Origin of the sequence: Tessaracoccus sp. MC1627 (genome assembly GCF_014164725.1) — a bacterium.
Classification (GTDB): Bacteria; Actinomycetota; Actinomycetes; order Propionibacteriales; family Propionibacteriaceae; genus Arachnia.
In genome coordinates, this window is sequence record NZ_JACJGA010000001.1 from 230,687 (window position 1) to 345,023 (window position 114,337).

The window sequence follows — 114,337 nt, forward strand, 5'->3', positions numbered from 1 at the left end:
AGGCGCGGCCGGCAGGTAGATGCCGAGCTTGGCGGCCGCGGTGGCCGGCTTCATGGTTTGGCTCATGCCCGCAGCCTATCCGGGTGGGGTACCCTGCGCCCGTGACCACTCCCCGCGACCCCGGCCCCGCAGCACTGCGCGTGGGCAACGTGGCGGGGGTCACCGTCACCAAGTGGCGCCGGATCTGGGAAGAGCGGTTCCCGCGGACACCGCTCAGCGTGGTCGAGGTGGCCGAGGCGGACCAGCGACGCGCACTGCTGGGCGACACCGTCGACATGTGTTTCGTCAGGCAACCGATCGACGGCGAAGGCCTGCACGTCATCCCGCTGTACGACGAGCTGCCGGTGGTGTGGATGTCGAAGGACCACGAGCTGTCGCTGCTCGACGAGGTGACGGCGACGGATCTGGTCGACGTGCGGGTGATCGCCGACGCTGAGCCCGCCAGCGTCGAGCTGGCCACCTACTCGGCGGCCGTGTTGCACCTGCCGATGTCGATCGCCCGGTCACACAGCCGCCGTGATCTGGTCTACCGGCCCCTCGTCGATGCCGCACCCACGACGGTGGCCCTGGCCTGGCGGACCGACAACGACAACGGGTGGATCGACGAGTTCATCGGCGTCGTCCGCGGCCGAACGCCGAACAGCTCGCGCACCGCCAAGGAGCGCGGTGACGAGCAGAAACCAGCCGGCACAGCTGCGCAGCCGCGGAAGGCCGGGGTCGCGGGTAGAGCTGGACGCGCGAGGGGGAGTGGCGGCAGGCCCGGCCGTCGGTGACCTCGACCGGTTCCGGGGGGTCAGCGGCGACGCGGCGGCGGGGTCTCCCCGTTGGCGACCTCGTCGATCCAATCGATCGCCTCGTCCGTCAGATAGAACCCGTCCGCGCCGCTGTCACCGGCCCGCCACGCGTCGGAGTCCTTGTCGCCGCCAGCCCGCGTGATCTCGGCCACGAGGGCGGCTGGCACCACGTCGCCGTTGTTGGCGATCAGGTATTCGCGCGACTCGCGCCGCAGCTTGGGCCACCACTCTTCGATGTTCATGTCCACATTGTCGACCAGCGTCGCGGATCGGGGGGCCAGCGCCCCGAACTGGGCGCGTCGGCACTTCGGCGAGACGGTCGCGATGTCCAGGCATGAACGCCGGGGTCGCGGGGTCAGAGCCGTTGCCCCATGCAACAAAGGGCAAGCCCTGGGGAGGGACCTGAAGCCGCGCTGTGAGCGGCCACAATCCTGCTGGCAGAGAGACCCTTGTAGTGAACACCCTAGCCAAAGCCCAGTTGTGACCGCGGTGGCGCGGCGCCGGAGGGCGGGTCTGAGGGAGCCGCGCGCTTCTCTGAACGAAAGTTGATCTTCAAGGTGACCTCCCCCTCTGGTAATCTCGGAGTTGGGTTCCTGCCTTGGCCGGCACCCCAACATTGGAGTTCGCGTTTCATTACCCGGGGGGGACCACGCTCATGGCTGAGTCGTACTATCTGGGGATTGACGTGGGCACAGCCCGCGTCTCCGCCGCAACGGCGCGGCCAACCCATGACGGCAGCGTGGTTGTCTCTCATGTGCCCCTGGGGCACCGCAACGACAACGCACCAGCCGTGGTGTTCGTCACTTCACATGGTGGCCTCCTCTTCGGCGACACCGCCGAACGCCGCGGCCTCGCCGAGCCCGAACACCTCGTGCGCGAGTTCACCCGCAACGTCGGAGACGACGTGCCCCTGTCGGTGGGCGGTCACAGCGTAGATGCCCCCCATCTACTGGCCCAGACCGTGGCCTCCGTCGTCTCCGCCGCCACCGAGTCCGAGGGCGCGGACCCCGCCGGCGTGACCGTCACCTACCCGTCTTCCTGGGGCCCCCACCGCACCGGACTGATCCGCTCGGCCCTCACTGACGTAGGGCTGCCGGATGTGGCTCTGATGTCCGAGGCGGAGGCGGCGGCCCGCAATTACGAGGCCACGCACCCACTGGAGCCGGGCAGGTCCGTCGTGGTCTACGACCTTGGCGGCACCACCTTCCACACCGCCGTCACCCGGAAGGGGAGGGACGGCTCGCTCTCGCTCGTGGGCCAGCTTCCCGGCCTGGACAACGTGGGAGGTGCGGACTTCGACGACCTCGTGTTCCGCCACGTCCTCCGCGGCGCCGGCGCCGAGGGAATGGACCTGAGCAGCCCCGACACCCGCGATGCGCTGATCCAGTTGAGGCGCGAGTGCGTGGACGCGAAGGAGGCCCTCTCGTTCGACACTGAGGTCACCATCCCCGTGCTGCTGCCCCAGGTCTCCACGAAGATCCGCCTGACCCGCTCCGAGTTCGAGGCCATGATCGACGGGCACATCGACCGCACCGTCGGCGCGCTGGACGACGCCGTCGAGGGCGCGGGCGTCGACATCGCAGACGTGGACGCGATCGTGCTGGTGGGTGGATCCTCACGCATCCCCCGGGTGGCGCAGCGGCTCTCCGAGCTGTTCGACCGTCCCATCGTCGTGGACCAGGACCCGAAGTCCTCCACCGCGATGGGCGCCGCCAGGGGGTCGCTGTTCAGCCATGTCGCCTTGGCCCACCCGTCCACCGCGCTCGCCGTCCGAAGCGACGGCGAAGTGGCCCTCATCGCAGACGACGAGGAGGACTCGGCCGTTGTGGCCATCCACGAGGCCACCACTCCAGAGGCCGTCCCGAGGGTCAGATGGTGGTCCGGCCTGGCGCTGGCGGCCGTGGCGGTCACCGGCATCGTCATGATCGGCGGCACCCTCCTCAGTGAGCTCACGTCCGGCGACGAGGGATCCTCCCCGAGGGCCGCGGCCTTCCAGGCCCCGGCAACGCTGGGCCCCAGCGGAAGTTCCGGCGCCCCCGAGACGTCCACGGCCACAGTGGCGGGGCAGACCCCTGCACCTGACGCAGGCAATCAGCAGCAGCAGCAGCAACAGCAGCCGGCGGCCCAGCAGAACCCGCTCATCCAGCGCGAGACCGAGACGGTGGAGAAGCTCATCACCACCGAGACGCGCACCACCGTCACTGCGACGGCGTCGCCGGGCGCACCCACCATTCAGCGGACCACGCCCGCCATGCCGACCCCGCCGAGGACGACGACCACCCCCACCACTCAGGCGCCTGCTCCCACCACCCAGGCACCTGCTCCCACCACCCAGGCTCCCGCGCCCACCACCCAGGCTCCCGCGCCCACAACGCAAGCACCGGATCCCACCACACCGGCCCCGGATCCCACCACACCGGCCCCGGATCCCACCACACCGGCCCCGGATCCCACCACGCCGGCCCCGGATCCCACCACGCCGGCACCGGATCCCGTCCCGCTCACGGCAGACCCCACTCCCGCGTCTGCGTCGGCGACGACGACGACACTCTCGGCCTCGCCTGACCCAGTCACAGCGCTGTGATCCAGACGGGGGGTCCGGGCGAGCCCATCGGTGTGCTGACGCACTTCACGGGCGCCCAGCATGCCTGGCGTGAGACCGCAGCCCTGGCCAGCCCGTCGGGGCCGGTACGTGCCTTCGTGGTGGGGCCCGCCGGCTCCGGCAAGTCCACCCTGCTCAGCCAACTCCAGGATCTCCTCACGCTCCGAGGGGTGCCCAGCACCCAGCTCGACACCACCACAGACATCTCCACACTCCCGCCCACCGACGTGCTGCTCGTCGACGACCTCCACCTCGTCGACGATGAGCGCACCCAGTTGCTCCTGGCCAGGTGCGCCACCCGGGACGCTTCCATCGTGGTGGCCAGCAGGCCATGGCGACACTCCAGCCTCGCCACCGACATCGCCCGGCATCTGGAGCGCAGCGCGCCACCTGTCGTGCTCGGTCTGGTGACGCTGGCCGATGTGACCGCCTACCTGGGACACCGCGGGCAGTCCGTCGAGCAGGCGTGCCTGGACCACCTCCTCACCCTCACAGGAGGCGTAGGGTGGCTGGTATCGAAGGCGCTCGCCATTCATGAGTCGTCCGCACCGTGCAGAGACCCGCAGCATCAGGACCTGGTCCGGGGCCTGGAGGCACGCATCCTGCACCGCCTGGACACCGCGGAGGAGCCGCTTCGACGGTGGGTCGAGTTGAGTTGTGTAGGCGGCGCAGGTGACGGTTTCTTCAGCGACGACGTCTCGGCAGATGATCGCATCGCCGAGGCGTACGCCGAGGGCCTGCTGCTGCGCAACGGCAGCCCGGTCCCGGTGGTGCGCTCGGCCGTGCGGGGCGCCCTCCCTGCGTATCGGGTCCTGGCTCTGGGTGCCGCCGGCCCTGACGCCGACGGCGTGCCGGGTCCGGACCTGGTGCTGCGTCGGGCACTTGCCGCCTGGCACGCGGGCGCACTGGACCAGGCCTCCTCGCTCCTGGACGCTCTGCTGGCGGAGGACCCGGTCCCGGCTGGGGGCGCGGATGTCGCGGCCGCGGTGTGGGCGGCCAGGGGACTGATGGCCACCGGCAGCAGCGTCTACTCCGCCCTTCCTCCGGACAGCCCGTCGGCGCTGGTGAGGGCAGCCATCGCCCACGTCGGCGCCGGTTTCGCGGAGCAGCTGAGGCCCGCTCCGGAGACGACGGCCGAGCCCGGCCAGCCGGAACCCCGCCGTTCCGCTCCGTGCACGCTGGACATCGCACTCCAGCTTCTCGACGAAGGGCTGCGCGCTTCGCTCCTGCCCACCCCGCCGTCGTTCACCGTCACCCGCCTGGTGCGGGCCTCCGAGCTGTACACCTCGTCGCACGCCACCGATCCGCTCCCGGAGTTGCCGGCCGTGATTGCGGCGTCAGTGGCGCTCGGGGCGGGCGAACTGTCCACTGCCCAGCATGTCATCGACGCGGCGGTCGCCGGCGGCCAAGGAGGCCGCTGGGCCCGGCGGCGGTTGCTCCTCTGGCAGGCCTTCGTGGCGCTCCAGGGTGAGCGTCCGTCAGAGGCACGGGCCTCGCTCGAGGAGGCGACGGCGCTGCCCACCCCGGTCTCGGCCAGGGATGAGTTGATCCGGCAGACCATCCTGGTGACCCTCGCGAGGCGCTACCAGGACCTCGCTGCCCTCGAGGCCGCCTGGGCGCAGGCCCACGAGGGCATCCGCCACATCGACGTGGACCTCTACACGCTGCTCCCGTTGAGCGCTCTGGTGTCCGCCGCGGCGCGCGTGGGGGACGCCACCACTTTGTCGGCTCATTTCGCGCAGGGCCTGGCGCTGCTCGAGCGTCTCGGATCGCCGCCGCTGTGGTCGCTGCACCTCAGGTGGGCGGGAGTCCAGCAGGGCATCCTGCTGGACAAGCCCGAGCTGCTCGGGCCGCACGCGAAGGCGCTGGTGGTTGCGTCCACGAGCCTGAAGGTGGCAGAAGTGATGGCCCATGCCGGTGGGATCTGGGTGTCCGTGCTGTCCGGCAACGTGGAGCCCGACAGCGTGGAGGAGGCGGCCAAGGCGCTCTCCACCATCGGGCTGGCCTGGGACGGGGCCCGCCTCGCGGCACACGGTGCCGGGCGCGCCACGGACCGCCGGGTCTCAGCCCGGCTGCTCACCGTGGCCCGCCAGCTTCACCCGACGGCAGAGGAGGCTCGGCGGTCCGAGCCGGCCTCCCAGACCCCCAAGGATGCGCCGAGCGCCGCCGAAGGATCGCTGCTCAGCGACCGCGAGCTGGACGTGGCACTCCTGGTCATGCAGGGCAAGACCTATGCCGAGATCGGACAGACCATCTTCATTTCGCCACGCACCGTCGAGCACCATGTCTCGCACATCAAGCGACGTCTCTCGGTCACCAGCCGCTCAGATCTGATTGCCAAACTGCGCGTCGTGATCGACCCGTCGCGGCACCAGGTCGGATCGGAGCACCGATGACCACGCACCCCCTAATGACCTACTCCGGGAGTGGGGGAAAGCCCCGATGCCTTCCCGCCATCCCACCCCGTAGTTTGAAAGCCAGCGCCACCCGACCCTTGAGGAGACAGCCATGACAACCCCTTTGGTGACCATCGCTGACGCGCTGATTGAGTTCATCCTCAGTCTGCTGCGAGACCCGAACGCAGCTGCGGAATTTGCCGCAGCACCCGAAGAGACCCTGGAAAGGAGTGGTCTCGGCGACATCTGCGGAGAGGATGTCAGATCGGTGGTCCCCGTCATCGTGGACCACCCTGACGTCACGCCCCGGCCGCATCCCCCCCAGCCCCCCGTCGTCATCGTCAATCCGCGCCCGCCCACAGTGGTGGAGGAGATCACGCGGGTGGCCAACAACTTCCACGTCGACAACCGCTCCACCATCGTGGACCAGTCCGTCAACCAGAGCATCTGGGCGGAGGGGGATGTACTTCAGGTCTTCGATCAGGAGACCGTCCTGGCAGTGGGCGACGCATCGATGGCAGCCGGCAATGACGCCACGGTTGATTCCTCGGAGACCGACACCACCGTCGGTGATGTCTCCATCGGCAACACCGAGACCAACGTCGAGATCGATGAGTCGTTCAACGATGAGTCGCTGACCGCTGACGTGACCCTCAACCAGTCGGCCGAGAACTCGTTCAACGAGGCACCCGTCAACGTCGAGGTGGACACCGAGGTCGACGACTCCTTCCAGAACACGGAGACCACCGTCATCGAGACCGAGATCACGACCGCATCGGTCGAGGCTCCTGCTCCTGCGGTGATGGCGGCCCCCGAGCCTGAGCCTATGGCGGCCGCCGTCATGGAGGAGCAGTACGAGGAGCAGCCCACTGAGGACTACTCGTCGTCTGACGAGGACGAGTACGCCGATCCGGACTTCGACGACATCTGAGTCGGGCTCTAGAATTGAGTCGCATGACCGACGAACGCCCCACGGCCCGCCCCTTCCCCACCGGAACGGGCGGGCCAACGGCTGATTCGGGGCGCAAACGCCCCGAGCGCCCAGCCTTGGACAACCCCAACGCGGCCCCCGTGATCGTCAAGCAACCTCCACCCTTCTCGATCCGGGTGACCCAGCTGTTGTGGGTGTTGGGTCTCGTGGCCGGCTCCGTCGCGGTGGTCTACTACTTCGTGGTGCGAGAAGACCAGCTTCCGCTGATCATCGAGGCAGTCCGCGGAGTCGACGGCTCCCGCCAGGACAGCACCTACGCTACGGCGGCGGACATCATCTACTGGTCGGCCTTCTGGGGCCTGGTCGCGCTGCTCCTCATCCAGATCACGCTGCTGGTGTCCTTCATGAACCGCAAGGACGGGGCCAGATGGTGGATGTTCTTCACCGTGCTCGGCCAGGCAGCGCTGTACCTGGTGGCCAACGAGCTCGTCGCCGAGGGGGAGCACGGAGAAATCCTTCGCCAGATGTTCGCCGTGCAGGGCGGGCTAGTGCTGCTCGCCATCCTGGTGAGTACCTTCCCCGGGGCCCTGCGCTGGACTGCCCGCAAGCACGACGTCCGCAAGGGCGTCATCGCCTCCCCGGGAAGCGAGGTCTGAGGCCACCGCCTCCAGGCTCCGGATCACCACCCGACATACTTCCACGCCTGCCCGGTCGGTGAGGGGGGACTGCGTCCTGGCCCGCCACCGGTCGAGCTCCTGCTTGAGCCGTTCGGACAGGGCCGGCGCCTCAGTGTCCTCGGGCACTCCGAGCCGCGCCGGCGTGGTGGTGCCGTTGGCTCCCACGATGCGCCCCGCCTCAGCCGCCTCGTCCGCGGACAGAGGAAGGCCCGAGACCCGGGCCTCGGACAACAGAGACAGCTCGCGCAGCCCGTGTGCGGTGGCCTGGATTCGCTCGATCCCGCCGAGGATGGGTGAGGCGCCGTCGCGCGGGTTCTCGCGCAGGAGTTGGGCCAGGCCGTCGAGGACGGCTCGCACCTTCAACGCCTCGGCGCGGGCGCCGAAGTGCAGGCTGATGAAGCTGCCGAGCTCATTGAGTCCGCTGTATTCCACGAGCCGTTCGGTGAGCTCGGCGGAGTTGGATGCCCCCGCCCGGATCATGGAGATGGCCAGCCGCACCCCGAAGATCCCGAAGCGGGAAAGGAGGCGGCGTCTGACCGCCTCGTTGGGGGAGGCGACCTGTTCAGGGCGCACAAACCGGTCCGCCGACACCAGGAGCTTCTCCCGCTCCCCACGCTCAAGATCGGCCAACGCCCGGAAAGCGGCGAACTCGTCCTCCCGCAGAGTGCGAGCACCCTCGGCAACCAGACCAGCGACGGGCAGCACCCCCAGGGCCAGCGAGGCCAGATCGCCGTGCTGTTCGTAGCGGCGGGCTACCTTGCGGGCCGAGAGGAGGGAATCGATCCGCCCCGAGCCGATCTCGTCGGCCCGCGACAGCACGGACACGGCGTTGACGGTCTTCGAGGCGCCGGCAGCAGTGTCCCGGAAGGCCTCGAGGAACTTGAGATCCGACGGGTGGAGGTGGCGTAGCAGGTAGACGATCGCGTCCGCCGACGATGGCGCATTGTCCGGCGTGAGGAAGGCCGCGGACCGTGCCGAGACGTCGCGGGACAGGGACTCGATCCCTGGGGTGTCGATGAGGATCAGTGAGCGCAGCACCCGTGACGGCCAGCCCACATCGATGCGCTCCACCTCGTCCGGGCGAAGTTCCCCCAGGTCCAGGACCAGCTTGCCGTGGGCGCGGGCTATCGGCAGCCTGCGGGGCTCGCCGGAGCGCGGATGGAGGGTGATCGACGGGGTGTCCGAGTACCGGTACCAGGTGACTACCCGGGTGCACTCGCCAGCATCGGTGGGCGCGATCTGCTCGCCCAAGATGGCGTTGAGCAGCGTGGACTTGCCGGCCTTGACGATACCCGCCACCGCCATCCGGAGTGGCTCGGCCAGTCGCGTGCTCAACCCGTCGATGGTCTCGACTGCAGCCGGGTCGCCCTCGTAGAGTCGACGTGCCGCCGCGAGGAGTGCGACGGAATCCTCGTTGGCACCTGCGCTCACCGGCCGAGCACCTCTTTGACTCGCGCCTGCGGCAGCTCCGGAAGCTGTGCGCGCACCTTGTCGAGCTGGCGCAGGTGGTTCTGAAGCTCGAGCACCCGCTTGTCGCGCTTCTCCGAGTAGATGCCGGCCGACTGCTTGGCGGACATCACGGCCTCCGTGAGCGAGCGGTGAAGCTGATCCGCGATGGCACCGAAGTGGTCGCGCGCGGTGCGCTGGACGATCCGCAGCCGGTCCTTCAGCTGCTTGCTCACCTGGAACGTCACCTCGTCGATGTACCGTCGAACGATGCCCTTTGCCTCGAACCGGCGGCGAAGGAGGCGGGAGTTCATGTCCTCGCGGTAGGCCCTTCGGCCGACCAGGACGCCGGCGAGCAGCGACAACGGATTGATCAGTGTCATTCCGATCAGGCCGGTGGCAAGACCCACCATGAGCACGCCACCGTACGAGCCGCGCACCCCGATGTAGATCTTCTCCACGGCCCCGAGCTGGCCGGTGTGATAGTCCGGGATCTCGTCCACCGCATCGAGCACGCCGTCGGTGGCGCCGACGGCGATGACCGGCAGCGAAGTCTCGTCCTGGATGAACAGATCCGCAATCTCCTCGGTGAGGGCCTTGCCCCGCTCGTCTGTCCAGACGAAGGTTTCGGACACCGCGGCGGCGACGCGCTGGTCGATCCACTCGGCGATCTGCTCCCAGATCGGCCCGGGATCCCCCTGATCGATTGCGTCCTCCGCCTCGCGTTGCACCCGGCGGAGGCGGTCGCGCAGATCGTGCTCCATGTCAGAAATGAGGTCCGCCACGCCGTCGCCGAGGGCCACCTGCCAGCGCGACGACCGGCCGCGGAACTCGTCCGCGCGCGCCTTCGCCTCCTCCAGCTGAAGGATCAGCTGCGGGGTGTCCTCCGGATTGAGGAGCGCAGTGAGCTCGGTGCGGGCGGCCATCGTCATCTGGTCCACCACGAATACCAGGTCGTGCACCGCGCTGCGGGTGTTGATGACCTCCGCGCGCCGCAGCACGTCGAGGCGCAGGTGGGAAACCAGGTCCGGGAAGCCGGATTCGTTGTTGAGTTCCCGGTCCTGCTCCGAGGCGGCGAGCAGCCGCAGGTCGCTCGAGACAGCGAAGAGGGGGAGCTCGCCGATGCCTTCCAGATGTCCCTTGTCGATGCCTTCGATGGTGCGCCAATCCGGATACAGGTCCGTCTTCGCCAGCACCGCCGCCACGTTGGGCGAGATGCGCATCGCGTGCTTCAGGAGCTGCACCTCGGGCTCGGTGTACTCCTGTGACGCGTCCGAGACCATCAGCACCGCGTGGGCCGAGGACAGCGCGGACAGCGTCGTCAGTGCGGAGGAGGAGTCCAGGCTGCCGATCCCGGGGGAGTCCACGAGGCGCAGACCGCCCCTCAGGATCTCCCGCGGCAGCACCACCTCGGCAGAGACGAGGTGGCGTTCGTTGCCGGGATTGCCGAGCTCCGAGACGTACTGCGCCAGCTCCTCGAAGCGGATCGGTTGCCGCTGGATCTCCGACTTGCCGCCGTGGGTCTCCGAGCGAGTCAGGATGGTTGCGGCGGGCGCTTCCCCGTAGCCCACGGCAGTGGGGACGCTGGTGGCCACGTCGTCGTCGATTGGGCAGACAGGAGCGTTGACAAGGGCGTTGATCAGTTTGCTCTTGCCCTGCTTGAACTCGCCCACGATGACCACGCGCACCTCGGGGTCGCGGAGGCGGGCGTGGGTCTGCACGAGACGCTCGGAAAGATCGGTGCGGCCGCCGTTGGCAGCCATCGCGCCCATCGTCTCCACCAGCCCGATCAGCGACTTCTGGTTGGGGAGCACCAGTGCACCCTCAACTTCGCCCCGAGCCTGATCACTCATTCGGGTTCCTTCCCGCGATCGGTCATTGGTTTCTTCATCGTAGGCCATCACGGTTCAGACGCCAGTTACCCGGCCACCGTGACGGTGGCCGGGCAACCGGCGTGAGAAGGCGTGTCGAGGATCAGAGCTCGAACTCGACCTCGCCGCCGGTGGTGGCAGCGGCGGGGCTGAAGATGTTGCCCTCGTTCTCCCACTCGAACGAGTTGAGTTCGGTGACCTCGCTGGTGAACGAGTCCTCGATCTCGACATCAAGGTCGACGTTGGTGGACTGGTCGTTGAAGGAGTCTTCGATCTCCAGCTCCCAGTCGTAGTCGTTGTCCACCGAGTTGTCCTGGAACGAGTCGGAGATGGTGGTGGTGGTCCACGTGTTGCCCGTCCAGATGTCGCCGAACTCCATGTTCACGGAGGAGTTGTCGACGTCGATGTCATCGCCGGCCGCCATCGAGTTGTCCCCGAAGGCCACGTTGGCCGTCTGGCTGAAGTCCTGGCTCACGTCACCGCCGTGACCGGTGTTGATGACCTGGTTGACCGACTGGTCAAGGTTCAGCGAGCGGTTGTCCAGCTCGAGGTCCGCGCCGCCGCCGTGCCCGAAGCCACCCTTGCCGCCGAGGCCGCCGAGGTTCAGGTCGCCGACGTTGGTCTGGTACTGGCGCACGCCCACCGTGGTGGAGTGGTCATTGAGGGTCTGGTGGTTGAACGAGCTCGTGATGTTGAACGAGTCCACCGCCTTCTCCGAGTTGTCGTTGTAGGAGTGCTCGGTCTCGTGCTCGGTGTTGTAGGAGTCCTCGATCTCGGTCTCGGTCTCGGTGTTGAAGGACTCGTCGGCGTCGACGGAGTTGTCAACTGAGTTGTCGGAGTTGTCGGAGTTGTCGGAGTTGTCCGAGTTGTCCGAGTTGTCCGAGTTGTCGGTCGTCGAGGAGTCGCTGGTGGAGTTGTCGGTCACCGAGGAGTCGCTGGTGGAGTTGTCGGAGGCGTCGACATCAAGGTCGGCGTCGATGTCGACGTTGGTGGAGTTGTCGTTGTAGGACTCGTCGACGTCGACATAGCCGGGTGTGTTGTTCTGGTGGGACATGACCCTTGCCTTTCTCTGGCCGCCGATCTGGCGTGTTGAGGTAATTCTTCATCCGGCGGCGGAGCCGGGCATCGGGGGTGACCCCGCAAACCCCATAGGGGTTGACGGGGATTCCCGCGGCTGATGGCCGACTGGCTAGGGGATCGGGGTCTGGAGTTGCTGCATTCCACCCGCGGGGCGGCCCGAATCAGCGTCGTCGCCCGGGTCCGAGCGTCGCGGCTATCAGCTGCCGCCGACCCGACATCGGCATCCGGGCGAACATCCCCCACATGGCGGCGGCAAGCCCGGGGGCGGTGGAGTCCCGCGACATGAAGTCGCGCTGGGCCTGGCCCGGGAGACGCCCGAAGGCGTCGAACAGCGCAAGTGTCCCGGCCACATCCAGGCGGAGCAGGGCACGCAGGCCCATCTCGCGGAATACGTCCGCGGGCGTGTGGGGGTCCGGCGTCATGGGTCGCCCGCCCGCCAGGTCGCGGGCCAGTGCATCGGCTCTCAGCAGCGAATGGGCCACCGAATACCCGGTCACCAGGTTCCCGCCGCGCCCGGCGGTGCCGACCGCCGTCGTCCCAGGGGCCGCGGGCCAGCCCCGTCCGCGCATGGGGATGCGCACCACCTCCCTGCTCAGCGGATGATCGACGGCGGACTCCGCCACCCCCCGCGACACCAACCGCGTCCGGAGCCTTGCCCGGAGCACTGGGATGGGCAGGCCGGGTGCGGCGGCGAGGCAGGTCTCCTCGAGCAGCACCTCGCCGCCCCCGAGGGGGATGGCGTAGAGGAAGGTGGGGGTGCCGTGAGGGAGGGGATCCTCGGACCAGTCGGTGCGCCAGTCCATCAGCAGCGCCGCCGCCCCCTGCAGCGCCGGCGCAGCGGCTTCGGTAGGCAGCACGATCCCGAACGCCGTCTGAGCCGGCGAGGGGTCCCTGGGAATGATCCCCTCGGGCCTCGCGCCGCGCGCGTCGACGACGACGCGGGCCTCGGCTCTGAGGCCCGCGACCCCGTCGTCGGTCAGCCGCCCGCGGCGCAGCTCCACCCCGTCGAGAGGGAAGGCGGCCTGGAGGGCGGTGTTGTCGAGGACGAGATAGTCGCGGGGGAGTGGGTAGGCGCCGTGGGCTCGCAGCTCGGGGTGGGGGACGCGGGAGCGGACCACTGATTCGGGCAGCGCGCCCAGCTCGTCGCCCCAGATGCCGTAGGTGGGGCCCCAGACCGCTCCGGGGCGGGGATCGACTGCGAGGACGCGCATCCCGCGGGCCGCGCACCGCGACGCGAGTGAGCGCCCGGCGGGCCCGAGCCCGACCACAACGACGTCGTAGGAGGTGGCGGTCACGGTCCTATCGTTCCATGTGGCGGAAGGGCTCCGCGGCTCCTGTTCCTCCAGAACGATGCCCGGGAGCCCAGGGGCCTCGAGACCCGATCTGGAGGAACATCAACCGTGGGCAGGGCGGGCGCCGGTCAGTCCTGGAGATCGAGGCCGGCGGCGGTGCCGTCGTCGGGCACCAGGCGCAGCCGCGGAGCCGGCTGGGGAGCCGGCGGCACCGGGGCCCCGCCCCAGCTGTCGGTGAGGTTCATCAGCTCACCCGTCCGCTCGTTCAGCAACTCGCGCTTCGGACTGGTGAGCTGGTACGACGGCAGGGGCGCGTCCGCGCCGGGCCCGGCCAGGTCCGAGTAGGGGGTGCCGCCGGAGGTGGTGTCCAGGTAACTGGAGCGGAAACCCTGCAGCCATCCGGCGAGCCCGGAGGTCGCGGTGCGGAACCGCAGCCAGCGGTGGTTGTTCCAGCCCCGTGTGGGCACGGTCCCCGGCTGAGGCCCGGCGAAAGCGTTGACCAGCTTGACTGCTCCCAACCTCCCCCGTTCGGCGAGCTCGGTGACCACCTCGGGTGGCATGGACAGGTTCATGCCACCCTCGGCGTGGTCGTGATGCACGGTGACGATCCGGTCGCGGTACCCGGGCATCACCATCTGGGCGCCGTCGACCCACTCGCGGGCGGTGTGCACCATGAGCAGCCCGAACGACGCCCAGGCGCCGAGCCCCTTCGTCGGCAGGGGGAACCACGGGCGCTGGAGGCCCGCCTGGTTGGTGGTGGGCAGGTAGCTGTTCTCGGACTGGTCCTGGGACTTCGCCCGCCCGGGCGGGAACGGCCCGAGGTTGAACGCGAACGTGGGGTGCTTGGGCAGCGGGGAGTCGAAGAAGTGCACCGGTAGGTTGGCGCAGAGCCCGCCGTCGGTGAACCACACGCTGGAGAAGGTCGGCCCATCGGTGGCCGCTGCCTGACCGACGGCGCCGTCGGGTCCTTGGTTCTCGGGCCGGGTGTAGTCCACGGCGTAGAGCCGGACCGCGGAGATGAGGACCGGGAAGCTGAGCGACATCCGCGTGGGGACGATCACCGGAAGGTCGTCGGCCGCGGGCCAGGGATGCAGAGTGCGCCCCTGGTCGCTGCGCGTCTGAATGGGATCCCCGCCGTCGCCGGCCGGCGGGTGGGCCACCATCCAGTCGACGACGTCGGCGGGGAAGAGGCCGCGCATCTCGTCGGGGTCGAAGTAGAACTCTCGGGTGCTCCACGGCATCGCCATCGGCTGGTGGCGGGTGAGGTTGGTGGTCATCACCCGCAGCGTCACGCCGGCGCTGCGGAGGTCGCCGAACGTCAGGGGCGGGGCCCCGGGGGCCCGCCCGGCCAGCGTCTGGATCTTCTCGTAGAGCCAGGGGGTGAGCGGCTTGGCGCCGCCGGCGCCGTAGCCCTCCATGCCGGTGCACATGCCGAAGCCGTCCTCGACGACGCGGCCGAACGTTCGCAGCGCGCCCATCAGGACCCCGACAGCCGCCCCGAGCACCAGCAGCAGCAGACCCCCGACGACGCCCGCCACGGACGCGATCCCCTCGCCGAGCGCGCTCACCACGATCAGGACAAGCCCGACCAGCGCCCCCGCGAGCGCCTCCTTCCAGAAGCTGCGCAGCAGGCCGCCCACTAGGGCGCCGATCTTCCCGCTCTCCTTCCCGGCCACCGAGAACATCAGGCGGAACAGCGGGGCCGCGGTCCTCGTCGGCTGGAAGAACGACGCCAGCTTCGACTGGCCGTCCGGTGCGAGGGCGGCCAGCTCGTCGGGCATCTCGTCGAGCCCCTCGAATCCGCCGGAGTGACGGCCCAGCTCGGCTGCCGCAGCGGCAGCCGCCGCGATGGCCCCGGCGGAGGCGCCCCCGACGGAGCTCAGCGTGTAGGTCTTCGCCAGCTCCGAGACCGCGCGGGGATAGATCACGCCGCTGGTGATGCCGCCCTTCATGACGATGTCGCAGTGCAGCGACGGCGAGGCGTAGGGGCTGGTGGATGCTGCTGTGGTCATGGTCACTCCTGGGGTCCGAAGAGTTTCGCGTGGTATCTCGCCACCACCTGGCGGCACATGGCGCTGTAGGGGGCGTGGTCGGCGACGAAGCGGCTGACCTCGCCCAGCCGTCGCTCCAGTTGGGTCAGCAGGTCCGGGTCGTCCGGGTGCCGGACGACGTTGTTCTGCGCCTCGACGACCGACTCCAGGTGGGCGATGAGGTCCAGCAGGCGGTCCCGCCGCGCGGCGCGGAGGCCCCGACGCTGGAGGGCGCAGACCGTGATGGTGGTGGCCCCCTTGGCGCTGCCGCGCTTGGGCTTCACCCATCCGTCGTCGACGGTGCCGGTGCCCCACACGAACTCGAGGTGCTTCTCCGGGAAGTCGAGGTAGGGGTGCAGCAGGAGTCTCTTCTCGCCCTTCTCCCCGCCCGGGGAGGTGCCGCGGGGCGATCCGGGGGCGAGCGGGAACGCGTTGGCCTTGCCCGCGGTCTTAGCCTCCTCCTCGTTGGGGAGGTCCTGCCTGCGGGGGCTGTTGCAGTCGGTGCACGACGGCAGGAGGTTGGTCCATTCGCTGGCCAGCCAGTAGTAGCCCGGCGGCACGCGCTTCCCGTCGATGGTCACCTCGCCCTTAGGGCGGTAATGCTCGATGGCAACGGGCTGGGTGGCGGCGTAGAAGGTCTCGCAGTAGGCGCACTTGCCGCCGAACGCCTCCTCCAGCGCGGTGCGGATGTCGGGGTTCTTGTAGGCCTTGTAGCCGTCGTACTTGGCCGCGCCGTCCCACGCGGCATAGAAGTCCAGGGCCGCCTGACGCTCCTTCAGCGTCTTCTCGCCCGCCAGGCTGGGCGGTTCCTTGGGCCGCGGCACCCGTCGCATCACGAGCTCCCCGGCAGGTACTTGCCCCACAGCTCGGACAGCTTGGCGGTCATCTCCTTGCTGCTGGGGGCGACGGCGTCGCCGGTCTCGCGGCGCTGCGCGATGTAGTCGGCGGCCGAGGTGAGCAGTAGCCGCTCGCGCTCGGTGGTGCCGAACTGCTCCAGCTCGTCGAGGCGGGCGCGGACCCGCTCCAGGCGGTCGGTCTGCTCCTTGCTGGGCTTCTTGAGCCCCATGAGGCGGTAGTAGTTCTCCCACAGCTCGGTGACCTCCGGGTCGTCGGTGGAGCCCAGGCCGAAGTGTTCGGAGGTGAGCAACTGGTCGATCCGCATCCCGGTCACCGGAGGCAGGTCCGACAGCGACACGACGTCGCCCTCGCTGTTGCGGCGCATCACGACCACCTCGCCGTCGACGATCCCGCGCAGGCACAGCGGGTCGTGGGTGGTGACGATGAACTGGATGCGCGGCATCAGGTTGCGCATGGCGGTGACGATCCGCAACCGCCAGCGCGGGTGCAGGTGGGCGCCGATCTCGTCGATCAGCACGATCCCCTCCGCCAGCGCCGACTGCGTCCACAGCCGCATGGTGGAGCGCAGGATGTCGCAGGCCATCACCACCATCGACTGGTAGCCGTCGCTCAGCGTGACGATGTCGGAGCGGGTGCGGCCCTGCTTGAGGAGCACCTGGTCGTCGTCGCGGAGGAGCTCGGCGTCCTGGTCCAGAGCGAGCATCTCGTGGATGCCGCGGGCCACGTCGTCGAAGGTGTCGTCGTCGAGGGAGAGCAGCCAGGAGGTGGGGTCGGTGAGGGGGGCGACGGGGTCGAAGAGATTGTCGACGCGCACCACCCTGTTGTCGTCCTGCGGCGACGGGGTGCGTGGCAGCAGGCGGGTGGCGCCGTAGCCGAGCATCAGCGCGGCCACCGGCTCCGGGCCGGTGAACTCGTGCTCGCCCTTGGCCCACTCGAGCCGGAGAGGTTCCTGCCGCCCGGAAAGGTAGACCTCGACGAGGCCCTTGCGGGCGCCGTCGCGGAGGAACTTACGGGCGTCGATGCCGAGCGCCCGGCGCTGCTCGCCGCCCATCATGGTGAGCGCGATGGCGTGCAGGACTGAGCTCTTGCCGCAGCCGTTCTCGCCGAGGAGGACCGTCCAGGGGCCGCGCTCGCTGGTGGATTTCGCGAGGTCGATCTCAAGCTCGCGGATGGGGCGGAAGTTGCGGATGACCACGCGCTCGATCCACTGGGTGGCCTGGAAGTAGTTGCCGCGCTGGGCGCCCACCATGTTCGAGGTGAGGTCGTAGGCGGGGGCTCCCGGCTCGGCGCCGGACATGGGCGGGAGGTCGGGGCCTGAGGGTCGCGGTGGGGGCGGCGGGGGAGCGGCGGCCTCCAGGGGTGCGGACTGGGCATAGCCGCCGAACTGGCGGTGGAGGGTGGGGAAGGCGTTGCCCGGCTCGGAGTGGCGGGCGGCGAGCCGGGCCTTGACCAGGAAGTCACGGTTGAGGGCCAGATTGTCGATGGTGGCGCGGCCGCGGTCCGTCAGCGCGGTGACTGTGCCGTCCGGCTGGTAGCGGAGGTGCTCGTCGGGGTCGTCGAGGAGGGGGTCCAGGAGCAGGGGCTGCTCTTGTCCGAGGGTGTCGAGGGAGGTCGCCCGCTCGCCCGCCACCGGGAAGCGGGTGCCGCGGGAGCGGACGCAGTCGGCGCAGGCTGGGTAGAGGTTGTCCCACTCGTAGCTGAGCCACCAGTAGGCCTGGAGTGAGACGTCGCCGTCGGTGCCGACGGCCCCCCAGGTGGGGCGGTGATGCGTGACGACGGCGGCGTCGGAGCCTTGCATCTCCAGGCCGCGCTCGCAGTAGGCGCAGGTGCCGTTCGTCATGCCGAGCAACGAATTCAGGATCTCCGGGTCGTGGAGGAGCGGGTCCGGCTCGGGTCCGCGGGACCTCTTCTGCCGCCAGGCGTGCGCGGTTTCCTCCGTGAGCCGGTCCTTGGCCTCGGCCAGGACCGCCGGCTCGGTGGGTCGTCGATGCCACATGGCGTACCCCCTTGTTGCCGCGATTATTGCCCGGTTCGGCCCGGCTGGGAAGGGGTCGAACGGCGAGGGTTCACGCGTCATGGGGTGAGGGCCCGGTGGGTGTCGGATTCCGGACGACAGACCGTCCAGGATCCTTACACTCTGAGCGCCCGCGGCCCGACCCCGTCGCCCCCTGCCCCCCGGGACGGGGACGGGAGTTGAGCAAATGGCACGGGTCGCGAAGTGGTGCGCGCTCAGCTCCCGCGGGGAGGTGCCCGCGACCCTTGCCATTTGCTCAAACGCACACCCCGCCGCGCAGGGTCCGCGGCGGGCGGGGTCGTGGTTCAATCGGGCATACCTCGTCGCGACCCACAAGGAGTGCTCATGGCCCGATCCCTGAACGGCAGCGTCGTCACGGTCGTCGGCTCCACGGGCGTCCTCGGCCGGGAGATCGCCCGGGTGCTCGCCTCGCGTGGCGCCACCGTCGTCCGGGCGGGCCGCCGCGGCGACGTCGACGTGCGCGTGGATCTGCAGGACGCCGGCTCGGGTGACGCCCTCGTCGCCTACGCCCGCGACCGCCACGGCCGCCTCGACGGTGTGGTGATCGCCGCGGGAGTCGTCACGTTCGGTCCGCTGGCTGACACCGACGACGAGGTGATCGAGGAGCTGTTCCTCACCAACGCGATCGGGCCGCTGTGGCTGGCCCGTCGCGTGATCCCGGCACTCGTCGAGACCCGCGGGTTCCTGGTGCACCTCAGCGGGGTGGTGGCGTCGCAGCCAGTGGCGGGCATGGCCGCCTACTCCGCGTCGAAGGCGGCCGTCGCCGCGGGGCTCGCGGCATTGGGCCGGGAGGTCCGACGGTCCGGGGTACTGGTGTGCGACGCCCAGCCGCCCCACACCGAGACGGGGCTGGCCACCCGCCCGCTCGCCGGGCAGGCGCCGGCCATGCCGCGCGGGCTGGACCCCGCCGTCGTCGCGGAGCGTGTGGTGGAGGCCGTCGAGCGCGACGAGGCGAGGGTGCTCGCCGCGGACTTCGCCTGACCGGCTGGTGCGCCATCCCCCCGCGCGGATCCGACGCTTGCCGCATCCTCAGGCGACCTGTTGGCTCACACTGGGACCAACTGCTACCCGGAGGGCGCGCCCATGGACCTGTCAGCGTTCTACTCGTTGTTGGCCGGCACCTCGTTCACCCTGGTGGGCCTGTGGTGGGTCGTCGTCCAGAGCCGCCCTGCCTGGAGGGCCGACGCCGACCGTCGCCGCCTCGCCGCCGGCACCTACATCTCGTTCCTGCTCCCCGGACTGATGGCCACCCTCGCGCAGATCAGCCCCGACACCCCGCTGCTGTGGCGCATCAGCTTCGGCAGCTGCGCGCTGGTGGGCCTGTGGTCCACCGTCGGGCTGCTCCGCCGTGAGCGTTCGGCCGCCGTCGTCGGCACGTTTCGGCGGTTCCGGTGGGTTGCCATCGTGCTCTACCTGGCCATCCTCGTGCTCGGCGTGGCGCCCGAACTGGCGCGAGCCGCCGGGTTCACCCCGCTGATCGTCGGGGGCGTGCTGCTGGTCCTTCTGGTGGTGCTCGCCCACGGACTCACGTGGGATTTCCTGATGGAGCCAGAGCCACAGCCAGAGCCCGGGGAGGCTGTGACCTCCTCGTAGCATGGTCCCCATGAGAAGTGGGTCGGACGCGGGATGCTCCGGGGGGATCCTGAGATGATCCGCGACCGCGATGCCGCCGGTCGGCCCCGCCAGGCCCGCCCGCGTGACGCGCTCGGCCGGCCCCTGCCCTATGGGGCCGCGGGTGTTGAGCCGGTGTCCGAGGAGCCCTTGCCTCCGTTGGAGTCGGTGGAGCTGGCCAGGAGCCTGGTCGCGGAGGGTCGGCCGTTCGCTGCACACGAGGTTCTCGAGGCCCGCTGGAAGGCCGGCCCGGACGAGGAGCGTGATCTCTGGCAGGGACTCGCCCAGATCTGCGTCGGCCTGACCCACACCGCCCGCGGAAACAACGTCGGTGGTGCCCGGCTCCTTGAGCGCGGTTCTTCCCGGGTGGATGCCTACCGCGCCCGCGGGGGGCCGTCCTACGGCTTGGACCTCGGCGAAGTCGTGGCCTGCGCCTTGCGGCAGGCAGCCGAGAGCACTGAGGACTGAGCCGCTCGAGGAAGGTCCGCCACTTCAGCGTGGGCGACCAGCTGGGGACCGATCGGGGTTAGGTTGGGCCCTGTGACAGCGTCACGCGCCCGGGCAGAGCACGAGCAGGCCATGCGGCGGCTCCGATCGTCGCACGAGGCGATCCCCGCCGGAGCCCCGGTGCGCCTTGCCAAGTCCACCTCGAACCTCTTCCGGCCCCGGGCCGCCACCACCTCGCGGGGGCTCGACGTCTCCGGATTGACGGGGGTGCTGGGTGTCGACCCAGTTGCGCGCACGGCAGAGGTCCAGGGAATGTGCACCTACGAGGATCTGGTCGACGCGACCCTGGCGCATGGGCTCATCCCGCTCGTCGTCCCGCAGCTGCGCACGATCACCCTCGGAGGCGCGGTCAGTGGGCTCGGGATCGAATCCACCAGCTTCCGTAGCGGGCTGCCGCACGAGTCGGTGCTCGAGATGGACATCTTCACCGGCGCCGGCGAGGTGGTCACCACCCGTCCCGGCGAGGATCTCTTCGACGCGTTCCCGAACTCGTACGGCTCGCTCGGCTACGCCACCCGCCTGCTCATTGAACTGGAGGAGGTGCCGGGCTATGTCGCCCTCCGCCACGTCCGCTTCAGCGTCGCGGCGGAGCTGGCGGCCACCGTCGAGGACATCGTCGCCACTGGCGCCCACGACGGCACCCGGGTGGACGCCATCGACGGCGTGGCGTTCGAGCCGGGGGAGTACTACCTGACGCTCGCCACCTGGACCGACCGGCCAGCGGGGCCCCTCAGCGACTACACCGGGCAGGACGCCTACTACCTGTCCCTCCGCGCCCGGGCGACGGACCAGCTGAGCATGTACGACTACCTGTGGCGCTGGGACACCGACTGGTTTTGGTGCTCGGCCGCCTTCGGCCTGCAGCGGCCGTTGGTCCGCCGGCTGTGGCCCCGCCGGTGGCGCCGCTCGGACGTCTACCACCGGCTGGTCGGGCTCGACCAAAGGCTCCACCTCGCCGACCGGCTCGACGCCCTGGCCCGCCGCCCGCGGATGGAGCGGGTGATCCAGGACGTCGAGGTGCCCGTGGATCGGCTTGCCGAGTTCCTCGCCTGGTTCGACGGCGCCGTCGGCATGCGTCCGGTGTGGCTCTGTCCACTGCGGCTGAGGGCCTCTGCGTCGGAGGCCGGCGGGGCTGCCGGGAGCGCGCGCCCCTGGCAGACCTATCCGCTGGAGCGCCACACCACCTACGTCAACGTCGGCTTCTGGGGCGGGGTGCGCGTCGGCCCCGACGCCGGCCAGCGCCCGCGCAACCGGGCGATCGAGCATGAGGTGCACGCCCTGGGTGGCCACAAGTCGCTGTACTCCGAGGCCTTCTACGACGCGGACACCTTCGACCGCCTCTACGGCGGCCCCAACCTCACGGCCGTGAAGGCCCGCTACGACCCCGACAACCGGCTGACCAGCCTCTACGACAAGGCGGTGCGGAGACGATGACCCCCACTCAGACTCCCAGGAAGCCGATCGCGGACGCGATCGCTTCGTTGGTACGCGACGGCATGCCGGTGCGCTTCACGGCCCACGACGGCAGCTCAGCCGGGTCCCCTGACGCGGCGATCGAGCTGGAGCTGCGCAACCAACGCGGCTTGGCCTACCTGCTGACGTCTCCCGGCGAGCTGGGCATGGTGAGGGCGTACCTGACCGGTGACCTGGTGCTGAGGGGCGTCCACCCGGGCAACCCCTACGAGCTGCTCAAGGTGATGCAGGACCATCTGCAGTTCCGGATCCCCAGCGCTGCCGAGGTGCTCACTCTGGTGCGCGGGCTTGGGCTGGCCTCCCTCAGGCCGCCGCCCCCACCGTCGGTGGAGAACCCGCCGGCGTGGCGCCGCGCCGTCAGGGGCCTGCGCCATTCGAGGACGCGCGACGCCGCCGCGATCTCGCACCACTACGACGTCTCCAACGCCTTCTACGAGTACATCCTCGGCCCGTCGATGACCTACACCTGCGCGGTGTACCCCACCGACGACGCCACCCTCGAGGAGGCCCAGGCCGAGAAGCACGACCTGATCTGCCGCAAGCTCGGCCTCCGGGCAGGGATGCGGCTGCTCGACGTGGGGTGCGGCTGGGGCGGGATGGTCCGCCACGCGGCCACGCACTACGGCGTCAAGGCACTGGGCGTGACCTTGTCGCGGGAGCAGGCGTCCTGGGCCGCCCAGGCCATCGATCGCGACGGGCTCGGTGGCCTCGCCGAGGTCCGCCACTCGGACTACCGCGACGTCGTCGAGGACGGCTTCGACGCGGTGAGCTCGATCGGGCTGACCGAGCACATCGGGGTGCGCAACTATCCGGCCTACTTCGCCTTCCTGCGCGACCGTCTCCGCGACGAGGGCCGGCTGCTCAACCACTGCATCACCGTCGGGCACAACCGGCATGCCGACATGGGCCCGTTCCTGGATCGCTACGTCTTCCCCGACGGGGAGATGAGCGGCTCCGGCACCATCATCAAGGACGCGCAGGACGCGGGCCTGGAGGTGATGCACGAGGAGAACTTCCGCCACCACTACGCCCGGACCCTCACCGCGTGGAGCCGGAACCTGGTTGAGAACTGGGATCTCTGCGTGGCGGCGGCGGGCGAGCCGACGGCGCGGACCTGGGGGCTGTACTTGGCGGGGTCGCGGCTCAACTTCGAGCGCAACAACGTGCAGCTGCACCAGGTGCTGGCGGTCAGGACTGCCGACGACGGCTCGAACGGGTTCCCCCTGCGCCCTACCTGGTGATCGTCAGATGGGGCGATCACGGCGTGGCGGTGTGACCGGTCCGGCGGGTCACTTCCTCGGAGTGGTGGTGGAGGCGATGCTGGAGTACTGCGACACTCCGGCCGCGTTGGAGGCATGAACCCGATACTGGTAGGTCGTCCTGCCCGCCAGCCGGGTGTCGGTGAATGACGTGACCGTGCCGACAGAGGCGATCTGCGCGAAGTTCGTGCAGGTAGCGCCCTTGCAGCGCTCGATGAGATAGCCGTCTTCATTGCTGGCGTTGTCCACCCAGGTCAGCTGGATCTGGCTCTTCGAGCTCGCCGTGGCGGTGAGGTCCGATGGAGCTGCGGGAACCGTCGTCGCCGGGGGTGCAACCAACAGGGCAACGTTCTCACGGATCGTCGGGAGCTGGGGGTAGAGGTTGTCGCCGGGGCAGGCCGTGGCCGTCGACGGCCAGTCCTGATGCGTCGCGATCGTGGGCATGGGGGCGGTGCGGCCGGTGACCGGGTTGACGTACTCGACGGAGCCCAGGGGGGACAGCGAGTGCCGATCGGCAAGATCGGCCAGCAGCGACTCCAGCCCGCCGACACTGCCGGCGGGCACCGTCGTGTCGCCGGTGCATCCTCCCGACGCATTGAAGCAGCCCATGAGCGCCACCCCGATGTTGCCGCTGTTGTAGGTCCCGACGTGGGCGCCGGTCACGATGTTGCCGGTGCCCGCCTGGTGTGCGAAGTCGGAGCCGTCGCCGCCACCGTCCAGGCAGGAAACGGTGCTTCCGGCGCTTCGTCCCTCGTAGACGATGCCGTTCCGGTCGACGAGGTACTGGTAGCCGATGTCGGACCATCCGTTGGATTTCACGTGGTAGGTGAGGATTGCCCGCATAGTCGCCGAATAGTCCTGCGTCGAGGTGTTCGAGGTCGCGGTGTGGTGGACCGTCACGACCTGCGCCGGAAAGAACTCGCGGACATCGCCCTGCTCCCACCCGGTGATCGACTCGTCGGCGCCCCAGTCTGCCCGCGAGCGACAGGCGGTGACGGCATGTGCCTCGCTCGCCGCCTGAGCGGGGGCGGCTTCGACCGGGCCGTCGGTGGTGTTGATGGCCGCCGCGCGCCAGTTGTGGGCGCCCTTGGGGAGGTTGCGAACCTGGTAGGCGGTGGCGTGATCGACCGCGATCAGGGACCCGGTGAACTGGCCCTCCGCCTGGGCGCCGTCCAGATCGAGCGACTGCCAGGCCGTCCAGCAGCCGTCCACCAGGAACCGGACCTCACCGAACGGGGAGGCGCCCTGTCCAACAAGGCTGCCGTTGGGTGAGTCGAGGTCTGCGACCAGACCGAAGTAGTCGATCGCGTGCTCTGGAGTGACCGGAGCGGAGCCGAACGCCCGTGTGTCGTTGAGCGTCCGGTGGTGACCGGCCGCGGTGGCGAGCGGCGGATCGACGACCAACCCCACCGTCATGGCGGTGCTGGCCACCACGACAGCCAACACACGAGCGACGAACCTACGAGCAACTGACATCTGGTCCCCCAAGTCAACCCGCAGCACACTCGCGCTGCCGAGCGACAGCGCATCGGGCCAGCCTGGAGTGAGGGCGGGAGGGCAGGAACGACTCGGGTGGTCAGTGCGGCGGATGTGAGCCCTAGGCGGGGGTCTCAGGACTCCTCCGGGGGAGGAGGCCCCTTTTAGGGTGGTGTCTCGGGGTCGGTCTACCCTCCGGGATCCGACACCGAAAATGGGGTCCGGAGCGGCCTGCTCCCAACGAGGCGCACATCACAGCCAGCGAGGCCCCTGACGAGGTGTCGAAGTCCCCTTCACCGCTAGCCGCGGAGGGCGCGCACCACGTCGTCGCCCGCGTGCGCGATCGCGTCCAGATCGCCGACCACGATCAGGCGGTCGGTGGCCCGCGACAACCCCACGTACAGCCGCTCCCTGAACCGCTCCCTGGTGCCGTCCTCGTTGATGCACAGCACCACGGCGCGACGCTCCAGCCCCTTGAACCCCAGCACGTGTCCGTAGAAGGGAAGGTCCTCGTCCCAGAACGAGTCCCAGTACGCCTTCTGCTGCGGGTCCTCGTCCTGCCGCGACACCTGCTCGGGGTGCCGTCGGCCGGTGGTCAGCAGAGCGATGTGCCCGGGCGCCCAGCCCTCGTCGAAGAGGAGGTCCATCTGGTCGTCCGCGACACCCAGGGCCTCGTCGGGGCTTGCCTGGACGTGCACCACCTCTGGGCCCTCGCCTCCCTGGAGGCGCATGCGCAGCGGGGCGAGCGGCTTGAACACCTCCGCGATCTGGCGGGTGTTGCGCAGGTTGTGGTCCAGCACCAGCGGCACGAGCGGCACCGGCGGGCGGCCGAAGCGTTGGAAGAGGCGCTGGTTCTCGTCGGAGTAGAGGAACAGGCCGCCGTCCTCCTCGTCGCGCAGCGCCGTCACCAGCGGCTTCCACCACGATTCGGCGAAGTCCTGGGCCTCGTCGACGACGAACGAGTCGAAGCGCGCCTTGGGCGGCAGCTCGGCCGCTTTCTCGGCCATGAGCAGGGGGAGGCGGTGCTCCCAGAAGTCGGGGTCGTCGCGGTCGCCGGAGGCGATGCCCCACTGGTTGGCCAACGCCTCGAAGGTGCCGACGAACGCCGGCCGCTGCTTGTACGGCCAGGTGGCCACCTCGCGGCTGAAGTGGCTGGCCAGGCCCAGCGAGTAGCACGCCAGCGCCACCCTCTCCTGGTGGCCGTTGCGCCCGGCGGTGAGCTGCCGCGCCTGTGTGAGAGCCAGGACGGTCTTCCCGCTGCCGGCGCCGCCGCGGATCTCCACCCGCCGGAGCAGTCGGGTCACGCGCAGCACGAGGGCCTGGTCCTCGGTGAGGCGGTCGGCGCGGGCCTGGCGCTCGTCCGCGTCGTCGATCACGGAGGCGACGGCGCTGGTGCCGCGGGCGGTGAGGATGTCGACGATGGTGGCGCAGTCGTCCTCGGAGGGGGGTCGACGGTGGGTCTCGAAACCGGCCGGGACGTGGGCGAGGCGCTCGGCGAGGCGGGGAAGGTCGCGGCGGTCGTGGAGCATCCAGCGTGGGCAGTCGGGGAGGTGGAGGTCCGCGGGGAGTTCGGTGAAGGGGGTGACGACGGCGTGCAGGAAGCGGGCCTTCGGGTGGGAGCTGTCTGCCCAGCGGCGGTCGGACTCCACGTAGTCGCGGATGGCGTACTTGGTGTCGCGGGCCTGCCCGACGGGTTCGACGGGGCGGCTCACGCCGTCGTGGGTCATGGTCCAGGCGCCGTCGGTGCAGGCGATGCCGGAGCCCTTGACCTCCACGACGACCACGCCCACGCCGGGCAAGGCCACCACGAGGTCCGCCTCATGGTCCTTGTGGACGTCGGTGAGGCGGAGGTTGGCGATGAGGGTGTCTGAGGGGCTGAGAGTGTCGCGGAGACGCTCCCAGACGACGCGCTCGGACTCGGTGGTGAACCGCGGGTCGGAGGGAACCAGCCGTGGGGTCATGGGGGACACGCTAGCCCGCGGGTCGCGCATCGGTGGCCCCGGCAGCCCGACTTCCGCGGTTGGGGGCAGCGTGCCGCCGTGACACAATCTCGCATGCGGATTGCGCGACGAGGGGTACTGGGGCTCGGCCTGGCGGGACTGGCCGGCTGCGCTGCGGCGCCGTCGCTGTCGGAGTCGCCGCGGGCGGTGGAGTCCGTCCCGCCGTCGGGTTCCCCGTCATCGACACGAACGACCGCGTCGCCCAGCCCTGAGTCCTCATCGCCTAGCCCCTCGCCGGCGGGGCCAGCGCGGCTGCCCACCCGCGACGACATCGTCGCCCGCTTCGACGGCCGCACCCCCACCCAGTGGGGGTTGGAGGTCGACGGAGTGGTGCTGCGCAGTGAGGCTCAGCCCGCCGTCGTCACGCTCGATGCCTGCGGTGGGCGTAACGGCTCGGGCTACGACGAGGCGCTGATCGAGGTGCTCCGACGGCTGGCGGTGCCCGCCACGCTGTTTCTCAACCTGCGGTGGATCGACGCGAACCCGGGCATTGCGCGCGAGCTGGCCGACGATCCGCTGTTCGAGCTCGCCAACCACGGCACCGCGCACAAGCCGCTGTCGGTGAGCGGGGCGGAGGCCTACGGGATTCCCGGGACGGCGTCGGTGGGGGATGTGTTCGACGAGGTGATGGGCGGGCACGCCCGGCTGGCTGAGCTGACGGGCGCTCGTCCGTTGTGGTTCCGTTCGGGGACGGCCCACGTCGACGACGTGGCGGTGGAGATCGTCGCCGAGCTGGGCCAGCGGGTGGTCAACTTCGACGTCAACGCTGACGCCGGCGCCACCTTCACCCCCGCGCAGGTGAGGCAGTCGATGGGCGCCGCCGGGGCGGGTTCGATCTGCATCGGTCACTTCAACCGGCCTGGCTCCGGCACGGCCGACGGCATGGCCGAGGCGCTGCCGCGCCTGCTCGACGGCGGGCTCACCTTCGCCCGGTTGCGCGACATCCTCCCGGCCATCGGCTGACGTCACCCGTGTGGCAGTGCGGGGACCCCTCTGCTCGGCGGTGAGATGCGGGTGTCGAACTGGGTGCTGGCCAGCCCACGCTCGGAGATCGTGACCAGATCCAGGATCTCCCAGGCGATGTATGCCTGGGCGCCGCGTTCGATCGACCTCGCGGTGAGGATTCCTGCCTGCGTCAGCTCGTCCAGAGCCGAGTTGGCCGCCGGGTAGGAGACGCCGAGGGTGCGGGCAAGCGTCGTCGCGGTGATGACCGGTGCCTCCGGCAGCGAGGCCAGCAAACGGGCGACGGCGGAGTCCGCGCGCGGAGCTGAGCGCAGGCCAATGGCGATGCGATGGGCCGTCAGCCGATCGGTCCACGACTGACGCAGCTCGTCGATCCTGCCCACCAGCACCTCGGACTGTTCCACTGCGACGGAGGCGGCGCCGACGAACGTCCGCAGCCATTCGTTGGCTGCGGCACTGGCTTCCGCGCTGCCCGCGGGGGCGTCGTGGCGGAAGCTCGTCAGGCCGTCGATGTAGTGGTCGCTGAGCGTGGCAAGGGCGAGGCTGATGGGCAGCAGCGCCTGGCTTGTGAGCCCGCGGCGCGCGAGGACGGTGTGGATCAGCGCCCGACCGACACGGCCGTTCCCGTCGGTGAAGGGATGGATCGTCTCGAACTGGGCGTGGATCACCCCGGCCTGGATGAGGGGGGAGTGCGCGGCGCCGTTGAGGTAGTCCACGAGGTCCGCCATCAATGTCGGCACGCGCTCGGGCGCCGGGGGAACGAAGAGCGCTCCGATCGGGGTCCAACTCGACGTGCCAATCCAGTTCTGGACAGTGCGTAGGCCGTGGTGACGCGGTTCATCGGGTAGGAGTGAGCGCTGGAGTTCGACGATGTCGTCAACGCTGAGGGTGTCCGCGTCCGCGAGGGTGGTGGTGGCCGCGCGGACCACGGTCATGTTGTTGGCGACCAGTGTGGCCTGCTCACTGATGCCCCGGACCGTCTCCGATTGACCCAGTTCCGCGAGGGCCACCTGCTGCGCGGAGGGGGCGATGCCCTCAATCCGGGAGCTGGCGATCGCCTCTGACCGCAGGAGGAATCTCGCGATCCCGGCGAGCCCCTCGACGCCGGGTCCGTTGAGTCCGCGGATGCTCCGTTCGACGACGGCGACGGTTCGGGAAAGCTCGCCGGAGATGGCCAGGCCCACTCCATCGAGCAGGTCCGGCACGTACCGTCGGTAGGCGCCGGACCGCTGTGCGGACTTGGGGACCCCGGAGCCGACGCTGGACTCCCAGCGCGCCTCCTCCGACCCGGCCATCGCGGTTTCCTTTCATAGAGTGGCTATCCATTAAAGGATAGCTGACTAACCTTTAATGCACACGCGGTCCATGCAAGGAAAGATCTCTTCGGGACCGTCCCGCCCACTCCGCGTACCCTCTGAGGGGGCCGCGATCACTGGCGGAAGTCGTAGGTGATGCTGATCTCCGGGTCGATGCCGGTGATGATGCCGGAGTAGAACATGACCGCCTGCTCGCGCAGGATCTCCTCGTTGTTGGCGATGTACTCCGCCTGCGTGTCCTCGCTGAGGATGTTGTTGATCATCTCCACCGGGTCGTTCTCCGGCGTGATGAAGCTGAGCGCGCCGTTGTTCTCCGCCACCAGCTTGAAGTCCTCGTTGCTGTGGCCGATGAAGATGTACTCAGGGATTGAGATCCGGTACTTCTTCTCGCCGATGGGGTCGATCCGGACGTCGCGGCCGTCGATGCCCAGCTTGGCGTTGAAGGAGTACTGCACGAACGACGCCCTGTTGCTCCCCGGCACGTCCACGCCCAGGAAGGTCATCCGCTCGGTCTTCTCGGAGATCCCCTGGATGCCCAGGCTGAGGAGCACCACCTGCTCCTCGCGGGTGATGGACTGGATGACGCGGGTGTCCGTCGATTCGGACTCGCTGCCCAGCGCGAACAGCTTGGGCGTGAGCTGGCCCGCCGCGAAGGCCCCGACGGCCAGCACCACCGCGACCACTATCGCCAGTATCGGAATGACCAGCTTCTTCGCGAACCCTGCCATGGTGTCCCCCGTCTTCGTGTCCGGTGCGCCCGGCGGGTCCGGGTGCCGGCCAGTTCATGAGCTGATCCGCGACGTCTGCGTCGGGTGAGTCGGTGGCACCGGCCTGTGGTGGCGCCCGGGCTCAACTGATCTGACTCGTCGGAGTCTATCGACGAGGTCAGACAGGGACCGGCGGACCCACAGACCAGCGCACGCCGGGGGACATGGCTGGCCAAGGCGAACGGAAGTGACCGGCACATCTCGCTGTGGAGCTTCCCCTGTGCATATGCACGCAGTCTGCTCCACAGCGAGAAATGTGCGGTGATTCCCCCATGGTCCGCCTCACGTGGCCCAACCAGAAGCGCCCGCGGTGATCACCGCGGGCGCTTGAGGGTCTCGAGGGTAGTGGGTCTACTTCAGTTCGAGCCCGGCCGTTGCCTCGACGAGCTCAGCGCTAGCCTTGTTCACCGCGGCCTGACTCCGCTCCACCCGGACGACCGCCTTGGCCTGAACGAGGGCGCCCTTGAACGCGCCGAGGGTCTTGCCGGTGTAGTGCTTGCCGCGGAGGTCGACCGCCTCTGCCTCGTCGATTGCCTGGAGCAGCCTCGAGGTGTCGGTGATCGGCTTCCTCACGCCCAGCCACTCTTCAGGATCGGCGACCGCAGGCGCGGAAAGCTTCTGGGAGAAGTCGCCGTTGAACAGCTGCGGGTTGTGGTTGCGCCGCCAGTTCACCGCGTCGGTGAGTCCCCAGAAGGTGACGCGGTCCAGATCCTGCGAGTACTTCTTGTAGACCGCGAAGTACTCGGCGAAGCGCTGCGCCTGGATGGCCTCCAGCTCCATGCGCTTGTCGATTTTGCCCACCCAGTAGGTGGCGCCTGGCTTGGAGATGAGGTCCTTGGCGTAGCCGTCTTGGTAATTAGTTTTCGTTCAGTACCAAACAAACACAGACCCTACGAGAAGGTGTCGTTGGCGTCAAGGGCTTTCGAGGATAAGTGGCTGACGATGGACGCCACTGGGCGCCGGCTGCACGACAATCTGTTCGCACTCCCGATCGAGGCCCACTGGCGACTGTGAGCCTGCCCGCTCTTGCGGCCAGACTGCGAGGCGGGGGGACGTCGGGTACCCGAGCGCTGCAGGCCGCATTCTCTGCACCTACGGGTGCACACATGCTGCGTGATCTACTGTCGAGTGCACAGGAGGGCCGGCCCAGCGGTTGCCCGTGGCGGCGATCTCTCAACGGGGGGTGGAGAAGATGAGAAGCGCGCGCAAGCCGTGCTTGGCGATCGTGGTGGCGTTGTTGGCGTTGGGTGCGGGCGCCTGCACACCTGACTCACCGGCTGGGGAGCAGGCTGGCGCCGAGGGATTGAGCCCTTCGGCCCGCCCCCCGTCGGCCGCAGCTGGCTCGGAGCGCATCTCGCCGGCGCCGTCGCAGTCAGCAGTTCCGAAGGCCAGCGAGCCCGTCATCAGCGAACTCACGCAGATTTCGGTGACGTTCTCAGCCGTCGTCGACGGGGACACCGTCGAGACAAGCCAGGGCACCGTCCGTCTGATCGGCATTGACACCCCTGAACGGGGTGAGTGCGGCCACGACGAGGCGTCGATGGCGATCGGAAGTCTCGTGTCCGTGGGCGATGCGGTGACGCTCGACCTGCCGGATGGGCAGAACGACCGCGACTCGTACGGGCGCCTCCTCCGCTACGTCATCACCGAGAGTGGAGTCGACCTGGGTCAGATGCAGGTTGAGGCCGGCAACGCGATCGCCCGGTACGACTCGACGGACGGCTACCCGGCGCACCCCCGCCAAGACGACTACCACGCCGCGCAGATCGCCACGGCCGGGGCGGACGGCTCGATCATCACGACCTCCTGCGGCGGGGCGGCGCAGGAGAGTATCGCGCCGCTCGCGGCGCCCGTGCCGACCGGCGAACCGTGGTGGGAGCAGTACGGGTCGTGCAGCAAGCTGAAGAAGAACACCGTCGGCCATCCGAAGGGACCGTTCAGCGTGGACGACCCGGCTGAGGTGGACATCTACAACTGGTTCGAATACGGCACTGGCCACCACGGCGACGGCGACAGTGACGGACTCGCCTGCGAGTAACCGGCAAGGGTGGGCTGCGCGACGCCTCGTCGGCGTCGCTATGCGGAGGCTCTCAGGGGTTCGAGGGCCGCCAGGACGAGGTCGAGGCCGAAGGAGAACTCGTCTGCCGGGTCGTAGCCGGAGGCGACGAGCACCGCCGCCGACTCGTTGAGGTAGGGGAACTCGTCGACAGGGAGTTGGGGCAGATAGACGTCCTCGGCCATGTCGGCGAGCTCATCGACGGTGTCGAACGGCAGGCTGGCTGACTGTAGGGCGTAGCCATAGACATAGCTGTCGAGCAACCAGTTCGCGTGGGTCGCCATCACGACCGTGAAGCCCGCCCGCCGCATGCAGGCGGTGACCGCTTCGCGGTGGCGGAGGTGCGCAGGCCCCGGCGATGTCCGCGACTCCATCAGGCCGATCGCCCACCGGTGGCGTGCGAGGACCTCTCGGGCGGAGATGGACCGCCGTCGCATCGCGGTCTGCCAGTCGGTGTCCTCGGGTGGGAGTTCGATCTCCTCGAACACCACGTCGATCATGGCGTCCAGCAACTCCTCCTTGTTCGCCACGTAGTGGTAGAGCGACATCGCGCCCGCGCCGAGGGCGTCGGCCAGCCGGCGCATGCTCAGCCCGTGGACCCCCTCGTCGTCGGCGAGCCGGACCGCCTCAGCCACCACCCGCTGCTTGCTCAGCACCTTGTCGAACCTGCCTTCGCCTCGATTCCTCTCAGGCATTGATCCCTCGCTCTCCCGAAAGGCTTGACAGTAGTACATCGTACGAGGATAGTTCACAGTACGGCGTACGTCGTACGCTGTACGAGCCAGCGAAGGTCGCGGCTCCAGCCTGAGGAGGTCCAGTGGACACAAGACAGCGACAGGACGGGGGAACCCACGCCGCGTCGGAGTCGAGCGAAGCCGGGGCGGCGACGATGCGGGCGGCCGTGCAGCACCGCTACGGCCCGCCGTCGGTGCTCGAGGTGTCCGAGGTCGCGCGGCCGCAGCCCGGTCCGGGCGATGTGCTCGTCCGGGTGGGCGCGGCGGCGGTGCACGTCGGCGACTACTTCGTCATGACAGGCGAGCCGTACGTGCTTCGCCTGGCGTTCGGGCTCCGCCGGCCGCGGCACGGCATCCCTGGCCGGGACCTTGCAGGCGTGGTGGCAGCGGTCGGCCAGGATGTGACCGCCGTCCGCCCCGGCGACGAGGTGTTCGGGTGGAGCACGGCCGGAACACTCGCGGAGTACGCCTGCGTGCCGGCGGACCACCTCGTTCCCGTCCCCGCCGGCCTGTCGCTCGTGGAGGCGGCAGCGGTGCCCACGTCGGCCCTGACGGCGTTGCAGGCACTGCGCGACATCGCGAACGTCCGGCCCGGCCAGACGGTGCTGATCACGGGCGCGTCGGGCGGCGTGGGCTCCTTCGCCGTCCAGATCGCCAAGGCGTTCGGCGCCGAGGTGACCGGTGTGTGCAGCACCCGCAACGTGGACCTGGTTCGCTCGCTCGGTGCCGACCATGTCGTCGACTACACGCAGACCGACTTCACCAGCGCCGGGAAACGCTACGACGTCATCCTCGACAACGTGGAGGCCCGCTCCCTGGCGGATGTCCGCCGGGCGCTCACGCCCACCGGCACCCTCATCCCCAACAGCGGCCGCGGTGGCCGCTGGCTCGGCCCGCTCGGCCGGATCGCCACGGCGCGGCTGCTGTCGGGGTTCACCCGTCAGCGACTGAAGCCGCTCATCTCGGTGGAGAAGCAGCGGGACCTGCTCACCTTGGCCGATCTCCTCGCGACGGGGCAGGTCACGCCGCTCATCGACCGCACCTTCCCCCTCGACGAGGCAGCCGACGCCCTCCGCTACGTGGGGGCCGGCCACACCCGGGGAAAGGTCGTCGTCACCCTCTGACGACCGCACCGACGAGAACCACTCAACCCCGTGCGCATGCACGCCCGGACCCGAGGCCACTCCGGCCGACCAAATGCCCCTACTCGACAGAAGGAAAAACCGATGACCGTCCGAACGGACACCCCGATCCTGCTCGACGCGACACCCGTCCCGGTGCAGGCCAAGCTCGCCGCCGCATGGACCAGCTTCATGTTCCTCTACATCTACGTCGACTACTTCCACCTCTACAAGCCCGGCGTCGTCGACAACCTCCGCGCCGGCGTCGTCTTCGAGTTCGACATCAGCCCGACGTTGTTGACCGCGATGCTCGCGTCCGTGGCGATGCCGGCCCTGATGGTGATGCTCTCCATGACGTTGCCGGCCCGGGTGAACCGCGCCACGAACCTCGTGGCTGCGTCGCTCTACATCCCCTACTCGGTGGTCAACGCGGTAGGGGAGTCCTGGGACTGGGCCTTCTTCTACGGCCTCTCCATCGGGCTCGAGGTGCTCCTCCTTGCCTTCATCCTGCGCGCCGCCTGGACCTGGCCCCGTCGCACCGCATCACCGGCGCCCCGGGCAGCCGGCCTCGACGGCGAACCACACCGCACGCCGCAGCAGGTCTGAATTCCCGCCCAACTCAGAGCGTATGCGTCCGCCGCGGGGATGGAAGCCTCGCCGGCCCCGGCTTGTCCATCCATGATGGGGCCCTGAGCGACTCGGGCCAACGCCGGTGACGCCAGGTCAGAGACTGCGGACGACACGGTCTGCGGCCACCCAAGCAGAAACCCCATCACTCCCCAGGGCCGGAAAGATCACGGTTTGATAACAGAATGTCCTGACGATTGGCAACGCTAACAATAAATGTTAGCGTATGACATACAAGGTCAGACTCCCTGAAGCCCCAACGACGGAGGCCATCACAGGCCTGGCCCACAGAAACGAAGGAGTGTTCTGATGTCAAGGAAGATCTCGGCCGGCCTGCTGGCTGGCGTTCTAGCCCTCAGCCTCGCGGCCTGCGGCCAAGAGGGTGAGGGCTCAGAAGGAGCCAGCGAGCGCGCGAGTCAGATGTACACCTGGGTGTCCAATGAGTCCGATCGGGAACAGTGGGAGACCTTCATCTCTGGCGTCAAGGAGCTCGACGACCCCGAGTTCGAGCTCTCGCTGGAGGGTCCCAGCTTCCAGGAGTACTGGACTCTTGTGCGCACCCGGATGTCCGCATCGGACGCCCCCTGCATCATGACCACGCAGGCCGCGCGGGCACAGGAGCTGTCCCAGCTCCTCGCGCCGCTGGATGAGCTTGCCGAAGACGCTGGTCTCGACCTCTCCATGTACAACGAGGCCATGATGCAGGGCATGACCGTGGACGGCACCGTGCGGGCGCTGCCGTACGATGCCGAGCCCATGCTCCTCTATTACAACAAGGCCCTTTTCGAGGAGAAGGGCCTGGACCTGCCGGGTGCGACGTACTCGCGCGATCAGTTCCTCGAGGACGCCAAGGCGTTGACTGGAGATGGCAAGTACGGCACTTACGTGGCACCCGATTCCATGTACCCCTACCTTCCGATCGCGTTCGCTGATGGCAACGCGCCGGTGCAGGACGGCGAACTGGCCCTTACGGAGTCCGCGTTCGTCGAGGACTTCCAGTGGGTCATGGACCTGGTGGACGTCGAAGGAGTCGCCGCCGCCCCGAGCGCCGGAGACAACGACGAGCGCGGCCGCGCTGAGTTCTTCGCGGGCAACGTGGCGATGATCATCGACGGTCCCTGGTTCTACTCCACCATCGTCGACGGGGCCGAGTTCGAGGTGGGCATCTCCGTCCCGCCGTCGACGTCGGGCGAGCCCATCGGCATGATCCAGGGATCGGGCTTCGGAATCGCGGAGTCTTGCCCGGACAAGGAGGCCGCGTTCGAGAACATCATGAAGATGACGACGCCGGACGTGGTGGGCTACGTGGGCAAGAACCGCGGTACGGTCCCGTCGGTGCCGGAGGCCATGAGCGCCTGGTCCGAGGGCAAGCCGGCCGAGGACGTGGCCGTCGTCGAGGCACTGCTCGAGAACGCTCTGCCCCTGGAGACCACCTCGTCGTGGAACCAGTTCGTGACGCAGTTCTCCCAGTATTCGCCTGAAGGGGTTCGCGGCGTGCGGACCGCAGAGGAGATCCTGACCTCGATCGATCAGGGCATCGGCTGATCTCATGACCAGCACGCTTCAGGTGTCGGGGCTCTCCGAGCCGAAGCGAGATGATGTGAAGAAGGCCAGCAAGCCGGGCATGAGCCAACGCCTGCTGGCCTTCTTCCACCTGGCCCCGGGAATGGCTGGCTTCATCTCGTTCATCGTCGTTCCGCTGATTGCTTCGCTTGTCATCAGCCTCTACCAGTGGCCCCTCTACGGCGCGCGAGAGTTCGTGGGGTTGGAGAACTACGTCCAGATCCTTTCCGGCGCGGACCCCGTGTTCTTCACCGTCCTGCGCAACACGGCGATCTTCGCCATCGGCTACACGATCGCCAACCTCATCATCTGCACCGCGATCGCGGTGTGGCTGCGTTCGCTGCCGACGTGGGCGCCGTTCTTCCAGATCCTCTTCTTCGTGCCGGTGGTCACGCCCATGGTAGCCAATGCCCTGATCTGGCGCCTCATGCTGCAGGACCGTGGGTTGCTCAACACGTTCCTCAGCTGGTTCGGGATCCAGGGTCCGTCATGGCTGGGAGACGGCGCCTGGGCGATGACGTCGCTCATCCTCATGTCGCTGTGGCAGGGGATTGGATACAACATCGTGATCCTCATCGCGGGCCTGACGAACATCAATCCATCCGTCATGGAAGCAGCTCGTATTGACGGAACGAACGCATGGAACAGGTTCTGGAGAGTGACCTTCCCCATGTTGTCGCCGTCGCTGTTCTTCTGCAGTGTGATGACGGTCATCGGAGGGTTCAAGGTCTTCGCCCAGCCGTACGTGCTTACCCTCGGCGGACCCGGTAACGCGACCAACACCCTGGTTCTGAGCCTCTACCGGACCGGATTCTCCTACGACCGGCTCGGCCTGGCCTCGTCGATGGCCTGGGTGTTGTTCGTCATCGTGATGCTGGTCACCGCCCTCCAGTTCGTCGGACAGAAGAGATGGGTGAGCTACGATGCGTGATCGCCGCAAGCCGTTCAACTACGGGCAACTCGTCAGCAAGATCGCCCTCTCTGTGGTGGGCTTCATCTTCGTCGTGCCGTTCATCTGGATGTTCTTCTCCTCGCTGAAGCCCAGCAACGAGGTTCTTCTGGGAGGCAGCAACCTGATTGGGTCTGAGGTGCGTTGGAGCAACTACGTCGAGGTGTTCTCGGCCATCCCGTTCGCGCGGATCCTGGCCAACACGTTCTTCATCGCGGGCATGGGGGCGCTCATCGCAGTGACCGTCTCCGTGCTCAGCGCCTACGCGTTCTCGAGGCTCGAATTTCCCGGCCGGGCAGCGTTGTTCGCCGTGTTCATCGCCACCCTGATGCTGCCGATCGAAGTCCTGGTCATCCCCCTCTTCATCGGAGCCAACAGCACCGGCCTGGTCAACAGCTATCCGGCGATCATCCTTCCCTTCGCGTTCGGAGCCTTCGGGACATTCCTGCTCCGGCAGTTCCTGCTGTCCCTTCCCCCGGACTACGAGGAGGCCGCGCGTATCGACGGCGCCAACCAGTGGCAGCTGCTGCGTCACGTGATTGTTCCCCTGCTCCGCGGGCCGATCTCCATCGTCGCCGCCTTCACCTTCATCGACTACTGGAATGCTTTCCTGTGGCCGCTCATCATCATCACGGATCCTGCCAAGGCCCCGCTACAGCTCGGTCTCAGCATGTTCTCTGGCGAGCGCGGGACCGACTGGGGACCGCTGATGGCAGCCACGTCGATCGCGGTGGTCGCGAGCCTGTCGATCGTCGTCTTCCTCCAACGACAGATCGCCAAGGGCATCAACATTGGAGGCTTCGGCGGGCGCTAGTAGTTGGGAAGAGTCATCTGCCGGCCCGCCCGGCATCGTGGAATACCAATGCGACGCTGTGTCGCTGAATAGGAGTCAAACATGACTGAAGCCAGATCCTTCGAAGAGCTGTCCGAGCGCGAGCTGCCGCAGTGGTACGCGGACACTCCCTTCGGGATCTTCATCCACTGGGGGGCGTACTCCGTCTCCGCCTGGGGCGAGCCCATCGGCGCCCTTGGCACCATCGAGTGGGAGACCTGGTTCAAGCACAACCCCTACTCCGAGTGGTACTACAACACCATCCGGATCGAGGGCTCACCCGCCCAGGAGCACCATCGGGAGGTCTACGGCGACATGCCCTACGACGGACTCCTCGATCTCTGGAAGGCGGAGAGGTTCGATCCCACAGACTGGGCCGCCCTCTTCCGCGACGCGGGCGCCGGGTATGTGATCCCCACCACCAAGCATCACGACGGCATCACCTTGTGGAACGCCCCGGACACCGAAGGGCGCAACACTGTGGCGCGCGGTCCCAAGCGGGATTTGATCGCCCCCATCGCCGAGGCGGTCCGAGAGGCCGGCATGCACTTCGGCGTGTACTACTCGGGCGGACTGGACTGGCACGTCCGACCCATGCCGCCGCACACCACCGACGAGTCGGTTAATGACACCGGCCGGCCGAAGGATGCCGAGTACGGCGCCTACTGTGCCCGCCAGTGTCGGGACCTGATCGACCGCTACCAGCCCGAGGTCCTCTGGAACGACATTCAATGGCCCGACGATGCCAAGAACTTCGGCCCCGACGGGTTGGGCACACTGTTCAACTACTTCTACGCGCATGTCCCGACCGGGGTGGTCAATGATCGCTACGGCGACACGCACTCCGACTACCTCACCAGCGAATATTCGCATCTGCTAACCAACGAGGGTGACAAGGCGTGGGAGAACTGCCGCGGCATCGGCTACTCGTTCGCATACAACCAGCTCGAAGACGAGAGCCACTACCTGACCGGGTATCAGATCGCCCGGATGCTGACCGACATCGTGTCGAGGGGAGGTCACTTCCTGCTCAACGTCGGCCCCAAGGCAGACGGCACGCTGCCGGAGTTGCAGCGCCGGGCTCTGGTGGACCTCGCCGGATGGATGCGGACGGGACCGAAGGAGGTCCTCTACGGGTCGCGCCCGGTCGCCATGGAGGACGTGACGCCCGGTGAGGGCGTCTGGGTGCGGGGGGTGGTCGACAAGAGTGGCGTGCGGCGCCTGTTCGTCGATCTCGAGGAGGCAGACCCCCAGGCCGCGGCCGCTGCCGCGTTGACCGTCGGCAGCGAGAATATGACGGTGGAGCTGCCGGCGGGAAGGTCTGGTCCGGTCCTCATGTGAGGCGCCCTGGCTGCCCGTCTGGGTGTGCAAGCAGAAAGTGCCCGCGGCGCTAACCGCGGGCACTTTCGGGTGGGGGGACTACTTCAGTTCGAGCCCGGCCGTAGCCTCGACGAGCTCCTGGCTTGCGTCGTTGACCGCAGCCTGGCCGCGATCCGCATTGACGACCGCTGTGGCGCGCCAGAGGGCACCATTGAAGGTGTCGAGGCCGTCGGCGAAGGCCTCGTTCACGACGTCCCAGGAGACGATCCTGCCCTTGAAGTGGGTGAGCACCTCCTTGATGTAGCTGAGGCGAGGAGAATCCGAGAGGTGGCATCGTTGCTCCACGGCGGGGTCTGTCTCACGCCGTCAGTTGCGTCAGCCCGGTCGGGGTGCCGCGCTCGAGCCACATGGATAGTGCCTCCGGGGACAGCAGTTCGTCGATCACGGTGAAGGCCAGCCCGATCAGGCCCGCTCGGTCACCGAGCGGGGACGTGACGATCTGGAGGGAGCGTGTGGCCAGCGGCAGGGACCTGTCGAGAACGGCGCGCCTGATGGTTGCCAGGTACATGTCGAGCGAACGGCCGACGCTCCCGCCGAGGACGATCATCGACGGGTTGAAGATGTTGACCATCCCTGCGAGTGCTTCGCCCACGGCCATGGCGGAGCGGGTGAGCATCTCCACCGCAACCGGGTCGCCGAATAGGGCTGCCTCGACGATCAGGTTCACGTTGAGGGGGCGTCCTGCCTGGTGTTCTCGGCGGAGGTAGGTGCTCCGCGGATCCTCGGCTGCAGCCTGGGCGTGATCGAGACGGAGACGAGTGGCTTGACTGGTTCCTGGGTCAGAGCGCCGAGTTCCGGATGAGCAACAGGGACGCCCTCATGGTGTCCGGCCTGCGCGCTGGACTGACGCTCCAGGCTGTCGGAGACCTCTACGGGGTCAGCCGAGAGAGGGTTCGTCAGATTGCCGTGAAGCAGGGGCTCGTGACGTCTGAGTTGCGGCGCCAGGCGAGTCAGCAGTGGGATCGCTACGAGCGCAGGGTGGCCCGTCACATCTTCGGTGTGTCGCTGAGTCATCCAGAACTGACGCTGGAAGAGCTCGCGGAGTGGGCAGAGTCCGACGTGGACACCGTCCGAGCCGCGTTGGGGCATAGGGTCGCCGTGCATGAAGTCAGCCAGAACAGCTGGAGCGCGGGGCTGCCCGACGACGAGCTGTTGGAGGCACTGCGCGAGTGGGCGGCGTCAGCCACGTCGCATGGCGGCGACGAGTACACGTCGTGGGCTCAGGAGCGTGGGCTCCCAGGTAAGCAGACGGTGCAGAACCGCTTCGGCGGCTGGAACAATGGGCTCATCGCCGCGGGTCTCTCACAGCACGTGCGGGATCGCGGCGGTCTTCGTCCGGTCATCTCTGACGAGGAGATGTGGGCGTCAGTGCTCCAGTTCCTTCGTGATGACCTCACCTCCTACTCGTTCCAGTCCTACGAGGCGTATGCCGCCGAAAGACAGATGGCGAGCGGGGCGTCTGTTCGCGTGCGCCTGGGCTCCTGGGCGACGATCAAGGAGCAGGTCCGGGCGTTGATGCGGTACGCGGTGGACCGGGATGGGTCATGGGAGTGGGCGGAATCGATCCTGGAGATCGTCGCGGGCGATGCGCCGCGCAACACCGTCTCCCGGGACCAGGCTGTTGAGGCGATCCGAAAGGTGGCGGAGCGCATCGACGGTCCCGTCACTGTCATGGCGTACGAGGACGCGAGAGACGCCGACGATCCACACGCGAGCATCGCCCAGAAGCGGCTGGGATCGTGGATCAATGCGGTGGCGGAAGCGGGCTTGACGGATCGTCTGTCCGGCAAGTCGCGCGGCAAGTGGCAGCGCGGAGAGTATGACGTGGCGTAGCTGGCGAGGCGGGTGGCGCTCATCGTCCAGGACGTCGAGGGCGTGTCCGTGGGTCAAGTGGAGGTACTGCAGCGCTGCTCGGAGAGCCCAGGCGACGGATGTTCTGTCAGGCCTAGAAGGTACGGTGTGGACATGTCGACGACGACGTCCGAATGGTCAATGTACGGTCTTGAAGACGAGTGGGCCACTGAATTGCGGTCTGCCTCGCTGGTAGCTGAGAGGCTTGCAGATTCGGAGGAGGCCAAGAGGGCTCTGAGCGCGATGGGCATCCTGTACTGGCACCACTCAGCCTCGGCCAGAGTGCGGTGGATCAGGGCTTTTCCGGCCATCCAAATCATGGGAACAGTTCGCATCGCCGTCGACCACTACGAGCACGGCACCTTCTGGCCGAAGCTCACTGAGGCGATGCAGATCCGGCCGGGACAATTGTTCAGTCAGGAATGGGGGAGTGCGTTCCTCGACAACTTGGAGACGCTCGGCATGCCCCAGTTCGACGACATCGATGACCCCGGGTTACGTTTTGTCGGTCCGATTCTGATGCATGCCGGAATGCCGACGTACTGTCTCGGCGACTACTTGAGATTGGTCACAGAGCGACGTACCCGAGAAGCCGGTCTCACCCCCGAGGACTTCGTCTCATGGGCGTCCGCGAGGGCTGCAGAGGGCAGGCTCTACAACACGGACAAGCCAGTGGAGCGGTTTCTCCGCTTCGGCGGCGACTACGCAGTGGACGTGACCGACCGTGTGTTCGAGCTGCTTGACGTCGTCGCTGGAGGTGGGACCGGCGACGACGTTCCATTGCCGCAGCGCTACCGAGATGCTGTCCTCGAATTGCGTCGGCGTGGGGAGCTGGATCGCAGGACGCCCACACGGGGTGGGGCCCCAGATCAGGAGCTTCGCGCTCAGCTGGTCTTGGACCCATTCGGGCGTGGCCCGCTGTTGAGGCTCCCAGCGGTCGCCGAGGGCCAGGCAGACTGGACAGTCACGGTGGGTGTAGACGCACTGCGCGTGCGGAGCAGCGCCGTGTGGCCGGGTGAGCCGGCGCCGCCCACCGAAGTGCCGATCCCCTCACCCGTCCGATCAGTGTCGGCGTCGCTGCGGAGCCGGCCGGACCTGGCCATGAGTGTGGCTGTCGTCGACGACAAGGATCCGCTCTTGGCCTTCTCGGAGGATGGCAGATTCCTGCCACCTGGGCTCCCGCTCCCCGGCGCCCCTGTCTGGCTGCTCCACCCCGGGAATCCGGATTCACTCGACGTCACTGGTCACGCGGAGTTGATGTCTGAAGGGGCGGTCCCGCCTGGTTGGGTGGGATGGACTCTGCGTCTGCTCGATCTCAGCCGTGCCGAAGCGATGAGGGCGGGTGGTGCTGAGCGCGCGCATACAGTCCGCAAGGTTGCGGCGGCTCGCATCATCACGGGGGAACCCATCCGCGGACTCACATCGGGCGACGCCGCCGTGTTCGGTGACGTTCCGTGTGTGGAGCTGCCCGACGGCGGCGGCGGGGCCGCCGCGTGGACCTTGTCGATCACCTCTGCTGATGGATCGGTGCTGGTCGAGAACCGTCCGCTTCAGTCAGGCGCACCGGGTGAGGTCTGGGCGGGAGTCCACCGCCCGCTTCTCGGGAGGTATCGGGTCCGAGTCCGCGGCCCATGGGGGCGCGGGGTAGTCCGAGATCTCAATCTCGCTGAGAGTGTCACTCTGGACTCGAACCCGGAGTGGCGCCGGATCAACCGCGTCGGCCTTGTCCCCTCGTCGGTCCGTCTCAAGCTGCCTGAAGGCATGGAGACAAACACCTCCACGATCGTGCTGGCAGAGGATGAAGTACAGAAGCAGATAGAACTTCGAGCGGGGTCCTCGCTGCTCCGGGCGACCGTCCGGCCGCCTCACATGACCATGTCGTACCAGTCGGCCACCGCGTCAACCCCGCCAACCACCCGCCCCCTTCAGCTCTGCACTGAAGAGCTCCGAGAGGCCGATGGATTCCTGATCGTTGACTTGGGCGAGTCTGGCCATCCTCGTCTGCATGCACTCGTCAGTCGGCACTGCGTGCAGGAGCTGGAACCGACCGGTGGTACGCGAGGGGACGTCTACCGGTTCAATCTCGGACAGCTGTCAGACACTCTCGCTGCCCACCCGCGGATCGAGATCGCCCTTGACCACGGCGCGGAGATGATCGTGGCCCAGGTCAACCCGAGGAGACTCTGTTCAGACATCCTGCTTGAGGAGGGAGCGCTCCAGCTGGTCGATGGCGTGCACGTCGAAGGACTGACCGCGCTGGTGTACCCCCAGCGTGCGCCGTGGAAAGGGGCAACCCCTCTCGAGGTGAAGGATGGTCGGGCACCACTGCCCCTAGAGCTGAGAGACGCGGGCCCGCTGTTGGTTGCTCTGCGCATCGTCGATCCCTGGGCGCCCGTGCCCATTCCGGCCTGGCCCATCTCGTTCGGCTGCCGTCTTGTTGACGCTCCAGGGTTCCTCTCCACAGACGACGCGAGTGAAATGCAGCTTTCACAATGTCTCGCCGGAGAGGCAGAATTCCCTGAGGACACCGCGCAGCTGTCGTGGGTATGGGCGATCGTGACTCGATGGAGGTCGCTGGGGTTGCCGACGGAGCTCGCTCCCGCCGTGGCCCGTTCCTGCCAGGCCGTACTCCGCGAGGATCCGGCGGCATCCCTCATGGCACTCGAGGAGAGCCAGATCGACGCTCCTCGACTGCCCGAGGTGCTGATCAGATCGGGGCTCGTCTGGGAGGCTTCGAAACTGGCCTTTCGCGCACGGCTGGCCTGGGGAAGTGCGTCCGGACTCCCTGCTGTACTCCTGGGCAGCGGCAGATTGATCGAGCAGGCTGGAAGCCACTCGGAGGATCTCGCTCAGGCGGAAGCCGTCTTCGGTGACGCCATCCACAGCGTTCTCTCGGGTGTCGACCCAAGCCCTCGCGCAGGGAGATACGACGCCGGGGCTGAGGCGTACCAAAGGCTTGATTCCACGGAACGATCCGACTTCCGCAGACAGGCTGCCCTCGTGCCCAAGGGTCTGTTGGATGGCGATACTCGGGTGCGTGCAGCGCTGGATCTGCTCGATCAGGTGGGACGCATGAACCAGAAGGTAGAGACGAATGCGGCCCACGTCCTCACTGCAGTCGAGACGCACCTTCGTCGTCGTGGGGACGATGCCGGTCTGCGGGCCATCGCTGATCGACGTCCCGATAGGCAGACGGGGTGGAGGGTATTGCCAGCGCTGTCGATGGCCCTCGCGTGGGTGGCTCGGCGCGGCGTTCGTGGTGATGCGGAGTGCGTGACCCTCATCCAGAAGCTGCAGGGGCTCTGGGTCGAGCTCTCCCGTTTCGCTCCGGATCTGGTCACCATCGATCTCATCGTGGCCGAGTTGCTACAGGCGGCCGGCCCTGCTGACTATGCGAAGGAGGGGTCATGACCGACCGTCTCAATCCCGTCGAGTCTTCGGCCGGAATCACCAGCTCGTACCGCCGCTACCTGAAGTCCCTCCTCGCGGCACGAGACCCCGAGATCTCATCCGCTCTGCTCCGGGCGATTGACGAATCTCCGCTCCTAGATAAGGGTCCGTTCCTGGAAGCCACGCCTCCGTACGCGTCTGGAGCCACGCTCAACGAGCTGATCGACGAGGGAGTCCTGTCCAGCAAGTTCCGAGGCTTGGGCAGCGACGCGCTGCCACTGGACCGCGCCCTGTATCGCCACCAGGAAGCATCAATCCGCAAGGCGAGGCAGGGCCGCAATGTGGTTGTCGCGACGGGCACCGGCTCTGGCAAGACCGAATCATTCCTGTTGCCGATCTTCGACAGCCTCATCCGCGAGCTGGAGAACGGCTCGCTGAGAGAGGGTGTGCGAGCACTCCTCCTCTATCCGATGAATGCGCTGGCCAACGACCAGATGAAGCGACTGCGCGCCCTGCTCGCAGGCTTCCCACAGATCACGTTCGGGCGCTACACGGGCGACACTGAGACCGACCCGAAGAAGGCGCTGGACCGCTTCCAGGAGCTGAACCCGGGCGAGCCGCTCCTCCCAAACGAGCTCCTGAGCCGTGAGGCGATGCGTGCGACGCCGCCTCATCTTCTCCTGACGAACTACGCAATGTTGGAGTATCTGCTGCTCAGGCCGCAGGACATGGGGCTGTTCCCAGGAGACGCGCAGTCGACCTGGCGCTTCCTCGTTATCGATGAAGCGCACGTCTATGACGGGACGCAGGGCGCGGAGATCGCGATGCTCGTGCGAAGGCTCCGTGACCGCGTTGCCCCCGATCGAGAAATCCAGTGCATCGCGACATCCGCAACCGTCGGTGCCGACGCAGACCGCATGATGGTCGCCGACTTCGCCACCAAGCTGTTCGGCTCCTCCTTCGAATGGATGCCCACTGATACCTCGCGACAGGACATCATCACCAGTGAGCGTGTCGCGGCGCCCGCCGGGCCTTGCTGGGGGCCGCTCTCAGCTGGTGCTTGGCAGCGTCTCATGGAGGCTGACAACGTCGAGCAGGCCGTCCTCGAAGCGGCCCGCCAGAATGGGTTCGAGGCCGAGGACGGTCGAACTGCCCTCTCACACGAGGCAGGCCTGGCCAAGCTCAGGAGTCTCTTGGCGGAGGCACCGCAGACGTTCTCCAGCTTGCCGACCCGGATCTTTGCCAATGAGCCTCAGCGGGATTCTGGGCTGGTGTCCATGGTTGCTGTGGCCAGCAGCCTGCAGGGAGCGGACGGATCTCCAGCCCTTTCGGCGCGCTACCATCTCTTCCTCCGCGCCACCGAAGGGGCCTTCAGCTGCCTGTCGCCGCGCGGTCCGCACGTGCACCTCGCCCGCCACGAGGAGTGTCGCGAGTGTGAATCGCCGGTGTTCGAACTCGGCGCCTGCAAACGCTGTGGCGCTGTGCATCTTCTCGGGGTCGTCGAGGCTGTTGACGGCCGGCAGGTTCTCAAGCACCGGAAGCCCGATGCCCCCACGTCCTGGCTCGTTCTGGACGACGGCGCAGACATGGTGGACGAGGATGAGGAGGCTCTCGCCGACGACGGCGGTGGGGTGGACGGCGACGAGGCCAGGCTGTGCACCCGGTGCGGGACGCTGAACTCGGGCAGCTCGCGCACCTGCTCGGACCCTGAGTGCACTGCCGCAGCCCTGCGCCGCGTGCGCAGGCTGAAGCAGAGGGGTCAGGAACTCCTGGGATGCCTCGTCTGTGGCGCGCGAGGAGCGGGCACGGTACGGGCGTTCGAGACGGGCGCAGACGCTGCGAGCGCTGTCATCGCCACGTCCCTGTATCAGAGCATTCCGGCCAGTGACGACCCAAAGGATGCGGGCCGTCCGGGTGAGGGTCGGAAGCTTCTCATGTTCAGTGACAGCCGCCAGGCCGCCGCCTATTTCGCGCCGTACCTGGAAGATTCCTATCGGCGCCTCCAGCGCAGGCGCCTGATCCACCAAGGGCTGGAAGCGGCCGGTGCTGGCGATGAGCCCGTGAACATCGCGGACACGCGCTTCCACGTACGGCGCAGCGCTGAACGAGTTCAGTACTTCACTCCGGGCATGTCGTCCGCCCAACAGGAACGAGAGATCGCTCCCTGGGTGATGGCCGAGGTAGCCAGCGTGGATGATCGCCAGTCCCTTGAGGGGGTTGGCCTACTTCGCATCAGTCTGAGGCGTGATCCTCACTGGCAGCCTCCCGCCCCTCTCGTGTCATTGGGCATGAGCGCAGATCAGGCGTGGGACTTCGTCGCTGAACTGGTCCGGACTCTACGGTCGCAGGGCGCGGTCACAATGCCTCAGGACGTCCCCCCGAATGACGAGATCTTCGCGCCGCGCCTCGGGCCCATCTACGCGCGGCTCAGTGGGCCGGAACCCAAGCGGAAGGTCCTGTCGTGGCTTCCTGGGCGCGGCAGCAACCGACGCATCGACTACACATCCAGAGTCCTTGCCGCCTTCGGGAGCGCCGAGGATTCGCGCCGCGTCCTGGAAGGCGTCTGGCGCTTCCTCTCGAATGGAGAGATGGACTGGCTCGAATCCAGTACGCCCAGGGGTCTCGGCGCAGTGAGCCAGCTGAACCATCAGATGCTCCGCTTCGAGCTGGTGAGCCAGCAGTCACCTGTGTTTGTGTGCTCAACCTGTCAGAGACTCGCACCGGTGTCAGTGGCCGGTGTCTGCCCAGCCATGGGCTGCACGGGCACGCTTCGGCCATTCGTCCCGCCGTCGGCTGAGTCTGACAACGACCACTATCGAACGCTCTACCGGTCGATGCACCCGATTCCCCTGTCCGCCAGCGAACATACTGCGCAGTGGCGCAATACCGAGGCGGCGCGGATTCAGCAAGAGTTCATCCGCGGAAGCATCAACGCCCTCTCATGCTCAACCACGTTCGAGCTTGGCGTTGACGTCGGTGAGCTTCAAACTGTCATGCTGCGAAACATGCCCCCCACCACGGCGAATTACGTCCAGCGCGCCGGGCGCGCCGGACGTCGAGTGGGTGCGGCGGCGCTCGTGGTCACTTACGCGCAGCGACGCTCGCACGACCTCACACAATTCGCCTCCCCCGAAGCCATGATGACTGGACGCACGCGCGCGCCGTACGTGCCCCTGGAGAACCTTCGGATCGATCGACGGCACGCCCACTCGGTTGCGCTGGCCGCATTCTTCCGCTGGTACTTCGAGAACTACCGGACGATCGCGCGGACGGCCGGCGACTTCTTCGTCGGCGATGGGAGCTCTGAGGCCCCGGTGCGGTCGGTCCCCTCATTCCTGACGCCGGTGCCCCCGGAGTTGACCGAGTCGCTCCGGCGGGTTCTGCCAGCGAGTGTGCAGGGATTCATCGGTGTCGACTCTGGTTCTTGGACGACACCCCTGCTTGACCTGCTGGACGAGGTGCGCGGACTGCTCGAAGCCGACGTGACAATCCTGAGGTCGGCACAGGACGAGGCGGTGGTTGCGCGGGGGCCAATGGTCGTTCGAATCGCCCGTCGCGTGCCACGTCGCACCTCTCTAGGTTTCAGTCACCTTGATCCTAATCATTTGTCCACCACGCCGACGTCGAGATCCGAGCCCGCCACTGCTCGCCAGCGGGTGCACAGTCATTGATGAACTGCATGCAGTTCTTCCAGACGCTAGGAGCCCTCCGTCATCGAGACTTCAGCGCACCTAGCCAAGCCCGGCCCGGTGCGCCAGGATCACCGCCTGCACGCGGTCGCGCACCCCGAGCTTCGCCAGGATGTGCGCCACGTGCGTGCGCACCGTGTTCTCGGTCAGGTACAGCTCCAGTCCGATCTCGGCGTTGGACAGGCCCTTCGCCATCACGACGAGCACGTCGCGCTCCCGCTCGGTCAACCGCTCCAGTTCAGGCACCGGCCGCTTCACCGCCCCGACGTAGGTGGCCACCAGCCTCCTGACGATGCTCGGCCCGAGCGCGGATCCACCAGCGGCGCAGTCCTTCACTGCCCTGATGAGGTCGCGCGGCGGGGTGGTCTTGATGAGGAATCCCGCCGCGCCAGCTCTGAGGGCGCCGAGCACGTAATCGTCCACGTCGAACGTCGTGAGCACCAGACACCGCGCGGACGGGACTGCTTGGGCCAGCCGTCCGATCGCCGTCACCCCGTCGACGCCTGGCATCTCGATGTCCATGAGGACCACGTCGGGCGTCAACCGCCGCGCCTGGGTGAGGGCCTCGTCGCCGTCGCCTGCCTCTCCGACGACGGCGATCTCCGGATCGGAGCCGAGCACACCTGCCAGCCCCGCGCGCATCATCGCGTGGTCGTCGACGATGAGCACCCGCACTGTCATGGCGCCCGCACCTCCGCGACGAGGTTCGGCAGCACTGCCCGCACGGCGAATCCGCCGCCATCGGCCTCACCGACGCTCAGCGTCCCGCCTATCAGGCCCACCCGGTCCTGGAGCCCCGCCAATCCATAGCCGCCGACGGCGCCAGTTCGGCCCGGTCCGTCGTCGGTCACCTCGACCCGCGTCCGCTGCCCGTCGTTGCTGACGACGACGCGCGCGGTGGCCGCCGGGGCGTGCTTGAGCACGTTGGTGAGTGACTCCTGGACGATCCGGTGCACGGTGGGCATCACCTGATCGGGTGGCGATACCGCGAGGTGGAGCTCGACGCGGAGGCCGGCGGCTCGCAGACGATCGACGGTGCGCACCACGTCCTGCCATCCCGGTCCGGTGCCCTCGCCAGGACGGGCGTCCAGTTCCGCGAGCGCTGTGCTTACGGTGTCCGCGATCGCCCGAAGCCCGTCCCGCGTGGCCTTTCCATCGTGCGGCCAGGCGAGCTCGGCCGCCCCCGCCTGGACCGCGACGAGGCTGACGGCGTGCGAGACGACGTCATGCAGCTCGCGGGCGACCTCACGCCTCGTCGTCGCGGCGGCTGCGCCCCGCGCCTCGGCCAGCTCAGCCTCGTGGGCGAGCGAGCGCTCCTCCGCAGTCGCCCGGCTCCGCCGTGCCCTGCCGACGATGAGTGCCGCCGTCGCGACGACACCCAACAGGACGATGTTGATCGGTGCGTTGTCGGGCTCGTGGAGGTACCGGGTGCCGACGGCGCTGACGTAGAGCACCCCGGCCGAGGCCAGCGACGCTGCGGTCGGGACTGGCTCGAGGAGCCTCCACAGCAGCATCCCGACGACGATCGCATAGAAGACCCCGTCTCCCACCGGTGCGTCGACGACTGCCCCGAGCAGGAGGATCGTCGCGCAGGCGAGCGCGGACGGCACGGGGGCAATCCGGCGGGCGAGGACGGTCAGAGCCATCGCCACGCTCGTCAGCACCGAGCCGGACTGCCCAGGCGTGAAGAGCACCTCGACCGCAGCCAGAGCGACCACCGCGGCGGTGAGGACGGCGTCACCGCGGCTGAGGGCGTCGCCTGAGGCGTGGGGCGTCGAGAGTGCCGTGATGGGTGTGTGGCCTCTTGAACCCGCTGAATCCACAGCTCCGGCGTCGGGGTGCGATGGGGACTCCGGGAGGCGCGTGGGAGGTGACTCGGCGCCGAGGAGGCCGAGCTGGCGTCGGAGCTCGGCCATCGCCTGTCGGCTCTCCCGCTGCATCTCGGTGAGGGCGACGCGCGGATCAGCGGCCGCGGTGGCCTCCGCCACGAGCCCGCGCACGGCAATGAGGGATCTCCGTACAGAGCGGTCGATCTCTGCCGACAGCCGCGCCCGCTCATCCTCGACGGCACGCCGCGCTGCATCGTCGGGTGCCACCGCCACGACCTCCCGCTGCCGTCGGCGGGCCAATCGCGCGCGTTGGGCCGAACGCCAGACGCCCTGGAAGAGGAGCACCAGGAAGGACAGCAGGACTCCGACGAAGACCAGATCGGTCAACGGCCAGCCCTCGCGCCACGCCGCGGCCGTCGCCAGCCCGAAGGCGACGACGACCAGGACGACGTGCGACGCACCCCAGGACCGCATCCCCCCAGCCTGCCACCAGGACGCGCCGACGGACGTCGTCCGTATGGACGAGATCGGGTCGTCCATACGGCGGGAGATCTCGTCGGTGGGGGTGACGCGACGGTGCGTCGGCTTCGGCAGCCTGGCTTCAACGGGCTCGACCGAAGCCCTCGAGGACCTAGGAGGGTCTCATGTCCAAGTTCTTGACGTTCGCGGCGCTTGCCGGCGCAGCCGGCCTCTCGGCCATCGCGATCAACGACGCGGCCACCTTCGCGCTGACCGGGAACTACAGCGCTGCCAGCGACGAATTCGGCGTCAACCCCCTGTACCTGGCCTCCGGGTTGGTGCACGGGCTGGCCTACCTCGCGTTCGCCGGGGTGCTGCACGCACACCGGCGACGGGTCGACGACGGCAGCCGGCTCCGGAGGGTCATCCGCCTGGCGTTGATCGTCGTCTTCCTCACCCTGGCGGCCGGCATGCTGGCCAACACGGCGGTGTCGGCGGCGACCGGCGAGATGCTCGACGGCGACGGCCTCTACGGGGCAGTGGCCACCGTCTCGTTCCTGCTGATGTTCGTGGGAAGCATCGCGCTGGGGTTCTCGTTGCTCCGTCGGCCGGACATGAGGCTGCCGGCGTGGACGCTCGTCGCCATTCTTCCCGCCCTGCTGCTGACGATCCTGATCGCAGTGTCGGGCAGCCCGTGGGCGCATCCCGCGTATGTGGAGGCGCTGGTGTGCTTCGGTATCGCGTTCATCGGGCTGCCCACACGACGGGTGGATCAGCGCGCGCCGGAGGTGGGTCCGGTTCTGGATCCCGTCCGCGGGTAGGCGTCGTGCAGGGCTGGCTGTCTGGGGCGAGAGCCCCCACCTGGGGCAGCCGGCCCTGTGTGCGGTGGGTCAGCTGCTGTAGCGATCGGCCATGGGGTCGACCGTGGTGGGGTTGTACGGGCGGAGCTGGCCGAGGCGGTTCCCGGGCTTACCGGCAACGCCGTTGACCAGTGTGGTGTCGATGGCGAAGGTGAGCACGGCCGTGGCGACGGCGTCCGAGTTCACGTCGAGGGCATGGTGGCTGACGTTGTCTATCGTGTCGCAGGCTTGGTGGTAGCAGGGGTCGTACGCGATGCCCGCGGTGCCGCCGTAGGTCGCGACCTCCTGGGCCGTCTTGAGGCCCTCTGCGCCGGTGAACAGTCCGCCGGCCGGGATGCCGACCGCGATGAAGGGCCCGTAGTCGGAGCCGCCCGAGAACGTCGAGTCCTGGTAGGGCTCGCCCCGGCCGGCGTAGTAGCGCTCGAAGACGTCCTCGATCTTGTCCGAGCCCGCGGGGATGGAGACGGGTGCGGTGCCGCTGGAGTTGTCTCCGTCGTAGACGCCGAAGATGTAGTTGGGGGAGGCCACCATGTCGAAGTTGAGGTAGAGGGCGATGCGGGCGGCCTCAGCAGGCGTGAGGCCGGCCACGTAGTGCTCGGAGCCGAGCAGGCCGGACTCTTCGGCACCCCACCAGGCGAACCTGACGGTGTTTGTGGTCTTGACGCTGGCCATCTGGAGAGCCGTCTCGAGCAATGCGGCGCTGCCGTCATCGATGTGATCCAGAATGGTGCTTACGCTCACCGCGTCCCCCCGTAGCAGTCGACCTCCTCTCACCCTAGCCCGGCCAGCTGGTCCTCCTGCGGGCTTCGGGCTGAGTAGTCTCGCGGCATGGCCGAGCCGCATCACACAGTCACACCCGAGCAGTTGGCAGTCGAACTCGGTGCCAGCGTCAAGACCGTCCAGGCATGGCTGCGGGACCAGGGCTGGCAGTCAGTCCCCTACGACCGCCGGCACCTCACGCCTGAGCAGGCGGCTGAGCTGCGCGAGTGGTTCAAGCGGTAGGTAGCCCCACCCAGTGGCTGTCTGGCGCAGGTCAGCCTCGGTTGCGCCCGGCGAGAGTCGGAGAGCCTGGAGCTGGTCTGGGAACCGGCCTTGAGCTAGGATTGAATCAATTTCCAAGAAATGATTCAGGAGCTGGTAATGGAGGACATGACGGCGACGATCCGAGGCGCTCTTGCCGCCGCCGGACTGTCCCAGCGCGCGCTGGCGGACGAGACCGGCATCTCGCAGCCCACCCTGAACCGCATCCTCACTGGCGCTCGCCAGCCGAAGATGACCGAGATCCTGCTGGTCGCCGACGCCACCGGCTGCACCGTCGCCCAACTCACCAGATCGGCGGTGGCTGACCGCGTGCAGTGCGCGGCCCGCGCCACCAACGGCGCAGACATGGATTCGATGCGGCAGCGGCTCCTGCACTTCATGGAACTCGACGCCTACCTCGACGACCAGGCCATTGCGGCGCAGTGATGGCCTCCGACATCGAACATCAGGCAGCTGAGGCGGCCGGGGAGTTCCGTCGTGCGCACCGTCTCGGAATCCAGCCTCTGGGCGACCTTGTTGCCCTGATCGAGCAGACCACCGAACTCGATGTTGCCGTCCTTGACGCCGGACCCGACGAACACGGCCTGACCATGCGCGACCCCGCCAGAGACCGGGTGTTCATCGGCGTCGCCCGAACCCGAAACCCGATGCGGCAACGCTCTACTCTGGCGCACGAGCTTGGGCACCTGACTTTCCAGGACTGGGACGTTCCCCCGGGTGGCCGTCCGTTCGGAGAGAAGCGCGCGGACGCCTTCGCCCGTCACCTCCTCATCCCAACCGAAGCCATCGCGGAGTTCTTAGGCGACCGGAAAGTCACCACTGAGGCTGACCTCTCTGATGTGGTTCAGCGGTTTCTGGTGTCGCCAGCCATCGCGGCAATTGCCCTACGGCAGGCGGGTTACATCACCGCCGAGATGTGCGAGGCGTGGATGAACCTCTACACCCCAGCCCTCGCAACCCGCTTCGGGTGGGGCGACTACTACGCCTCCCTGCAGGACGACTCGGATCGCGTGCGGGCGCCTCAGCGGCTGGTTGCCCGGGCGATCAATGGCTATGCAGAAGGGGTCGTGACAGCCAGGCAGATCGCTGCACTGCGCGGTCTGCCCGTCGGGTCGGTGGTTCGAGAACTCGCCGAGGCCGGGATCGCTCCCGTCGAACATGACCCGGCGGGGATCGCCAGCTCGGACCTGCCGGACGTCGAGGTGGACCTCAGCGGCTTGGACGATGCGGACTCGGTGTAGTGACGCGGCCGATCATTGACGCTAGCCCTGGCATCAACTTCTTCTCTCTCAACAAGGAACGGCTCCTCATCGCAACTCTCGGTCCCTTGAGCGCCCCAGAGGCGGTGCGTGACGAGGTGCTGCGGAAGTCGCGCACCGAAAGCCGGTTCAAAGCTGGGGGCCAGGTGTGGAGGAAGCTGGAGCCGCGCTACATGGAGGTGCTCTCCGACGACGTCACAGATGAGCTGGCCACCGCCGTGAACCGCATCTCTGGGATGCCCGTTGAGCGGCGAATCCGTCGAAGCGAAGACCTGGGTGAGGTGATGGTCATCGCCCATGCGGTGGTGATGGCCGAAGGCGGCAATGATGTGTACGTTCTGATCGACGACGGCGGGGGTCGGAAGTTGGCTGGCAGCGAAGCGCGTCGCCTGGATCGGCTTCGCCGCGCCGGCCGTAAGGTGGGCGCCATCTGGCTGGTCGGAACTGTCACAGTGCTCGAGAAGGCTGCCGGGAGCGAGTATCTCCCAGACCGTGGCGCGATGCGTGACCTCTACCAGCGGCTGCGCGGCCTCGATGACGGCCTGCCGCCGCTGGATCAGACCCAGCTCATGGTTCTCCCCTGCTGGCCGTAGCCCTACCGATCCAGGCCGAGACGTCGCTGACCAGGAAACGCTCTAGCATTCGCTCGTGCAGATCTCTGATTGGCTCGGGCTCGGGACGCTAGTAGTGGCTGTTGTTGGTGTTGTGTGGGGGCTGATCGAACTGCGTCAGGGGAATCGCCAGCAACAGCTAGAGCTGGGGAACCTGTACATCCAGCGGTATTGGAGCGTCGACGACGACCTCCTGCGCCTCCCAAAGGGCACCGAAGAGCACAGACATGCGCGACACCGGTACCTCCAGCTCTGTGAGGACGAGTTCGAGGCGGCTCGTCTTGAATGGCTCGACAAGAAGCAGTGGGACAGTTGGCATTCCTGGCTGGCCCAGGACCGAAAGCGCGCTCTTCTTGTCGACGACCTCCATGAGTGTGCCTCCAATGACAACCCGTTTGAGCATGTCAGCGCTTGCGTTGGAGCGGGGGCGGAGCATGGCTGGCGGCAGTGTCCTGCAAACAGCCAAGCGTCCTGAGGATCCTCGAGAAGGCGAATCGGTCACCGATCATGCTTGGCTCCGGTGTCCACTGCACGATCCACGGTGTAGGGAGTCCGACGCAGGGACTTAGTCGCTGGGTGTCTCGTGACCTCTTCCGTCCTGCCCGCGGAACTCCTCGGCCCCGCCCAGGGGAACAGCGGGTCAGAAGACCAACCGGAACAGGGCGTCGATCCCGAGGACCAGGAGCGTCAGGATCGGGAACATCAACGCTGCCAGCCACTGGGTCCGGCGGGGCGGGGAGTCGGGGGAGCGCGGGTCGGCCACTGGGTCCGGCGTTGAGAGGTCGCGCCACGTGGAGATCACGCTGGCCACCAGCAGGCCGATCCCAACAGCGAGCGCGAGGCGCCAGTCCAGCTCCGCCACGACGTCGGTGAGGAAGAGCATCGCGAGCACGAGAAGCGCCATGAGGGCGGCGCCCAGCAGCCCCACGAGTGAGTACCTGGCCCTGGCCAGCCACGGGAGTACGTGCCGGGGGAGGGCCATGACGATGCTGGTCAGTCCGAGGACGACGGCGAGCGCCACCATGTCGCCGAGCGTGACGGCGAACTGCGTGCCGGCCGCCCAGTCGTCGACGGCGCGGGGAACCACCAGAAGCCCGAGCAGTCCCATGAACGCACCCACGACGAACGACGAACCGAGCCGGGATCCTGAGGCGGGCTCGGGAACCAGCGTTGTGGCGTAGTCGGTGGGGTCACCGAACGCCCACTCGGCGGATTCGCCGGATTCAGCGCAGTGCGCGTCGACGGTGGCCAGGGCATCGCCGATCTGCTCGCCCGTCGCGTCCTGCATCCGCATGGCGATGATGAAGTCGTCGCGCCAGCGCTTGTCGATGTGCGGGGTGGTGATCTCGGTCATGTCAGGCCTTCCTGGGGTCGACGAGTGAGTCGGTGAGGAGTCGGGTGGTGTCGGTGAAGTGGGCCCAGCGGGCGGCTTCATCAGCAGCCGCGGCTCGGCCGCTGGGCGTAAGGGCGTAGTACTTGCGCCCGGGGCCGCCCTCGCCGGGACGCCATTCGATCTCGACCCAGCCAGCATCCTCGAAGCGGCCGAGCAGCGGGTACAGCGTTCCGCCCTTGACCGTGCCGAGGCCGGCGGCGGCGAGCCGAGCGGCGACCTCGTAGCCGTAAGTGGGTCCGTCGGCGAGGATCCGCAACACGCACACACCTAGGACCCCGCGCAGCCACTCGCTCGGCCATGCGATGTCAGATTCCATACCTAGATCGTACGCCTGACTAGTTAGCCGGTCAACCTACTGCGAGCAGCTGGGGCGGCTCAGGCCGGGGAGACGATGTGGGCGATCAGGAAGCACAGCCAGAACGCGACCGTCACGCCGCCCGTGACCAGCCCCACCCACACCGACCAGTGCCGGTCCCCGCGCTTCAGGGCGTACACGCCCAGCGCGAGCGCCACCAGCGAGAAGGCGATCGACGTCATGGGCAGCAGCTGCGAGTTGGATTCCGTCACCTCGCCCTCCTCACCCGACGGCGCGGTGCGGCTCAACAGGAGCGGCCAGGCCAGCGCGACGAGCGAGACCAGGCCGAAGCCGAGGGACGACCATGCCGGGAGCGGGTGGCGTGGAGTGGGCTACTTCCATGCTATTCCCGCGGGTGTGCGTCCGCTCGCTCTAGCCCTCAGGCGATTGCCTTGTTACCCTGAGCGGAGTGCGCGGATCGCGCCAGGAAGCCTCGTGAAGGGAGGAGAGAGATGTCACCCGAAGCTGTTGTGCATGCCTTCTCAACCCCCCACTCACTTGAGGCCCCCGCCGCCTGACATTGCCCGCCGGGTGCCTCCTCCTCAGGAGAACCACCCTTGCCAAACCTTCTGTCGTCGTTCAGTTGGAGCGACGCCCCCAACACCGCCTACCTTGACACCCTCGCCGACAATCAACGTTGGTCCACCTGGGACTCGATCGAGCGGCTCTGCCGCGGACCCGAGCCCTGGCCGGACTGGCTAGTGACCGCCGCGGCGGCCGTCGACACCGACCTCGGCCTCCTCAAGTCCGGCAAGGAGGCCGACGTCTCCCTGCTCGAGCGCGCCGTGCCCGACGACCCGTCGCGCTCCGTCGTCATGGCCGCCAAGCGCTACCGGTCCACCGACCGTCGGCTCTTCCACCGCGACACCGGCTACACCGAGGGCCGCCGCATCCGCAACAGCCGCGACACCCGTGCCGTCGCGCGGAAGTCGTCCTACGGCCGCACCGTCGAGGCGGGCCTCTGGGCGCGCGCCGAATGGAACGCGCTCGTCACCCTCCACGCGGCCGGCGTCCCCGTGCCGTACCCCGTGCAGATCGACGGCACGGAGATCCTCATGGAGTTCATCTCCGACGGCGACGCCGCGGCCCCGCGCCTCCACCAGACCCGCCCGTCGACGGCGCAGCTGGAGGAGCTCTTCCAGCAGCTACGAGACGCCATGCAGACCATGGCGCGTCTCGGCCTCGTCCACGGCGACCTCAGCCCCTACAACACGCTGGTCTCCGGGATCGACGACGACGAGCCGCGAATGGTGATCATCGACGTGCCGCAGCTGGTGGACCTGGCGTCGAACCCGTACGCGTTCGACTTCCTCCACCGGGACTGCACCAACATGGCCGCTTGGTTCAGCCGCGCAGGGCTGGCCGTCGACCCCGACGACCTCCTCGGGGAGGTCCTCGCGCAAGCCTGGTGAACCAAGAGGCGAGCAGCTGTCACACCTACTGCAACACCAATGTTGCAGTAGGTGTTACAGCTGGCCCAGTGCCCAGGTGGCCCGTGGGTCGCGCTTGGAGTTTCCGCGCCACGTGACGATGCCCTCCTCCTCCAGCGCCGCCAGCGCCCGCGTGGCTGTCATCCGGGTGACGCCGGCCAGGTCGGCCAGCTCCCCGGTGCCCATGGGCCGGTGGTGGAGCCGGAGCACGGTCAGGATCGCCCGAGCACTGGACGTGAGACGCGCGGTGACTTCCGCGGGGAGGGCGTCGACGGCAAGCAACGTGAGCTTCACAGATGAGGACGTCTGCTCGTAGATGGGGTCGGCGAGCCCGCGCCGTCGCATCTCGCTGAAGAGGCGCCGGATCCCCTCGCCGAGCTCCCGGGTGATCCCAAGGTCGGCGCACACTCGGGCGATGCGCGGGTTGCGTGCGTACCGCGTCACCTCCAGCGGGCGCGACGGGTTGGCGAGCCCGGGGAATCGTCCGGGGGAGGTGATCTCCACCCGGTTGGGGAAGATCTCGAACCGGACGTGATCCCCCATCGTGCTGTATGACCGGTGCACGACGGCGTTGACCAGACCCTCGAGCCAGGCGTCGCGGGGGATTCGCGAGGTGGCCTCGAACAGACCGGCGGGGCCGAGCTGCTGCCACTTGGGCATCAGCGGTTCGATGGTCTCCGCCGCTGCCCGGATCTGCTGGGGGATGGAGCCTTCGATCCGCCTGTCTCCTCCTGCCTCGAGCGTCATCGCGTCGCCGACCCCTCTCTCGTCGGCGCCGTACCTGAGCACGCGCACGAGTGCGTTGGGGAGTTCGCGTTGCGGTCGCTCGTCGAAGAGCAGCGCCGCAGCAACCGTGACGCGGCCCCGTCGATCGATGAGGTCGCGGGCGGCGAGCGCTCGCTGCGGGGAGTCAACGCCGATGAGCGTGGCGTAGCTGGAGAGCTGGGCGGGGTCGAGGTCATCGACGCCGAGCGTGGTCGGTGACGCCTCGTATTGTGCAGCTCCGCGGTCGTAGACCAGCTCCCGCTCCTGCGCAGCCGTGAGCTTGCGAGACTCGTCCCCGATGCGGAGGTAGCAATCGCCCTTGTGGGTGTGGTGCACCGTCTCCCCGGGCTCCACGCGGAGCACCATCACGGTCCGGGGGTCGTCTCCGCCCACGCTCAACTCCTCCACGTGCATGCGCACGGGAGGCTGCGTGAAGTCCATGGCCGCCTGCCTGATTGCGTTACGACGCTGCGGCGGGACATCCTCGAGGACGCCGTCGTGCATGCCGACCACGATGACGCCCCCGTCGGCATTCGCCATGGCGACGAGCGGAACCGCCAGGTCGCGCGGCGAGACCCGGGCGGACTTGCGCTCGAACCACTGGTCCTCCGGCGCCCTGGAGAGGGCGCTCTCAAGCAGGTCCGGGGCAAGTGCGAGCGCAGCGTCGACGACGGCCGATGTCATGGCTTACTGTAACATTGTGGCAGCTTGATGCAGTGCTCGACGTCAGCTGCGTGCGCGTGGCGCAAGTCGTCGCCTCTCTGATCCAGACGGATTTCGAATATTGCGAATTAGGCTAAGCTGGGGTCATGACCGAGTCAACGACGCGCGGCACGACCGTTCTGCCTCCACAAGACCTCGAGCCCATGCTCGACCTCTCACGATTTCTGGATAAGGTCACCGAACCCGCCGCCCTTCTGGGCCCCGACGGCCAGACCGTCGCGCTGCCGCTCGAGGCCTATCGGGTCCTGGTTGACGTCGTACACGCCATGCGCGAAGGCAAAGCGATCACCGTCGCCCCGATCGATCAACTCCTCACCACGCAGCAGGCGGCCGACTTCCTCGGCATCAGCCGTCCCACGCTGGTCAAGCTCCTGGAATCCGACGAGATTCCGCACGAGTCGCCGGGCGCAGGGAGGCACCGTCGAGTCCGGTTGCGCGACGTGCTCGACTACCAGGAGCGCAAGCGGTCTCGGCGCCGACTCGCCCTCGATGAGCTCACCCAGGACGCCGTCGGAGCTGGCCTGTACGAGGCTGAGCAGGCTGATTACGCCGACGCTTCGAGGCGGGCGCGCCAGGGGCGAGGCGAAGGCTGATCCCTGACGCGCGACGATCGCTCCCCGGGGGACTCGTCAGGCGAGGGCGCGCCTCACCGTCTCCTGGAGTTCCTTCCAGCTGACGATGAACTTCTCCACGCCCTCGTCCTCGAGGACTTGGAACGCGTCGTCGAGGTCGACGCCCGCGTCCGTGATCTCCTTCAGCACCGCGCGACCCTGGTCCGCGGTGCCCTCCATGGGGCTGCCGACCTCGCCGTGGTCGGCGAACGCGTTGAGCGTCTTCTCGGGCATGGTGTTGACGATGTTGCTCGCCACCAGCTCGGAGACGTAGAGCGTGTCGGGGTAGGAGGGGTCCTTGGTGCCGGTCGACGCCCAGAGCGGGCGCTGCGGGTTGGCGCCCTTGGCCTTGAGCGCGGCGAAGCGCTCCGAGCCGAACACCTCGTCGAACGCGCCCAGCGCCACCTGCGCGTTGGCAATGGCGGCCTTGCCCTTGAGGTCCTCCCGGCCCAGCTTGGTGAGGCGGGCGTCGATCTCGGCGTCCACGCGCGAGATGAAGAACGACGCGACGGAGTGGATGGTGCCGAGGTCGCGGCTGGCGGCGTCGGCGGTCTCCAACCCGGTGAGGTAGGCGTCCATCACCTCGCGGTAGCGGGCCTCGTTGAAGATGAGGGTGACGTTGACCGAGATGCCGCGGCCGATGACCTCAGCGATTGCCGGGATGCCGGCCTTGGTGGCGGGGATCTTCACCAGGAGGTTCTCCCGGCCGACGGTGTCGTACAGCTTCTGGGCCTCCGCGACGGTGGCGTCGGTGTCGTGCGCGAGCTCGGGTGAGACCTCGATCGAGACGCGGCCGTCGAAGCCGCCGGTGCGGTCGTAGATGGGCTTGAGGAGGTCAGCTGCGTCGCGGACGTCGGTGGTGGTGGCGAGCTGGATGGCCTCGTCGACGTCGGTGAGGCCCTGGAGCTGCTCGGCGTAGGAGTCGCCGTCGCTGAGGGCGGAGGCGAAGATCGTCGGGTTGGTGGTCACGCCCACCACGGACTTGGTCTCGATCAGTTCGGCGAGGTTGCCGGAGGTGAGGCGGTCGCGGGAGAGGTCGTCGAGCCAGATGGAGACGCCGGCGTCGCTGAGGGCCTTGAGGCGGTCGGTCATGGAAGTCCTCCTGGGGAGTGGGGTCTCTTCGAGCCTATGCGGACGGGGGTCACAGACGGTGGCGTTGCTTCTTGTTGCCTGCTTGGGGCGTTCTGACTCCCAGGGGGCAGAACCGTGACCATGGAGTGCAGGAGTGATAGCGAGATATGTGCAGGAATGATGGCCGAACGAATGCAAGAGTGATACTTCAACGTGTGCAGGACTGATACCGTTGCCTCATGAAGTACCGAGAACGCTTGGCTGACAGCCTGGTTCGTCGAGCGCTAGGCACCTTCGGTGCCGTGATCCTCCAGGGTCCCCGCGCCGTGGGCAAGACGACCACCGGCCTCCAGTTGTCGGCAAGCTCGGTGCGTCTGGACTCCTCGCCGAACGCAGCGAGGCTGGCGGAAGTCTCGCCGGGTACGGTGCTGACTGGCCCAACTCCTCGCCTGGTCGATGAGTGGCAGCTGGCACCGGCGCTGTGGAACGCAGTCCGCCACGAGGTGGACCAACGTGGACTCGCCGGACAGTTCATCCTGACCGGCTCGGCAACGCCCGCCGACGACCTCACCCGGCACAGCGGTGCTGGGCGCTTCCAGCGGGTCACCCTGCGACCGATGTCGCTCGACGAGAGCGGCGACAGCATCCGGGCGGTGAGCTTCCACGACCTGTTCACCCATGCCGACGCCGATCACGCGACTGGGATCGCCGGTCTGGGGGGTCCAAGCGTCGAAGAGTACGCCGCGCTGATCGTGCGGGGCGGCTGGCCCGCGCTGGTGATCGAGCCGAGCCGATCCCCCACCGAGTATCTCGCCGGCTATCTGGACGACGTGGCGCGCGCGGATCTGCGGTTTGCCGGGCTGAGCGCCGACCCCATTCGGGTGGGCGCCCTGCTGAGGGCTCTGGCCCGGAACACCGCCACCGAGGTGTCGGCCACCAAACTGAGCGGGGAGGCGGAGATCCCCGCCCCCGGGACCGCCAACGCCGAGGTGTCCGCGCAGACTGTGCGCAGGTACATCGACGCGCTGACCCGGGTGTTCGTCGTCGAGGAGCAGCCGGCTTGGGCGCCGCACCTGCGCTCGAAGGTCCGGTTGCGAGTGCAACCCAAGTGGCACTTCGTCGACCCATCGCTGGCAACCGCCGCTCTGCGCGCCGGGCCGGGCGCCCTTCTCGGTGACCTTGAGGCGTTCGGGCTGCTCTTCGAGTCGCTCGCTGTCCGTGATCTCCGGATCTACGCCCAGATGCTGGGCGGCGCGGTCTACCACTACCGCGACAGCTCGGGGCTCGAGGTGGATGCCGTCGTCGAACTCGGAGATGGCAGATGGAGCGCATTCGAGGTCAAGCTCGGGGGGGCAAGCAGTATCGACGACGCCGCGGCCAGCCTGAAGCAGCTGAGCGCCAAGGTGTCCGAGCAGCGCGCGCGGGACCTGGCCACCCTGAACGTGCTGACCGCGGGGGCCGAGAGCTTCACCCGGCCCGATGGCGTCAACGTCATCGCGCTGGGCCACCTCCACGCGGGCCGCCCCCTGTGACCGTCGCTCCGGTGGTGGGTAGAGCAATCCTCAGAGCGACCGGATCACGGTGGTGCCGCAGACCATCGCCGCCAAGGGTCAGATCCGGGGACCACGCAGCAGGTTGAGCACTGGGACGAGCACGGTGCGAGCGGCCTGGGTGAGGGAGACGCGGTCGTAGAGGCGCAGGGTCTCGCGGAGGAGCTGCTCGTCGTCGGCGGACGGGTTGTCGTCACTGATCCGTCGCATCACCTCCAGCAGCTCGCGCGGCGGCACCTCGTCGAGCGTCCGCGGCCCCAGTTCGCGGAGCCGGAACTCCTGCTGCTCGGGCGCGCGATAGGTGCGGGAGTGGACCCCGGAGGTGCCCAACGGGTTGTCTCCCACCAAGAGGCCGCGCTTCTCGGCTCGGTAGATCGCGGAGTTCAGGACCTGGGCGATCGCCTTCCCGACCCGCGACCCTCCGGCCGCCCGCACGTACGCGGTGCGGAGCCGGTTGCCCCGCACCGGGCCCTCCACGGCAACAATCCGCAACAGCCCGTCGAGGATGTCCGCGGCGGTGCCCTCGCCCACCGGCCTCGTGGACCCGTCGAACGCCGTGTACGGGTCCAGCCCGGCCGGCCGACGGAAGATCGAGTCAACGGAGCCGCCCAGCTGAGCCAACGGATCCCACTCGACACCCAATGCCGAACGTCTCGCCGGGGCAGGCGCAGGGGCAGCGGATGTGGCGCCACGCCGTGCGCGATCGAGGGCCAGGTGCAGGTTGGCCGCGAGGTCGGGATACAGGGTGGTGTCCACCGACTCCTCGGAGTCACGGCGGGGAGCCTCCTCGGTCTCGGCGGGAGGGTCCACGTCCGCCTCGACATCGACCTCCCCGACGATCTCCTCATCCACGTCCGCGTCAGCGTCGTCCACCACCCCGTCGTCGGGGTCCGCTGCCTCGACGGGGTGGTCAACGAACTCCTCGACGCCTTCCTCCCGAAGGACCTCCAGCTCGAACTCCTGCGCCGAGTCCGCGCCCTCGATTTCCACGCCGTCGTCAACCCAGCCGGAGGGGTGGATGCCCATCATGGCGAGCTGATCCCACAGCGGGGCGAGCGCGGCCGTGGGATCGACGTAGAAGCTGGACTCCCGGACGCGGAAGAACCGCCAGCCGCACCGCTCCAGCTCCCGCTGCCGGGCGAGGTCGCGCTCGTAGGCCTCGGGCCCGTGCCACGTGTCGCCGTCGCACTCCACCGCCAGCCGCGCCCGGCCCCCGACCACCACCAGGTCCAGCCGGTACCCCAACGCCTCCAGCTGGGGCACCACCGTGTAGCCGCGGTCCACGATCCGGTTGTGGATCCGCTGCTCGAAGAGCGAATCGAACGGCTCCACCCGCTCGTCCTCCGGCGCCACCGACGAGGCGGCCTCGGATCCCGCTGCGGAGCGGCCCGCCACGCCGTAGGCGTAGTCGAGCAGCTGGAAGCGCAGGTCCTCGCTGTTGGGCAGCTCGTTCAGCGAGATGGAATGGAAGAGCCGCACCTGGTCCTTCGCCCGGCTCACCGCGACATTGAACCGCTGCACATACATCTCGCGGGTCAGCGCGCCCAGCCGACGCCCCGGCTCGGTGGCCGACACCATGGACAGGAACACCACGTCGCGCTCCGAGCCCTGGAAGTCCGGCGCCGTGCCCACCCGGAGACTCCGTCGGGCCCACTCCTCGGCGGGGATCTCGGCCAGCAGCAGCGACTCGATGTACTTGGCCTGCCGATCACCCACCAGCGAGATGACGGCCAGGGACGCGTTCTCGAAGGCCGGGTCGTCGAGGCATGCCTTGAGGTCGTCGACGAGGGCCCGGGCCTCGGCGCGGTTGACCTTGCCCGTGGTGCCCTCCTCGACGCCGTCGGGCACATGGGTCACGACGAAGGGCGCCAGCCGGTCGGAGCCGAACTGCCGCACGGGGATGAGTCGGATGCCGTTGGGCTCGTAGGCGATGCGGTTGGAGAAGCCGATGATCTCGGGCACGCAGCGCCGGTGCTCCACGAGGGTCAGTTGGCCGCCGTAGCGCATGGCCGCCTCGTCGAACAGCGAGCGCTGCGGGTCCTGCCAGGTGTCCTTGTACCGGTCGTCGTGCAGGTACTGCGCGGCGAGGTCTCTCAGCTGCTGCTGGTCCACGCCGACGGCGGCGGGGGAGACCTGCCTGTCGTCGCCGATGACGACGATCTTCGGGGCCAGGTACTGGAGGAACGTGGCTTCCAGGCCGGCCTGCGACGCCTCGTCGACCACCACGACGTCGAACATGTTCTCCTGCATGCGGAACTGCTCGGCCACCCGGTACAGCGGCATGATCCACACCGGGACGGCCGGGCGGCAGCGCTCCATGGCGCGCCGGATCTCGGCCCGCTGCTGGGCGGCGTACTTGCCGGTGCCCTTGCCGAGGCGGCTGACCTGCTGGGAGTAGCTGCGCAGGTCGGCCCGGCGGCCGGGTGTCAGGCGCTCGCTGCCGACGGCGTGGCCCCACGCGCGCTGGGCGGCGATGTTCTCCGCCACCGAGCGCAACTGGTGGTCCGCCACCGAGATCTGCGCCTGGATGCTGTTGGCGTCCACCTGGTCCTGCGCCAGCACCCACGCGCCGACGGCGCCCCACCCGAAGGCCGCCTCGACATGGGCGAGCCGGGAGTCCCAAACGTCGTCGTCGGGGCTTATCAGGACGGCTTCCGCGAGGGCGGGGGCGGTGGCGCGGACCTGGTGGGTGAGGGTGTCGCGGCGGGTTGTCGCCTCGGATACCTGCTCGAGCCGCACCAGCCGGGCCAGGGCGCGGGCGTAGCCCTCGTGGTCCCGGGCGTCGACGGCGATGCTCAGCCGCTGGACCGGCTCGGCGGCGTCGGACCAGCCCGCGACGGCGGAGACCTCGTCGCCCAGGCAGTTCAGCGGCTCGCGGGCGGCCGCCACCGCGTCGGCGGCGTCGATCGCGTCGATGGAGCGGGCGAGGCGCTCGACGGCGGCGCCGTCGCCCCACGCAGGCGGCACGATGCCGCGCGCGCGGAGGAAGTCGTCTTCGGCGCGGATGCGGTCACCGAGCTCCACCACGCGGACCAGGTAGCTCAGCTGGATCCGGTGCCACTCCACGCGCTCGCGCGGGGTGTCCTCCTCCGGGATGTCCACCGACGCCGGCCACGCGCGGTCCAGCTCGTTCAGCAGCCCCGACGCGTCGCGGTGGGCCATCAGCACCCTGAGGGCCCGGGCCGTCGTCGGGGGCAGGCCGTCCACCCGGGCCTGCTCCAGCAGTTCCCGGCACTCCTTGACCACCCCTGGGGTGAAGGCGCCGATCTTGACCGTCCCGTCGGCGCGGGTCTTCAGCGCGCCGCCGTTCCCGAGGTGGCGCTCCAGGGCGGTGGCCATGGCGTGCATGCGGTCCATGTCGCCGGGGAGCTCGACGCGGACCCCGGCCGGCAGCTGCTCGAGGACCGCGTCGACCCGCCCCACGCCGTTGGCCAGCTCGGAGGCGCGGGCCCGCCAGATGTCGCCGGTGCCGCCGCGCACGGCGGCGAGGGCGTCGTCGACCCACTGGAGCGGGAGCCGCGTGAGGTCCGCCGCCGTGTTGACGAACTCGGTGAGGCGACCCCTGAGGGCGACCCGCTGCTCGACGGGGAGGGCGCTCAGTGCGGCCATGCTCTCGTGCGTGGGGCCGTCGGCGAGGGGTGCCGCCGCGGTTGTGGCCTCTGATTCCGAGCGCACGTGGGCGGCGAAGGCCTCCGCGCTGAGGACAGAGCCGCTCGGGATCCGGCGACGGCTGCTCTCGACGGCGTCCTCGCCGAGCGAGGTGTCGCGGAGGAGCCGCAGCCACTCGAGGGCCACTGCGTCGGACAGCGGGGAGGCGGAGTCGGGGGTGAAGGCGACGAGCTCGGCGATCCACTCGTGCTGCCCGGCCTCCGCCTGGTACCGCTGCGCGATGGCGGCGAGTGTGCCGGAGTAGCCGCCGTGGCGGAGCTCGGTCACCTCGTGGGACCGGGCGTCGACGAGGTCGCGGCTGAGCGCACGCCGTCGCTTGTCCAGCTGGGCCGCCTGCTCGGCCAGCTGCTGGATGCTGAGGGCCGAGGCGTGCTCGTCGTGATCGCCGGCCCGGCGGGAGATGTGGTCGACGGCGGTGCGGAGGTCGGCCAGGTCGTCGCGGCTGGCCCCGATCACCGACACGGCCAGCGGCTTGATCTGCGCGGGCAGCTTGGTGCGGACCTCGCGGAGGGCGCGGTCGGTGTGAGCCGTGACGAGCACCCGCTGGCCCTGGGCCAGCAGGTGCGTCAGGAGGGCGGCGGCCGTGTGTGTCTTGCCGGTGCCGGGAGGTCCCTGCACCAGGGTCTGGGCGTGGCGGTCGACGCGCTCGAGGATGCGCCGCTGCACGTCGTTGAGCGGCAGCGGCGCGACGATCTCGTCGTCGAAGGTGAGGATGGCGCCGGGCGTGGACACCTCGGTGACCGGGGGGAGGCGGTCGGGGTCGATCAGCGGAAGGAGACCGGCCGGCACCTCGCCGGCGGCTTCGATCTGGGCGGCGATCTCCTGGAACGCCTGCACCAAACCGGTGCGGTTGCGTGGGCGCAGCACCAGCGCGGGGGCCCAAGCCACCGTCGGATAGGGGTGCGCGGCGGGCAGTGTCGCGGTGTCGTCCCAGCGGCCCTCGGCGTGCAGCTGCAGCGCGACGGTGCGGCCCAGCGGCTCGATGTCGTGCGCGTCGAGCGGGTTGCCGGTGAAATCGTGGCCGCGGGTCTCGAGCTGCCCGACCAGCGACTGATCCGGGATCAGGCTGGGATCGAGCATGTCCAGCTCGACGTGCACGCCCACCGACCCCTCGTCGAGGAAGAAGTCCAGGCGGCCGTTCGACTCCTCCAGCTTGGGGATCACCGGCACGGTGAACAGGTGACGCCGCATCCGCTCATGCCCCTCGGGCGCCCAGGCGAGGAGCCCGACGCCGAGCAGGAGCTCGAGCTCCTCGCTCTTCTGGGTGGTCTGGACGTAGAGCTTGAACAGCTCGGCGTAGGCGTCGCGGACGGGCCGCTCGCGGAGGGTCACCTCGGCCCAGCGATCCCAGGTGGCCGCCCACTCCTCGAACGCGCGGGCCACGTCGGGGTGGTCCTCGGCGCGCTGCGGAGACCCGTCGGGCGCCGGGCACCATTCCGCGAGCTGGGGGCGCTGCGTGGCGTCGAGGGCGTCGCCGGTGATCCACCCGGTGAGCGCGGTGGGGATGCGGGGTGGGTCGGCGGGGATGAGCCTGTCGATGCTGAGGAGCGGGCCCTCGTCCCACGCCTGTCCGGTGTCGGTGCCCCAGCGGACGGCCTCCGCGACGGGGAGGTCGCCGAGCCAGTGCACGGCGCCGTCGCGGCGGTAGGCGTCGATGTCGCTGACGGGGGCCTGCCGGAGTTGTTGGGCCTTCGCGAGGAACGTGAAGAGGCGGACGGCCTTGTCGACGTAGTGGGGTGAATCAGACACAGGAAACGACTTCGCTCTCGTCGGGACCTGGCGAGCTTAGCCGCTCGGTGCGCTCACAAGGCATCGGACGGGGGCCCGGTGTGCAGGAGTGACAATAGGTCGTGTGCGGGAGTGATTATCCGGCGTGTGCGGGAGTGAAGCCGACGCCGTCCTTGACTCCCGACGATTAGGCGCCACAATTGTGGTCATGACAGTCGAATCCTTGCGTGAGGTCCGCGACCACTTCAGCGAGGTCGTGGACCGCGTCGAGCACCATCACGAACGGGTCACTGTCACGCGCAATGGCCGACCTGTCGCGGTGCTGATCAGCCCGGCGGACCTGGCCGAACTGGAGGAGACCCTCGACGTTCTGTCGAATCCTGACGCGCTGGCCGACATCCGGGAGGCCGATGCCGCGTATGCCAGGGGCGATGTCGTGCGGGGGGCTGACGCGATCCGGAGCCTTCGCCTGTGAGCCGTGAGGTGAGCTACGAACTGGTCCTCACCCCGCCCGCCGTCCGTGCCATCCAATCAGAACTGCCCCAGGCTGTCGCCGCGGCGGTGATCGAGTTCATGACCGGACCGCTGGTGGAGAACCCGCGGCGTGTGGGAAAGATGCTCCGGCGCGAGTTGGAGGGCATCTGGTCCGCCCGGCGAGGCACCTACCGGGTCCTGTACCGCATCAATGATCAGGTCGATGAAGTGGTGGTGCTGCGCATCGACCATCGTCGAGACGTGTATCGCTGAGTCGGCTCCGGCAACGGCTGGCCGTGCAGTGCGCACCGGTGCCGGCTGGGTGGTCGGCTCCATACAGCCTGCAAGCAGCGCTGTGCCGTAGGTTCTGGGGCATGAAGCCCGCCGTCGAGATCCTTGGAGACCGGTCCCTGCCACCCGGATTCAGCCACCCGCATGCGTCTGAAGAGGCGCGGGCGATCGCGGAGGCCGGCATGATCCTGCGCGTTCAGGTGGGTTCGGGGGTGCACGGCGCCTCGATCAGCGGCCAGGACGACCGCGACGAAATGGGCATCTGCCTGGAGCCCGCGCGATTCGTCACCGGTATTGCCCGGGTCCCGAGCGGCATCGACGGCGCCGGCGAGGTGGACTTCGAGCAGTACCAGCGGCACACCGTCTGGGACCAGCCCGGCGGGTTGGCCAACCGTTCCGGCGCAGGCGACCTGGACGTGGTGATCTACGCGGCACGAAAGTGGTCCCGGCTGGCGCTGGCCGGCAATCCCACCGTGCTGCTCGCCCTGTTCGTCCCCGACGAGGAGGTGGTCTTCCGCAACCGCGTGGGGGCGGAGCTGGTCGACAACGCGCACCGTTTCGTGTCGAAGCTGGCCGCGGCGCGGTTCCTCGGATACCTGCAGTCGCAGCGCGCCGCTATGACCGGCGAGGTTGGGGCGCACACCAACCGGCCCGAGCTGGTCGCGGTGCATGGGTACGACACGAAGTACGCCATGCACGCCCTCCGCTTGGGTGTTCAGGGCGTGGAGCTGTTGACCACCGGTCGGATCACGCTCCCGGTGCCCGCTGCCGATGGCGACTACCTGCGCCAGGTCCGTCGCGGCGAGGTTGGGCTGGGGGAGGTGATCGACCGCATCGACGAGGCTGCGGCACGACTGGCTGTCCTCCGGGATTCGACGGCACTGCCGGCCGAGCCGGACCGACGGTGGGTGGATGACTGGCTGCACCGTTCCTACACGTGGTACTGGGCCGGGTGACGGCGGGCCGACACCAACAACGGCTCGTCGGCCGGGTGTACAGCCCGCCTTTATCGAAGTCAGATAAAGATGGATAAAGAGGGTAAACAGGGCGACGCAGACGGGGGCATCCTGTGCACGAATCTCCTGTCGCGACGGCGGTCGACGTCGCCACGGTGCACGGCCTGGCAGCCCGGCGGCGTGTCGTGCCCGATCATCAGCGGTGGGCGCTCGCCCGCTGCGGGCGGAGGCGGAGTCGGGCAAGCCGCTGTCAGGCTCCTGCGACGCTTCCCCCGTGAGGCTGGTCGCTAAGCTCGCCACCCGCCCCCCTCACCGCTGGCCACACTCGGTGAAGCCCATCTGCTGGTACGCCGACCGGCGCCTGGCGTACTGCGCTCTGAGGACGGGGACCTCAGGGTCCACGTAGTCGTGAACCACCACCTCCTTCTTTCCTTCGTGCCGACGCAGCGCCCGCCCGACGGCTTGGATGACAAGGCCGGGAAAGGAAATCGGTCCCGCGAGGAATACGGTGTCGATGATGGGTGCGTCGAATCCTTCACCCCCGTACGGGACTGTCGTCATGACGAGGAGTGGGTCTCCGGTCGACGTGTCGGCGATCCTGGCCCTGATCGCCGCCAGGGCCTTGGCCCCGGTGCCGCCTCGCATGATCAGCGCTTCTGTGTCCGGTAGCAGCGCGGCCAACTCAGTCAGGTGGTCGCGACGGCGCGACAGAACCAGGCACTTGCGGCCGTCGGTAAGTGCAGCGCTGATGTCGGCGGCAATTTGGCGGTTGCGTTCGGGGTCTTCCGCCAGCAGCCCGCCCAACTGGCCGATCGCCCCCGGCACGCTCATGTCGAGGCCCGAGGGGCTGCTGTACGAAGTCTGGTGGACGTGCAACACGCGATGGGGACCGTCGTAGGGGGTGACGAGGGTCGCCTCGCGGGGAAGGGTGTCGCGAATCGTGTGCCGGATTGGACCGAGCTGCCAGGTGGTGACCTGCTCCAGGCCGTCCTTGCGTTCAGGCGTCGCGGTGAGCCCCAGCCACCAGGCGGACTCAATCTGGGAGACCACCTTCTCGAACGACCCGGCAGCAAGGTGGTGGCACTCGTCGACGATGACCTGGCCATAGGGTGCGGTGAGCTCGCGAATCTCGTCGGGGCCGTGTCGGGCCAGCGTCTGCAGAAGCATGATGTCGACCTGTCCTCGTGTCTTGACGCGGCCTCCCCCCAACTGACCGGCCTTGATCCCGAGGAGGACGCCGATCTGTTCCCGCCACTGGGAAGCGAGCGCCGTCTTGTTGATCAGCACGAGTGTGGTGACCGCTCGTTCGGCGATGATGGCACAAGCCATCACGGTCTTTCCCGAGCCGGTGGGTGCATGCAGGATTCCGTCCTCGTAAGCCAGTATCGAGTCCACCGCTGCCGCCTGTCGGTCATCGAGGCCGCCGAGGAATGATACTTCGAGCTCTGTGCCCTGGCAGCGCTGATCGTCGCTGACCAGAGTGCTCGCGGCCTGCGAGATCAGGTCCGCTGCCTGGTGGCGAAGCCCCCGAGGGAGGATCAGGTCGCCGTTGACGGCTACGTCGAAGCCCTGGATGAACCGGGGAATGTTCCAGGTGGAACGGCGGGCGCGCTGCGCCTCGTAGAAGGCAGGGTTGTGAATCGTGGCACTGTGCCGCAGCGCCGCCGAGAGCTCGGGCGTCAAGTCCCCATCACGGATCGTGAGTGCCGCCCCAAGTTTCGCCTGTACCAGTGCAGGGACGCTGGGGTGGATCGCGGTGGCTGGCGAAGTGTCCAGACGTATCACATCATCCCCGACGACGACGCGTTCCTTGCGGCCGGCCGCTGCCACCTGGCGTGGAGTCATCCTGTCGAGGTGCGAGAGGTACTCCCACTGGTCGGGCCAGGGCTCCCACGAAACCATGTCGACGAAGAGGGTTGTGCCGCGAGCAGCCCGGCGGTTGCCATTCAGGGGCGCGGCGATGAGGTTTCCGACCCCTGACGAGCCTGTAGGCACGGTGTCCTGGTTCGGGAACAGGCGGTCGTAGCTGGCCAGCGGCATGGATCCGCGCAGCGCCATCGCTCTGTGGATGCAGGCCGTACCCATCGCCCGCGCGTCAGCTGCCGGCGTCGGAGAGGTGAAGAAGGTCCAGACGTGCGCGCCCCTGCCGGATTGAGAGATCTCCAGCGCACAGGGAACGCCCAGTGAGCTGGCGGCTTTCGTGTAGGCGTGCGCGTCCAGCATCGCCTGCGGACCGTCGAAGTCAGCTGCGAGCCACCAGCAGGTCGCATCCGGCAGCAGGGGATAGAGCCCGATGAACAAGTCGTCGTCGGACCGAAGGTGTGCTGCAAGGGCTTCGACGGTCAGTGGAAGGGGGCGTCGGTCCCACAACGAGCCCTTGCCAAACGCGTCGCGCACCACTGGCGACCAGCCCTTCGTACCCTTCCTTGGGTTCTCCCAGTACCGCGCGTAGACGTCGCGACGTGCGGCGAACAGCCGGGCGAACAACGCCAGTTTGGCCTCAGGCTGTGACGAGTTGGTCACCAGGCCTGGATCGGAATGCGCGAATGTCGGTTGCTGCGCCGGTGGCTCCACGCCATCGGTGACATTGAGGAGGTTCCTCAACCGCTGGTTCTCAACGCGGAGGAGGGCGATTTGACGCTCCAACTCCTCGCGCCGCCGCTGTGGATCCGGCTGCTGATCGGCGTACATCAGACCAGGTCGTCTTCGTCGGATACTCCGGTGATCGCGTTGACGTTGGACCGCGAAACGGCATGCTCGGACGCCTGATCCTCAGTGCGTTGGCCATCGATGGCGGCGGTATTGAGGGCTCGACGGATCCGGTGCATGATCGACGGAACGTCGTGCGTCAGCGTCGCGCGGATGATGGTCGGGTCCACCAACAGGTATCCATGCGCGATCCGGTTCCGCATGCCCCACATGAGCGACCATGCATCTCCGAACAGTGTCTGGCGTATCGCCGGATTGAGCGCGGCGAGGGCCTCGATCCCTGCAGAGAGGCGCATGCAGACGGCGTCGATGACCAGCTGATCATCGAGCTCCTCTGCAGCATGGCTCTGCATGATCTCGAAGTGGGCCAGAGCGTCTCTCAGGGTCTCAGAAGTGCCTCTGCTCACAGCGCCACCGCCTCAGCGAGGATCCGATCCCGAAGATCGGGGCGCAGCACGGTGTCGGGCACCAGATCCACCGTGCAGCCGAGCACTTGGCTCACGTCCCGCTCGAGGGCGGCAAGCTGCATCAAGCTGAGGGGACGATCCATGGTGAACAGCAGATCGATGTCGGACCCCTCGTGATCATCTCCGGTGGCGACGGATCCGAAGACGCGGACGTCGCGGCCACCAGCAGCGGCCACCAGGCGCTTGACTTCGCCTGCGTTCTTGCGCAGCCTCCGACTCAACGGCGACGTGCCGTGGAAGCGGAGCAGGCGGGACACCTCAGGCTGGCTTCGCCCGATCTCGGCCGCGATCTGCGCTTGGGTCTTACCGGCTGCCGAGGCCTGCCGCACGGCGCGAACCAACTCGCCGCGGCCCTGGGCGATGAGCTGGTCCGCGTGGCGCGCTGCCTCCGCCAGAGTGCTGGACATGACTCGAGTATAACAAATGCTATAGACCCCAGTCCGGTTCCGCGAGTCGGTCTCGCGCGTCAGTCCAGACAAAGTGTGGATAGCCAGGCAACAGGGCGGAGCAGTCCGGGGGCATCCGGTGCACGAATGTCCGGTTGCGCCGGCGGTCGAGGTCGCCACGGTGTGCGACGCGGCGGTCCGACGGCGTGTCGTGCCAGATCGTCAGGCGGTGGTGGGTCGGCCAGCTCCCAGTGTCATGCGCGGGTGGGAGCCCGAGCACGGTCAGGATCGCCCGAGCGACGCCGACGGAGCCCTCGCAGACTCGATCTACTGCAACATCTATTCAGTATGTGGCAGTGCTCCGACGGCACTGCCGCTACGGCCGTGGAGGGCTGCACTGGCGTCCCGCTGCCGCGGTTGGGGAGGGGGCTCAGTGTCCCCAGGTCGCCACGCCTGCGCCTGCGCCACGGCTGGCTCAGCTCGTCGCCCGCGCCCAGGAACGGACCGCGTCGGCGATCGGCGTCGTGGGCCGCCCGATGAGCCGCGACAGGTCCCCGCTCGTGACCAGGAGGGTGTTGTCGGCGGTGTTGCTGTCCAGCGTGGTGATGAACCCGATCGTGCCGTCATCGAGCCCGGCGTCACGCAGCACACTCACGTGCTCGTCGGTGGAGACCTCCCGGAGGGAGACCGGCCGGCCGAGGACATCGGCGAAAGTGTCAGCGAGGTCCCGCATAGTCCAGGCGGTGTCGCCGCCGAGCTCGTAGACGGCGTTGTCATGTCCGTCGCCGATGAGTGCGACGGCAGCGGCCTCGGCGTAGTCGGCGCGCGCGGCGCTCGAAACCCGCCCGTCCTTCGCGCTGGAGACGACGACGCCGGTCTGGCGGGCCTGATCGAAGGCGGGCTGGTAGTTGTCGTGGTACCAGCCGTTGCGCAGGAAGGTGTAGGTGAGGCCGCTGTCCTTGATGGCGTCCTCGGTGGCCGCATGCTCGGGGGCGACGAGAAGGCTGGTGGTGTCGGCGCCGACCACGCTCGTGTACATGATCCGGGCAGCCCCAGCGGCCTTCGCAGCCGCGACCACGTTGCCGTGCTGGGCGATCCGCTGGCCCACCTCGCTGCCGGAGATCAGCAGCACGGTGTCGCCCTCGGTGATGACGCCGTCGGCAGGGTTGTTGTAGTCGAGGACTGCGGTGCGGACGCCCTGGGTTCGGAGCGCCTCAAGCCGATCCAGGGCTCGCCCGGTGGCGACGATGTCGTCGGCCTTGACCCCGCGCTCGAGCAGGTTCTGCACGACGAGGCCTCCGAGCTGGCCGGTGGCGGCGGTGATGACGATGGACATGGTGCTTCTCCTCATGGTGGCGCAGAATGACGTCCCCAGGATAGCCGATCATTGAACTTTCAAGTTCATCCGGGGTGTCGTGCGCTGAATGGAAGGTCTGGTCGCGTCGGCGCCACCAGATCCGCCACTGGCGTGATGGCGGGGGCGCCGTCGAGGTCGATGGGCGTCCGTCGCCTGAGGGAGGCTACGGCCGGACGTCGTCGTGCAGACGCACGCTGGAGAACTCGACCGTCCCGTCGGCGCACTTCCAGTAGTGCAGGCGACGGGCGCTGGGCGTGTTGCTCTGCAGCGACACCCGCCAGCACGTCTCCCCACCGTTGCGCGTGACGGGTGCGTCGTCGCCGCCCTTCCCGCTGCGCAGCTGGTGCAGCTCGCGCGAGGCAAGCTCCGCGTCGCGCCCGGTGAGCACCTGCACCAGCACCTCCACCACCTTCGTCCGCGACACCCCGTGCACCGCGCCCAACGTGTCGAAGAACCCGGGCCCGTAGCGCCACGCTGCCAGTGGGTAGCGTTCCTTCTCCCCGACGGGGACGGTGTAGGCCCAGTGCTGCCGGATCTCGAAGTCCAGCTGCCCATCCTCCGTCGCGAACAGCACCTCGTCCGGAACCGACGGCCGCGCGCGCGACTTCTTCCTCCGCACCTCCTCGCGCAGCTGCCTGCGCAGCTCCCTGGCCTCATCCTGCTCCCTGGCCAGATCCGCCCGGGTCCGTCGCAGCTCCTCCACGAGCTGCAGCTGATCCCGCAGCAGCCCTTCCACGACGTCGGGAGTCGCCTCGGGCGCGCCCACCGCGGGGGGCGCCTCCGCATCCACGGCGGACGGGGCCTCGGCCTCCAGGGCCTCTGTCTCCTGGGCCGCCGGCTGCTCGCTGATCTGCTCGGCGACGAGCCACGGCGGCCCGCCGTCGAGGATGCTCGGGGCAGTCGCGGCCTCCTCTGGCGCAGCCGCGTCGAGCATCGAGAGCAACCACTCGCCCGAACCCTGGTCGCGCTCTCCGAACCACACCGGCACCACGTCGCCCTCTGAGAGCAGCAGCCGGAGATCCTTGCCGTCCTCAGTTAGAAGGTCGGCCGCAATGGTGCGGGTGAAGCCGGGGTAGAGCTCGACTGTGCATCCCTCGGCATCCACCGCCGCGACCCTTGCCAGCACCGTATCGCCAGGCTCGTAGGAGGCGACGGCGTCCTCGGCGCGGCGTCGCATCCCGCGGACGTCCAGGCGCCGGCTCTCCGGGTCGAGCTCCCCGCGCACGGGCATCCCCCTGCGGAAGAGCCGCTCGGCCGCGACACCGGGCTCCACCAGCTCCGGCCAGATCACGCACGGCAGCCCTCCGCCCACGTTCACCAGCGCACGACCTCCCGCCACCCCGGAGACCGTCCCGCTCACCTGCACGGCGGCCCGCTCGACGGCGGCGTCGGCGACGAACCCGCCGGCCGACGACATGCTCATGGCGTCCGAGACGAGCTCGCGCGTGATCCTGACGCGGTCCGTCCTCCCGTAGGCGAACCGCAGCGGGGACTCGTACGGATCCGTCTCCCAGCCGTGACCGATCGGGTAGACGCGCGAGGCGCCGCCGTAGACCTGGCACATCGGCGGAACAGCCTCGCTGAACGCCCAGCTTGCCTCGGGCGTCTCGATCTCCGCCACGTCGGCTATCCCGCGGAGAGTCGAGCGGAGGGACTCGACGTCGGCGTAAGCCTCGACGGTGCCCGTTGCCCGCGAGACCACTACCACCGGCCGCTGCCTGGTGGAGCTGCGGAGGAACACCCCGAGGGCGGCGGCCTCGTCCCGGGTGCGCACCGTCGGGGGCAGCGACTGGGTACCCGGGATCCCGTGGCTCCGCGGCGCCGTCGGGGGAGTGGGCGGAGCGGCCGGAGTGGGCGGCGGTGCCAGGGCGCTCCGGAGGGCATCGCGCAGGAGGCCCCTGAGATCCTTGATCTCGCGCGTACCGCGTGCAAGGAACAGCGGGATCGAATGTGGGTCGGTCTCCCAGTCGGTCCCCGGCGGGTACACCCGGCATGCGCCTCCGTACACCGACGCCTCCTTGCCCACCACGTCGGAGAACGCATAGGTCACGCGGTCATGGGTGAGCGTGACGACGTCGGCGCGCCCGTCGGCGAGGAAGTCTCCGGGATTCACGTACGGGTTCTGCCTGCCATGCGCCACCGTCAGCACGACGACGGGCCGGGTGCGCGCCTCCGAGCGGAGGTAAGCCACCAGCCTGTGCACGTCCAGCCCGTCGCTGACCACCTGCGGCGTTGCCCCCGGTAGTTCGAGTGCCATGTTTCCCCCGTCCACGTGTCCCACCTGATCATGGCGGACAGACCAGACACGTCGCCGATGGTGCACGAATCGCCGGCGAAGTGGGGCGTCGCGGCACGGCTACGTGTCTCGGTGGGAGTGCAACGGCGTAGCGTGCGAGGCATGGAGATCTGGACCATCGGCCACTGGACCTGCCCGGTGGAGGAGTTCCTGCAGCCCCTGCAGGAACACGGGATCGGGCTCTTGGTCGACGTGCGCGCCCACCCCGGTTCCCGCCGGACTCCGCAGTTCGGCAGCGACGCGATGGCCCAGTGGCTGCCGGAGGCCGGCATCGGTTACCTCCACCTCGCCGAGCTGGGCGGGCGTCGTCGCAAGCAGGGGGTGGACCCGGCGGTCAACGCGGGATGGAAGAACACGAGCTTCAGGAACTACGCGGACTACACGCTGACCGAGGGATACGAGGCGGGAATCGCCCGGTTGTCGGCACTGGCCCGCGACACCCGGACTGCGGTGATGTGCGGGGAACCCATGCCGTGGAGGTGCCACCGGCTGCTGATCTCGAACACGTTGACCGCCAGGGGCTGGACCGTGTGGCACCTGATGGGCGAGGCGGCCCCGCGTCGACACCAGCTCGGCCAGTGGGGCGCCGTGCCGGTGGTCGACGAGCTGTCTCGGGTGACCTACCCCGACGACCGGCACGGCTTTGCCTGACGGCGGAACGCGCCTGCCTCATCGCGGCTCGCCTGCGCTCCAGGACAGGTGCCACGCAGAAAGGCTGGCGAGGTCGCAGGCGTGGGGACGCAACGCAGGCGTGGGGACGCAACGCAGGCGTGGGGACGCGCCTGCCTTATCGCGGCTCGCCTGCGCTCCAGGACAGGTGTCGCGCAGTAAGGCTGGCGAGGTCGCAGGCGTGGGGACGCAACGCAGGTGTGGGGACGTAACGCAGGTGTGGGGACGTAGCGCAGGTGTGGGGACGTAGCGCAGGCGTCGCGCGTGCGAGCGGGGAACTCGAGACCGCGCGGGTCAGGCGGGGGCCGACGACGCCCTCACCACCAGGTGCGGCGCATGCGTCTCGCGCACCACCTCCCGGCCCTGCAGGATCTCCAGCGCCCGTCGGCCCATCTCGAGCCTCCGCTGGGCGATGGAGCTCAGCTGCGGTCTCACGAGACGCGCGAGGTCCGTGTCGTCGTAGCCCACCACGGCCAGCTCCGTCGGCACCGAGACCCCCGCGTCGTGGGCCACCGCCAACACCTGTACGGCTCCGCGGTCGTTCGACGCGAACACCGCGTCCACCCCCCGCAGAGTCTCGGCGTCCAACCCCTCCGGGGAGAGCACCGTCGCCGGCAGGCCCCGCTCGGCGACGACGCGCAGGTAGGCGTCGCGCCGTGCCACCGCCGACGGCGACCCCGACATCTGCAGGAACCCCACCCGCGAGCGTCCACCGTCGGCGAGGTGCGTGACGGCGAGCCGGCCCCCGAGCTCGTCGTCGTTGCTGATCCCGCTTACGGACTCCGGCAGCATCGCGGGACGGCCGACGACCACCGCCGGCATCACCCGAGCCGCCTCGGCCAGCGCCCCGGGCGGGGTGTGTGCGGAGACGATCACCACCCCCTCGACCCCCAGCTGCACGAGCCGTCCCAGCTGCGCCGCCATCCGCTCCGAGTCCCCGCGACCGTGGCTGATCAGCACGCCCATCCCCTGCTCGGCGGCCGCGTCCTCGACGCCGATCACCACGTCGGTGTGATAGGCGTTGCCGAGGGCGGCTAGGAGCACGCCGACGAGGTTGGTGCTGCCCTGCACCAGGGACGTTGCCGGAGACATCCAGCCGGTCCTCACCGGGCTCGATCTGGAGCTGTTCGCCGGCGACCGCGTGGCGCTCGTCGGCGGCAACGGGTCCGGCAAGACCACTCTGCTCAAGCACCTCGCCGGCCTGTCGGTCCCCCGCTCGGGCGAGGTGGAGATCGACGGCGTCAACACCCGCACCCGGACCCCCGGCAGGCTGGCGGAGATCGCCGCCTACCTCTATCAGCACCCGCAGCAGATGTTCCTCAAGGACTCGATCCGCGCCGACGTCGCGCTGTTTCCGTCGGGTCGCGCCGTCGCGGGGTGGGAGGGCCTCGTAGACGACGTGCTCAGGCGGGTGCGGCTGGACGAGTTCGCGGACCGGGACGGGCGCGGGCTCTCGGGCGGGCAGCAGCGCCGGGCCACGCTCGCCATCGGGCTCGCGATGCGCCCGAAGATGCTCCTGCTCGACGAACCCACCTCGTCGCTGGACGTGTCGAGCCGGGAGGACGTCACGGGCATGCTGGCCGACCTGGGCCAGGTGATCGAGTGCACCGTCGTGGCCACCCACGACATGCATCTCGTGGCCGAGTGGGCCAACCGGGTGATCGTCCTGGAGGCCGGGAGGGTGGCCGCAGACGTGGACCCCCGCACCCTGTTCACCCGCCCCGAGCTGATGCGGCGCGCCAGGTTGGTGCCCCCGCAGGTCGTCGCGCTGGGCGCCGAGCTGGGCATGGACCCGCTGCCGCTCAGCGTGGACGAGCTCGTCGCCGCCCTCCGCATCCCCGAACTCGTCTAGGAGCACCACCCATGGCCCGCAAGCAGCGCGACGTCCTGTCCGTCGAGTGGATCAAGCTGGAGCTGATCCGGACCGCCTACGCCACCCGCGGCGGCCTGTTCACGCGGATGGATCCGCGGGTGGTGATCGTCTGGTACCTCGTCCTGGCGTTCGTCCCCTGGTTCACGCACAACGTGACGGTGCTGGCCGGGTTGTTCCTGCTCGGCGTGGTCAGCGTGATCCTCGCCCGCGTGGGGCCGCTCGTCCTGGGGCTGTTCGTCATCGGGCTGGGCTTCGAGATCATCTACCTGGTGGTGGCGTCGCTGCTGTTCGGCGGCAACGTCGAGACACTCATCGCGCTGGCGGTGCTCAACCTCAAGCTCGGGGCGGTGTCGATGGCGTCGATGGCGGCGTTCGTGTCGCTGGATCCGGAGAAGCTCTCCGACGCGCTGCTCGCGTTCCGTGCCCCGCACCTGGTCACGTTCGGGGTCAGCTACGGCTACCGGATGCTGCCGATCATGGTGGAGGAGTTCACCACGGTCTTCGACGGCTACCGGCTGCGGATGGCCGCGCCGGCGAGGGCCGGGCTGCTGGGATGGCGCAACGTGTATCACTGGGGCCGGATGGCGATCCTCAGCTTCTACCCGATCTTCCTCAACACGGCGCAGAACGTGCGCACCACCGTCGAGGCGCTGGAGACGCGGGGGTTCACCTACGCGCAGGCCGACCCCCGTGGCCGGCGGCTGCGGTTGGCGTACCTGCGGGTGACGCCGTTGGATGTCGCGGTGCTGGGGGCGACGGCGCTGGCCGTGATCGCGTGCTTCTGGGCGGGCGCGGTGTGGCCCGTCTACCGCGGCTGAGCGCCGTCGGGCGGCACGAATGGCGGGGTCAACCGTGTCTCGATGCCCGTGAGGGGGTCGAGCCCGGAGTTCGACGGCGTGTCGTGCAGGGTGGGGGCGGTCGGGTCGGGCGTAGCCTGCGGGCATGGCGGGGCGAGCGACGACGATGAGGGTGCGGTCGGCGCGACGGCGGAAGCGCCGGCTGAGCGGTAAGGTCCAGGACCTCACCGTCGAGCAGTGGTCCGCCCTGTGCGACGCGTGGGGCGGGTGCGCCTACTGCGGCGCCGTCGGCGTGCCGCTGCAGAAGGACTGCGTGCTACCGATTTCCCGGGGCGGCCGCTACACCGTCAACAACGTGGTGCCCGCCTGCCGCAGCTGCAACACCAGCAAGTGCAACAGCGAGGTGACCGGCTGGCTGCGGCGCAAGAAGCTCGACGAGGAGTCGTTCCTCATCCGCCAGTGGGAGATCCTGTCCGTCGTCGTGCGCGACGAGGCCCAGCCCGCCGGCTGACGGTGTCGCGGCGAGGCACGCGTTACCCGACGCTCTCCTGCTGCGAGACCTCCACGGTGCCCTGGTCGGGTCCGGGCGCGGCGTCGGGGTTGCCGAACAGCAGGGCAAAGACCAGGAAGACTGCGATGACGGCAGCGGCGGCCTGGGCGTTGACGGCGGCGAATGGGGAGGCGTTCATGATGTTCCTTCGTTGTGCGGGCATGGCGGGGCCAGGCCGGGTTGTGGGTGGGCTTGCGTCCCGGCGGCAACCGGGGTGCGTGTGGGGGCGATCAGGCGGGCGTGTCGACGATCGCCTCGGTGAGTTGGTCCGCCACGAGGGTGACTTGCCTGGCCAGATCTTCGATGGTCGATGGGTTGATGCGCTGGACGGGGCCGCCTATCCCGATGCAACCCACCGGCGGTCCGTCCCTGCCTTCGAACACCGGCGCCGAGATCCCGCACCCCCCGGTGTGGTTCTCCTCGCTGTCGACGGCGTAGCCGAGAGAGCGGACCGTCGCCAGGTGATCGCGTAGCAGGCCCGGATCGGTGATGGTGTGGCCGGTGCGGGCAGGCAGCTCGTTGGGCAGCGGGGCCAGTTCCCAGGCGAGCAGGCACTTGCCGACCGACGTGGAGTGGAGGGGCAGCAGCCGGCCCTTCTCCAGCACGACACGCAGCGACTGGGCCGTCTCGATGGCGTCCACGACAAGGGCCTCTCCATCCGCGGCCACCGCCCCGTGTGCGCATTCCCCGGTCAGGCCGACGAGTTCCTGCAGGAACGGCGAGGCAAGCTGGCGAAAACGCCGCTGGGCGCTGGTGAGGCCGAACCGTGAGCGAAGCGCCGGCCCGAGCCGGTAGCCCCGGCGGGAACGTGCGGGCGCGACGGCGAACCCCTCCTTGGCGAGCGTCTGCAGGATGCGCGAGGCAGTGCTCTTGTGGACCCCCAGCTCGTAGGAGACCTGCTGAACGGAGAGGCCACGGTGTTGCAGGGCGGGGTCACTCTCCAACTCGATGAGAAGGCGGATGACGCGGAGGCCACGCTCAAGACTGCTGCGTTCGACGCCCTGCTGACTCACGTCCACCCCTCCCTCCGGGCCCGTTGTTCCGATGACTCGAGGCTAGACATCGCGCAGAGACTGCACAACCGGCACTCATGGATAGGTTGCGTAACGTGCAACATGTGCCGTCCTGGACCGGAGAATTCTCAGAGCGTTGCGTTCAATGCAACTTGACGCATCCAGGTCACTCACAGGACTTGGAGTCAGGTTGTTCCGGGAGCCCTGGCGAAACCTGACCACGACCGCGCCAGCGAGCGGAGTCGCCACCAGATCCGCCTCTTCGCGTGGGCCCGACCCGCCTCCCCGCGACATTGGGTGACCGCGCAATCAAATCGTTACCTCCGCGTCCCCACACGAAACATCACGTCCACTAATGTGTCGGACGGCCCGTAGTACTCGGGGCCGCGTCACGGGTGGAAGCAGGGATCCGGATGGCAGAGATCACCGCCGTCGAAGCGCGTGACGGCGCCGTCGCGATCGCGGGCCGCACGCCGTGGCAGATCACGCGCTCGCGCCTCGCCCGCGACAAAGTCACCATCGCGGCCCTCTGCTCCACCGTCTTCTTCATTCTCCTCGCCGTCACCGCACCGCTGATGACCCAGCTCGGCTGGCTCGATCCGTACTCCTCCAACACGGACCTGGTGGGCGGCCTCGGCTCTCTACCCCTCGGACCGCTCGGGGGAGTGTCCTGGGACCACCCGATGGGCGTGGAGCCGGGCACCGGCCGCGACCTCCTCTCCCGCGTGCTCGCCGGCCTCACCGTCTCCCTCGTCGTGGCCACCAGCGCGGTCGCGGTCTCCGTGGTTCTGGGCACCGTCATCGGAATTGTCTCCGGCACCGCCGGCGGGCGCGTGGACTGGCTGTTCTCCCGCGTGATCGACTTCGTGCTCAGCTTCCCGCAGACGCTGATGCTGATCGCCCTGTCCACCATCGCGATCGACGTCATCCAGCGCTCACTCGGCACAGACCGGACCCCGGCGTCGATGCTGTTCATGATCGCGGTGATGGGCTTCTTCGGCTGGCCCTACTTCGCCCGGATCATCCGCGGGCAGGTGCTGTCACTGAAGGAACGCGAATTCGTCGAGGCCGCACGGTCGCTGGGAGCCGGGCGCGTCCGGATCTACTTCACCGAACTGCTTCCCCACCTGTGGGCGCCGATCCTGGTCTACACCACGCTGATCATGCCCCAGAACATCGCCACCGAGGCGGCACTGGGCTTCCTCGGGGTCGGCATCCAGGCGCCCACCCCGTCGTTCGGCTCGATCCTCAACGATTCGGTGCACTACGCCACCTCGGATCCGGCGTACTTCATCTTCCCCGGCGTCACCCTCTTCCTGGTGGTGCTCTCGTTCAACCTCCTCGGCGACGGCCTGCGCGACGCGCTGGATCCCAAGGCGGACCGCCAGTGACGGCCACACCCAGAACTTCCACCACATCCACCTATGAAGGAGAGCGCCAATGAGGCGTAGCAAGATCGCCGCGAGCGTCGCGGCACTGATGGCCTTGGGCCTGATCACGTCCTGCGGGTCCACACCCTCGGCAACCAGCAGCGGATCGACGGCGGCCTCCGAGTCCGCCGCCACCGACACCCCCACCGCCGGAGGGACCCTCAACCTGCTCATCGGCACCGCGACCGAGCACTGGGATCCGCAGCGCACGTATGTGGGCGTCGCCATCGAGTTCGGCAACCGAACGTTCAGCCGCACCCTGACCACCTGGTCGCCGGTGACCTCGAACACCGAGCAGGCCACGCTCGTCGCCGATGCCGCCACCGACACCGGCACGGTGAGCGAGGACGGCAAGACCTGGACGTTCACCCTCAAGGACGGCATCAAGTGGGAGGACGGCCAGGACGTCACCTGCGAGGACTACAAGTACGGCATCTCCCGCACCTTCGCCGTCGACGTGATCACCGGCGGCCCCAACTACGCCATCCAGTTCCTCGACATCCCGAAGAACGACGACGGCTCCTCCCAGTACGTCGGCCCCTACACCGGCACCGGCCAGGAGCTCTACGACCAGGCGGTCAGCTGTGACGGCAACACCATCACGTTCAAGCTGAGCCAGCCCGTGATGGACTTCAACTCCACGGTCACCATGACCGCCTTCGGCGCCTTCCGCGAGGACAAGGATCAGGGCGACAAGTCCAACTTCCAGATCTTCTCCAACGGCCCCTACAAGCTGGACGGCACCTGGTCCCCCAACAGCGGCGGCACCTTCGTCCGCAACGACGAGTGGGACCCGGCCACCGACGAGGTCCGCAAGGCCTACCCCGACTCCATCGTGTGGGACGAGTCCCTCACCCAGGAGACCGTCTACGAGCGCCTGATCGCCAACCAGGGTGACGACCAGAACGCCATCACCTTCGACCAGGCACCGGTCACGGCGCTGGCCAACGTGTCCACCGGCGCCGAGGGCCGCACCGACATCGTCGCCTCGCCCTACACCCGGTACCTGGTGCCGAACTACAAGTCCGATGTGATGAGCAACGACAAGGCCCGCGAGGCCCTGGCCCTGGCCACCGACCGCTCCGCCTACGTCACCGCCGTCGGCGGCGAGCAGGTGGCCAAGCCGATCAACTCGCTGATCAATCCCGCCCTCGAGGCGTTCCCGGACACCCCGCTGCTCGCAGGCGAGACCGGTGACCCGGAGGCCGCCAAGGCGGCCCTCGAGGAGTCAGGCCTGACCCTGCCGGTGGCCATCAACGTGGCGTACCGGAAGAACGACACCATGGACAAGGTCTTCTCCGGCCTCAAGACCGGCTGGGACGCGGCCGGCTTCGAGACCAACCTGATCGGCATCCCGGCCGAGCAGTACTACGGCACCCTGCAGTCCCCGGACTCGGCCCCCAAGTACGACGCGTACTGGGCCGGTTGGGGCGCCGACTACCCGTCGGCCTCCACGGTGATCCCGCAGCTGCTCGACGGCAGCACGCAGATCAGCGCCGGCGGCCCCGGCCAGGACTACGGCTACTTCAACAACGACGAGTTCAACGCCGGAATCGACGAGGCCTACCAGATCGCCGATCAGGCCGAGCGCGAGGCGGCCTGGGGCCAGCTCGACGCGGCCGCCGTGACCGAGCACTTCGCGGTCATCCCGCTGATCGTGGACCAGTTCGTGTTCGTCCGCGGTAGCAACGTGCAGGGCGCCTACGTCAATGGCACCTTCACGGGCTACTACGACGTGGCGACCATCTCGGTCAAGAACTGACATAGAGCAAGAGGTGGGGGTGCGTCCACGGGCGCACCCCCACCGATCGAAGGAGCTGGCGTGATCTACTACATCCTCAGGCGGCTGATCGCCGTCGTGGCGATGCTCTTCGTGATCACCGCGACCACCTTCGTCCTGTTCTACGCCTCACCGATCGACCCAGCCCAGTACACCTGCGGTAAGAACTGCACCCCCACCATCCTCGAGGGCAACCGCAAGGCCCTCGGCTACGACCAGCCGGTCACCGTCCAGTACGGCAAGTTCGTCGCCGGCCTGTTCGTCGGCCGCGACTTCCCAGACAACGCGGAGCTCCGCGAGTCCAACCCGGAACAGGTCGTCCACTGTGGCGCCCCGTGCCTGGGGTACTCGCCCAGCCAGCACCGCACCATCAACGAGATGGTCGGCGAGGCCTGGCCGGTCTCACTGTCCATCGCCGTCGGGGCCTTCTCGCTCTGGATGTTCATCGGCGTCGGCGGCGGCATCCTCGCCGCGCTCAACAAGGGCCGATGGCCCGACCGCACCATCGTCGGCGCCGCCCTCGTCGGGTTCTCGCTGCCCACCTTCTTCGTCGGTCTGATCCTGCTGACCTTCCCCGCCATCAAGTGGGGCTGGGTGCCCATCCCCAACTACGTGCCGTTCTTCGAGAACCCCCTCGCCTGGGCGCACAATCTGATCCTGCCGTGGATCACGTTGGCGTTCTTCTTCGCCGCCAGCTACGTCCGGCTGACCCGCGCCTACATGATCGAGACGCTCAGCGAGGACTACATCCGCACCGCGCACGCCAAGGGCGTGACCAGGCGCCGGGTCGTGTTCAGGCACGGCCTCCGCGCCGCCACCACGCCCATCGTCACGGCGGCCGGCCTGGACCTCGGCGGCCTCCTCGGCGGCGCCATCATCACCGAGAGCGTCTTCTCCATGCACGGACTCGGCTTCCTCGCTGTCCGCTCCGTCACCAACATGGACCTGCCCACCATCGTGGCGATGGTGATGATCGTCGCCTCCTTCATCGTCATCGCGAATATGGTGGTCGACATCGCCTACGGATTCATCGACCCGAGAGTGAAGGTGGGCTGATGAGCGAACCGTTCCTTCGAGTCACCGATCTCAGGGTCAGCTTCCCCACGGACGACGGCGTGGTCAAGGCCGTCGACGGCCTCACCTTCACCCTCCACAAGGGCACCACGCTGGGCATCGTCGGCGAATCGGGCTCCGGCAAGTCCGTGACGTCGCTGGCGATCATGGGTCTCCACCGCGGCTCACGTGCCCAGGTCAGCGGCGAAATCCTGCTCGACGGGCAGGACCTGCTCACGATCTCCGACGAGGAGCTCCGCCGCCTCCGCGGACGCAAGCTCGCCATGATCTTCCAGGACCCGCTCTCGGCGATGCACCCCTACTACACCGTCGGACAGCAGCTCACCGAAGCCATCCAGGTGCACGAGAACGTCTCGAAGAAGGCCGCCCGCACCACCGTCATCGAGATGCTCGCCCGCGTCGGCATCCCGAACCCCGACAAGCGCGTGGACCAGCACCCCCACGAATTCTCCGGCGGCATGCGGCAGCGGGCCATGATCGCCATGGCGCTGATCAACAACCCCGAGCTGCTTATCGCCGACGAGCCCACCACCGCCCTCGACGTCACGGTCCAGGCCCAGATCCTGGACCTCATGCGCGGCCTCCAGCAGGAGTTCGGCTCGGCCATCATCATGATCACCCACGACCTGGGCGTGGTGGCCGAGATCGCCGACGACGTCATGGTGATGTACGGCGGCAAGGGCGTGGAGTACGCGGAGGTCGACGACGCCTTCCACCAACCCGACCACCCCTACACGTGGGGCCTGCTCACCTCCATGCCCCGCCTGGACCGGCTCAAGGCCGAGCGCCTGATGCCGATCGACGGCAACCCGCCGTCGCTGATCAACATCCCGCCCGGCTGCGCCTTCCATCCGCGCTGCACCTTCCGCGAGTACGCGGGTGTGGCGTGCCACGAGGTGGTACCCGAGCTGCTCGAGTCCTACCCCAAGCACGATTCGCGGTGCCACATCCCCGTGGCGAGGCGCGCGGAGCTGTTCGCCGAGCAGATCGTCCCGAGGCTGTAGGAGAGTCCGATGAGCCTGTTGAACGTCACCGATCTGAAGAAGCACTTCCCCACCCACACCCAGAAGCTCATCCGCACGCCCGGCGCCCCCGTCAAGGCAGTCGACGGGCTCAGCCTCACCCTGGACTCCGGCGAGACGCTCGGCGTGGTGGGGGAGTCCGGCTGCGGCAAGTCGACGGCGGGGCGCACCATCCTCCGGCTGCTCGAGCCGACGGCGGGGACCATCGAATTCGAGGGCCGCGACGTCACCAGGGTCAAGGGCGAGGAACTGCGTCGGCTGCGTCGCGAGGTGCAGATGGTCTTCCAGGACCCGTACGGCTCGCTCAACCCTCGGCACCCGATCGGCGCGATTGTCGCGGCGCCGTTCCAGATCCAGGGCATCAAGCCGCCCGGCGGGGTGAAGCGCACGGTCCAACAGCTGATGGAGCGCGTGGGGCTGAACCCCGAGCACTACAACCGCTACCCGCACGAGTTCTCCGGTGGCCAGCGCCAGCGCATCGGCGTGGCCCGGGCGATCGCGCTCAAGCCCAAGCTGATCGTGTGCGACGAGCCGGTCTCGGCGCTGGACGTGTCCATCCAGGCGCAGGTGATCAACCTTCTGGAGGACCTGCAGGCGGAGCGCAACCTGGCCTACCTCTTCATCGCCCACGACCTGTCCGTGGTGCGCCACATCTCCGACCGGGTGCTGGTGATGTACCTGGGGAAGATGATGGAGGTGGCGGATCGCGACACCCTCTACGAGCGGCCGATGCACCCGTACACGCAGGCGCTTCTCTCCGCCGTTCCGGTTCCGGAGCCGCGGCGAGGTCGGGACCGGATCCTGCTCACGGGCGACCTGCCCAGCCCGCAGAACCCGCCGTCGGGCTGCGTGTTCCGCACGCGCTGCCCGATCGCCACCGAGCGGTGCGCCGCCGAGGCGCCGGCCCAGGCCGAGGTCGAGCCCGGCCACCTGGTGGCGTGCCACTATCCGGCGGTCCGGGTGGTGATCTAGCCCACGTCTTCCTGGCGTGGTCGATTTCTTCCTCATATGATGGAAACATGGCACTCAACATCAAGGATCAGCTCACAGACGACCTCGCCAGGCGGCTGGCGGCGGAGACGGGTGAGAGCATCACCGTCGCCGTGCGCGTGGCGATGGAGGAACGGCTCGAACGCTTGGAGCGGGAGCGGCGGCGGCACGGGCGCCGACCCCACCTCGGCCGCTACATCCAGCGGGCGCGCGCTCGCCGACTACTCGATTCCCGTCCAGTCGAGGAGATCCTCGGCTACGACGAGAATGGCCTGCCGCAATGATCGTCGACACCTCTGCCCTGATGGCGATCATCCTCGGTGAGCCGGACGCGGAGCAGGTCCTCGCGCTGATGGCCGACGCCAGAGACCTGGCGGTGTCCGCGGCGTCCCTCGTCGAAGCGGCCATCGTCGCGGAGGCGAAGGGCGGGCCGGAGGCGGCGGATGACCTGCAGGCACTGCTCGCGGATCTCGAATGCGCGGTCCTGCCGTTCGACGAGGAGCAGGCCATCGTCGCCGCCGAGGCCTGGCGCCGGTTCGGCAAGGGGCGTCACCCCGCCGGGCTGAACCTCGGTGACTGCTACGCGTATGCGGCGGCGAAGGTGTCGGGGTGGCCGCTGTTGTTCAAGGGCGGGGACTTCGCGCAGACGGACATCGCCGCAGCCGGGTGACTCCTCACCATCACGCTGCACCAGCGTGGGGCAGTGGAAGGGCGGGTCGTCGCTTCGCCTGCCGGGCAAGGGCCAGGGCCTAGAAAACCAGCGTCACGATCAGCACCAGGACCAGGATCACGGCCATGACCGCGACCACGCCCAGCACGAGCCACACGAGCCCCCGGCCGAGGCGGTCGGCCGCCTCCGCGTCGTCACCACCGCGCGGGTCACCCACAGAGAAGCGGAGGATGGCTGCGTCGGTGGCGTCGTCGACCACGGCCCGTCCCGTTCGGTGCCCGGCGTTGGCCGTCGCCATCGCCTCGGCGATCCCCCACCGCATTCCCCGAGCGTCCTCCGGCTTCATGGCAGGAGTCAGGTGCCGGGAGCAGTCCCGCAGAAACGCCGGGGCCGCCCGGCTGCCCACGACGACCTGCGGGAACCTCGCCAGCAGGGAGGCTAGATCATCCTCGGCACCAGAACCCGGGCGCGCCATCTCGACGGCCATCGGCGCCAGTAGGTCAGGATCGTGCTCGACCATCTCCGCGAGGTACTCCACCCCCAACTGCCCGGCATGCCGGTTGCTGAGAAGCCTGCGGATGCGTCGGGTGTCGCGTTGCAGCGCCTTCGCCTGCTCGGCCGCGGTCAGCACCACCAGGCCGGGCGCGGACTCGGCCGTGAGCCCGAGGCCGTCCAGCCATGGCCGCGCCTCCCGGAGCCCCTCCACGTCCCAGCCTGTGGTGACATCCTCGGCGAGCAACAGCAGCGCGTCGGTCTCCAGCAAGCCAGGCGGCAGCATCGGGGCCTGACCCTTCCTGGCCCGCCTCCGCTCGATCCGCACCAGCTGGCCCCAGACTCCGGGCAGCTCCAGTGAGTCGACCGCCCCCCGCGACACCACCGTCGACGGGTGGCTCAGCAGCCGCTCGAGCTGATCCACGTCACCCGACAGCAGCCGCCTGGACAGGTCTCCGTCGGCCCACCGTCGTGCCTGAGGTCCGACGATGGGCCCATGGAGCAGCTGCAGCGCCTCACTCAACGACAGCGGCCGCTGCCCTTCGAGCTCCTCCAGCCACTCGGCCCAGCTCCCCGCCCGCGACCTCCGGCCGGGATACCGCCGCTCCGCCGCCTCGCCGAGCGCCCAGGCCAACCCTGTGGGGAGTGGCTCCACGTCCGGCCGGGCCCCGTCGTCGTGAGGTGCGCGCGCCGAGAAGCCGCGGAAAATGTCGCGGTGCCGCTCCCGCAGGGCCTCCGGCCACTCGCCCGAGATCACGGTCTCGCCGGCCTCGATGCGCGAGGCGGCCAGCGAGGTGGACCAGGTGTATCCCTGCGCCACGCCCTCGGGCAGGATCCGGCACAGCCACCCCAGCAGCTGATCCACCTGCCCCTGGCTCCCCGGCAGCAGAAGCACCCGGCGCGACGGGTCCAGCGCCAGCATGCCTGCCAGGGCCCGTTCCACCTCCTGGCCCGGCGCCTTCAGGGTGGTGCGCGGGCGGACCGTCGGGCCGGGCAGGAGCCAACCGTCGCGCCGCACCACCGGCAGCGATCCGGGCAGGCAGTCCATCAGGGTGCCGCCGTCGGACAGGGCGGCGAGCTGGACGGTGCCGGCGGGCCCGTAGTGGCCCCCCGACCCCTGGACGACGACGATCCACGAGCCCACCCGCGGCGAGTAGCGGTAGGTGCTCACGGCGATGCCCTGCGCGTCAGGGGAGCCGGCGACGGCGAGCTGCGGGTACAGCGGTTCGAGCGCGGCGAACTCGGCGGCGACCTGGGGCGGGAGGGATGGCGAGCTGCGCTCCGGGTCCGGGCGGAAGCCGCCCCCGCGGTCCGAGCGGGTGGAGACGAGCCAGGCCTGGGTCGTCATCCGGGCTCCTGGAACAGCACCGTCATCAGATGCAGTAGGCCGGCGTTCGACGGGATCACCGCATCAGGGTCTCCGACCTGGCGGACCCGGCCGTCCGGCGTGACGAACTCACGCGTGCAGGTCAGGACGAAGCGGATCGCCGCGGTGCCGTTGAGCGTCGAGACCAGGTTTCTGCCGAAGTCGGCGCCGAGCAGGGCAGAGGCGAGGACGGCGGTGACGACGTCGCGGGCCTGGAGGACGGACCCGTCGGCGCCGGCGAACCAGTACCGCTCGGAGGTCTCGACGGCCACCTCCAGCCCGCCGACGCGCAGCGGCGCGAAGGCGTCCGTGGCCACCAGTCCCCAGAAGTTCGACGGATCCCCGAAGTGGCCCAGGACGGCCAGCGCCACCTCGTTGGCCACCCTGGCGCGCTCGTACCGGTCGCTCTCCTTGAGCACTCCACCCAGCAGTTGGCGCGCGGACGCCGTCATGAACTCCGGGTCGTAGTGGTTCACCGCCGCCAGGACCGCATCCGCGGCCGCCCCCTGGAATTCCCTGGCCGACTCGGGCCGACGGAAGGCCCACGCCCAGCGCCTCAGGGCATCCGGTTCACCGGGGGCTACGGGCTGCCGGGCGAGAGCACTGTGGATCGCGTCACACTTCGACACCGCGATGGACAGCTTCGCGTGGCCCATGGCCGTGAGCTCGCCGTCGCTCATCAACAGCACCGAGTGCAGCAACTCGTGGGCCTGCTGGCGGGTGGACATGAACACGTGCCCGGGCTGGCCGCCCCGGACCCGCGAGGACGCCAACCGCTCGGCTTCGCTGAGCTGGTGATACACCGACGAGAGCGACAGCGAGTCGAGGACGCCGAGGAAGTGGTGCGAGTAGTTGAGCTGGGCCCTCTCGCTGCGGCCCAACTTCACCCCGCCGTCGCCAAGATCGGTCAACCTGTCGATGATCTCGCCGGGGAGATCCACCAGAGCGGTGGTGACCTGCCGCCCGCCATTCGTGCTGCGGAACAGGTACGGGGCCCTCGTGCTGCCCCAGATGCGGGCCCGGTACTCGATGCTGGCGGGATCCGGATTCTCCAGCAGCAGCGCCTGCCGCAGTACGTGCTCCAGCTTGTCCGCGGCCGCGACATCGTCGCTCACCGCGCCCAGGTACGCGGTGAGCCGTTGCCGTGCGGTCTCGCGGTAGTCGGCCGTCGGCTCGATGCTCCCGGTGGTGAACCGCTGCCCCATCTCCGGGGTCAGCACGCGCCGCACCTGACGCTCCTGCCCGGGCGCGATCTCGGGTGCCCCCAGGTGCGACGGCGGCAGCACCTCCTGCCACAGCCCGCGCACGAGCTGGGGCTTGCCCCCGCCGGTGGACCCCAGGATCTGCACGACGGTGGGGTCATCGGTGGCGTCGGGGCTCGGCTGGTCGCGGGTGGTGGTCCCGATGATGGCCCTGATGAGGCGCATGACGATGTTGGGGGGCGGCGCCTGGGCCGCCGTGACCCGGCGCATGTGGCCGTAGCGGCAGACCTCCCACCTGTCGGTGACGGGGTCGCGGGGAAGCATCGTGCCGAGCACGATGTCGCGGTGGCGCAGCCGGTACGAGCCGCCGTCGGGCCTGCTGCTGACCTCCAGCACCAGCCAGTCGCCCTCCTCGGCGCTGCACAGCAGACATGCGCGCCCCATCAGCTCACCGACCCCCACAGCCAGAAGACGAGCAGCAGGACCAGGAAGGTGGCGACCGCGCTGACGACGGTCACCATCGTCGAGATCCGCTGCAGCTGCCGGTCCACGTCGTCGAGGTAGGTCGACAGGCGCACCGTCACCGGGTCCGAGCGCCGACCCGTCCGCCCGGTGAGCGCGCCGAGCTCATCGCGGGTGAGTTCGAAGGGGGTGACCAGTCCCATGACGAATGCGGTCAGCCGCTCTATCACTTCCCCAGCACCGCCAGAACTCCCATCATCGCCAGCAGGATCGCGGCGCCCACCCCGATGGCCACCCCGATGAGGAGCGCGCGCGTGACCCGCTCCTTCACCGTTGTCGTCACCGCCGCCCTGACCACCTCGTCGTAGGCTGCCTGGGGCCGGTGGACGCTGGAACGGAGGGCCCGCTTGGACTGCTCCGCCACGGCGAGGTGGGCCGCAGGAATGCCGGCGGGGGCGCGGGCGGCTTCCACGCGCGCCGCGTCGATCCGGGTGTCGCCGCGCACCGCGGGGGTGGTGGCGCCGCCGTCGACGATCGTGATCTCCTCCTGCGCGGCCCTCGCCGTCGAGATCGCCGCCGCCATGTCGTCGGCGGTGGCGAAGCGGTCCTCGCGCTGGGGCTGCAGCGCCTTCAACACCACGCCGTCGAGGAGCTCCAGGCCGGGATCGTCCGCCCGCAGGCTCGGTGGGACGACGGCGGGGCGCGCCCCGGTGGACGCCTCCAGCGCGCCGAACGGCAGCGAGCCGGTGAGCATCTTGTACATCAGGCTGCCCACCGAATAGATGTCCGAGCGGGGGTCCAGGGGCTGGCCGAGCAGCTGCTCCGGCGAGGCGTACTGCGGGCTGCCGGGCTGCAGGCCGGTGAGGGTGACGGGCGCATCGGAGGAGGACTTGGCGATGCCGAGGTCGATGATGGTCACGCGGCCGTCGCCGTCGATCATCACGTTGCTGGGTTTGATGTCGCGGTGGAGGATCACCTGCGGGTCCGAGTGCATCGCCTGAAGGCCGGCCAGCACCTGGAGGGTGATGTCCACCACGGCCTCCGCGGTGAATCGTCGGGTGACCTTCAGCTTCTCCTGGAGCGTCTCGCCCCGGACGTGGTCCATGACGATATAGGGGTGGTCCTCGTGGGGCCCGGCCCACGGCGCGGGGCCCGTTCCGGCGTCGCGGACCCGCACCACGTTGGGATGTTCGATGCGCGAGAGGAGCGCCCGCTCCCTGTGGAGCCTCGCCCTGAAGGCGCCGTCGACGCTCATGGCGCCGGTGGGGAACTTCACCGCGACCATGTCGCCCTGCTGGCGGTCCGCGCCGGTGTACACGTGGGCCATGCCGCCCCGCTTGGGCACCTCGTCGGTCAGCTCGTAGCGGTCCGCGACGACGAAGCCGGCGTGCTCCGTCATGTCGGCCCCCTGGGTGGTCTGGAAGTGCGGTCTCCGCCTCGATGGTACCGCCGTGGGCCAGCGCCCCTCGCGGGAACACCGGGCCGCGACGGGTGTCCGACCCGGGGCGCGATGGAGCGCGGCCGGTGCCCGCTGCGCGGGAGGCGCCTGCGTTAGCTCTGGCCGCCTGAGCTACAGCGCGGGCGGCTGAACGCGACACAGGCGCCTCCGGGGCGCCAGCACTGTAGTACAGGCGTCGGGACGGAGGGCAGGCGTCGGGACGGAGCGCAGGCGTCGGGACGGAGCGCAGGCGTCGGCCAACGACGACGACTCGATTCGCGACGGCCTGCAGCGGTGGTCGTCCCACCAGTTCGCCCTCTCCGACGGAGACGAGCTCACGTTCGACCCCGCGGCCCTCTACCGCACGCCGGTGGAGTACCGGACCTGGTTCCAGGTGCGGTGCACGAGATCGGCTGAACCCGGACGGCGCCCACCGCTGCGACGACCGGTGCTTGGATCGCGTGGTCGCGGATATCGGTCAATCGCAGCGGGGTGAAGCTCAGCGGCGCCCCCAGAACGCGTCCTCGTTGGCACCGTCTTCGGAGAACAGATGCACAGCGATGATCTGTCCGTCCCGGATGGTCAGGAGGTCCACCCCGGCCATGTCCATCGACGCGTCGGCGCGTGTCCCGCTGAAGCGGACCGGAACCGCAACAAGTTCGCCGTTCGCCATCGCGGGCCCGGTCACGACAAGCTGGAAACTGCCGGCGCTCACGTCCATCATCCCGCCCAGCAGGGACCCCACACCGTCGATGCCGGTGTGGTCGCCTGAGAACTGGTTCGCCCCCGGCTGGTGCCACACCACCTGCGGGCTCATCAGGCCCATCGCCGTGGGCACGTCACCTCTTCCCAGTGCCTCGAAGTAGGCGGCGGCGACGGCGGCTGGAGCATTGTTGTTCATCGGATGATCCTTGTCTCGGGGGTGCGTGAGATCAAGGTAACGATTGGTAACCTGTTACCTCAACGTAACCGTCAGGAGTGGATGACGATGGACCAGCCGCCTCAGTGGAATGTGATGGTCGCAACGTGCCCGTCGCGCACCTCGTTGGCGCGCATCGCGAACAAATGGACCGCGATGACCGTGATCGCCCTCAGCGACGGTCGCCTGCGTTTCGGGGAGATTCGGCGGGCCGTGGACGGAATCAGCGGGAAGGTCCTGGCCGACACGCTGCGAGACCTTGAGCGCGACGGGATCGTCTCCAGAACCGCCTACGATCAGATGCCCCCGCGAGTCGAATACGAGCTCACCACTCTCGGGCAAACCCTGCGGGACCCCCTCGCCGCTCTGGGCCTGTGGGCCGAGACGCACATCGCGGAGGTTGAAGCAGCCAGAGACGCTTACGACCAGAAGGCTTGAGCCCTTCCACCCGAATCGGCGGAAACGGTTTCGGTGGTCGTCCGCCTCCCAGTTCGGGACCCGACTCCGCGACATCCACGGACCCAGGTCGAGGACTGACGAACAGGCTCTTTTGTAGCCCGGCGCACCCTCCGCCCGATCAACCGTCGCGCGTGCGGGGGCCGCGATCGGAGCAGCCGTTGCCCGCCCGCGCCGTTGTTCGCACAATGGCCCGAGGGCGCCGTCGCCCCAGGGACGAAGGGGGAACCATGACCGACTTCTACAGCGCAGCCCCGGGCGAGACGGCCCCGCCGATTCCCGACGGGCCACAGCTCTGCACTGGGACCACCGACATGCGCGTGGTGCACAACGCGTTCCTGTACGGGTACACGGACGCGCCGGCGCTGATCCGCTCCACCCCCGCGTGGGACTCGCGACGCTCTGAGTTCGTGGGCCACTACATCGCCGAGATCGACGCCACCCTGCACACGCATCACGAGTCCGAGGACGAGCTCCTGTGGGACCGGCTGGAGAAGCGTGCTCCGGGGTGTGCGCTGCACGTGGGGCAGATGAGGGCGCACCATGCGGAGGTGTCGCGGCTTCTCGCGAAGGCGGCGCCGCTGCTCACCGCCTGGCGGGCGAGCGCTGATCCGAAGTTGGGTGACGAACTCGCCACCGCGTACGAGGAGCTTCTGGAGGTGCTCAAGGTCCACCTGCGCCGCGAGGTCGTCGAGGTGGTGCCCGTGGCCGAGAAGGTGATCACGGCCGAGGAGTGGAAGCACCTCGGCGACCACTCGATGGATGCCATCCCGAAGTCGCGGCTCCTTGTCCAGTTGGGCATGATGCTGGCCGCCTCGCCTGGGGAGTCGCGGCAGATGTTCGACGAGCTGCCGATGCCGATCAGGTTCATGTACCGCCTCGTCGGTAGGCGCCAGTTCGAGCGCCAGTTCCGCGAGCTCTTCCCTGGCCGCCCCGTCCCGCAGACCTGACACATCCCGCGTCCGCGGACCCGGGGGCAGGCGATCGGCTGAATGTCACGCTGAGTGCCGTACTCGATACTCAGCGTGACCTTCAGGGCGCAGGAGCCGCCGTCGTGAGGCCCGGGTCCTTCGGACATCGTGTGCAGTGACCGACAATCCCGTCGCGTCCCCGCGACCGCAGCGCCGTCGCCACCTGCGCAGCCACGGCGCAGGTCCGTCCGACCACCGCATTCCAGCCGTAGCGGAGGGTGAGTGCGCCGTCGTCGAGGAGCCGCTTGTTGTCGCGGAGCATGTCCTTCGACCAGTCGGTGTGATCGCGCGCGCCGTCGAGTTCGATCACGAGCCGCACTGCGTCGTACCGCAGGTCCATCCGCGTCGACCCATCCACCACCTGCCGCTTGCCAGGCGGGAGTCGGTGTCGCGCAAGGACCTCCTGGCTGAACCGCCACTCCAGGGCGCTCTCGATTCCCTTGCCTGCCTGGGTGCACAGCTCCATCAGGACCGCGGAGTGGCGAGTTCGCTCCCGGGATCGCAGCTCTGAGAGGACCCGCTCCGGCAGGGTCTTTCCCTGGGCGAGGGCCCGGGCCGTCGCCGCGACAGCCTCGTCCTCCGTCGCTCGCCCGGCCAGGTCGATGAGCGATCGCTCGACGGTGGTGCGCGGCGGGGTGCCCAGGGACTTGGGGCACCCCCGTCGGAATTCCACCGCCCACGGACCGACGGCGAAGTCACGTCTCCGGGAGGGGGCCCAGACCGCGAGGGTCGAGGGCTCGTCGCGGACCACCTTGTGCAGGTACGCGGCCGCTTGGGCGCCGAGTGCCGCCGTCGGTCGCCGCGCAGGAGGCCTGCCCAGGCCGCGGTCAGCCACGTCGGTGGAGTGGTCACGAGGATCCCCGGCGACGGCTGCTCCCACTCCGTGGACATCCGCCGGATCACGGGGGCCGTCAGGCCGCCGCCGATCAGCTGGTGCGTGGTGATCACGCCCGACTGGGCACGGAGGAGGGCTTCGAGACCGGGGGTGAGGGATTGTCTGGGGTGCACCTGCCTGAGGCTGCCAGCGGGGTCGTCGTGCACAAGCCTCGGAGGAAAGACGGACAACACCCGGGCAGCGACGGACAACACCAGGCACCGGTTTGACCATGCGCGCCGGACCCACGAGTTGGGCCCCGGTGCTAAATGTCACGCTGAGTGTCGTACTCGATACTCAGCGTGACATTTAGCTGTTGCTCGTCACCGCCCTCGCGCCGAGCGAGAAGGCGACCCGCTCAGCCGACGGTGGGGCGGGGCATGCCGCAGACGTAGGCGGCCTGCGCGATGTGCTGGGCCGCGTCGTCGATGATGCTCACCAACCGCACCCCGCGGGTCACAGGGGGGTTCCAGCGGTGGTCGACGACGGCGTCGAGGGCGGGCTCGTCCAGGGTGCGGAGGTAGTCACTCAGAGCGTCGATCGTGGCCGTCGCGTACTCGACCAGCAGCTGCGGATCCACCACGACGACGGCGCGCGCCTTCTCTGCGGTGTGCCCGTATCCGACGCCGTCGCCCACGGCATCCAGGGCGAAGCGCTCCCGGAAGCCGTCGCGGGTCCAGAGTTCGTCGAGGCCGGTGAGGTGGGCCAGCTGGACGTCGATCTCGCGCCCGGTGTGCCAGAGCAACCAGGCCACGGAGTTGGGGTGGCCGGCGGGGTGGGCGTTGAGGACCTCGTCGGTGAGGCGTGGGGCGAGTGCCTCAAGGGCGTCCAAAGGGCGCGAGGCGGCGTCGAGGAGGATGTCGAGGGCATTCATGGAGGCCAGTCTGCCCCTCCTGACCGAACAGCGTGGAAACAGGGCCGCCTGGGGAGCAGTGCCTTAAACGGTGGGGGACAGGGCTGCGCGCAGGGACGCGCCCCACCGTCGCGCACGGTCGAGTTCGCCGTCCTTCAGCGGGCCGTACTTGCCCTGCACGATGAACCCCTCCGGCTTGGCGACGCGCCGGTATCCCTTCGCCTCGAGTTCCTTGGCGATCGTCGGCGCGCCCTTGCCGAACGGGCCTCGGACCTCGGTGTCGAAGGAGGCGAACGCCGCGGAGCCGGCGGGCAGCGCGTCCAGCCACTCCCGGATCGACGGGCCGGTCAGGTCTGGGTCCGGGGCGCCGGGCTCCGGGTGCTCGGCGATGTCGTGCCTCGACCGCTCCGAGGAGAGATGGAACGCGAACACCGGCCCGCCGGCCACGATCAGATCCGCCCCCGTCAGCTCGTCGGCCCCGGCATCCTTGGTGGGCAGTGCGACGGCGCCCTCCCCGATCCCCTCCGCCACGGCTCGCGCCACAGCGGCGGTGTTTCCCCACAGTGATTCGTAGACAACAACGGCCTTCATCGCCCGTCCTTCCAGATACGGCCTAGCCTACGCGCGACTCACCGGCGCCGCAGCCGCCGTCGGGGTGTGCACGAAACGCCGTCTGAGGCGCGGTTCGGCGTCGCATGCGACACCGGCGTGCCACCGAGACGGCGTGTCGTGCCCGGAATGGACCGGGTGGGTGGGCTTGGGGCGGAGGTCGGGCTGCGTTGGTGGGTGCGAGGTCTGTGTCCCGCCGTCGGGGTGTGCACGAAACGCCGTCTGAGGCGGGGTTCGGCGTCGCATGCGACACCGGCGTGCCACCGAGACGGCGTGTCGTGCCCGGATCGGGACGGGCTGCTTGAGGCACGTCAGATCGCCCGCTACGGGCGGAAGGAGACGGAGACAGGTCCGTCCGTGGCTCCCCGACTCCGCGCGGACTACCCAGTTCGGGTGATGCCCAGAGCCGGATCGGGGGAAACGATGGCTGGGCCGACCACGAAGGAGAACATCAATGGCGAAGGCACTCTGGACGACGGCGGTGGTGGCGATGTCGCTGCTGCTCGCCTCGTGCGCATCCGCGACCCCTGCCGCCCCACCCTCGTCGGGGGACCTCGTGGGCGTCACCTGGCTGCTGGAGGATCTCGCCGGCGAGGCCCCCATGGACGGTTCCCCGGTCACGGTCCACTTCGCGGACGACGGCGCCCTCTTCGGCTCGGGCGGCTGCAACCGATTCTCGGGCACCTACGAGATCGACGGAGGCACCCTCACCGTCGGGGACGCGCTCCCCTCCACCATGATGGCCTGCGCGGACGACGTGATGGCCCTCGAGAGCTCCTTCTTCACGGCCCTCACCGATGCCCGCGGCTTCGCCGTCGACGGGGAGACCCTCACCCTCAACGACGAGGGCGGCACGGCGCTCGGCACCTTCTCAGCGCAGTCGCAGGAGCTTGCCGGCACCACATGGAACCTCACCTCCTACAACGACGGCTCTGCCGCGGTCAGCCCGCTCGAGGGCAAGGAGGCCAACCTCACCTTCGCCGACGACGGCACGCTGTCCGGCACGGGCGGCTGCAACCGCCTCCTCGGCTCGTACACCGCAGGCGACGGCGAGATCTCGTTCGGCACCATCGCCACCACCCAGATGGCCTGCATGACGCCCGAGGGCCTCATGGATCAGGAGGCTGCCATCGTGGCCGCCCTGGAGAGTGCCGCCACCTACAGCATCGAGGGCGACATGCTCGAGATGCGCACCGCCGACGACGCCATCGCCGTCCAGTTGACCCGCGCCTGACGGCGCACCCACACCACACCATCGCCAGACGCAAGGACACTCCATGACCCACGCAGCCCCGTACCCCCCGTTCTCCCTCCCCACCCGTGAGCTGGCGGTCACCGTCGGCGAGTTGCCCGACGGCATCGACGCGGCCGCTCACATCGTCTTCTCCGGCGAGCAGCCCCCGGCGGCCAGCGGCATCTCGGCCGAGCGCGCCGCCTCGCTGGGCTTCGACGCCGCCGTCGGCAAGACCCTGGTCCTCGTCGGCCCCGACGGCCCGCTCACCGTGTTGGTCGGCGGCGGCGACCGCAGCACCGCGGACGCCACCGTTCTGCGAGACGTGGTGTCCCACTTCGCCCGCGCCGTCCCCGGCCAGGACCGGCTCGCCGTCGTTCTTCCGCAGACCTCCACGAGCGTGTCGGACACGGTGGTGGCGGCCATCGAGGGCGCCGCCCTGGCGCGCTACGTCTATCGCATCGGTGAGGACGGCCCGGACGCGAAGCTCAGCGCGTTGGCGCTGGTCTGCGACGAGGGGGCGGTCGCGGAGGCCGAGGCCGCCGTCGTCCGCGGTTTGCTGCTGGTCAAGGCCACCAAGCTGGCCCGCGACCTCGCCGGCACCCCCGGCGGCATGCTGACCGCCACCAAGCTCGGAGAGATCGCCCTCGAGATGGGCCCCGACGCCGGCCTCGAGGTGCAGGTCTTCGGCGAGGAGGAACTCGTCGAGCTCGGCTGCGGCGGCCTGCTGGGGATCAACCTCGGCAGCGTCGAGCCGCCGGCCATGATCAAGCTCGTCTACCGCCCCAAGGGTGAGCCCACCGGCAAGCTGGCACTCGTCGGCAAGGGCATCATGTACGACGCGGGTGGCCTGGCCCTCAAGCCCGGGGACGAGGTGCACGCCGTGATGAAGAACGACATGGCCGGCGCCGGTGCCATCCTCGCCGCCATGACGGTGCTGAAGGACCTCGGCTGCCCGGCTCAGGTGACCGGCTACCTGATGTGCACCGACAACATGCCGTCGGGCTCCGCACTGCGGCTGGGCGACATCGTGGTCATGCGCGGCGGCAAGACGGTCGAGGTGATCAACACCGACGCCGAGGGCCGCATGGTCATGGGCGATGCCCTGGTGCTCGCCACCGAGGAGCCGGTGGACGCCATCGTCGACATCGCCACCCTCACCGGCGCGGCGCTGCGCACCCTCGGCACCGACATCGCGGCCGTGCTGGGCAACAACGAAGCTCTGATGAACCAGGTGAAGGCCTCCGCCGAGCGGGTCGACGAGCCGGTGTGGGAGCTGCCGCTGGCCAACCGCTACCGGCCCGAGCTGGACTCGACGCTCGCCGACCTGCGCAACATGGGCGGCGCGAACGCGGGCACCATCACGGCGGCCCTGTTCCTGCAGGAGTTCGTCGCGGGTAAGCCGTGGGTGCACATCGACATCGCCGGCACCGCGCAGTCCTGGACCGCCAGCAAGTGGCGCAACAAGGGCACCACGGGCTTCGGCACGCGCCTGCTGATCGACCTGGCCCTGAACTTCAAGGCCTGACGGAAGGAATGGGGGGCGCCATGACCGCGAAGCCAGTGGAAGACGTGGAGGCGGCACCCGGGGGGCTCCTCGGTGCGGTGGAACGCATCGGCAACAAGGTGCCGCACCCGGTGCTCATGTTCGGGTACCTGATCCTGCTCGTCATCGTGTTGTCGTGGGGGTTGAGCCTCGCGGGCGTCAGCGTCACCGAGCAGGTGGCCGTGCCCATCGCCGAGGGCGCCCCGGAGTACGACTACTACGAGGACACCACCCAGCCTGGGCTCGCGCCCGGCACGCCCCCCTATGACGAGGACTGGACCATCGTCGAGGAGACGATTCCCATCAAGAGCCTGCTCTCGGTGGAGGGCATCCGGTTCATCTTCTCCTCCTTCGTGAGCAACTTCGCCGGGTTCGGCGTCGTCGCGGTCACGTTCATCGCCATGATGGGCGCAGGCGTCGCGGAGGAGTCAGGGCTCCTGGGGTCACTGATCCGCAAGCTGGTGGGCGCCGCCCCGAAGTGGGCGCTGACGTTCATCCTCATCCTGGTGGGCGTGGTGTCGTCGGTGGCCTCGGACGCCGGGTACCTCATCCTCATCCCGTTGGCGGCGGCGGCGTTCGCCAGCGTCGGTCGACATCCCCTGGCGGGCTTGGCCTCGGGGTTCGCGGGTGTCGCGGCCATCTTCATGGTCAACATCTCGTTGACCCCCACCGATGCGATGATCACCGAGATCGCCAACGAGTCACTTGCGCTGGCAGGCGGCGAGCCCATCACCATCGTGGCCAATTGTTACTTCATGGTGGCGTCGTCCCTTGTCATGGCCATGGTGGCCGCGGTCATCACCGAGAAGATCGTCGAGCCGAGGCTGGGGCCCTGGACGCCCGAGCCTGGGGCAGTCGTCCACTCCGACGCGGGCGACATCCCGGCGGACGCGGACAAGCGCGGCAGCCGGTTCGCCCTCATCGGATTCCTGATCGTGATGGCCATCGTGTCCCTGGCCACGTTCCTGCCCGGCGCCCCCCTGCGGGACCCCGAGACCGGAAACATCATCGGCAACACGCCGTTCATGGATAGCCTGCTGTTCATCATCATGCTGGCCTTCCTCGTCTCCGGCGTGGCCTACGGGGCGGGCGCAGGCACCATCAAGGGCAGCACGGACGTGATCAAGGCCATCACCAAGACGTTCGCGGGCCTCGGTGGCATGGTGCTGATGCTGCTGATGATCAGCCAGTTCATCGCCTACTTCAACTGGACCAACCTGCCGCGCGTCATCGCCGGCTCGCTGGCGGAGCTGCTGGAGCAGGCCAACATCGGCGCAATCCCGCTGCTCATCGGGTTCGTGCTGGTGATCGTGCTGCTGGACTTCATCATGCCCGGGTCGCTGCCCAAGTGGGCCATCTTCGCGCCCATCTTCGTGCCACTGTTCATGCGCCTCGGAGTGGCCCCTCAGACCCTGCTCGCCGCCTACCGGGTGGCCGATTCGCCCGTGAACGCGCTCACCCCGCTGATGGTCTACCTGCCCTTCATCGTCACCATCGCGCAGCGCTACTCGAAGAAGGCCGGCATCGGCACGGTGGTGGCGCTGATGCTGCCGTACTCCGTGATCCTGCTGGTGGTCTGGACCGTCATGTTCATCGCGTGGTTCGCGCTGGGCATCCCGCTCGGGCCGGGCTACCCGCCGAGCGTCCCATGACCCGCGCCCGGGAGGCGTCCCTCATTCCCTCCCATGTCTCGACGGGAAGCCTCCCGGGTGCGTCCACCGTCTCGGCCCTGGTGGCCGAGGCCCACCGGAGTTACCGCGACACCGTCGAGGGTCGGCCCTCCCAGGTGTATCCGGCGCTCGCCGCCGCGGACCCCGCCCTCTTCGGGGTGTGCGTCGTGGGGGTCAACGGGGCGGTCTTCGCCGCCGGTGACGCGGATCACCCGTTCACCGTCATGAGCGTGGCCAAGCCCTTCGTCTTCGCGCTCGTGTGCCGCGCGCTGGGCGCGGCTGAGGCCCGCCGCCGCGTCGGCGCCAACGCCACCGGCCTGCCGTTCAACTCCGCGGCCGCCGTCGAACGCTCACCGGACGGCCGGACCAACCCGATGGTCAACCCCGGGGCCATCGTCGCCACCAGCTTCGTCCCGGGCGACGGCGAGGAGAAGTGGGACGCCATCGTTGAAGGGCTGTCGGCGTTCGCCGGCCGGCGGCTGGAGGTGGACCAGGAAACCTACGCCTCGGCATCGGCCACGAACCACGTCAACCGGGCGGCGGCCAACCTGCTGCACAGCCGGGGGGTGTTGGGCGCGGACCCGGACCTGGCGCTCGACCTCTACACCCGCCAGAGCTGCCTGCGGGTCACCGCGAGAGACCTCGCCACCATGGGCGCCACGCTGGCCGACGGCGGGGTCAACCCCGTCACGGGGGTCCGGGTGCTCGACGAGGACCTCTGCCACCCCGTGCTGGCGGTGATGCTCACGGCGGGGCTCTACGAGACCTCAGGGGATTGGCTCTACGAGGTGGGCCTGCCCGGCAAGAGCGGCATCGGGGGCGGGATCGTCACCATCTCCCCCGGCAAGGGCGGCCTCGCCACGTTCGCGCCGCCGCTCGACGAGGCGGGCAACAGCGTCAAGGGCCAACTGGTGGCGCGCCACCTCGCCAGGGGGCTGGGGCTGGATCTGCTGCAGTCGCGGGCCGAGCCCGCACCCGCCCCCGCCCCCGCCCGGCCCCGCCACGGGAGCCTGGAGATCAGATGAGCCCCGGCCCCGCGGCCGGTCAGGGAGACGTGGGGCGCGTCAGCCCGTCGAGCAGCCCGGCGTCGCGTGCCACCCGCACGGCCTCCCGGCGGCTGCTGACCGTCAGCTTCCGGTAGATGGACTTGAGGTGCTGCTTGACCGTGTTCTCCGACACGCTGAGTGCCGCGGCGATCTCGGCGTTGGACCCCATCGTCGGCAGGTAGGACAGCACCGCCCGCTCGCGTTCGGTGAGTGGCACGAGGGCCCTTGGCCCGGGCGGGGGAGCTGAGCCCTCGGCGATCACCAGGGCGCGATCCACCAGCGCCCGGTGAGTGCCCACCACGTCGCGATGGCGGCGCAGCGCGGAGGCCAGTTGGCGCGACTGGCGCAGGAGGAACAGCTCGGCGCCCTCGCTCTCGGCGAGGTCCAGCGCCCGGCCCATCGCCTCGATGGCGAGCGAGTCGTGCCGCAGCCGGTCCTCGGCCGCCGCGACGGACAACCACGCCTGCACCGCCTCGGCGCCCTCGATGTCGAGCAGGTGGGCGACGGCGGCCCGCACCCGCTCCGGCTTCCCGGTTGCCAGGAGGAACCGGGCGCGGCAATTGGAGACGGCGTCGGGCCGGGGGGCGGGGGCATCGCCACGGCCGATGGGTGGGGCGTCGTACTCGGCCAGGGCTGCGCGGGCCGCCTCGGGGTCCCCCTCGGCGAGCGCGAGATCGACGCGCAGCGACGTGAGCAGGGCGGTGGGCGAAAGCATTCCGGGACGTCTCGTCACGGCGGCCCGGGCGGCGGCGGCCCCACGCCGCGCCCCGGGGAGATCCCCGGTGCCCAGGCACTGACGCGCCGCGATGATCTGCAGGGTCACCGCGACGAAGGGGTTGATGGCCTCCCCGCCGGCCTCGGCGCACTGGCTCCGAGCCGCGGCCGAGCCCTTTGCGTCCCCCGCGTAGAGCAGGGTGACGGCGAGGGCGAGCCAGGCCCACTGGCTTTCGTAGGAGCGCGACCGGCCGTGCGTGCGGGCCACCTCCAGCGCTGCCTCAGCGGTGCGGCGCGCCAGCGACAGCCGGCCACCGCCTGCCTGGGCCAGCGCGAGGATCCCGCCGTAGTAGACGGCCCCGTAGGCATTGAACGGGCCCGCCGGGTAGTTTTCGACCGCCTGCGCCAGCAGTCCGGCGGCCAGATCCGGGCGTCCGGCCCACAGCTCCGCCACGCCGCGCAGCGCGTGGGAGACGCCGCCGTAGGCCGCCCAGCCGGGGGCGTCCGCCGCGCTGATCCCCGAGAGCAGCTCGTCGGCTCGGGTGGAGGCCTCCCGCATGACCAGGGCGTCGCCGTCGCGGTGGGCCTGAGCGGCCCTCAGAGATTCGATCGTGATGGTGGCCAGGTCCCTGCGGCGCTCGGGCAGCGTCGTGAGGTCCGCCCTGGCCAGAAGCGCCTCGACGGCGCCGCGGTCCCCGCGACAGTAGGCTGCCACAGCGTGCGCGACGGCCAGCTCGGGGTGGTCCGTCGTCACCGCCGCCGGGACCCGAGACACGGCCTCGACGTAGGGCTGCCGGTCCGTGGTGAACAGGGCCACCGCGCCGGAGCGCATCGCCATCCGGCCCGCGAAGTCCCAGTCCCCGGATGCCGTGGCGTGGGCCAGCGCCTTGGTCCACGCGCCGTTGTCCTCGAACCAGCGCGCGGCGCGGCGATGCAGCTCCTGCGCCAGCTCGGGGCTGGTGGACATCAGCCGTGCCCGCAGCACCTCGGTGAGCAGCGAGTGGGTCCGGTACCAGCCGGTGCCCTCCACTTCGTGGGCGAGAAGCTGCTCCCTGGCCAGCGTCCGCAGCATCTCGTCGGCGCGCGGTTCGTCGGTGAGCGCCACGGCCAGCGGCGCGCACAGCCGGCCGGTGATGGAGGTCTTGAGGAGGAACTCGCTGTAGGCAGTCGGTAGCAGCCGGAGCACCTCATCCCACAGATACTCGGAGACCAGGAACGTGACCCCCCCGAAGCGCTCGATGGCCTGGGCTGGATCCTCGGCGACCTGCAGGGTCAGGGCTGCCATCCGGAGCGCTGCGGCCCACCCGGCCGTGGTCTCCATGAGCCGTCCCAGCGCGGCGGGGGTCAGCGTCACCCCGGACCCTGCCATCAGCTCCTCGGACTCGGCAAGGGTGAAGGCCAGATCGGCCAGGCGCAGCTCGCCCACCTTGCCCTCCAGACGCAGGCGATGCAGCGACACCGGGGGATCGTGGCGAGCCACCAGCACGAACCGGATCCCGGCGGGCGGCCAGCGCAGTACCCGGTCCAGCCAGTCCAGGGCCGTGCCGCCGTCGAGCTCCTGCACGTCGTCGAGCACCAGGACGAGGCCGCCCGCGTTGCCGGCCAGCGACTCCAGGAAGCTCTGGTCCGGCGCGTCGGGGATCTCCAGTCCGCTCAGGGCCGCGGGGGCGGCCACGGCCAGCGCCGCCGTTACGGAGGCCCAGAACCGGGCGAGGCCGGCGTCGCCCCGGTCGAGCGACAGCCAGGCCACCACGCCGCGGGGGTGGCCAGTCATCGTCCAGTCGGCCACGGCGAGGGTCTTTCCCGTGCCGGCCGGGCCCGTGACGAGCGTGACGGGGCGGGAGACGTGTGAGTTGAGAAGGGCCGTGATGCGGGGGCGGCGGACGAACCGGTCCGAGGGGACCGGGACGCCGAAACGCGTCTCGTTGAAGGGACGGATCTCTTGACCTGCACTCACGCTGGCCTCGCTCCTGTCAGGTGGCGACTTTGCGGTCATCCTAAACGACGCCACGTAGCACAACGGACCAGAACTCAGCCGTCGACGTGGATCCCCCGCAGGGTGAGCGCCAGGTCTTCGAGGGTGTCCAGGACCTCGAAGAGAGCGTCCTCGGTGCCGAGCCGGAAGACCAAGGTGGTCGACGGCGGATTCTGGTAGACGTCCGCGGCGCCGAGGATCACCGACACGACGCCCGCGGCGTGGCCGTCCACCTCGACGCGGGCCAGCAACGGTTCGCCGGGCGGCTCGCTGTCCGGGCCCGCATGGTCCGGCGCCGGGCCGGCGCAGGGCCTCTCCAGCGAGCGCAGCCGCAGCCCCGCCCGGTGGAGGCGGTGCAGAACCCCCCACAGCTCGGCCGCGTCCACCACCGTGCCCCGCAGGAGCGTGCCGTCCGCCAGAGGTGTCGCCACCAGTCCGCCCAGCTCCGCGGTGAGGTCCGCGCCCACCTCGCCGTCCGCGTGGATGCGGATCTCCAGGGGCGCCGCCCGGCCGCCTACCGCCGACGACGGCTGATCAGCCAGCATGTTGCGAACCCTGCGAGGAAGACACCGCTCAACGTGATCCAGAGGGGAGCCTGGAACGTGAAGGCCAGCAGCTCGATGCCGACGATCTGACGGTTCTGGACGATGAACGCGATCGCCAGGACCGCGATGGCCACGCCCACCCAGGTGCGGGGCGAGCGGAGGAGACTGCTGCCGGTTTGCTGGGCGTCGCTCATCGTGCGTCCTCTCCGGCCCGGCGGTCGCCTGGGCACACCCCATCCTCCCGCGCCGCGGCCCCGCGCGGATTACCCGTGAAGGGTGATGCCCGGGTGAGGGGCCGGGGGGAGGGTGGGCCCTGACGTTCCGCGCGCCCGCGCGGTCAAGGTTCAAGGAGCCACCATGTCCGAACTCATCATCATCGGCTACGACGATCACGCCACCGCCGAGCGCGCCCAGTCCAAGGTCATCGAACTTCAGCGGGACTTCGTCCTGAACCTCTCGGGGCTCGCCGTCGTGCGCGTCGACGAGGACGGCAAGAAGCACATCGACACCCCCGGATCCATCGTCGGGGTCTCCGCCACGGGCGGAGCGTTGTGGGGCATGATCATCGGCCTGCTGTTCCTCGTCCCCGGGCTGGGCATGCTGGTCGGCGGCGCGTGGGGCGCCCTCGCCGGCGTGGCGAGCAAGGCGGGCGTGAACCGCAGCCTGCGTGACCGCGTCGACGGCCTCCTCGAGCCCGGCAAGGCCGCCCTCGTGGTGATGGCCACCAAGATCACCGAGGACAAGTTCTCGGCCGCCATGGGCGAGTTCGGCGGCACCGTCCTGAAGACCTCGCTGTCCGACGCCGACGAGTCCGCCCTGGCCGAGGAGCTCTCCGGCTCGGAGGCCTGATCCCCCCTGGCCACCTCATCCCGCCCGGCTCATCCCCGCCGGGACCAGCAGCGATCAGCGAAGTCCTAGGAGCCCCCAGTGACCGACAGCGTCATCACACTCGTCGTCCTGGGGGCCACCGTCGTCCTCTTCGTCCTGGATCGCCTCCCCGTCGCCGTCGTGGCGTTGCTGGTCCCGCTGACCCTGTGGGCCACGGGCGTCCTCGAGCTGGGGGAGGCCACGGCCGGATTCGGCGATCCCACGGTCCTGTTCATCGCGGCCCTGTTCGTGGTGAGCGAGGCGCTGGACAAGACCGGGGTCACGGCCTGGGTGGGCAACTTCGCGATGAAGCACGGCGGGGACAGCCCCACCCGGCTGATGGTCACCGTGATGCTGGTGGTCGCGGTTCTGACGGCGCTGATCAGCCCCAACGGGGCGGTGGCGGCGCTGACCCCCGTGGTGGTGGTGATCGCCATCCGGGCGAAGCGGTCGCCGTCGGAGATGCTGCTGCCCACGGCCTTCGCCGCGCACGCGGGGTCCCTGCTCATGCTCACCGGGTCGCCGGTGACGGTCCTCGTGGCGGACTACGTCGAGGAGGTCACCGGCCAGCGGATGGGCCTGTTCACCATCGCCGCCGTCGGCGTCCCGCTGGTGCTCATCACCATCCTCATGGTCATCGGCTTCGGCTCGAAACTGATTCCGAGGCGCACCCCCGCCCGGGCATTGCGCGACTTCGGTGCCCACGGAGACACCCTGGCCGCGCACTACTCGGTTGCGGGCTCGCACGCCACGCTCATGGAGCGCGGCAGCGGCGCGGCCGAGTTCATCATCCCGCCCCGCTCGCAGTTCATCGGAGACGTGGTCCACCGGGGGATGGTGACCGAGAGCGGCGAGCTGGTGGTCGCCGCGATGCACCACCGGGGCCAGGACGTGCACGAGGAACTGACCCTGTCGGCAGGGGACACGCTGCTGCTCCAGGGGTCGTGGGAGGCGCTCGACAACGCCGCCAAGGACCCCGACATCATGGCCGTTGACGACCCCGACGCCGTCCGTCGGCAGGCCGTGCCCCTCGGCCTCGGAGCCAAGCGCGCCATCGGCGTCCTCGCGGCCATGGTGATCCTCCTGACGACGGGGCTCGTTCCGGCCTCCGTGGTGGGCATCGCCGCGGCCCTGGCGATGATCCTGCTTCGCGTCCTGACGGTCGAGGAGGGATACCGCGGGATCTCCTGGACCACCGTGATCCTCGTGGGCGGGATGATGTCGCTGTCGGCCGCCATGGTGAGCAGCGGCGCGGCCCAGACGCTGGCCGAGCGGCTCGTGGCGCTCATCGGCGACGCCGGCCCCTACGCGCTGCTCGCCGGCCTGTTCGTCATCACCGCGGTGCTCGGGCAGTTGATCAGCAACACGGCCACCGCGCTGATCGTCATCCCGGTCGGCATTTCGGCCGCGGCCCAGCTGGACGTGTCCGCGGTGCCGGTGCTCATCTCCGTGGCGGTGTTCGCGGCCGGCGCTCTGCTGACCCCCGTCGCCACCCCAGCCAACCTCATGGTCATGGAGGCCGCGGGCTACCGGTTCGGCGACTACTGGAAGCTGGGCCTCCCCCTGCTGATCGCCTATGGGCTGGTGGGCATCTTCCTGGTCCCGCTCATCTGGGGATTCTGACCCGACGGTTGTCCGGCGCGTCCGGCTCGTGTCGCGGCCGGGTCCGCCCCCAGGGTGGCACTCGCCGCCGTGACCGCGACGGCGGCCAGGGCAGCCCCGGACTCACCCGCTGCGGGGGATGCCGGGGGGTGCCGATGGGGCAAGTGTTGCGGTGTTCGGTTGTGCCCAACGGGAGGAAGACACTCATATGAACGCGGTTCTCGCCTTCGCCATCGTCATGGCGGTGTGGACGGTCAGCGACTGGGTGGCGAAGAAGACCCAGTCGCTGCTGTCGTCGCTGTTCGTGGCCTCGATCATCTTCTTCATCGGCTTCCTCACCGACATCTTCCCCGACGACCTGCTGGCCAGCTCCTCGCTGCTGGGCCTGGGTGGCGTCGTCGTGGGGTTCATCATCGTCCACCTGGGGACGTTGATCAGCATCGACGAGTTCAAGCGCCAGTGGAAGACGCTGGTGGTGGGCATCTCCACGGTCGTCGGCATCGGCGTCCTGCTGTGGATCGCCGGCTTCGTCTTCGGCGGTGGCCGGCGCCAGGGTGCTTATGATGGTGTGTCGCAGGCGATGGACTACGTGGTGGCCGGCATCGGATCGCTCAGCGGCGGCACCATCTCGGTCCTGATCATTCAGGAGGCGGCGTTGGGCGTCGGCCTCACCTCGGTGGCGATCTTCCCGGTGCTGATCGCCGCCCTGCAGGGGCTGATCGGATTCCCGCTCACGTCGATCATCCTGCGCCAGGAGGCCACCCGGCTGAAGGGCGAGTACCGCGCCGGACGGCTGGAGGCCCCGGCTGCGGCCACCTCGACGGCCGAGGCCGCACCGTCGAAGATGCCCGCGTTCCTCAGCACCACGCCAGGCACGCTGCTCGTGGTGGGCGCCGTGGTGCTGGTGTCGATCCTCATCAACAACCTCACCAGCGGCATCCTCAACACGTTCGTGGTGGCGCTGATCTTCGGCATCGCGCTGCGCGCGTTCGGAATCTTCAAGCCCGGCATCCTCAACGGCATCGACGCCTACGGCCTCATGATGCTGTCGATCATGATCCTGGTGTTCGGCCCGCTCGCCACCGTGGAGCCGGCCGATGTCGCTGCGCTGGCGGTTCCGCTGCTTCTCGCCTTCCTGTTCGGAGTGATCGGCATCGCGCTGTTCGCCGGGATCACGGGGAAGCTGCTCGGGTACACCATCCCGATGTCGATCGCCATCGGCCTCACCTCGCTGTACGGCTTCCCGGGAACCATGATCCTGTCGCAGGAAGCGGCCAAGGGCGCGGGCGAGAGCCCGGAGGAGGTCGCGGCCATCGAGGGCGCGATCCTTCCCAAGATGATCATCGCCGGCTTCTCGACAGTCACCATCACTTCCGTGGTCGTCACCGGGCTCATTGCGGGCCGCATCGGAAGCTGACCCAGTCCGCACCATCGGGACTCGGCGCCGCCGAGTGACCGTCTGCACACAGCAAGGAGGAAGACATGATTCGACGCAACAGGCGCCCCGGGCTCCTCGGCACCGCGGCCCGCACGGCCGTCATCGCGGGCACCGCCACCAAGGTCTCCGGCAGCGTGGCCGCCAAGCAGCAGGCCGCCGCATCCCAGGAACAGGAGCTCGCCTTCGCCCGGGCCCAGGCGCAGGAGGCCGCGATCAACGACGCGGCGGCTCGCGCGGTCGCGGCGCAGCAGGCCGCCGTCGCACCGGCTCCGGCGGCCCCGGCCCCCGTCGCGGCGGCTGAGGCCCCTGCCGACCCGCTGGCCCAGCTCGAGCGGCTGGCGGCGCTGCACGAGAAGGGTCTGCTGTCGGTTGAGGAGTTCACCGCGGCTAAGGCGAAGCTGCTCGGCCTCTGACCCGTTGCCCTTCCCGCGCGCGGGCGCACCCTCCGCGACCCACCCGGCCTGACGGCCCGGGTGGGTCGCTGGCGTTTCCGACGCCTGCGTTCCTTCCCGACGCCTGCGTCCCTTTCCGACGCCTGCGTTCCTTCCCGACGCCTGCGTCCCGTCGCGAGCCGCCTGCCCTCGGTTCGGTGGCCCGCGCTGTAGCGCGGGCCGTGCGAGCTAAGGCAGGCGCCAGGGTCCGGGCCCCGGCAGGGGGAGGCCTAATCGGATGCCCGCCTCGCGGCGCTCCAGGGGCCTGGCACCGTCGAAGCGATTCGCTTAAGATGGGGTCTCTACACAGTGGTGGCTCAGGATCGGTCTATCGTCTGAGAACCCACACTCTGCACAGCCCTCCCAGGAGCCCCATATGCCGCAGGAACTCTGGCGCCTCTACCGCAAGGCGATGCACACCGTCGTCAACAGCCTGTCGCAACAATCGGCCGACATCGTCGACACCGACCGCACCGTCTCAGACCCGCTCGTCGAGCTGTGCCGTCGATCGGCCGCAGAGGGCGTGGTGCTGCTGCGGAACGAGCGCGGGGTGCTGCCGCTGTCGGCGGGCGCGGAGGTCGCGGTGTTCGGGCGCGTGCAGTGCGACTGGTTCGCCGTCGGCTACGGCTCCGGCGGCGACGTGAAGCCGCCCTACAGCGTGTCCCTGCTGGAGGCGCTGCGGGAGGCGGGTGTCGCGGTGAGCGGCGAGCTGGCCGCCGCCTACGAGGCCTGGTCCGCCGCCAACCCGCCCGACGAGGGGTACTGGGGCAACTGGCCGCGACACTTCGAGGAGATGCCGCTGGATCCCGGGCTGGTGTCGCGGGTGGCGAACACGGCGGAGGTGGCCGTCGTGGTGATCGGACGCGCCGCCGGTGAGGACCGCGAAAACGTCCTGGAGAAGGGCTCCTACTACCTCACCGACGCCGAGCGCTCCATGCTGGACGCCGTCGTCGCACGGTTCGAGCGGGTGGTGGCCGTCGTCAACACTGGCAACGTGATGGACCTGCGGTGGGTGGAGGAGTACGGGGATCGCCTTGCGGGCCTGATCCTCGCGTGGCAGGGCGGAATGGAGGGGTCGCGGGCGGTGGCAGACGTGCTCACAGGGGCGGTGTCGCCCTCGGGTCGCCTGACCGATACCATCGCCCGCCGTTACGAGGACTACCCGACGGCGGGCAACTTCGGCGACAAGGAGTTCAACAACTACGCCGAGGACGTGTTCGTCGGCTACCGCTACTTCGAGACCTTCGCCCGCGACGCCGTGCAGTTCCCGTTCGGCTTCGGGCTGTCCTATGCCGCGTTCGGGTTCTCAGATGCCGAGCTCGCGGCCGACGACGAGGTGCGGGTCGCCGTCGAGATCACCAACACAGGGTCGCGGGCGGGGCGTGAGGTGGTGCAGCTCTACGTGCAGGCGCCCGACGGCGCGCTGGGAAAGCCCGCGCGGGCGCTCGTGGCGTATGCGAAGACGCGCGAGCTGGCGCCCGGGGAGTCGGAGCGGGTGCAGCTGACCGTCCCGGTGGACGCCCTGGCGTCCTACGACGACGGCGGTGCCACCGGGCACCGCTCGGCGTGGGTCCTCGAGCCAGGGGCCTACCGCTTCTTCCTGGGCGCGGACGTGCGGTCCGCCGTCGAGGTGGGGGAGTTCACGGTGCGTGAGCTGCGGGTCGTGGAGCAGTTGGCCGAGGCGTGCGCCGTCGATCCGGGGGCCGCGTTCCGTCGGATGACCGTGTTCCGTGCCGGCGGCGTCACCCGGCCGGGATGGGAGGACGTGCCGGTGCGCACCGTCGACCTGCGGACCCGCATTGCGGAGCACCTCCCAGCGGAGGTGCCGGTGACAGGTGACCGGGGTATCGCGCTGGGTGATGTCGCGGCGGGGCGGAAGTCGATGGAGGAGTTCGTCGCGCAGCTCAGCGACGAGGAGCTCGAGGCGCTCACCCGCGGGCACGGGCGCATGAACAGCCCGCTCGGCGCCGCCGGCAACGCCGGCGTGTTCGGCGGGATCCTCGAGACACTCCGCGCCAAGGGGGTGCCGCCGGTCACCTGCACCGACGGACCGTCGGGCATTCGGCTGAGCGCCTACGCATCGCTGCTGCCGTGCGGGACCGCGCTGGCCTCCACCTGGGACCCGGCGCTGGTGCGCGAGCTTGCCGCCGAGCACGGCCGCGAGATGGTCCGCAAGGGCTCCGACGTGCTGCTCAGCCCGGGCATGAACATTCACCGTGATCCGCTGTGCGGACGCAACTTCGAGTACTTCTCCGAGGACCCGCTGGTCACCGGCCGGATGGGGGCAGCAGTTGTGGCGGGTGTCCAGTCGCAGGGGGTTGCGGCGTGTTCGAAGCACTTCGCCGCAAACAACCAGGAGACCAACCGCAGCAGGCACGACTCCCGGGTCTCCGAGCGGGCCTTGCGCGAGATCTACCTCAAGGGCTTCGAGATCTGCGTCAAGGAGGCACGGCCGCAGACCATCATGACCTCCTACAACAAGATCAACGGAGTGTGGGCGCACTACAACTACGAGCTCGTCACAACGATCCTGCGGGAGCAGTGGGGCTATGAGGGCATGGTGATGACCGACTGGTGGATGCAGCACTCCCGCGACCCCCACTTCCCTGACGTGTGGGACTCCGCCTACCGGGTGCGGGCGGGGGTCGACGTGCTGATGCCGGGCTCCACCGTCGACTGGTTACGGAAGGGGAAGGACCGCTCGCTGCTGCGCTCGCTGGCGAAGACCGACGGCGTACGCCGGGCCGAGATCCAGGCGGTCGCTGGGCGGGTGCTGCGCTTCGTCATGGGGTCGCGGCCGGTAACACCGCGTATTGCCCCCACCGCTGGCTGAGGTGCCGCGTAGCGGCCTCGAAGCCTCGAGAACGTGAGCTGACAAGGAGCGTTTCTTAGGCTTCGAGGCTCGTCGCTGCGCTCCTCGCACCTCAGCCCGCGGGAAATGGCCCGGTGGCCTTCGCTCCTCGCACCTCAGCCGGCGGGGGGCTGCGCGAGGACAGTCAGGACGCCGGGCCGCGTCGAGCAGCCGGTAGGCGGTGTTGCGGCCAGGGTTCGAGATCTTGCTTGACGTCACGCATCGCCCGTGCGCGACGGCCAGCCAGATCGCCAGGGCCCTCCAATTCAGGGGATGGACGGGCGTTCGGCGCCGATGTCGCAGGTGCCGGAGGGAAGGGGTTTCGTGAGTGGTGATCTGGGGAGGCTAGACCGTCCGCTCTGCCACACTCCGGGAGGGGTCGTCTCAGGCCCCGCCGCGGGGCAGCGGGGCCACCGACTCGACGGCGTCCGCCACGCGGAGATCGCGCTCCCGGCCGCGCTCCCTGAGCCCCTCGACGACGCCTGCACGGTCCGCGTCGGTGCGGTTGCGCGAAAGCTTGAAGCGGCCCACCACCTCGGTGATCTCGAGTTCCACCCCCACGATCCCCTTCAGCATGGCCGTCGTGTAATCCATCGGCGCCTCGGCGCGGGACCAGGGGCCCCGGTGGGCATCTGCCGCGTGCGGCACATCCTTCAGGCGGTCGGCGTCCAGCGCCGTGGCCTGGGCCATCACCTCGGCGCGCAGGCGGTCGGGGTCGCGGTGAACACGCAGCCAGCCCGCGAGCTGCACCTGCTCGTAGTCCCACGTCCCGACGGCGCGGCCCGCCGCCCGGCCGCGGGCATCCCCGCCGTGCTCGGACGGCTGGATGCTCGGGTACCAGCGCGGGCTCACGTACGAGTGGGCACCTTCGATGACTACCCGGCAGGGCGTGACCGCGCCGTCGGGGAGATCGAACTGCGGGTTGCTGGCCGACGCGTGGGCGATCAGGCGCCCCTGCCCCCAGACGGTGGGCAGCAGTGTCGCGGAAGGGACGCCGTCCCCGCCCGTGATCCACAGCGCCGCCCCGACCTCCGCGAGCAGCGCC

General features: G+C 69.0%; 100 protein-coding genes and 1 pseudogene (2 of these 101 cut by a window edge). 55 read left to right on the top strand and 46 right to left on the bottom strand.

The features are described 5' to 3' along the window. Positions 1–66, bottom strand: the 5' portion of a protein-coding gene (locus H5399_RS01005; protein ID WP_182781168.1) for a DUF5997 family protein. 339 nt of this gene lie to the left of the window's left edge; only the first 66 of its 405 coding nucleotides appear in the window; its start codon is at positions 64–66; the stop codon falls past the left edge of the window. Between the two features lie 35 nt (positions 67–101). Here H5399_RS01005 and H5399_RS01010 point away from each other — a divergent pair, with 35 nt between their 5' ends. Beyond that, complete coding sequence (locus H5399_RS01010) at positions 102–773, top strand: LysR family transcriptional regulator substrate-binding protein (RefSeq protein ID WP_370585659.1); 672 nt, start codon at positions 102–104, stop codon at positions 771–773. A gap of 20 nt (positions 774–793) precedes the next feature. On the opposite strand, the gene H5399_RS01015 is transcribed toward H5399_RS01010, so the two are convergent. Then, the gene (locus H5399_RS01015) at positions 794–1,036 is read right to left on the bottom strand and encodes a hypothetical protein (RefSeq protein WP_182781169.1); all 243 of its coding nucleotides are present in this window, start codon (positions 1,034–1,036) and stop codon (positions 794–796) included. A gap of 413 nt (positions 1,037–1,449) precedes the next feature. On the opposite strand from H5399_RS01015, the gene H5399_RS01020 reads away from it, so the two are divergent. The 4 genes from H5399_RS01020 (at position 1,450) to H5399_RS01035 (ending at position 7,379) form a co-directional block, all read left to right on the top strand. Further along, positions 1,450–3,378, top strand: coding sequence for an Hsp70 family protein (locus H5399_RS01020; protein WP_182781170.1), 1,929 nt, complete (start codon positions 1,450–1,452; stop codon positions 3,376–3,378). Next, positions 3,375–5,792: a helix-turn-helix transcriptional regulator gene (locus tag H5399_RS18380; RefSeq protein WP_182781171.1), complete on the top strand. Its 2,418-nt coding sequence runs from the start codon at positions 3,375–3,377 to the stop codon at positions 5,790–5,792. Before H5399_RS01020 ends, H5399_RS18380 begins: the two co-directional genes overlap by 4 nt. A 112-nt stretch (positions 5,793–5,904) precedes the next feature. After that, positions 5,905–6,723: an IniB N-terminal domain-containing protein gene (locus H5399_RS01030; protein WP_182781172.1), complete on the top strand. Its 819-nt coding sequence runs from the start codon at positions 5,905–5,907 to the stop codon at positions 6,721–6,723. 23 nt (positions 6,724–6,746) lie between these two features. Continuing rightward, entirely contained in the window at positions 6,747–7,379 is a 633-nt protein-coding gene (locus tag H5399_RS01035; RefSeq protein WP_182781173.1) for a hypothetical protein, read from the top strand. On the opposite strand, the gene H5399_RS01040 is transcribed toward H5399_RS01035, so the two are convergent. From H5399_RS01040 to H5399_RS01070, 7 genes are all read right to left on the bottom strand, one after another. Continuing rightward, a complete protein-coding gene (locus tag H5399_RS01040) occupies positions 7,269–8,831 on the bottom strand; it encodes a dynamin family protein (RefSeq protein WP_182781174.1) in 1,563 nt (520 codons plus the stop codon). The two genes, H5399_RS01035 and H5399_RS01040, sit on opposite strands and share 111 nt — an antisense overlap. Beyond that, the gene (locus tag H5399_RS01045; RefSeq protein WP_182781175.1) at positions 8,828–10,699 is read right to left on the bottom strand and encodes a dynamin family protein; all 1,872 of its coding nucleotides are present in this window, start codon (positions 10,697–10,699) and stop codon (positions 8,828–8,830) included. The genes H5399_RS01040 and H5399_RS01045 overlap by 4 nt, the downstream gene beginning before the upstream one ends. A gap of 121 nt (positions 10,700–10,820) precedes the next feature. Next, positions 10,821–11,771, bottom strand: coding sequence for a hypothetical protein (locus H5399_RS01050; RefSeq protein ID WP_182781176.1), 951 nt, complete (start codon positions 11,769–11,771; stop codon positions 10,821–10,823). A 187-nt stretch (positions 11,772–11,958) separates the two neighbouring features. Beyond that, positions 11,959–13,092, bottom strand: coding sequence for a lycopene cyclase family protein (locus H5399_RS01055; RefSeq protein WP_182781177.1), 1,134 nt, complete (start codon positions 13,090–13,092; stop codon positions 11,959–11,961). Between the two features lie 125 nt (positions 13,093–13,217). Next, on the bottom strand, positions 13,218–15,101 hold the full coding sequence (locus H5399_RS01060) for a patatin-like phospholipase family protein (RefSeq protein WP_182781178.1): 1,884 nt from the start codon (positions 15,099–15,101) through the stop codon (positions 13,218–13,220). Between the two features lie 2 nt (positions 15,102–15,103). After that, positions 15,104–15,952 (bottom strand): hypothetical protein, encoded by an 849-nt coding sequence (locus H5399_RS01065; RefSeq protein ID WP_182781179.1) that lies wholly within the window; start codon positions 15,950–15,952, stop codon positions 15,104–15,106. After that, positions 15,952–17,973: an AAA family ATPase gene (locus H5399_RS01070; protein ID WP_182781180.1), complete on the bottom strand. Its 2,022-nt coding sequence runs from the start codon at positions 17,971–17,973 to the stop codon at positions 15,952–15,954. The genes H5399_RS01065 and H5399_RS01070 overlap by 1 nt, the downstream gene beginning before the upstream one ends. A gap of 363 nt (positions 17,974–18,336) precedes the next feature. Between H5399_RS01070 and H5399_RS01075 the strand changes: the two genes are divergently transcribed. From H5399_RS01075 to H5399_RS01095, 5 genes are all read left to right on the top strand, one after another. After that, entirely contained in the window at positions 18,337–18,993 is a 657-nt protein-coding gene (locus tag H5399_RS01075; protein WP_182781181.1) for an SDR family oxidoreductase, read from the top strand. Positions 18,994–19,095: 102 nt separating this feature from the next. After that, the gene (locus H5399_RS01080; protein ID WP_182781182.1) at positions 19,096–19,605 is read left to right on the top strand and encodes a hypothetical protein; all 510 of its coding nucleotides are present in this window, start codon (positions 19,096–19,098) and stop codon (positions 19,603–19,605) included. Positions 19,606–19,659: 54 nt separating this feature from the next. Further along, positions 19,660–20,091: a DUF309 domain-containing protein gene (locus H5399_RS01085; protein WP_255421934.1), complete on the top strand. Its 432-nt coding sequence runs from the start codon at positions 19,660–19,662 to the stop codon at positions 20,089–20,091. Between the two features lie 72 nt (positions 20,092–20,163). After that, on the top strand, positions 20,164–21,564 hold the full coding sequence (locus H5399_RS01090) for an FAD-binding oxidoreductase (RefSeq protein WP_370585660.1): 1,401 nt from the start codon (positions 20,164–20,166) through the stop codon (positions 21,562–21,564). Further along, complete coding sequence (locus tag H5399_RS01095; RefSeq protein ID WP_182781184.1) at positions 21,561–22,844, top strand: class I SAM-dependent methyltransferase; 1,284 nt, start codon at positions 21,561–21,563, stop codon at positions 22,842–22,844. Before H5399_RS01090 ends, H5399_RS01095 begins: the two co-directional genes overlap by 4 nt. Positions 22,845–22,892: 48 nt before the next feature. Here H5399_RS01095 and H5399_RS01100 read toward each other — a convergent pair whose 3' ends face one another. Together H5399_RS01100 and H5399_RS01105 are read right to left on the bottom strand one after the other, a co-directional pair. Beyond that, a complete protein-coding gene (locus tag H5399_RS01100; RefSeq protein ID WP_182781185.1) occupies positions 22,893–24,293 on the bottom strand; it encodes an N-acetylmuramoyl-L-alanine amidase in 1,401 nt (466 codons plus the stop codon). A gap of 344 nt (positions 24,294–24,637) precedes the next feature. Then, positions 24,638–26,299: an ATP-binding domain-containing protein gene (locus H5399_RS01105; RefSeq protein ID WP_220490680.1), complete on the bottom strand. Its 1,662-nt coding sequence runs from the start codon at positions 26,297–26,299 to the stop codon at positions 24,638–24,640. 78 nt (positions 26,300–26,377) lie between these two features. Here H5399_RS01105 and H5399_RS01110 point away from each other — a divergent pair, with 78 nt between their 5' ends. Beyond that, the gene (locus H5399_RS01110; RefSeq protein ID WP_220490682.1) at positions 26,378–27,301 is read left to right on the top strand and encodes a polysaccharide deacetylase family protein; all 924 of its coding nucleotides are present in this window, start codon (positions 26,378–26,380) and stop codon (positions 27,299–27,301) included. Between the two features lie 2 nt (positions 27,302–27,303). Here H5399_RS01110 and H5399_RS01115 read toward each other — a convergent pair whose 3' ends face one another. The 3 genes from H5399_RS01115 to H5399_RS01125 form a co-directional block, all read right to left on the bottom strand. Next, positions 27,304–28,596 (bottom strand): Fic family protein, encoded by a 1,293-nt coding sequence (locus H5399_RS01115; RefSeq protein ID WP_182781187.1) that lies wholly within the window; start codon positions 28,594–28,596, stop codon positions 27,304–27,306. A 134-nt stretch (positions 28,597–28,730) separates the two neighbouring features. After that, complete coding sequence (locus tag H5399_RS01120; protein ID WP_182781188.1) at positions 28,731–29,345, bottom strand: hypothetical protein; 615 nt, start codon at positions 29,343–29,345, stop codon at positions 28,731–28,733. A 390-nt stretch (positions 29,346–29,735) separates the two neighbouring features. Beyond that, positions 29,736–30,185: an endo-1,4-beta-xylanase gene (locus tag H5399_RS01125; RefSeq protein WP_182781189.1), complete on the bottom strand. Its 450-nt coding sequence runs from the start codon at positions 30,183–30,185 to the stop codon at positions 29,736–29,738. A 391-nt stretch (positions 30,186–30,576) separates the two neighbouring features. On the opposite strand from H5399_RS01125, the gene H5399_RS01130 reads away from it, so the two are divergent. Further along, positions 30,577–31,422, top strand: coding sequence for a thermonuclease family protein (locus H5399_RS01130; RefSeq protein ID WP_182781190.1), 846 nt, complete (start codon positions 30,577–30,579; stop codon positions 31,420–31,422). Between the two features lie 38 nt (positions 31,423–31,460). On the opposite strand, the gene H5399_RS01135 is transcribed toward H5399_RS01130, so the two are convergent. Next, positions 31,461–32,135 carry a TetR/AcrR family transcriptional regulator gene (locus H5399_RS01135; protein WP_182781191.1) on the bottom strand — a complete coding sequence of 225 codons (675 nt, stop codon included), beginning with the start codon at positions 32,133–32,135 and terminating at the stop codon, positions 31,461–31,463. A gap of 122 nt (positions 32,136–32,257) precedes the next feature. On the opposite strand from H5399_RS01135, the gene H5399_RS01140 reads away from it, so the two are divergent. The 6 genes from H5399_RS01140 to H5399_RS01165 all read left to right on the top strand — a co-directional run bounded on the left by H5399_RS01140 (position 32,258) and on the right by H5399_RS01165 (position 38,607). After that, positions 32,258–33,298 carry an NAD(P)-dependent alcohol dehydrogenase gene (locus tag H5399_RS01140; protein ID WP_370585661.1) on the top strand — a complete coding sequence of 347 codons (1,041 nt, stop codon included), beginning with the start codon at positions 32,258–32,260 and terminating at the stop codon, positions 33,296–33,298. A gap of 102 nt (positions 33,299–33,400) precedes the next feature. Continuing rightward, the gene (locus H5399_RS01145; protein ID WP_182781192.1) at positions 33,401–33,901 is read left to right on the top strand and encodes a DUF6326 family protein; all 501 of its coding nucleotides are present in this window, start codon (positions 33,401–33,403) and stop codon (positions 33,899–33,901) included. A gap of 330 nt (positions 33,902–34,231) precedes the next feature. Beyond that, a complete protein-coding gene (locus H5399_RS01150) occupies positions 34,232–35,467 on the top strand; it encodes an ABC transporter substrate-binding protein (RefSeq protein ID WP_182781193.1) in 1,236 nt (411 codons plus the stop codon). Between the two features lie 4 nt (positions 35,468–35,471). Continuing rightward, complete coding sequence (locus tag H5399_RS01155) at positions 35,472–36,416, top strand: carbohydrate ABC transporter permease (RefSeq protein ID WP_220490684.1); 945 nt, start codon at positions 35,472–35,474, stop codon at positions 36,414–36,416. Then, the gene (locus H5399_RS01160) at positions 36,409–37,248 is read left to right on the top strand and encodes a carbohydrate ABC transporter permease (RefSeq protein WP_220490686.1); all 840 of its coding nucleotides are present in this window, start codon (positions 36,409–36,411) and stop codon (positions 37,246–37,248) included. Before H5399_RS01155 ends, H5399_RS01160 begins: the two co-directional genes overlap by 8 nt. Positions 37,249–37,329: 81 nt before the next feature. After that, positions 37,330–38,607: an alpha-L-fucosidase gene (locus H5399_RS01165; RefSeq protein WP_182781194.1), complete on the top strand. Its 1,278-nt coding sequence runs from the start codon at positions 37,330–37,332 to the stop codon at positions 38,605–38,607. A gap of 78 nt (positions 38,608–38,685) precedes the next feature. Here H5399_RS01165 and H5399_RS01170 read toward each other — a convergent pair whose 3' ends face one another. Both H5399_RS01170 and H5399_RS01175 read right to left on the bottom strand, forming a co-directional pair. Beyond that, the gene (locus H5399_RS01170) at positions 38,686–38,931 is read right to left on the bottom strand and encodes an endo-1,4-beta-xylanase (RefSeq protein WP_182781195.1); all 246 of its coding nucleotides are present in this window, start codon (positions 38,929–38,931) and stop codon (positions 38,686–38,688) included. 13 nt (positions 38,932–38,944) lie between these two features. Further along, positions 38,945–39,334: pseudogene (locus H5399_RS01175) on the bottom strand (ROK family protein); the annotation flags it as partial. A gap of 110 nt (positions 39,335–39,444) precedes the next feature. On the opposite strand from H5399_RS01175, the gene H5399_RS01180 reads away from it, so the two are divergent. The 3 genes from H5399_RS01180 to H5399_RS01190 all read left to right on the top strand — a co-directional run bounded on the left by H5399_RS01180 (position 39,445) and on the right by H5399_RS01190 (position 47,558). Further along, entirely contained in the window at positions 39,445–40,479 is a 1,035-nt protein-coding gene (locus H5399_RS01180; RefSeq protein ID WP_182781197.1) for a homing endonuclease associated repeat-containing protein, read from the top strand. A 132-nt stretch (positions 40,480–40,611) separates the two neighbouring features. Continuing rightward, positions 40,612–43,908 (top strand): hypothetical protein, encoded by a 3,297-nt coding sequence (locus tag H5399_RS01185; RefSeq protein WP_182781198.1) that lies wholly within the window; start codon positions 40,612–40,614, stop codon positions 43,906–43,908. After that, entirely contained in the window at positions 43,905–47,558 is a 3,654-nt protein-coding gene (locus H5399_RS01190) for a DEAD/DEAH box helicase (protein ID WP_182781199.1), read from the top strand. Before H5399_RS01185 ends, H5399_RS01190 begins: the two co-directional genes overlap by 4 nt. A 60-nt stretch (positions 47,559–47,618) precedes the next feature. On the opposite strand, the gene H5399_RS01195 is transcribed toward H5399_RS01190, so the two are convergent. Continuing rightward, positions 47,619–48,257 (bottom strand): response regulator transcription factor, encoded by a 639-nt coding sequence (locus H5399_RS01195; protein WP_182781200.1) that lies wholly within the window; start codon positions 48,255–48,257, stop codon positions 47,619–47,621. Further along, on the bottom strand, positions 48,254–49,879 hold the full coding sequence (locus H5399_RS01200; protein ID WP_182781201.1) for a sensor histidine kinase: 1,626 nt from the start codon (positions 49,877–49,879) through the stop codon (positions 48,254–48,256). The genes H5399_RS01195 and H5399_RS01200 overlap by 4 nt, the downstream gene beginning before the upstream one ends. Positions 49,880–50,049: 170 nt before the next feature. On the opposite strand from H5399_RS01200, the gene H5399_RS01205 reads away from it, so the two are divergent. Then, positions 50,050–50,685: a hypothetical protein gene (locus tag H5399_RS01205; protein ID WP_182781202.1), complete on the top strand. Its 636-nt coding sequence runs from the start codon at positions 50,050–50,052 to the stop codon at positions 50,683–50,685. 69 nt (positions 50,686–50,754) lie between these two features. Here H5399_RS01205 and H5399_RS01210 read toward each other — a convergent pair whose 3' ends face one another. Further along, positions 50,755–51,465, bottom strand: coding sequence for a M28 family peptidase (locus H5399_RS01210; protein ID WP_220490688.1), 711 nt, complete (start codon positions 51,463–51,465; stop codon positions 50,755–50,757). An 87-nt stretch (positions 51,466–51,552) separates the two neighbouring features. Here H5399_RS01210 and H5399_RS01215 point away from each other — a divergent pair, with 87 nt between their 5' ends. From H5399_RS01215 to H5399_RS01235, 5 genes are all read left to right on the top strand, one after another. Beyond that, a complete protein-coding gene (locus H5399_RS01215) occupies positions 51,553–51,726 on the top strand; it encodes a hypothetical protein (protein ID WP_182781204.1) in 174 nt (57 codons plus the stop codon). A 138-nt stretch (positions 51,727–51,864) separates the two neighbouring features. Beyond that, positions 51,865–52,191 (top strand): helix-turn-helix transcriptional regulator, encoded by a 327-nt coding sequence (locus tag H5399_RS01220; RefSeq protein ID WP_255421935.1) that lies wholly within the window; start codon positions 51,865–51,867, stop codon positions 52,189–52,191. Beyond that, positions 52,191–53,006, top strand: coding sequence for an ImmA/IrrE family metallo-endopeptidase (locus tag H5399_RS01225; protein ID WP_182781206.1), 816 nt, complete (start codon positions 52,191–52,193; stop codon positions 53,004–53,006). The genes H5399_RS01220 and H5399_RS01225 overlap by 1 nt, the downstream gene beginning before the upstream one ends. Before the next feature lie 86 nt (positions 53,007–53,092). Continuing rightward, a complete protein-coding gene (locus H5399_RS01230) occupies positions 53,093–53,617 on the top strand; it encodes a hypothetical protein (protein ID WP_220490690.1) in 525 nt (174 codons plus the stop codon). A 55-nt stretch (positions 53,618–53,672) separates the two neighbouring features. Further along, positions 53,673–54,110: a hypothetical protein gene (locus tag H5399_RS01235; RefSeq protein WP_182781208.1), complete on the top strand. Its 438-nt coding sequence runs from the start codon at positions 53,673–53,675 to the stop codon at positions 54,108–54,110. Between the two features lie 165 nt (positions 54,111–54,275). Here H5399_RS01235 and H5399_RS01240 read toward each other — a convergent pair whose 3' ends face one another. From H5399_RS01240 to H5399_RS01250, 3 genes are read right to left on the bottom strand one after another with little or no spacing between them, the layout of a single operon-like run. Then, positions 54,276–54,989: a hypothetical protein gene (locus H5399_RS01240; protein ID WP_182781209.1), complete on the bottom strand. Its 714-nt coding sequence runs from the start codon at positions 54,987–54,989 to the stop codon at positions 54,276–54,278. A 1-nt stretch (position 54,990) separates the two neighbouring features. Next, the gene (locus tag H5399_RS01245; protein ID WP_182781210.1) at positions 54,991–55,344 is read right to left on the bottom strand and encodes a PadR family transcriptional regulator; all 354 of its coding nucleotides are present in this window, start codon (positions 55,342–55,344) and stop codon (positions 54,991–54,993) included. A 59-nt stretch (positions 55,345–55,403) separates the two neighbouring features. Beyond that, positions 55,404–55,595, bottom strand: a complete 192-nt coding sequence (locus H5399_RS01250) for a hypothetical protein (RefSeq protein ID WP_182781211.1) — start codon at positions 55,593–55,595, stop codon at positions 55,404–55,406. Between the two features lie 345 nt (positions 55,596–55,940). Here H5399_RS01250 and H5399_RS01255 point away from each other — a divergent pair, with 345 nt between their 5' ends. Then, positions 55,941–56,795, top strand: a complete 855-nt coding sequence (locus H5399_RS01255) for a serine protein kinase RIO (protein WP_182781212.1) — start codon at positions 55,941–55,943, stop codon at positions 56,793–56,795. Between the two features lie 54 nt (positions 56,796–56,849). On the opposite strand, the gene H5399_RS01260 is transcribed toward H5399_RS01255, so the two are convergent. After that, a complete protein-coding gene (locus H5399_RS01260) occupies positions 56,850–58,262 on the bottom strand; it encodes an ATP-binding protein (RefSeq protein WP_182781213.1) in 1,413 nt (470 codons plus the stop codon). A 125-nt stretch (positions 58,263–58,387) separates the two neighbouring features. Between H5399_RS01260 and H5399_RS01265 the strand changes: the two genes are divergently transcribed. Then, the gene (locus H5399_RS01265; RefSeq protein ID WP_182781214.1) at positions 58,388–58,894 is read left to right on the top strand and encodes a helix-turn-helix domain-containing protein; all 507 of its coding nucleotides are present in this window, start codon (positions 58,388–58,390) and stop codon (positions 58,892–58,894) included. Positions 58,895–58,930: 36 nt separating this feature from the next. Here the strand turns inward: H5399_RS01265 and tal are convergent, their stop codons facing one another. After that, positions 58,931–60,004 (bottom strand): transaldolase, encoded by a 1,074-nt coding sequence (gene tal, locus H5399_RS01270; protein WP_182781215.1) that lies wholly within the window; start codon positions 60,002–60,004, stop codon positions 58,931–58,933. A 218-nt stretch (positions 60,005–60,222) separates the two neighbouring features. On the opposite strand from tal, the gene H5399_RS01275 reads away from it, so the two are divergent. Beyond that, positions 60,223–61,515 (top strand): ATP-binding protein, encoded by a 1,293-nt coding sequence (locus H5399_RS01275; RefSeq protein WP_182781216.1) that lies wholly within the window; start codon positions 60,223–60,225, stop codon positions 61,513–61,515. A 78-nt stretch (positions 61,516–61,593) separates the two neighbouring features. Here H5399_RS01275 and H5399_RS01280 read toward each other — a convergent pair whose 3' ends face one another. Continuing rightward, the gene (locus H5399_RS01280; protein WP_182781217.1) at positions 61,594–66,951 is read right to left on the bottom strand and encodes an AAA domain-containing protein; all 5,358 of its coding nucleotides are present in this window, start codon (positions 66,949–66,951) and stop codon (positions 61,594–61,596) included. A 187-nt stretch (positions 66,952–67,138) separates the two neighbouring features. Here H5399_RS01280 and H5399_RS01285 point away from each other — a divergent pair, with 187 nt between their 5' ends. The 3 genes from H5399_RS01285 (at position 67,139) to H5399_RS01295 (ending at position 68,651) form a co-directional block, all read left to right on the top strand. Beyond that, positions 67,139–67,405, top strand: coding sequence for a type II toxin-antitoxin system Phd/YefM family antitoxin (locus tag H5399_RS01285; protein WP_182781218.1), 267 nt, complete (start codon positions 67,139–67,141; stop codon positions 67,403–67,405). Next, positions 67,402–67,677 (top strand): type II toxin-antitoxin system RelE/ParE family toxin, encoded by a 276-nt coding sequence (locus H5399_RS01290; RefSeq protein ID WP_370585662.1) that lies wholly within the window; start codon positions 67,402–67,404, stop codon positions 67,675–67,677. Before H5399_RS01285 ends, H5399_RS01290 begins: the two co-directional genes overlap by 4 nt. Before the next feature lie 101 nt (positions 67,678–67,778). Further along, positions 67,779–68,651: a DNA polymerase beta superfamily protein gene (locus H5399_RS01295; protein ID WP_182781219.1), complete on the top strand. Its 873-nt coding sequence runs from the start codon at positions 67,779–67,781 to the stop codon at positions 68,649–68,651. Between the two features lie 309 nt (positions 68,652–68,960). On the opposite strand, the gene H5399_RS01300 is transcribed toward H5399_RS01295, so the two are convergent. The 5 genes from H5399_RS01300 to H5399_RS01320 all read right to left on the bottom strand — a co-directional run bounded on the left by H5399_RS01300 (position 68,961) and on the right by H5399_RS01320 (position 75,827). Further along, positions 68,961–71,342, bottom strand: a complete 2,382-nt coding sequence (locus H5399_RS01300; protein ID WP_182781220.1) for a DEAD/DEAH box helicase — start codon at positions 71,340–71,342, stop codon at positions 68,961–68,963. Next, on the bottom strand, positions 71,342–71,767 hold the full coding sequence (locus H5399_RS01305) for a HepT-like ribonuclease domain-containing protein (RefSeq protein WP_182781221.1): 426 nt from the start codon (positions 71,765–71,767) through the stop codon (positions 71,342–71,344). The genes H5399_RS01300 and H5399_RS01305 overlap by 1 nt, the downstream gene beginning before the upstream one ends. Further along, positions 71,764–72,234, bottom strand: a complete 471-nt coding sequence (locus tag H5399_RS01310; RefSeq protein WP_182781222.1) for a nucleotidyltransferase family protein — start codon at positions 72,232–72,234, stop codon at positions 71,764–71,766. The genes H5399_RS01305 and H5399_RS01310 overlap by 4 nt, the downstream gene beginning before the upstream one ends. 454 nt (positions 72,235–72,688) lie before the next feature. Then, positions 72,689–73,549 (bottom strand): NmrA family NAD(P)-binding protein, encoded by an 861-nt coding sequence (locus H5399_RS01315; protein ID WP_182781223.1) that lies wholly within the window; start codon positions 73,547–73,549, stop codon positions 72,689–72,691. Between the two features lie 184 nt (positions 73,550–73,733). Next, positions 73,734–75,827 carry a hypothetical protein gene (locus H5399_RS01320; protein ID WP_182781224.1) on the bottom strand — a complete coding sequence of 698 codons (2,094 nt, stop codon included), beginning with the start codon at positions 75,825–75,827 and terminating at the stop codon, positions 73,734–73,736. 141 nt (positions 75,828–75,968) lie between these two features. On the opposite strand from H5399_RS01320, the gene H5399_RS01325 reads away from it, so the two are divergent. Next, positions 75,969–76,517: a DUF488 family protein gene (locus tag H5399_RS01325; RefSeq protein ID WP_182781225.1), complete on the top strand. Its 549-nt coding sequence runs from the start codon at positions 75,969–75,971 to the stop codon at positions 76,515–76,517. A gap of 312 nt (positions 76,518–76,829) precedes the next feature. On the opposite strand, the gene H5399_RS01330 is transcribed toward H5399_RS01325, so the two are convergent. Continuing rightward, positions 76,830–77,627 carry a LacI family DNA-binding transcriptional regulator gene (locus tag H5399_RS01330; RefSeq protein ID WP_220490692.1) on the bottom strand — a complete coding sequence of 266 codons (798 nt, stop codon included), beginning with the start codon at positions 77,625–77,627 and terminating at the stop codon, positions 76,830–76,832. Between H5399_RS01330 and H5399_RS01335 the strand changes: the two genes are divergently transcribed. From H5399_RS01335 to H5399_RS01345, 3 genes are all read left to right on the top strand, one after another. Then, positions 77,593–78,387, top strand: a complete 795-nt coding sequence (locus tag H5399_RS01335) for an ABC transporter ATP-binding protein (RefSeq protein ID WP_220490695.1) — start codon at positions 77,593–77,595, stop codon at positions 78,385–78,387. The two genes, H5399_RS01330 and H5399_RS01335, sit on opposite strands and share 35 nt — an antisense overlap. 11 nt (positions 78,388–78,398) lie before the next feature. After that, a complete protein-coding gene (locus H5399_RS01340; RefSeq protein WP_182781228.1) occupies positions 78,399–79,226 on the top strand; it encodes an energy-coupling factor transporter transmembrane protein EcfT in 828 nt (275 codons plus the stop codon). Between the two features lie 124 nt (positions 79,227–79,350). Then, positions 79,351–79,716, top strand: coding sequence for an HNH endonuclease (locus H5399_RS01345; protein WP_182781229.1), 366 nt, complete (start codon positions 79,351–79,353; stop codon positions 79,714–79,716). Between the two features lie 22 nt (positions 79,717–79,738). Here H5399_RS01345 and H5399_RS01350 read toward each other — a convergent pair whose 3' ends face one another. Together H5399_RS01350 and H5399_RS01355 are read right to left on the bottom strand one after the other, a co-directional pair. After that, on the bottom strand, positions 79,739–79,894 hold the full coding sequence (locus H5399_RS01350; RefSeq protein WP_182781230.1) for a hypothetical protein: 156 nt from the start codon (positions 79,892–79,894) through the stop codon (positions 79,739–79,741). Positions 79,895–79,985: 91 nt separating this feature from the next. Continuing rightward, on the bottom strand, positions 79,986–80,768 hold the full coding sequence (locus tag H5399_RS01355; RefSeq protein WP_182781231.1) for an IclR family transcriptional regulator: 783 nt from the start codon (positions 80,766–80,768) through the stop codon (positions 79,986–79,988). A gap of 413 nt (positions 80,769–81,181) precedes the next feature. On the opposite strand from H5399_RS01355, the gene H5399_RS01360 reads away from it, so the two are divergent. From H5399_RS01360 to H5399_RS01390, 7 genes are read left to right on the top strand one after another with little or no spacing between them, the layout of a single operon-like run. After that, a complete protein-coding gene (locus tag H5399_RS01360) occupies positions 81,182–82,159 on the top strand; it encodes an ABC transporter permease (protein ID WP_182781232.1) in 978 nt (325 codons plus the stop codon). Positions 82,160–82,208: 49 nt separating this feature from the next. Continuing rightward, entirely contained in the window at positions 82,209–83,960 is a 1,752-nt protein-coding gene (locus H5399_RS01365; protein WP_182781233.1) for an ABC transporter substrate-binding protein, read from the top strand. 60 nt (positions 83,961–84,020) lie between these two features. Beyond that, positions 84,021–85,034, top strand: coding sequence for an ABC transporter permease (locus H5399_RS18385; protein ID WP_182781234.1), 1,014 nt, complete (start codon positions 84,021–84,023; stop codon positions 85,032–85,034). Further along, on the top strand, positions 85,034–86,056 hold the full coding sequence (locus tag H5399_RS01375) for an ABC transporter ATP-binding protein (protein ID WP_182781235.1): 1,023 nt from the start codon (positions 85,034–85,036) through the stop codon (positions 86,054–86,056). The genes H5399_RS18385 and H5399_RS01375 overlap by 1 nt, the downstream gene beginning before the upstream one ends. A gap of 9 nt (positions 86,057–86,065) precedes the next feature. Further along, positions 86,066–87,046 carry an ABC transporter ATP-binding protein gene (locus tag H5399_RS01380; RefSeq protein WP_182781236.1) on the top strand — a complete coding sequence of 327 codons (981 nt, stop codon included), beginning with the start codon at positions 86,066–86,068 and terminating at the stop codon, positions 87,044–87,046. Positions 87,047–87,093: 47 nt separating this feature from the next. Continuing rightward, the gene (locus H5399_RS01385; RefSeq protein ID WP_182781237.1) at positions 87,094–87,348 is read left to right on the top strand and encodes a type II toxin-antitoxin system VapB family antitoxin; all 255 of its coding nucleotides are present in this window, start codon (positions 87,094–87,096) and stop codon (positions 87,346–87,348) included. Then, positions 87,345–87,734 carry a type II toxin-antitoxin system VapC family toxin gene (locus tag H5399_RS01390; RefSeq protein WP_182781238.1) on the top strand — a complete coding sequence of 130 codons (390 nt, stop codon included), beginning with the start codon at positions 87,345–87,347 and terminating at the stop codon, positions 87,732–87,734. Before H5399_RS01385 ends, H5399_RS01390 begins: the two co-directional genes overlap by 4 nt. 79 nt (positions 87,735–87,813) lie before the next feature. On the opposite strand, the gene H5399_RS01395 is transcribed toward H5399_RS01390, so the two are convergent. From H5399_RS01395 to H5399_RS01415, 5 genes are all read right to left on the bottom strand, one after another. Continuing rightward, positions 87,814–89,574 (bottom strand): hypothetical protein, encoded by a 1,761-nt coding sequence (locus H5399_RS01395; protein WP_182781239.1) that lies wholly within the window; start codon positions 89,572–89,574, stop codon positions 87,814–87,816. Continuing rightward, complete coding sequence (locus H5399_RS01400) at positions 89,571–91,238, bottom strand: hypothetical protein (RefSeq protein ID WP_182781240.1); 1,668 nt, start codon at positions 91,236–91,238, stop codon at positions 89,571–89,573. Before H5399_RS01400 ends, H5399_RS01395 begins: the two co-directional genes overlap by 4 nt. After that, on the bottom strand, positions 91,238–91,459 hold the full coding sequence (locus H5399_RS01405; RefSeq protein ID WP_182781241.1) for a hypothetical protein: 222 nt from the start codon (positions 91,457–91,459) through the stop codon (positions 91,238–91,240). The genes H5399_RS01400 and H5399_RS01405 overlap by 1 nt, the downstream gene beginning before the upstream one ends. A 23-nt stretch (positions 91,460–91,482) precedes the next feature. Further along, complete coding sequence (locus H5399_RS01410) at positions 91,483–92,655, bottom strand: serine/threonine-protein kinase (protein WP_182781242.1); 1,173 nt, start codon at positions 92,653–92,655, stop codon at positions 91,483–91,485. 538 nt (positions 92,656–93,193) lie between these two features. Continuing rightward, entirely contained in the window at positions 93,194–93,595 is a 402-nt protein-coding gene (locus tag H5399_RS01415; RefSeq protein ID WP_182781243.1) for a nuclear transport factor 2 family protein, read from the bottom strand. Between the two features lie 87 nt (positions 93,596–93,682). Between H5399_RS01415 and H5399_RS01420 the strand changes: the two genes are divergently transcribed. Together H5399_RS01420 and H5399_RS01425 are read left to right on the top strand one after the other, a co-directional pair. Then, positions 93,683–94,051, top strand: coding sequence for a helix-turn-helix domain-containing protein (locus H5399_RS01420; RefSeq protein WP_182781244.1), 369 nt, complete (start codon positions 93,683–93,685; stop codon positions 94,049–94,051). 248 nt (positions 94,052–94,299) lie between these two features. Continuing rightward, positions 94,300–95,019: a hemerythrin domain-containing protein gene (locus H5399_RS01425; RefSeq protein ID WP_182781245.1), complete on the top strand. Its 720-nt coding sequence runs from the start codon at positions 94,300–94,302 to the stop codon at positions 95,017–95,019. Between the two features lie 82 nt (positions 95,020–95,101). Here the strand turns inward: H5399_RS01425 and H5399_RS01430 are convergent, their stop codons facing one another. The 3 genes from H5399_RS01430 to H5399_RS01440 all read right to left on the bottom strand — a co-directional run bounded on the left by H5399_RS01430 (position 95,102) and on the right by H5399_RS01440 (position 97,358). Beyond that, a complete protein-coding gene (locus tag H5399_RS01430) occupies positions 95,102–95,920 on the bottom strand; it encodes a hypothetical protein (protein ID WP_182781246.1) in 819 nt (272 codons plus the stop codon). Positions 95,921–96,272: 352 nt separating this feature from the next. Then, positions 96,273–96,788 carry a DinB family protein gene (locus H5399_RS01435; RefSeq protein ID WP_182781247.1) on the bottom strand — a complete coding sequence of 172 codons (516 nt, stop codon included), beginning with the start codon at positions 96,786–96,788 and terminating at the stop codon, positions 96,273–96,275. 63 nt (positions 96,789–96,851) lie between these two features. Then, a complete protein-coding gene (locus H5399_RS01440; protein WP_182781248.1) occupies positions 96,852–97,358 on the bottom strand; it encodes a flavodoxin family protein in 507 nt (168 codons plus the stop codon). Positions 97,359–97,830: 472 nt separating this feature from the next. On the opposite strand from H5399_RS01440, the gene H5399_RS01445 reads away from it, so the two are divergent. Genes H5399_RS01445 through glsA form a run of 4 tightly spaced genes read left to right on the top strand, consistent with a single transcriptional unit; the run spans position 97,831 to position 102,848 of the window. Further along, a complete protein-coding gene (locus H5399_RS01445) occupies positions 97,831–98,610 on the top strand; it encodes an META domain-containing protein (protein ID WP_182781249.1) in 780 nt (259 codons plus the stop codon). Positions 98,611–98,653: 43 nt separating this feature from the next. After that, positions 98,654–100,135, top strand: coding sequence for a M17 family metallopeptidase (locus tag H5399_RS01450; protein ID WP_182781250.1), 1,482 nt, complete (start codon positions 98,654–98,656; stop codon positions 100,133–100,135). A 20-nt stretch (positions 100,136–100,155) separates the two neighbouring features. Next, complete coding sequence (locus H5399_RS01455; protein ID WP_182781251.1) at positions 100,156–101,805, top strand: AbgT family transporter; 1,650 nt, start codon at positions 100,156–100,158, stop codon at positions 101,803–101,805. Next, positions 101,802–102,848, top strand: coding sequence for a glutaminase A (gene glsA, locus H5399_RS01460; RefSeq protein ID WP_182781252.1), 1,047 nt, complete (start codon positions 101,802–101,804; stop codon positions 102,846–102,848). Before H5399_RS01455 ends, glsA begins: the two co-directional genes overlap by 4 nt. Before the next feature lie 19 nt (positions 102,849–102,867). Here glsA and H5399_RS18390 read toward each other — a convergent pair whose 3' ends face one another. From H5399_RS18390 to H5399_RS01475, 3 genes are all read right to left on the bottom strand, one after another. Beyond that, positions 102,868–105,540, bottom strand: coding sequence for a LuxR C-terminal-related transcriptional regulator (locus H5399_RS18390; RefSeq protein WP_182781253.1), 2,673 nt, complete (start codon positions 105,538–105,540; stop codon positions 102,868–102,870). A 74-nt stretch (positions 105,541–105,614) separates the two neighbouring features. Further along, complete coding sequence (locus H5399_RS01470) at positions 105,615–106,103, bottom strand: hypothetical protein (protein ID WP_182781254.1); 489 nt, start codon at positions 106,101–106,103, stop codon at positions 105,615–105,617. Beyond that, positions 106,073–106,297 carry a lipopolysaccharide assembly protein LapA domain-containing protein gene (locus H5399_RS01475; protein WP_182781255.1) on the bottom strand — a complete coding sequence of 75 codons (225 nt, stop codon included), beginning with the start codon at positions 106,295–106,297 and terminating at the stop codon, positions 106,073–106,075. The genes H5399_RS01470 and H5399_RS01475 overlap by 31 nt, the downstream gene beginning before the upstream one ends. Before the next feature lie 163 nt (positions 106,298–106,460). On the opposite strand from H5399_RS01475, the gene H5399_RS01480 reads away from it, so the two are divergent. From H5399_RS01480 to H5399_RS01500, 5 genes are all read left to right on the top strand, one after another. After that, entirely contained in the window at positions 106,461–106,952 is a 492-nt protein-coding gene (locus H5399_RS01480) for a DUF1269 domain-containing protein (protein ID WP_182781256.1), read from the top strand. Positions 106,953–107,030: 78 nt separating this feature from the next. Next, positions 107,031–108,593 (top strand): SLC13 family permease, encoded by a 1,563-nt coding sequence (locus H5399_RS01485; protein WP_182781257.1) that lies wholly within the window; start codon positions 107,031–107,033, stop codon positions 108,591–108,593. Positions 108,594–108,780: 187 nt separating this feature from the next. Continuing rightward, a complete protein-coding gene (locus H5399_RS01490; protein WP_182781258.1) occupies positions 108,781–109,989 on the top strand; it encodes a hypothetical protein in 1,209 nt (402 codons plus the stop codon). Positions 109,990–110,054: 65 nt separating this feature from the next. Next, on the top strand, positions 110,055–110,423 hold the full coding sequence (locus H5399_RS01495; RefSeq protein WP_182781259.1) for an SHOCT domain-containing protein: 369 nt from the start codon (positions 110,055–110,057) through the stop codon (positions 110,421–110,423). A 394-nt stretch (positions 110,424–110,817) separates the two neighbouring features. Then, positions 110,818–113,274 carry a glycoside hydrolase family 3 protein gene (locus H5399_RS01500; RefSeq protein ID WP_220490697.1) on the top strand — a complete coding sequence of 819 codons (2,457 nt, stop codon included), beginning with the start codon at positions 110,818–110,820 and terminating at the stop codon, positions 113,272–113,274. Between the two features lie 402 nt (positions 113,275–113,676). On the opposite strand, the gene H5399_RS01505 is transcribed toward H5399_RS01500, so the two are convergent. After that, positions 113,677–114,337, bottom strand: partial view of an FMN-binding negative transcriptional regulator gene (locus H5399_RS01505; RefSeq protein WP_182781260.1) — the 3' portion only. The gene runs 74 nt beyond the window's last position; the window shows 661 of its 735 coding nt (coding positions 75–735); its start codon lies off the right edge, out of view; its stop codon occupies positions 113,677–113,679.

Coding starts and splice junctions, on each gene's coding strand:
- H5399_RS01015 (WP_182781169.1), bottom strand. CDS start 1,036: ATGAACATCGAAGAGTGGTGGCCCAAGCTGCGGCGCGAGTCGCGCGAA.
- H5399_RS01020 (WP_182781170.1), top strand. CDS start 1,450: ATGGCTGAGTCGTACTATCTGGGGATTGACGTGGGCACAGCCCGCGTC.
- H5399_RS01030 (WP_182781172.1), top strand. CDS start 5,905: ATGACAACCCCTTTGGTGACCATCGCTGACGCGCTGATTGAGTTCATC.
- H5399_RS01035 (WP_182781173.1), top strand. CDS start 6,747: ATGACCGACGAACGCCCCACGGCCCGCCCCTTCCCCACCGGAACGGGC.
- H5399_RS01045 (WP_182781175.1), bottom strand. CDS start 10,699: ATGAGTGATCAGGCTCGGGGCGAAGTTGAGGGTGCACTGGTGCTCCCC.
- H5399_RS01050 (WP_182781176.1), bottom strand. CDS start 11,771: ATGTCCCACCAGAACAACACACCCGGCTATGTCGACGTCGACGAGTCC.
- H5399_RS01060 (WP_182781178.1), bottom strand. CDS start 15,101: ATGACCACAGCAGCATCCACCAGCCCCTACGCCTCGCCGTCGCTGCAC.
- H5399_RS01065 (WP_182781179.1), bottom strand. CDS start 15,952: ATGCGACGGGTGCCGCGGCCCAAGGAACCGCCCAGCCTGGCGGGCGAG.
- H5399_RS01070 (WP_182781180.1), bottom strand. CDS start 17,973: ATGTGGCATCGACGACCCACCGAGCCGGCGGTCCTGGCCGAGGCCAAG.
- H5399_RS01075 (WP_182781181.1), top strand. CDS start 18,337: ATGGCCCGATCCCTGAACGGCAGCGTCGTCACGGTCGTCGGCTCCACG.
- H5399_RS01080 (WP_182781182.1), top strand. CDS start 19,096: ATGGACCTGTCAGCGTTCTACTCGTTGTTGGCCGGCACCTCGTTCACC.
- H5399_RS01085 (WP_255421934.1), top strand. CDS start 19,660: ATGATCCGCGACCGCGATGCCGCCGGTCGGCCCCGCCAGGCCCGCCCG.
- H5399_RS01095 (WP_182781184.1), top strand. CDS start 21,561: ATGACCCCCACTCAGACTCCCAGGAAGCCGATCGCGGACGCGATCGCT.
- H5399_RS01105 (WP_220490680.1), bottom strand. CDS start 26,299: ATGACCCCACGGCTGGTTCCCTCCGACCCGCGGTTCACCACCGAGTCC.
- H5399_RS01115 (WP_182781187.1), bottom strand. CDS start 28,596: ATGGCCGGGTCGGAGGAGGCGCGCTGGGAGTCCAGCGTCGGCTCCGGG.
- H5399_RS01120 (WP_182781188.1), bottom strand. CDS start 29,345: ATGGCAGGGTTCGCGAAGAAGCTGGTCATTCCGATACTGGCGATAGTG.
- H5399_RS01130 (WP_182781190.1), top strand. CDS start 30,577: ATGAGAAGCGCGCGCAAGCCGTGCTTGGCGATCGTGGTGGCGTTGTTG.
- H5399_RS01135 (WP_182781191.1), bottom strand. CDS start 32,135: ATGCCTGAGAGGAATCGAGGCGAAGGCAGGTTCGACAAGGTGCTGAGC.
- H5399_RS01145 (WP_182781192.1), top strand. CDS start 33,401: ATGACCGTCCGAACGGACACCCCGATCCTGCTCGACGCGACACCCGTC.
- H5399_RS01150 (WP_182781193.1), top strand. CDS start 34,232: ATGTCAAGGAAGATCTCGGCCGGCCTGCTGGCTGGCGTTCTAGCCCTC.
- H5399_RS01155 (WP_220490684.1), top strand. CDS start 35,472: ATGACCAGCACGCTTCAGGTGTCGGGGCTCTCCGAGCCGAAGCGAGAT.
- H5399_RS01160 (WP_220490686.1), top strand. CDS start 36,409: ATGCGTGATCGCCGCAAGCCGTTCAACTACGGGCAACTCGTCAGCAAG.
- H5399_RS01165 (WP_182781194.1), top strand. CDS start 37,330: ATGACTGAAGCCAGATCCTTCGAAGAGCTGTCCGAGCGCGAGCTGCCG.
- H5399_RS01180 (WP_182781197.1), top strand. CDS start 39,445: ATGAGCAACAGGGACGCCCTCATGGTGTCCGGCCTGCGCGCTGGACTG.
- H5399_RS01185 (WP_182781198.1), top strand. CDS start 40,612: ATGTCGACGACGACGTCCGAATGGTCAATGTACGGTCTTGAAGACGAG.
- H5399_RS01190 (WP_182781199.1), top strand. CDS start 43,905: ATGACCGACCGTCTCAATCCCGTCGAGTCTTCGGCCGGAATCACCAGC.
- H5399_RS01195 (WP_182781200.1), bottom strand. CDS start 48,257: ATGACAGTGCGGGTGCTCATCGTCGACGACCACGCGATGATGCGCGCG.
- H5399_RS01200 (WP_182781201.1), bottom strand. CDS start 49,879: ATGCGGTCCTGGGGTGCGTCGCACGTCGTCCTGGTCGTCGTCGCCTTC.
- H5399_RS01205 (WP_182781202.1), top strand. CDS start 50,050: ATGTCCAAGTTCTTGACGTTCGCGGCGCTTGCCGGCGCAGCCGGCCTC.
- H5399_RS01215 (WP_182781204.1), top strand. CDS start 51,553: ATGGCCGAGCCGCATCACACAGTCACACCCGAGCAGTTGGCAGTCGAA.
- H5399_RS01220 (WP_255421935.1), top strand. CDS start 51,865: ATGGAGGACATGACGGCGACGATCCGAGGCGCTCTTGCCGCCGCCGGA.
- H5399_RS01225 (WP_182781206.1), top strand. CDS start 52,191: ATGGCCTCCGACATCGAACATCAGGCAGCTGAGGCGGCCGGGGAGTTC.
- H5399_RS01240 (WP_182781209.1), bottom strand. CDS start 54,989: ATGACCGAGATCACCACCCCGCACATCGACAAGCGCTGGCGCGACGAC.
- H5399_RS01245 (WP_182781210.1), bottom strand. CDS start 55,344: ATGGAATCTGACATCGCATGGCCGAGCGAGTGGCTGCGCGGGGTCCTA.
- H5399_RS01260 (WP_182781213.1), bottom strand. CDS start 58,262: ATGACATCGGCCGTCGTCGACGCTGCGCTCGCACTTGCCCCGGACCTG.
- H5399_RS01265 (WP_182781214.1), top strand. CDS start 58,388: ATGACCGAGTCAACGACGCGCGGCACGACCGTTCTGCCTCCACAAGAC.
- tal (WP_182781215.1), bottom strand. CDS start 60,004: ATGACCGACCGCCTCAAGGCCCTCAGCGACGCCGGCGTCTCCATCTGG.
- H5399_RS01275 (WP_182781216.1), top strand. CDS start 60,223: ATGAAGTACCGAGAACGCTTGGCTGACAGCCTGGTTCGTCGAGCGCTA.
- H5399_RS01285 (WP_182781218.1), top strand. CDS start 67,139: ATGACAGTCGAATCCTTGCGTGAGGTCCGCGACCACTTCAGCGAGGTC.
- H5399_RS01295 (WP_182781219.1), top strand. CDS start 67,779: ATGAAGCCCGCCGTCGAGATCCTTGGAGACCGGTCCCTGCCACCCGGA.
- H5399_RS01300 (WP_182781220.1), bottom strand. CDS start 71,342: ATGTACGCCGATCAGCAGCCGGATCCACAGCGGCGGCGCGAGGAGTTG.
- H5399_RS01310 (WP_182781222.1), bottom strand. CDS start 72,234: ATGTCCAGCACTCTGGCGGAGGCAGCGCGCCACGCGGACCAGCTCATC.
- H5399_RS01315 (WP_182781223.1), bottom strand. CDS start 73,549: ATGTCCATCGTCATCACCGCCGCCACCGGCCAGCTCGGAGGCCTCGTC.
- H5399_RS01320 (WP_182781224.1), bottom strand. CDS start 75,827: ATGGCACTCGAACTACCGGGGGCAACGCCGCAGGTGGTCAGCGACGGG.
- H5399_RS01325 (WP_182781225.1), top strand. CDS start 75,969: ATGGAGATCTGGACCATCGGCCACTGGACCTGCCCGGTGGAGGAGTTC.
- H5399_RS01330 (WP_220490692.1), bottom strand. CDS start 77,627: ATGTCTCCGGCAACGTCCCTGGTGCAGGGCAGCACCAACCTCGTCGGC.
- H5399_RS01340 (WP_182781228.1), top strand. CDS start 78,399: ATGGCCCGCAAGCAGCGCGACGTCCTGTCCGTCGAGTGGATCAAGCTG.
- H5399_RS01345 (WP_182781229.1), top strand. CDS start 79,351: ATGGCGGGGCGAGCGACGACGATGAGGGTGCGGTCGGCGCGACGGCGG.
- H5399_RS01350 (WP_182781230.1), bottom strand. CDS start 79,894: ATGAACGCCTCCCCATTCGCCGCCGTCAACGCCCAGGCCGCCGCTGCC.
- H5399_RS01360 (WP_182781232.1), top strand. CDS start 81,182: ATGGCAGAGATCACCGCCGTCGAAGCGCGTGACGGCGCCGTCGCGATC.
- H5399_RS01365 (WP_182781233.1), top strand. CDS start 82,209: ATGAGGCGTAGCAAGATCGCCGCGAGCGTCGCGGCACTGATGGCCTTG.
- H5399_RS01375 (WP_182781235.1), top strand. CDS start 85,034: ATGAGCGAACCGTTCCTTCGAGTCACCGATCTCAGGGTCAGCTTCCCC.
- H5399_RS01380 (WP_182781236.1), top strand. CDS start 86,066: ATGAGCCTGTTGAACGTCACCGATCTGAAGAAGCACTTCCCCACCCAC.
- H5399_RS01385 (WP_182781237.1), top strand. CDS start 87,094: ATGGCACTCAACATCAAGGATCAGCTCACAGACGACCTCGCCAGGCGG.
- H5399_RS01390 (WP_182781238.1), top strand. CDS start 87,345: ATGATCGTCGACACCTCTGCCCTGATGGCGATCATCCTCGGTGAGCCG.
- H5399_RS01395 (WP_182781239.1), bottom strand. CDS start 89,574: ATGACGACCCAGGCCTGGCTCGTCTCCACCCGCTCGGACCGCGGGGGC.
- H5399_RS01400 (WP_182781240.1), bottom strand. CDS start 91,238: ATGGGGCGCGCATGTCTGCTGTGCAGCGCCGAGGAGGGCGACTGGCTG.
- H5399_RS01405 (WP_182781241.1), bottom strand. CDS start 91,459: ATGGGACTGGTCACCCCCTTCGAACTCACCCGCGATGAGCTCGGCGCG.
- H5399_RS01410 (WP_182781242.1), bottom strand. CDS start 92,655: ATGACGGAGCACGCCGGCTTCGTCGTCGCGGACCGCTACGAGCTGACC.
- H5399_RS01415 (WP_182781243.1), bottom strand. CDS start 93,595: ATGAACAACAATGCTCCAGCCGCCGTCGCCGCCGCCTACTTCGAGGCA.
- H5399_RS01420 (WP_182781244.1), top strand. CDS start 93,683: ATGGACCAGCCGCCTCAGTGGAATGTGATGGTCGCAACGTGCCCGTCG.
- H5399_RS01425 (WP_182781245.1), top strand. CDS start 94,300: ATGACCGACTTCTACAGCGCAGCCCCGGGCGAGACGGCCCCGCCGATT.
- H5399_RS01435 (WP_182781247.1), bottom strand. CDS start 96,788: ATGAATGCCCTCGACATCCTCCTCGACGCCGCCTCGCGCCCTTTGGAC.
- H5399_RS01440 (WP_182781248.1), bottom strand. CDS start 97,358: ATGAAGGCCGTTGTTGTCTACGAATCACTGTGGGGAAACACCGCCGCT.
- H5399_RS01445 (WP_182781249.1), top strand. CDS start 97,831: ATGGCGAAGGCACTCTGGACGACGGCGGTGGTGGCGATGTCGCTGCTG.
- H5399_RS01450 (WP_182781250.1), top strand. CDS start 98,654: ATGACCCACGCAGCCCCGTACCCCCCGTTCTCCCTCCCCACCCGTGAG.
- H5399_RS01455 (WP_182781251.1), top strand. CDS start 100,156: ATGACCGCGAAGCCAGTGGAAGACGTGGAGGCGGCACCCGGGGGGCTC.
- glsA (WP_182781252.1), top strand. CDS start 101,802: ATGACCCGCGCCCGGGAGGCGTCCCTCATTCCCTCCCATGTCTCGACG.
- H5399_RS01470 (WP_182781254.1), bottom strand. CDS start 106,103: ATGCTGGCTGATCAGCCGTCGTCGGCGGTAGGCGGCCGGGCGGCGCCC.
- H5399_RS01475 (WP_182781255.1), bottom strand. CDS start 106,297: ATGAGCGACGCCCAGCAAACCGGCAGCAGTCTCCTCCGCTCGCCCCGC.
- H5399_RS01480 (WP_182781256.1), top strand. CDS start 106,461: ATGTCCGAACTCATCATCATCGGCTACGACGATCACGCCACCGCCGAG.
- H5399_RS01490 (WP_182781258.1), top strand. CDS start 108,781: ATGAACGCGGTTCTCGCCTTCGCCATCGTCATGGCGGTGTGGACGGTC.
- H5399_RS01495 (WP_182781259.1), top strand. CDS start 110,055: ATGATTCGACGCAACAGGCGCCCCGGGCTCCTCGGCACCGCGGCCCGC.
- H5399_RS01500 (WP_220490697.1), top strand. CDS start 110,818: ATGCCGCAGGAACTCTGGCGCCTCTACCGCAAGGCGATGCACACCGTC.